Source organism: Pseudomonas sp. NPDC079086 (genome assembly GCF_044542155.1).
Lineage (GTDB): Bacteria > Pseudomonadota > Gammaproteobacteria > Pseudomonadales > Pseudomonadaceae > Aquipseudomonas.
Genome location: NZ_JBITTY010000001.1, coordinates 285,358 through 394,264 on the forward strand (window position 1 = coordinate 285,358; position 108,907 = coordinate 394,264).

Sequence of the window (108,907 nt, forward strand, 5' to 3'; positions counted from 1 at the left end):
CCCCGCAAAACCGCCTTCCGCAGCTAACCGCCCGTATTAATTAAATATTTTTCAAACTCACGCTTGACACCCACCCCTCAAATCCGTCTAATAGCGCCCCGTTAGCCCGGGTAGCTCAGTCGGTAGAGCAGGGGATTGAAAATCCCCGTGTCGGCGGTTCGATTCCGTCCCCGGGCACCAAATACAGAGAAACCCCAAGAGAATTAAACCTCCTTGGGGTTTTTTCTTGCCTGCGATTTACCGCTCAACAACTTAAAAACCCGCTGAAATTGTGCACGCGCGACAGCCAACTGCAGCCAAGCGACAGCGTGACTGGGTGAGCGCCCCCAGGCCGGTAAACGGCTTGGCGGTCAGCGAAACGCTATGCTAGCTTGACGCCTCGCCAGGAAGGCCACGCAACGCCTGAGCGCAACCGAAGAATAAGAGGACACTCCATGGCCGAGGCCACGCCCGCGCTGGAAATACGCGACCTGCATAAACGCTACGGCGACCTTGAGGTGCTCAAGGGCATCTCCCTCACCGCTCGCGACGGCGATGTGATTTCCATCCTCGGCTCTTCCGGCTCCGGCAAGTCGACCTTTCTGCGCTGTATCAATCTGCTGGAAAACCCGCACAAGGGGCAGATCATCCTTGCGGGCGAAGAACTCAAGCTCAAAGCTGCAAAAAATGGCGACCTGGTCGCCGCCGACAGCCGCCAGATTAATCGCCTGCGCAGCGAGATCGGCTTTGTCTTCCAGAATTTCAATCTGTGGCCGCACATGAGCGTGCTCGATAACATTATCGAGGCACCACGCCGCGTATTGGGGCAGAGCAAAGCTGAGGCCACTGAGGTGGCCGAAGCGCTGCTGGCCAAGGTCGGTATCGCCGACAAGCGCCACGTTTACCCGAATCAGCTTTCTGGCGGCCAGCAGCAGCGCGCGGCAATTGCCCGCACCCTGGCCATGCAGCCGAAAGTCATCCTGTTCGATGAGCCCACTTCGGCTCTCGACCCGGAGATGGTACAAGAAGTGCTTAATGTGATCCGCGCACTCGCCGAGGAAGGCCGCACCATGTTGCTGGTTACCCATGAGATGGGTTTTGCCCGTCAGGTGTCCAGCGAGGTGGTGTTTCTGCATCAGGGCCTGGTTGAAGAACAGGGCTCCCCGGAGCAGGTATTCGACAACCCGAACTCGGCGCGCTGCAAACAATTCATGTCCAGTAATCACTGAAAACACGGAGCAACTACGCATGCAGAACTATAAGAAGATCTTGCTGGCCGCGGCCGCCACACTGGCATTCGGCACCAGTGCCGTAGCAGCGGACAAGCTGAAACTGGGTACCGAAGGCGCTTACCCGCCCTTCAACCTGATTGACGCCAGCGGCCAGGTTGGCGGTTTTGACGTGGAAATCGGCCAAGCCCTGTGCGCCAAGATGAAGGCTGAGTGCGAAGTGGTCACCTCCGATTGGGACGGCATCATCCCAGCCCTGAACGCGAAGAAGTTCGACTTCCTGATCGCCTCCATGTCGATCACCGAAGAGCGCAAGGCCGCAGTGGATTTCAGCGAGCCCTACTACACCAACAAGCTGCAGTTCATCGCGCCAAAAAGCGGCGACTTCAAGACTGATAAAGCCAGCCTGAAGGGCAAAGTGATCGGCGCCCAGCGCGCCACCATCGCCGGCACCTGGCTGGAAGACAACCTGGACGGCGTAGTTGATATCAAGCTGTACGACACCCAGGAAAACGCCTACCTCGATCTGTCCTCGGGTCGCCTTGATGGCGTACTGGCTGACACCTTCGTGAACTGGGAATGGCTGAAGAGCGACGCTGGCAAAAGCTTCGAATTCAAAGGCGACCCAGTATTCGACAACGACAAGATCGGCATTGCCGTACGCAAGGGCGACGCTCTGCGCGAGAAGCTGAACGCCGCACTGGCCGAGATCGTGGCTGACGGCACCTACAAGAAGATCAACGACAAGTACTTCCCCTTCAGCATCTACTAAGCTGCCGGCACTGCGTCGCCCGCCTGGGCGGCGCAGGCTTCTGAGCCCCTATGAATTTCGACCTCTACGGATTCGGCCCGGCCCTGGCTGCTGGCACCCTGATGACTATCAAGCTGGCGCTCAGTGCGCTGTGCCTGGGTCTGGTGCTTGGCTTGCTCGGCGCTCTCGCCAAGACTTCCCCGTACAAGCCGCTGCAATGGCTTGGCGGTACGTATTCGACCATCGTGCGCGGCATTCCCGAGCTGCTCTGGGTATTGCTGATCTATTTCGGCACCGTGCAACTGATGCGCAACCTGGCAGACCTGCTCGGCATCGAAAGCCTTGAGCTGAACGCCTTCGCCGCCGGCACCATCGCCCTCGGCATCTGCTTCGGCGCGTACGCCACCGAGGTGTTTCGCGGCGCGATCCTGGCCATCCCCAAGGGTCACCGCGAAGCCGGCCAGGCTTTGGGCATGTCCAAGCCACGGATCTTCTGGCGGCTGATCCTGCCGCAAATGTGGCGCATCGCCCTGCCCGGCCTGGGCAACCTGTTTATGATCCTGATGAAGGACACCGCGCTAGTCTCGGTGATCGGCCTGGAAGAAATCATGCGTCGCTCGCAAATCGCCGTGACCGCCAGCAAAGAGCCCTTTACCTTTTATATGGTGGCGGCCTTTATCTACCTGGGCCTGACCGTCCTGGCGATGATTGGCATGCACTTCCTGGAAAAACGCTCCAGCCGTGGCTTTGTCAGGAGCGCGTCATGAGAAAGACCTCTGAAATAGCCGCCTGGTCGATTGCCCTTGCGCTTATTGCCTACGCTCTCTGGGGAGGCCTAACCGCCCTCAACTGGGACGTGATCATCAAATGGCTGCCGCGCCTGTCTGAAGGCGCCATGCTGACTCTGGAACTGGTGGCCATCGCGGTTCTCGCCGGACTGATTCTCGCCCTGCCCATGGGCATCGCCCGTGCCTCGCGGCATTGGTATGTGCGTGCCCTGCCCTACGGCTACATCTTCTTTTTCCGTGGTACACCGCTGCTGGTGCAGCTGTTCCTGGTCTATTACGGCCTGGCACAGTTCGATGCAGTGCGCGAAGGCCCGCTCTGGCCATACCTGCGCTCCCCGTACTGGTGCGCGGTGCTGACCATGACCATGCACACCGCCGCCTATATCGCCGAGATTTTACGTGGCGCCATTCAAGCCGTGCCACCGGGCGAGATCGAAGCCGCGCGCGCACTGGGCATGTCGCGGGCCAAGACCATGTTCTATATCGTCCTGCCTCGGGCGGCGCGTATCGGTCTACCGGCCTACAGCAACGAAGTGATCCTGATGCTCAAGGCCAGCGCCCTGGCCAGCACTGTGACCTTGCTGGAACTGACGGGTATGGCCCGCACCATCATCGCCCGCACCTACCTGCCAGTGGAGATCTTCTTCGCTGCCGGGATGTTCTACCTGCTAATCGCCTTCCTGCTGGTGCGCGGCTTCAAGCTGCTAGAACGCTGGCTGCGCGTCGACGCCTGCCAGGGCCGCTGATTGCCTGAGGGCTCGCGCCCTCAGGTACAATCCATCATGCCGACCACCACTCCCGCCCCGATTCTGCAAGACGCTGCCCTGTTGCAGCGCTTTCAGGCACTCGACAGTTTTCTCATTGAGCACCAGGCGCTGTGGCGGCCCAGGCCCTTTGTGCATTACCCGGCATTGCCCTGGGAAGCCAACTACCCACAGCTGGCAGCCTGGCTCAGAGCACAAAGTCTGGAGCATGCAGAGGCAGCGCATAACCAGCCACATCTGCTGCAGGCGCCAGCACCCTTCCCGCAACTGGCCGCTCAGGCTCATGACCTAAGCCAGATTGGCGAACTGCCGCAGTCACCCGCGACGGTATTGCCAGCGCGCTTTAGCAGCGATGTGCCGGGGCGCAAGTGGCAGCAGATCGACGCCTTCGCCCGCAGCCTGAGTTTTAGCCGTACACCGCAACACTGGCTGGACTGGTGCGCCGGCAAAGGCCACCTCGGCCGCATGCTCGCGCATGGCGGCGGCAGCCTGACTTGCCTGGAGTACGACCCGCAGCTGGTCAGCAGCGGCCAGCAACTCAGCCATAAACTCGGCATCACCGCACAGCATATCGAGCAGGATGTGCTGGCTGCCGACGCCGCGAAGCAACTGCAGGCGCAGCACACCCCCGTCGCGCTGCATGCCTGCGGCGAGCTGCACACACGCCTGCTACAACTGACCAGCCAGACCGGCTGCCAGCAACTGGCCGTCGCGCCCTGCTGCTACAACCGCATCCGCACAACGCACTATCAGCCACTCTCGGCAAGCGCCAAGGCCTCAACACTGCAGCTCTCCATCGACGATCTTGGTCTACCCCTGAGTGAAACCGTCACCGCTGGCGCACGGGTTCGCCGCCAGCGCGATCAATCCATGGCCAAACGCCTGGCCTTCGACCTGCTGCAACGCCAGTTGCGCGGCATTGATGAGTACCTGCCAACCCCATCCCTACCCGCGACCTGGCTGGACAAGCCCTTTGCCGATTACTGCAAAGACCTCGCCGTACTCAAACAACTGCCCGCGCCAGGCGCAGAGGATTGGCCACAGCTGGAGCAACAGGGCTGGCAGCGCCTGAGCGAGGTGCGCAACCTGGAACTGCTGCGCGGCCTGTTCCGCCGCCCGCTGGAACTTTGGCTGCTACTGGACCGCGGCCTCTACCTGCAAGAGCATGGCTACAACGTGCGCCTGGGCACCTTCTGCAGCCACCAACAAAGCCCGCGAAACCTGCTGCTGCTGGCCGAACGTCAGTGAAAGTTGCCCACAGCATCTGTGGATAACTCTGTTGACAGAATCTGAGCAAACCACGCAAACGCCCGCCGCTGCTATATACCTCTAACCTGTACATTTTTTAATCTTAGAATATATCTCTTAAAAACAGACACTTAGCCAATACCGCGAACCAGCGCACAAAGTCTGCGCACGCTCGTGCCAGGTGCCCTGCATATGTGCATAACGATTTTGCTGCTGATAACAATGCCTGCACAGAACTACGCTCAGACGGCTTTACTCCGTCAAATGAATGGATATAATGGCGACCCTGAAATGCCGGTATAGCTCAGCTGGTAGAGCAACTGACTTGTAATCAGTAGGTCCCGGGTTCGATTCCTGGTGCCGGCACCATATAAAACAAAGGCTTGCAGCAATGCAGGCCTTTTTTTTACCCGCTGCACGTAACAAGCCGCGTAACAAGCAGACTTCACACGCGCCTGCGCACACGCCTAGACGGCCTGGATAAATCTCAGGTACTGGGGGTGGTCTGCAAAAAGAGTAATTTTTGTAATCTGCCTGTGGGTAACGACGCAAACCATTGAGCTTGCTGGCTTTTCCATCGATCAGCAGAGGTAACCTTTAAGTAACATGAAGGTAATCAAATTACTTTTCTGAAAGGTGATATTGGGACTTATAAAAATCCTTATAAATCATGCACTTAAAGAAAAATTACTTTTTTAGTTACCTCAACATTACCCCTCTTTGTAATCTCCAAAGCCCCGAATAACGTGGCCTCCAGCCTTAGTCGCTGGCCAGATTGCGGAAATTACTCTTTCTGAAAATAGGCCCCTATCCCTGAATCGGGAGGGGGGCAGCCGTTGCCGTCGTAAACCGTCCTGCGTGCAGGGTTTCGCAGGCTTTTTCAGGCACTTGATACCTACCCCAGGCATAGCTGCTGCGCTTGCTGGAGAGCCGCGCAGGGGTGAAGAAAAAGCACCACATTTAGCCCGCAGGCGTGGCGGGGGGACGAGTCCGCGCGCCGGGTGCTGAGCGAGCCCAAATAGGTGGCCGTATCAGTGAACTGGAAGGTATCGTTCTGTGACGCGGCATGAGGCCGCCTCAAGGAGATGAGAGATGCGTCGAGACCCTGAGTTGATCCGACAGCTAATGCTTAGGCTGGAGGCGCTGGATAAGCCGGCAACCGCCATAGCTACGGTTGGCTATCGAGAGAACCTTTCCATCGATGGCTACAGTGCCGACCAGGTTTACTACCATGTCGACCAGATACTTATGAGCAGGTGGGTGGATATGGCTGGAGGCCGAGGGATGAACCCTAGTGGGCATTTCTCTTTCCGGGCCTTGACCCCTGCCGGGCATGACTTTGTCGACTCGGTACGAGACGACGCGATTTGGCAGTTGACCAAGCAAGGCGCTAGTGCAGCTGGCGGGTTCACAATGGATATGCTCGCGGCCCTAGGTAAGGGCTTTCTCCGCAAGCAGGTTGAAAAGCTCACCGACATCCAGCTCGGATAAAAAACGCCGCCTCGCGGGCGGCTTCTCGGTCGGGAGGACTATCCGTTGATAGTAGATCAGCTCATTGGCCTACTCACCGCCCTGGCCGCCAACCATTAAAAAGGGACATCAGGCGCGGGCTAGATAGTTAATATCCGCCGATCATAGGAAACAGGAGAGTAGAAATGGGATGGGGTGATGCGGCGGCAATTTATGCGGGGATTGTGGCAACGGCGGCACTGGCTTTAGAAGTGCGGCGCTGGTTTGAATCGGGTCCTAAGCTGCGGTTGAGTGTGATGCAACATGCGCGATTGACGCACGACTCCTCGAATAGTTCGTACATAGCGTTGACAGCAATCAATGTCGGCGAGGTTCCGACCACAATCACTCATCTGACCCTGCAACAGTTCCCTAGCCTATGGTCGTACCTCCGCGCTAAACCGAGCTGGACCGCACTAGTTCCAAAGCCCAACTTGGATGGCATGCCCCCCGTAATTCCAAAACTCATCAATCCGGGCGAGCAATGGACTGGGTTAGCTAACAGGACCGAAGACCTAATAGAAATGAGCAAAAAGGCCAGGCTCTACATAGGCGTAGTCCATAGCTTCTGCTCGAAGCCAGTTCTGATCAAACTTGACTTCAAACCCGATCCGCTCGAGAACGCAGAAGAGCGCACCTGATGCCTCAGGCATAACACCGGGCTATTCAGTGCGCTCGAATGGCAGGGGGTTTCACCCCTGCGCCGGTATCTCATACGGCTTGAAGCGCACCACCTCCTCCCCAAGCCAGTCATTCAGCTGCAGCAGCCGGGCCTGCACTGGCTCCAGCTCGTTCAGCGCCCACACCTGGGCCGCATCGCGCACCGATCCAAAGCCCCCTGAGTTTTGAGGCACCACCCCCATGAGCTGGGGCGGGATGCGCAGCATTGCCAGTTGGTCGTCGCGGCTGATGTTCTTGATCGCACCGAAGTCGTCCTTAGCGGCAATCTCGCTGATAGGGATCAGCTGGATGCCATCCTTCTTGCCGTTGGGCGCATACATGAACAGGTTCCGAAAGTTGCCCGGCCCCTTGCTGTTCTTCATCGCAGTGCGCAGGTCGTTGACGTAGTCCTCGTTAAAGGCCGGGTCGGTCATGTACAGGATGAACCCCGCATGCGAGCCGTTCTGGTAGTACTTCCGCCGGAACAGCGTGGCGCTCTCGTTGAGTAGCGCGCTTTGCAGCGCCGGCAGCCACTCCGGCAGGCCGTAGATCTCCTGGTTGATATCGGCCTCGCGCAGGTGGCAGATGCTGCCGCGTGCGAATTCGTGCTCGTCCTTCCACCCGCGCACCTGGTAGTAGGTGTCCAGGTCGACACCCCGGCGCATGTACTTGGCCAGGCACGGGGTCAGCCCCAGCGCCTGGCGCAGCATGTTGTCCTTCTTCTCCAGGTACAGGTTGCCGCACCACCCCCAGTCCATGACGATCTGCTCGAAGGCCTGACGGCTCAGCAGTCGGTGCGGGATAAAGGTGCGCGCCAGGGCGTTCCGCTTGAAGGTCAGGCCAGAGTCCAAATAGACGCTTGCCTTTGACGCACGCGCCATGCCGTCCATGGATACCGGCGGCTCGTACCAGCGGCCGTTCTGCCAGCACTCCAGGTAGTCGAGGATCTGCCGACCATCGAGCACCGGTGCTGGCTCGCCGAAGGTGAACGCCATCGGCTGGGCGCTGCCCTCCTTGACCAGCACCTCACCCTCAACCACCCGTGCCTGCTCAACATTCGCCACCTGTTGCTGGCGACGACGGCTCCGATTCTTGCTCATGTGGAAATCTCCATGATGCTGGTGTTGGCCGCTGTTTGGCCCTCCAGCGGCTCGTTGTGCAATGCGTGAAAGAGCGCCCACGCCAGGTCAGCGTGGCCGGTGGCCTCGTTGCGGCCGGCTGTGTAGGTAAACTGGCGCCCGCTTGGGGTTATGGTCTTGCGAATGGCCATGAGCGACTGCGCTACATCCGTCCAGCCGGCATCGAACTCAAGACGCCCCTTGCTGATCACGTCATAGGCCTTCATCACCAGGCGGGTCTTTACCTCCGGGCTATAGGAGAAGGCGTACAGCCCCGGGAAGAACGGCTTAACCAACTGCGCCACAGCACCGCCCAAGCCAGTGGTGTCGATGCCCACATAGGTCACCCAGTACCGTTTAGTGATCTGCCGGATCGTCTCGGCTTGGGCCGTGTAGTCCATGCCACGGAACTGGTGTCGCTCCAGGATGCGGAACTTGCCCCCCGGCACCATCGGCGGCGCCACCACAATCAGGCCAGCAGAGTCGCCGGTGTCTGCGGGGTCGTAGCCCACCCACACCTGGCGGTCAGCGAATGGGCGCTGGGCGAATGGCTTGTAGTCCGTCCAAAGCGTCCAACTGTCGACCATGCAAGGCTGCAGCATCGTCAGCGGGAAAATGCTCGCCCCGTCGTCCACAAACTCGCACATCAGCAAATTCTGGAAAGCCGCCGCGTCATACTCCTGCCGCAGCTCGTCGATATTGAACAGATCGCAGCCCCGCGCCTCGGCGTCGAGAATGTTCACGATCTGGCGCCAGATGTTGTCCTCGCAGGGGCGGCCCATCTGCAGCGCCGCATGGCTCACATCCAGCTTGAGGTGCTGCGCGCTCGGCTTGCCCTTGTTAAACCGCTCACCCGTCCAGAATGTGAACGCCTCATGCGCCATCGAGCTGGGTGTCGAGAAGTAGGTCCGGCGGTAGCGCTTCTGCATCGCCATACCGGACGCGACCTTGTTCAACTCGTTGAACTTGTAGGTCCAGAAGAATTCGTCGAAGTAGAAGTTGCCGTGGTAGCCCTGAGCTGTACGCGCGTTGGTACCCAGGAAGTGCAGCTCGGCACCGTTCGGCAGAATGATCGGGTCACCCGTAAGGTCAACGTCGATCACTTCCCGGGCAAAGGCCTGGATATAGGCCTTGAAGATATGCGCCTGCGCCTTGCTGGCAGACAGGAAAATCTGGTTGCGCCCTGTGGTCAGCGCATCAATCAGCGCCTCGCGGGCGAAGTAGTAGGTAGCACCGATCTGCCGGCTTTTGAGGATGGCGCGGGTGCGTTGCTCGCCCGCGCGGTACCAGTCCTTCTGGTAGTCGAAGCATCCATCGAGAAACGCCTCGATCAGCTTCTCGGTGTGCTCCTCTGTGATCTCGTTGCGCTTCGGTTTACGCTTCGGCTCAGCGTTACGGTTTAACAACTCCGGGTTGAGTTCCGCCTCGGTGCCGCCGGCCTGGAACCGCGCAATGCGCGCCTGGCGCTCCAGTTGGCGGCCCAGCAGATCGATCTCTTTGAAGTCCGTGCCCGACTTCGGATCTTTCAGCAGCAACTGCACCAACCGCGCCTCGGTCGCCGCCTGGATACGCTCAAGCGGTGTGGCACGGTCCCAATCGTCGCGCCCTTTCCAGCTGTGCAGGGTCTTTTCCTTCTCCCCCGTCAGCTCGGCGATTTCGCACACGCGAAAGCCCTGCCAGTACAGATGCTTGGCATGACGGCGGGTATCGGTGGGCAGTTCGACGATAGAATTCATGGCGCCGATGCTGCCGCTCGCGCGCGTGTATCCCTACCTCCGCACCCTGTAGCGTCGCCCGCTACCAGTCCAGCGCGTTGCCGCGCCCCTCCCCACTGTCGACCATGCCCTCAACGCAAAGGCACATGCCGCCATAGCATCGAGGACAGCCAGAATGCCCACCCCAGCCACCAAGAAATTCCGTTCCAAGCAGTTCCGTATTGCCCTGGAGGGCGCTACCACTGACGGCCGCACCATCGAGCGCCAGTGGATCGCGGACATGGCCGCCAACTACGACCGGAACCTCTACGGTGCCCGCGTCAACTGCGAGCACATCAAGAGCGTGCTGCCGGATTCCCCGTTTGGCTCCTACGGTGACGTCATCGCCCTCGCTGCCGAGGAAGTAGAGATCGGCGGCAAGAAGAAACTCGCCCTGCTCGCCCAGATCGAGCCGAACGAAGCCGGCATTGCCCTCAACAAGAAGGGCCAAAAAATCTACACCTCCGCCGAGGTATCGCCGAAGTTCGCCGACACCGGCAAGGCCTACCTGGTCGGCCTCGCCCTCACCGACAACCCAGCCAGCCTGGGTACCGAAGCGCTGCAATTCAGCACTCAGCACGGCACCCTGGTCGGCCGCAAGCAAGACAAAGACAACCTCTTCACCGCCGCCGAAGAAATCGCCATTGAATTCGAGGAAGTCGTCGACACCCCCAGCATGTTTGCTGGCCTGCGCGACAAGGTTTCCGCCCTCCTCAAAACGAGCAAGGACAAGGAAGGCACGGACGCCGCTAACTTCGCCGAGCTGGGCACCTTGATTGAGCAGCTCGCCACCCACGGCCAGGAGCAGGCTGACGCCTTCACTGCCGAGAAAACGGCACGCGAGAAGCTCCAGGCCGCCCACGAAAAGCTGTCCGCCGAATTCACCGCCTTGGTTGAAAAGCTGAGCGGCACCCCGGCGCCGATCAAACCCCAACAGCACAGTCAGCGCCCGCCGATCACCGGCAATGACGGCCGCGCCGTTACCGACTGCTGATTACCACGGACCAGCCCCGCCAAGGATTACCGGAGAACACCATGCGCAACGATACTCGCCAGTTTTTTGAAGCCTACGCCACCCAGATCGCCCAGCTCAGTGGCGTGGCCGACGCCACCAAGACTTTCACCGTCGACCCGGCGGTCCAGCAGAAGCTGGAAACCCGCATGCAGGAGTCCAGTGAGTTCCTGGGCAGCATCGGCATGATTCCCGTCGATCAGCTGATCGGCGACAAGGTTGGAGTAGGCGTCAGCAGCACCATTGCCAGCCGCACCGACACCAGCGGCGCCGGTGTTCGTACCCCGCGTGACGTCGCCGCCCTGGACGACAAAGGGTATGCGTGCAAGCAGACCGACTTCGATACCGCCATCCGCTATGCCCTGCTCGACGCCTGGGCGCACATGCCGGACTTCCAGACCCGCCTGCGCGACGCCATCCTCAAGCGCCAGGCACTCGACCGCATCATGATCGGCTTCAACGGTACCAGCGCCGCCGCAACCACCAACCGTGCCACCAACCCACTGCTCCAGGACGTCAACATCGGCTGGCTGCAGCAGTACCGCAACAATGCCCCTCAACGTGTGCTGAAGGACGGCAAAACCGCCGGCAAGATCGTCATCGGCACGGGTGCCAGTGCCGACTACAACAACCTCGACGCCGTAGTGTTCGACGCCGTGGCCAACATGATCGATCCATGGCACCGCAAGGACACCAGCATCGTCGTAATCCTTGGCGGCAACCTGATCCACGACAAGTACTTCCCGCTGGTCAACCGCGAGCAGGCCCCGTCCGAGAAGCTGGCCACCGACATGATCCTGTCGCAGAAGCGCATGGGCGGTAAGCAGCCGATTGAGGTACCACACGTACCGGACGGCGCCATGCTCATCACCAGCCTGGAAAACCTCTCCCTCTACTGGCAGAAGGGCGGCCGCCGCCGCTACCTGCAGGAGAACCCCGGCAAGAACCGCATCGAGAACTTCGAGTCCAGCAACGACGCCTACGTCGTCGAGGACTACGGCTTCGGTTGCCTGGTTGAAAACATCGAGCTGGAGGCCTAACAGCCATGGCCATGAGCCCCGCCAAAGCCCACTTCCAGCGCGCCACCGCCGCGCTGGAAGCGGCAGCCACCGCCCCGGACGCCCTCATGGAGGGCCTTACCGGTTACGAAGTGCAGCTCGCCAAGCTCCAACAGGATGAGCAGCGCCTCAAGCAGGTCCAGTCCACCGAAGGCAAGGCGACGCTCAAGATCGCGCTGCTGCCGGAGTACGTCCCCTATGTCGAGGGCGTGATCGCCTCCGGCCAGGGCGCCCAGGACGACGTTATCGTCACCGTCATGCTCTGGCGTTTCGACGCCGGCGACTACGTGGGTGGCCTGGAGGTCGCGGATTACGTGCTCAAGCATGGCTTGAAGATGACCGACCGCTTCAAGCGCACCGCCGGCTGCGTAGTCGCGGAGGAAGTTGCCGAGGTGGCACTCAACGCTATGAAAGCGGGCACCTCGTTTGACATGGCCATTCTCACCCGCACCAACGAGTTGACCGCCGCCCAGGACATGCCCGACCAAGTCCGCGCCAAGCTGTACCTCGCCATGGGTCGATTGACCGCCGCGCAGGTGAATGAAGAAACACCAGCCGAAGCCGACAAGGCGAATCTCGAAGCGGCAAAGCAGTACTTCAGCCGCGCCATCGAGCTGCACGACAAGTGCGGCGCCAAAAAAGACCAGGAGCGCGTTGATCGCCTCCTCAAGAGACACGCTGGCCTAGCCAGCTAACCGAGCGGTCCCCCGCAACCCCGGCGGCTCGGGGCGGATCAGCAGGGTGACTCCTTCCCATGCTGTGAAGCCCCGACCACCGCCGATCTATTCGAGCGACAGGCATGAGCGCATTTATCGCCGGTGGCGTAACAAACGAAGCCCACCCGATCAGCAACGCCGCCTTCTGGCCAGATATCGACGGCCAGAAGCTGCGCGCCGCCATGCGTATCGACAACAGCGTCACCGACGCCCGGCTAGAAGTGGCCGCCGTCAACGCCATGATCGAGGCCAACCGGGAGCTTGCCGGCTACCGAACAGCCCGCCAGGCCGAAGGCCACGCCACCCTGGCCGACGTACCCGCCGAACAGATCAAGAACGAAAGCCAGCTGCTGCACCTCTACCGCCGCGTCATCTACTGCAACGCCCTGGCCGAACTGGTGGAGCGCTACAGCAGCTTTGACGCCACCAACAGCGGCCAGCAAAAGGTCACCGAAGAAGAAACCAGCGCCGACCAACTGCGCCGCGACGGCCGCAAAGCCCTGCGCACCATCCTCGGCATCAGCCACGCCACTGTGGAGTCGCTCTGATGCCCACCGTGCTTGCCAACCAGGGTGACACCGTCGACGCCATCTGCTGGCGCTACTACGGCCGCACCGCTGGCGTGGTTGAGCAAGTGCTCGACAACAACCCCGGCCTGGCGGACTTCGGCCCAGTCATCCCCCACGGCACCCGCATCACCCTGCCGGATGCCGCCCCCCAAGCCGAACAACGCCAAGTGGTGAACCTATGGGACTGATCTACCTCGCCCTCTACAAAGGCAAAGGCACCCTGTTTAACCGCCTGATTCGCCTGTGGACGCGCTCCAAGTACAGCCATTGCGAGGTTGTCAGCGGCCGCGTCTGGCTGTCGGCATCGGCCATGGACAGTGGCGTGCGCGCCAAGATGATCGAGTTGAAGCCGGAACACTGGGACCTGATCCCAGTGCCTTGGGCTGATCAACGTCGCATCGCCCTGATCTTCCAGCAGCACCGTGGCAAGGGCTACGACTGGGCCGGCATCTTCTTCAGCCAACTGCTCGCCAGCGGCCTGCATAGCCGGCGCCGCATGTTCTGCAGCGAGTTCTGTGCCGCCGCGCTTGGCTTCGACAACCCACAGCGTTACTCCCCGGCCCAGTTGGGCGAAGTGGTGCACCGCATTAACCGCCTCCCATTCGTCCAGCTAGGCCACTCGATTAAAGAGGGCTAAGGAATGCCATACATGCCTGATCGTCCTGAAACCTGGGCTTGGCTGCTCGCCTGGCTGGAACAACACCACCCGCTGCTGTACGCGGCCATGCTTTCGTCCGTGCTCGCGGCTGCCCGCTTTATCTACAGCGGCGGCGGGATCAAGCGCGCCCTGGGTGAAGGCTTTATTTGCGGCCTGATCACCCTGGCAGCCAGCAACGGCCTATCCCTGTTCGGCATCCCCATCGAAGCCGCCCCATTTTTTGGCGGCATGATCGGCCTCATAGGGGCAGATGGTGTCCGCGCAGGCCTCAAACGCTTAGCCAATCGCAAGGTAGATGCCCTATGACCCAGCCACAAAGCCTGCGCCACGGCGCCAAAAGCCAAGGCGTTCTGCAGCTGCAGCGCGCCCTCAATGCCAACGGCGCCAAACTTTTCGCCGATGGCGACTTCGGCGACGAAACCGAGAAAGCCGTGCGCGCTTACCAGCTCAAGGTCGGCCTGGTAGCCGATGGCGTTGCCGGCGAGAAAACCCTCGCCGCCCTGGCCGGTATCGATTGCCGCGAGCTGCTCAGCAACGCCACCCTGGTGGCCGCTGCCAAGCGCCTGGACGTCGACCTGGCTACCGTTTACGCCGTAAACGAGGTGGAAAGCGCCGGCTCAGGCTTCCTGGTCAACGGCAAACCCAAAATTCTGTTTGAACGCCACGTCATGCACGCGCGCCTGTCCCTGGTACGCAACGAGGGCGATGATCCCGCCGCACTCAAGGCCCACGCCGACCAGCTCGCCACCGTGCACCCCAACCTGGTCAACGTGCGGCCCGGTGGCTATGCCGGCGGTACCGCCGAACACCAACGGCTGGCCAATGCCAAGCTGATCGACGGCATCTGCGCGCCCGAGTCCTGCAGCTGGGGCGCGTTCCAGATCATGGGCTACCACTGGGAGCGCCTCGGCTACGCCAGCCTGGATGACTTCACCACCCGCATGGCTGCCAGCGAGGCTGAACAATTCGAGGCCTTCGTGCGCTACATCGAGGCAGAACCCGCCCTGCATAAAGCACTCAAGGCCAAAAAGTGGGCCGAGTTCGCCAAGCGCTACAACGGCCCCGCCTACGCCCGCAACCTGTACGACGTGAAGCTGGAGCGCGCCTACGAGCGCCACGCTGGCTGCTGCTGTGGGCAAAAGGTGGCGGCATGATCCAGCCGGAGCAGATCCGAAAGCTGGAGCTGCGCGACGGTGATGTCATTTGCCTGCCAGCTGATACCGGATACGAATGCACCAAGCAGTTCAGTGATGCACTGCAGGAGCTGCACCCAGGTAAACGGGTGCTGATCGTCCTAGGCAACGTGCACGCCCTGGATGAACCCGCCATGAATGCCGCCGGCTGGTACCGCAAATGACCACCCTGCGCCAGATCGGCTACGGCATCGCCCTACTCGCGGCCCTTGGCCTGCTGTTCTGGGGCCAGTATCAGCAAGGCCAGGCCGTGGACGCCCGCGAAACCCTGGCCGCCGAGCGACAGCAACAGGCCGAGCAGCGCATCCAGCGCCAAGCCGACACCATCACCACCCTCAACGATGCCCTGGAGGCCGAGCGCACCGCGCAAGCCTCCCTGCGCAGCACGCAAACCCTGCTGCGCCAGGGCCTCACCCAACGTGAACAACAGATCAAGGAGCTGCAACGTGAAAACGCCGAACTTCTGCAATGGGCTGACCAGCCTCTGCCTGCTGCTGCTCGCCGGCTGCGTCAGCGCCCCGCCATCACCGGAGCCGCTGGTTATCGAGACTGGTTGTCCGGCAGTGGTGCCGTGCGTGCTGCCGGCGACCAGCCCAGGCAATAATGGCGAGCTGCTCACCGACACCGAACGCGCCGAACTGGCCTGGGCCGAATGCGCCGCCCAGGTCGACATGGTCTACAACCACCAACAGCCGCGAGCAGATCCATGAACAAACCAGACGCTCTGCGTAACCACCTGCTGGCCGCCGTCCCAGACCTGAAAAACAGCCCCGAAAGGCTCCTGGTCTTCATCGATGTCGGCACCGTTCGCAGCACTGCCGCGCCCGGCCTGTCGTTTGAATACGGCTACACCCTCAACATCATCCTCACCGACTTTGCCGGCCACCCTGACGCCGTGGTGATCCCCCTTCTGGCCTGGCTGCTGGTCAACCAACCCGAGCTGATCACCAACCTGGACAAGGGCAAGGACGCCATCAAGTTCGAGGCCGACATCCTCGACAACAGCAAAGTCGACCTCAGCTTCGAGCTACCCCTCACCGAGCGCGTGATCGTCAAGAAGCAACCAGACGGCAGCCTGCAAGTCAGCCACCCCAACGAGCCAGAACTGTTCGAGGAAACCATCACCCTTCAAGGCCTGCGCCTGGAAACCCCCAGCGGTGAACTGATCGCCCAATGGGGCGAGCCAACCCCATGACCGACAACCTGCGCGCCCTGGAGGAATGGGCCGGCGCCCTCCTGGCCAAACTGGAGCCAGGTGAGCGGCGCAGGCTCAATCAGCAAATCGGCCGCAGCCTGCGCCGCAGCCAGCAGCAGCGCATCGCCACCCAGCGCAACCCCGATGGCACACCCTTCGCCAAGCGCAAACCCCGGCAACTGCGCGACAAGGCAGGCCGCATCAAACGGCAAATGTTCGCCAAACTGCGCCAGGCCAAGCACCTCAAACTGCAAAGCACCCCCGACGCCATTGCCATCGGCTTTATGGGCCGCGTGGCCCGCATTGCCCGCGTCCACCAGTACGGCCTGCGTGACCGCCCAGGCAAAGGCACCCCCGACGTGCAATACGACCGCCGTGAGGTGCTCGGCTTCACCGATGCCGACATCGAGCTGATCCGCGACCAACTGCTCGAACACCTCACCCGCTAACCCCGCGCTGTAACGCCCGCCGCTACACCGCCCGCGCCGTGCGCCACTCGCGCGCGCGCGGCAGCATCAGTGGCATGGATATCGCCACCCTCGCCCGCCTGCTCGAAAACCTGATCCGCTTCGGCACCATCGAAGCGGTGCAGATGCAGCCGCCCCGCGTAAAGGTCAAAAGCGGCAACATCATCACCACCTGGCGGCCATGGCTGGCCCTGCGCGCGGGCGACGACCGCGACTGGGACCCGCCCACCCTGGGCGAGCAGTGCGTACTGTTCAGCCCATCCGGCAACCTCGCCCAGGGCATCGTGCTCACCGGCCTGTTTAGCGACTTGATCACCGCCAACGGCGACCGCGAAGGCCTGCACCGCCGCACCTACCGCGACGGCGCGGTGATCGAATACGACAGCATTGCCAAACACCTGCGCGCCACCCTGCCCGGTACCGCCGAACTCACCGCCCAGGGCAACGTCAGCATCACCACCCAGGCCGCGCTCAGTGCCATGGCAAAGGGCGACATCACAATTACCAGCGCCGCGAACATCACCATCGAAGCCGCCGGCAACGTCGCCATCAAGGGCGCCAAAGTGGAGTTGAACTGATGCCTGCCGTCACCCGCCAAGGCGACGCCTGCACCGGCCATGGCGCGTTTCCACCGCGCCCATCCACGGCAGGCAGCCCCAACGTATTCGCCAACGGCATTGCCGTGCACCGCAAGGGGGACGCCTGGGCGGCCCACTGCGACCCGTCGCCGTCCTGCCACGCCAGCCAGCTGGCCGATGGCAGCGCCACCGTGTTTGCCAACGGCATGCCGCTCGGGCGTGTAGGTGACCCCGTCGCCTGCGGCTCCAGCGTGGCCGCTGGCAGCCCCAACGTATTCGCAGGGGGCTGAGCATGCAGGGTATGAACAGCCACACCGGCCGCACCATCACCGACTCGGCCCACCTGGCCCAGTCCGTGGCAGACATCCTCACCACGCCCATCGGCAGCCGCGTTATGCGCCGTGAGTACGGCAGCCAACTGGCTGACCTGATCGACTGGCCGCACAACAGCGCCACCCGCCTGCAGGCATACGCTGCCACCGCCATGGCCCTTATGCGCTGGGAACCGCGTATCCGCCTCAACCGCGTGCAGCTCAGCCTGGGCGACGTCGCCGGCCAGGCCATCCTCGACCTAGAAGGCACCCTTACCGACAGCAACGAGCCGCTCAGCTTGCGCGTGCCGCTCAGCCTGGGAGCCGCAGCATGACCACAACCTTCACGCCAATTGACCTCTCGCGCCTGCCCGCGCCTACCGTGGTTGAGCAGATCGATTACGAGGTGATCCTGAACGAGCGCAAGGCCTACTTCATCAGCCTGCACCCGGCCGAGAAGCAGGCCGAGATCGCCGCCACCCTGGAACTGGAGTCCGAGCCCATCACCAAGCTCCTGCAGGAGAACGCCTATCGCGAGACCCTGTGGCGACAGCGCGTCAACGAGGCCGCCCTTGCCGTACTGCTGCCCTTCGCACAGGGCACAGACCTGGAGCAGATCGGCGCACGCTTCAACGTCGAGCGCCTGGTCATCATCCCGGCCGACCCGGCCGCAGTGCCCCCGGTGGCGGCGGTGATGGAGGACTACGAGAGCATGCGTGAGCGCATCCAAATGGCAATGGAGGGCCTCAGCACCGCCGGCCCACGCAACGCATACATTTTCCACGCCCGCAGCGCGGATGGCCGCGTCGCCGATGCCTCGGCGATCAGCCCGGCCCCGGCCGAGGTCGTCGTCACCGTACAGAGCGCCCTGGGCAACGGCACCGCGGCGGCCGATCTGCTCGCCGTGGTCGCCGTCTACCTCAGCGACGAGGACCGCCGCCCAGTGGCCGACCGTCTCACCGTGCAGAGTGCGCAGGTGCTGCCCTACACCGTGGAGGCCGTGCTTTACCTGAACAGCTCAGGCCCCGAGTCCGAGCCGGTCCGCGCCGCCGCCGAGGCTCGCCTTGCTGCCCTGGTCAATGCTCGCCGCCGCCTTGGCCAGGAGGTCAACCGCTCCGCCTTGGATGCAGCCCTGCACATCGAGGGTGTCAAGCGCGTCGAGCTGTCCGGCTGGTCCGACATCGTCGCCAGCCTCACTCAGGCACCGTACTGCACCGCCTACAGCGTATCGGTGGCCGAGTAATGGTCGCGCGTCTGCTGCCGGGCAACGCCACCGAGCTGGAGCGGCTCGCCGCCCAAGCTCTGGCGCAAATCGAGCGCGTGCCCGTGCCGCTGCGCGACCTGTGGAACCCGGACGCCTGCCCCGTGGCGCTTCTGCCCTACCTAGCCTGGGCCTTCTCGGTCGACCGCTGGGCACAGACCTGGCCCGAGAGCGCGAAGCGCAATGCCATCAAGGCCGCTTACTTCATCCATTCCCGCAAAGGGACCATCGGCGCGCTGCGCCGCGTGGTCGAGCCGATGGGCTACCTGATCGAGGTACGGGAGTGGTGGGAGGAACTCCCCCTGGGTGTGCCCGGCACCTTCCGCCTGCTCATCGGCGTGCTCGACACCGGCATCACCGAGGCCATGTACCAAGAACTTTCCTGGCTGATCGACGACGCCAAGCCGCTTAGCCGGCATCTGGTGGGGCTCGCCATCGGCTTGGAAGTACGCGGCGCTGGCTATGTCGGGGCGTCCGCGTTGAGCGGCGAAACCACCACCGTCTACCCATACGCACCCGGCCCCATCGAGGTCAGCAGTCCGACTGTCCTCCTGGGCGGTGTCGCCCACATCATCGAAACCACGAGCGTCTACCCATGAGCCAGACCTATTTCGCCCTACTCACCGCTGTCGGCGAGGCCAAGCTCGCCAACGCCGCCGCGCTCGGCACCCAACTGCAGATCAGCCGCATGGCAGTCGGCGACGGAAACGGCGTTCTGCCGGTACCGATCCGCACCCAGACCGCCCTGGTGCATGAGACGTACCGGGCCGATCTCAACGAACTAAAGGTCGACCCGCTCAACGCCAGTCAGATCGTGGCAGAGCTGGTCATCCCGGAAACCGAGGGGGGCTACTGGCTGCGCGAAATGGGGCTCTACGACGCCGCCGGCGACCTGATCGCCGTGGCCAACTGCCCGCCCAGCTACAAGCCTCAGCTTGCCGAGGGCAGCGGCCGCACCCAGATCATGCGCATGGTGCTGATCGTCTCTAGCACCACCGCAGTCCAGCTCAAAATTGACCCCAGCATCGTGCTAGCCACCCGCGCCTATGCCGACGCCATCATCGTGGCCCACCTAGCAGCGGCCGATCCTCACCCGCAATACACCACCGAGGCCGAGGTCAACGTCCTGATTGCTGCCAGCATGAACAGCCTGGACAGCAAGCAGAGTGTTCTCTACACCACCACCGGCAACATCAGCCTCAACGGCCTCGCGGTGCAGGCCGGCGGCGACTGGGATGCCGCGCTTCCGGCAGGCGCCCGTGTGCTGGCGAGATTTCAGACTGCAGGGAAGGACAACGGAATCTATACGGCCGTAGCTGGGGCCTGGACTCGCGCCCAAGATGCTGACAGTGACACCGACATCACCTCCGGCATGCTGGTTACGGTCGAGCAGGGAGTGCAGTTCGCCGACACCGTTTGGGAGCTGACCACCAACGGCCCCATCGTCGTCGGTACAAGCGCGCTGCTGTTTGAGCTGACTGCTGCTACGAATGCCACCCAGGCCGACGCCGAGGGTGGCACCAACAACGTCCGCCGCATGACCGCTCTGCGCGTGTTCCAGGCCATTCGCTCTGCGGCTGCCAACGCCACCGAGCTGCTGCGCGGAGTGCTGCGGGTCGGCACTCAGGCAGAGGTAAACGCCGGCGCCCTGGACGACGTCGCCGTCACTCCCAAAAAACTCCGGTGGGGGTTTGCTATCAGCATGACCGCCAACGGTTATGTCGTTTTCCCTACCTGGATGGGTGGCTTGTGCTTTCAATGGGGCCTTTCAGCACAGATCCCGGATGATTCGGAAATCACTGTGCCGTTCACCCTGCAATTTCCTAATGAGGCGTTCGCGGTAATTGTAGGGAACCAGCAGCCGAACGTTGTCAACGGTGCCTGGATCGCCTATGTCGACACGATCTCTCAAACCTCATTCGTGGTCGGAGCTGACGATGTCTCCACTACATCCGGGACTCTGATCAAAGCCTTCTACATCGCCATCGGCCACTAACTTAGGGGGTCCTATGAAACGCTTTTACAGCCAGAACACCGGAAACACCTACCTGCAGGGAATTCACCAAATCCCGGCCGGAGCCATCCCGATCCCCGAAGACCGCTATCTCGCCGTCATCGCCAACCCGCAGCCCGGCATGGTTCGCTCGCATGACACGAACGGCCTGCCTATCCTGGTTCCGCCACCCGCCTATGTGCCCAGCGTCGAAGCCCTGTGCTCCCGCGTGGACGCTGCCGCCGACAAGGCGCGCGCCAAAGTCGCCGGCGATCCGCTGCGCGCAGTGGAGTACGACCGCTCGCGCCTGGAGGCCGAGGCCTACAAAGCCGCCGGCTACCTGGGCGAGGTGCCCCGCATGGTCGCCGCCTGGGCCATCAACGGCCGCACCGCGCGCCAGGCCGCCGACAGCATCCTCGCCGAAGCGGCTGCCTACACCGAGGCGCTGTATCTGATCCGAGAAACGCGCCTACAGGCCAAGGAGCTGATCCGCACCGCCGTTAACGCCGGCAACATTGAGCAAGCCCAGGACATCGCTGCCGAAACCATTGCCTCGATCGAGGCCGCCGTCGCTGGCATCGGCAACAACGCTGGCTGACCGAAACCACCCAACAACAAGCCCCGCTAGCCGGGGCTTTTTTGTGCGCGTGCTGTAACCGCCCTCGCTACACCGCCCGCCGCTCGCGGCTCTTGCGCGCGCGCGTCACCCTCAAGGCTCACTGATCTGGCATCGCCTCCCCAGGAGCCTCCTAATGTCCACTGACTACCATCACGGCGTCCGAGTCCTCGAAATTAACGAGGGCACCCGCCCCATCCGTACTGTCGCCACCGCCGTGGTGGGTTTGGTCTGCACCGCAAGCGATGCCGACGAGGCCACCTTCCCACTCAACAAGCCCGTCCTGCTGACCGACGTGCTCACAGCATCCGGCAAGGCCGGTGAGCTGGGCACCCTGGCCCGAAACCTGGACGCAATCGCCGACCAAGCCAGCCCCGTTACCGTTGTGGTGCGCGTGGCCGATGGCGTGGGCGCAGACGATGCAGCCAAGCAGGCCGACCAAACCACCAAGATCATTGGCGGCGTAACGCCCCAAGGCCAGTACACCGGCCTCAAGGCACTGCTGGCGGCCGAGGCCCAGCTCGGCGTCAAGCCGCGCATCCTCGGCGTGCCGGGCCTGGATAACCTGCCCGTCACCACCGAACTGGTCGCCATCGCTCAGAAGCTGCGCGGCTTCGCCTATGCCAACTGCTGGGAGGCACAAACCGTCTCCGAAGCCCTGTCCTACCGTGAAGGCTTCGGCGCCCGCGAGCTGATGCTGCTGTGGCCCGACTTCGTCAGCTGGGACACCGCCAGCAGCAGCGCCCAGCCGGCCAGCGCCGTTGCGCGTGCCCTGGGCCTGCGCGCCAAGCTCGACGAGCAGATCGGCTGGCACAAAACCCTGTCCAACGTGCCCGTCAACGGCGTGTCAGGCCTGTCCAAGGACGTCTACTTCGACCTGCAAAACCCTGCCACCGACGCCGGCCTGCTCAACGCTGGCGAGGTCACCACCTTGATCCGCCGCGACGGCTTCCGCTTCTGGGGCTCGCGCACTTGCAGCGCCGATCCGCTGTTCGCCTTCGAGAACTATACCCGCTCCGCGCACGTACTGGCCGACACCATGGCCGAGGCGCACTTCTGGGCCGTAGACGTACCGATGCACCCAAGCCTGGTGCGCGACATCGTCGCTGGAATCAACGCCAAAATGCGCGAGCTGGTACGCAACGGCTACCTGCTGGGCGGCGAGTGCTGGTACGACGAGGCCGCCAACGATAAGGAAACCCTCAAGGCCGGCAAGTTGTACCTGGACTACGACTACACCCCCGTGCCGCCGCTGGAAAACCTCCTGCTGCGCCAGCGCATTACCGACCGCCACCTGGTGCAGTTCGCTGCCGCCGTCAACGCCTAACCCATTTGCCTGCGCGGCCTGAACCACCGCGCCCGCACCAAATTGCCAGGAGAGCCCCATCATGGCCCTGCCCAAAAAGCTCAAGCACATGAACCTGTTCAACGACGGCAACAGCTACCTGGGCGTAGCCAAGTCCGCCACCCTGCCAACCCTCGCCCGCAAGATGGAGGCCTATCGCGGGGGCGGCATGGACGGCCCCGTCAAGGTCGACCTCGGCCACAGCGACGACGGCCTGCAGTTCGAGTGGACGCTCGGCGGCTGGGATCTGATCGCCCTGCGCCAGTTCGGCGCAGTCCGGGTTGATGGCGTTGCCCTGCGCTTCGCCGGCTCCGTCCAACGCGACGACACCGGCGAAGTCAGCGCCGTGGAAATCCTCGCGCGCGGCCGGCATGAAGAAATCGACTTCGGTGATGCCGCACCAGGTGAAGACACCGAGCACAAGATCACCACCGCCCTGACCTACTACAAGCTCACCGTCGACGGCGAAGAGATCGTCGAGATCGACCTCCTCAACTTCATCTTCAAGGTCAACGGCAAGGATCTGCTCGAAGAGCACCGCCGCGCCCTCGGCATCTGACGCACTGACCCTCACCACCGCCGCGCATACGTCGCGCGGCACCCCCATCACCAAGGAGAAACCAATGGCAGAGAAATGCGCCGAAGTTAAACGGCTTGAGTACTTCCTGGCCCGTAAGGACGCCCGGATTCGTGAACTTGAGGAACAGTTGGACCATGCGGCCTACTCCATCGCACTGCTGGCTGCTCGCGATGACGAGATGAACCAAGCTGCACGGGCCTCAGGCAAACTCGTTGACCGCCTACATATTGAGCTGGCCATTAGCCGCAACTAAATGGTGCAGTGATATTGCACCGTTGACGCGATAGCGCCACGGCGCTATCGTTCGGTCGTCGCTGCCAATTCAGCGACCGGGGGTGAGAGCCCGAAAAGATGTAGGCGCACGACGCCGAACAGGCGTTTTTTTGTGCCCCCAAGTTTATGGCGGGCCGTGCGAGGGGCACCTTCGGGTGCGCCGGGTTCCTACGTCCCCGGTCTCTCAACCCCCGTACGGTTCGCCACCCATCGTTTGAGAGCGGTAGTGGCGAACTCCAACCAGACTAGGAGTTACGCCATGCCCACTCACACCGCCCGTAGTCCGTTCGCCAGCCTCGCCCCCTTTCGCCTGCTGTCCACCCCAGCCGAACAAGCCCTGTTGCAGAACCTGCGCCGCCTCAGCCAAGCTGACCAGAGCTTTATCCAGCGCGCCGTGGAAGCCCTGGCGCAGTACCCAGCGGCCTGAAAGGAGAGCAGACCATGAGCGCAGCACAACAACTGATCCCAGTTCCGTTCTACGAGGACACCGTTGTTCTGGTCGGCCAGGACAATGAGCCTTATGTGGCCATGCGGGCAATCGTCGAAAATATGGGCCTGAACTGGGCCAGCCAGTACACCAAGTTGAAGTCCAACCCAGAGCGTTGGGGTGTTGTGATCATCGCAACACCTTCATTGGGTGGAATGCAGGAGGCTACATGCCTTCCATTGCGTAAGCTGGCAGCGTGGCTCATGGGCATCACCCCCAGCAGGGTAAGCCCAGAGCTACGCGACAAGATCATTCGTTACCAGAACGAATGCGACGACGCACTGTGGGACTACTGGACCAAGGGCAGCGCCACCCGCCCAGGTGCTCAGCCGGTTAATCAGCGCATCGCCATGTCGCGCCACCGTTTGGCTCTGGGCAAGGAACTGCTGCGCACCCGTGACGCCGGCATGCGACAGATGATCCACCAACAACTGGAAGAAGTGTCCCGCGCTATGGGCCTGCCAACGCCGGCTATCGACAGCCTCGGCTACGCCACGCCCACCGCGCCGGACATCCTCAAGCCATTCTGGACGGCGCTCGCGTACCTCGACGGCAAGGGCGTGGACTATAACCACACCAATACCAACCACTTGCTAGCGGTCAACCTGCGTGGGCTGGCTGATCTGCTGATCGAGCATGGCCAACCATTGCGGTTCGATAACGCGCTAAAACAGGCGCTCTGGCAGAGTCCTTCACCCCGCTGCCTGCGCAAGAACCATCCTGTAACCAGCCGGCTCACAGGGAAAAGCACCCGCTGCTGGGTGTTTGAGCAGCCCGCCACCATGTAACGCCCTACGCTACACCCTCTCCTCCTGGCTCCGCGCGCGCGCGAAAGGCACCTTGGCCACTACAGACAACCAAGGAGCCACCTCATGCCTAAACCTTCCGAGAAAGCCGAACAAACCAGTAACCCCAACGAGGCCGTCATCCAGCTGGACACGCCGCTCAAGCGTGGCGAGCAAAGCGTCGACAGCCTCACCCTGCGTAAACCCATGAGCGGTGAGCTGCGCGGCGTAACCCTGGTCGACCTGGTGCAGATGGACGTGCTCGCACTGCGCAAAATCCTGCCGCGCATCACCACCCCGAGCCTCACCGATCACGAGATCGGCACCATGGACCCGGCCGACCTGATGGCCTGCGGCATGGCGGTGTCCGGTTTTTTGCTGCAGAAATCGGCGAAGGAAGCTGCCCTCGTCGCATAGAGGACGCCATGGCCGACATGGCCATGGTCTTTCACTGGTCGCCGGCGGACATGGACCCGCTGGCCCTTTCTGAATTGATCGAATGGCGGGAGCGGGCCAGAACACGCTGGGAGCAAAGCCATGGCCAATGACTTGAAAATGGAGGTCATCCTCCAGGCCATCGACCGCGCCACCCGCCCCATCCGCGCCATCACCCAAGGGAGCATCGGCCTCGGCCGCGCCCTCAAGGAATCCCGCGACCAGCTCAAAACCCTGCAGGAGCAACAGCGCGACGTCAGCAGCTGGCGCACCATGCGCGCAGCCAGCGAGCAGACCGAGGCCGCACTGCAGGCCGCCCGCGAGCGCGTCAAAGCTCTCGGCAAGGATATGGCCGCCACCGGGGCGCCCACGCGGCAGATGACCCGCGACCTCAAGTCCGCCATCCGCGCCGCCACCGACCTCAAACGTCAGCACCAGGAGCAGCAGATCCAGCTCCAGGGCTTGCGCAGCAAACTCGGTGCCGCCGGCATCAGCACCCGCAACCTCAGCCAGCATGAGCGCGACCTGCGCCAACGCATCGAGCAAACCAACCAGAGCATCACCGAGCAGGGCCGGCGCATGCAGCGCCTTAGCCAGCAGGCTCGGCAGGCAGCGGTAGCCAAGGCGCAGTTCGATAAGGCTCAGCAGGTAGCGGGCGGCATGGCCGCTGGAGGGGCTGCGGGCCTGGCGACTGGCTATGCCATGGCCAAACCCCTGCAGGGCATGGTGGACGCCTTCGCCCCAGCCGAGAACGCCGCCACCCAGCTGCGCGTGGCGATGATGGACAAGAACGGCCAGGTCGCCGGCGACTTCCAGCGCATCACCGACCTGGCCACCGGCCTCGGCGACCGGCTGCCCGGTACCACCGCCGACTTCCAAGAAATGATGACCATGCTGCGCCGCCAAGGCATGAGCAGCCAGGCCATCCTGGGCGGCACCGGTGAGGCTGCCGCCTACCTCGGCGTACAGCTGCAAAAGCCAGTGGCCGAGGCCGCTGAATTTGCCGCCAAGATGCAGGACGCCACCCGCACCACCGAGAAGGACATGATGGGCCTGATGGACACCATCCAACGGGCCTTCTACCTGGGTGTTGACGACAACAACATGCTCCAGGGCTTCACCAAACTCAGCCCGGTAATGGGCATCATCAAGCAGGAAGGCCTGGCTGCAGCCAACACCCTGGCCCCGCTGCTGGTGATGATGGATCAGACCGGTATGGCCGGTGAGTCCGCCGGTAACGCCATCCGCAAGGTGTTCCAATCCGGCGTTAACCCCAAGAAGTTCAACAAGGCTAACGCTGCGCTGGCTGAAATGAAGGCCGGCTTCACCTTCGATTTCACCAACGGCAAGGGCGAGTTCGGCGGGCTAGAAAACCTCTTCGCTCAGCTGGAGAAACTCAAAAAGCTAACCACCACACAACGAACCAGTGTGATGACAGAGCTGTTCGGCGATGACTCTGAAACGCTGCAAGTTGTGAACGTGCTGCTAGACAAAGGACTAGACGGATACGAGCAAGTCGCCGAAAAGATGCGCAACCAGGCCGACCTGCAAACCCGTGTCAAAGAGCAGCTCGGCACCCTGGCCAACACCCTCGAAGCAGCCCAAGGGAGCTGGAGCAACGCCATGGCCGAGATCGGGGCCACGGTAGCGCCCGAACTCAAGGAGCTGATCAACGACCTGGGTAACGTCGCCGTGCGTCTCAAGGAGTGGGTCAAAGAGCACCCGGTGCTCACATCCGTGATCTTCAAGACGGTCGCAGGGCTGGCACTGTTGCTAACCGTTGGCGGCAGCATCGCGGTCATGCTGGCCGGTATGCTTGGTCCTTTCGCAATGGTGCGCTACTCACTCACCTTGCTCGGCATCGCGACGACCGCGACCCTCTGGCCCATCTTGGCTGTTATCGCCGCAGTGACGGCGCTCGGTATCGCCGCGTACCTGATCTACAAGAACTGGGAACCTATCAAAGCCTTCTTCCTCGGCCTCTGGGCGGAAATCAAGGCAGGCTTCAGCGGCGGGCTCACTGGCATCGCGGCGCTGATCCTCAACTTCTCCCCGCTCGGTCTGTTCTATCGCGCCTTCGCCGCGGTGATGAACTACTTCGGCGCGGAAATGCCGGCGCGCTTCACCGACTTCGGCGGCATGCTCCTGGATGGCCTGGTAAACGGCATCCAGAACAAGCTCGGCGCGGTCAAGGAAGCCATCACCGGCGCTGGCGACGCCACCATTGGCTGGTTCAAGGAAAGGCTTGGCATTCACTCACCCTCGCGGGTATTCGCCGAGCTGGGTGGCTTCACCATGGCCGGCCTGGAGCAAGGGCTGCTCGGCAGCCAGGGCGGCCCACTCGGCGCAGTCACCACCCTCGCCAAGCAGCTGACAGCGGTACCAGGTGCCGGCGGCAGCGCTGCAGCAAGCCCCATTGCCATGACCATCCACGTTTACGGCAGCCAGGGCATGGACGAGCAAGCCCTCGCCCGCCTGGTTGGTGCTGAGGTCGACAAGCGCCTGCGCGCCGCCCAGGTCAACAAACGCAGCGCCCTCAACGACCAGGAATAACAACCAGGAGTACCCGCCATGATGATGGCCCTAGGCATGTTCGTATTCAGCCTGGAAACCCTGGCTTATCAGGAGTTCCAACGGCAAACCGCATGGCGTCATGGCAGCACGTCGCGCATCGGTACCAACCCTGCGCGCCAGTACCTGGGGCGCGGTGACGACACCATCACCCTGCCCGGCGTGCTGCTGCCCGCGCTGGCTGGCAGCCCGCTCAGCCTCGACACCCTGCGCATGATGGGTGATACCGGCAAGGCTTGGCCCCTAGTGGAAGGCACCGGCAAGATCTACGGCGTCTGGGCTATCGAGGATCTAAGCGAAACCCGCACCCTGTTTTTCCCGGACGGGGCCGCGCGGCGCATTGAGTTCAACCTCAAGCTGGTGCGCATCGATGACGGGCGCGTTGACCTGCTCGGCAGCCTCACAGGTAGCCTCGGCTCTATCCTTCGGGGTGTCCTGTGAGTGTTGTTGATCAAGCCGGCGCGCTGCTGGGCGAAGCGGCTCGCCGCTACCGCGAGGCCACTGCCTACGCCAAGCCAATCTGCCGCGTGATGGTCAACGGCCGCGACATCACCCTCGACATTGAGCAGCGCCTGGTCGGCATCGAACTCACCGACAACCGAGGCATGGAGGCCGACCAGCTCGACATCACCCTCAGCGACCATGACGGCCTGCTGGCCATCCCGCCCCGGGGCGCTGTCGTGCGCCTGTGGCTGGGTTGGGATGACACCGGCCTGGTAGACAAGGGCAGCTACACCGTCGACGAAACCGAGCACAGTGGCGCCCCGGACACCCTCAGCATCCGCGCCCGCAGCGCGGATCTACGCGGCGGCCTCAAGGTCAAACGGGAGCGCTCCTGGCCTAATACCACCCTCGGTACCATCATCGCCGGCATCGCCGCTGCTCATGGCCTGGCACCGGTAATCAGCCCACTGCTCGCCGCTATCGATCTGCTGCACCTGGACCAAGCCAACGAGAGCGACGCCAACCTGCTCACCCGCCTCGGCCAACAGTACGACGCCATCAGCACAATCAAGGCAGGCCGCCTGCTGTTTATGCCGGCGGGCAACAGCACCACAGCAAGCGGCCTGGCACTGCCCCACGTCACCCTGACCCGACAAGACGGCGACCAACACCGCTTTCTACAGGCCGACCGCGACAGCTACACCGGGGTCAAGGCTTACTACTACGAGATCAACAGCGCCGACAAAAAAGAGGCCATCGCCGGCGGCGGCGAAAACCTCAAGGAGCTGCGCCACAGCTACACCGACCAGGCCAGCGCCCTGCGTGCCGCCCGCGCAGAATGGAAGCGCCTGCAGCGCGGTACCGCCACCCTCAGCTACACACTGGCCAAGGGTCGCCCCGAGCTAACGCCCGACCAGACCTACAGCCTGCACGGCGTAAAGGCCGAGATCAGCGCCATCATCTGGCTCGGCGGCAACCTGCGCCACAGCTTCACCACCGAGAGCTACACCACCAGCCTGGAGCTGGAGTCCAAACTGCCAGACGGCGACGACGTGGAGCAGCTGGCCGAAGCCGACAGCAACTACACCGGCGTGGTGGCCTGGTACCGCGACGAGAAAACTGGCGAGCAGAAGCAACTCACCGCCGGCGACCAGGCTAACCCCAAGCGCCTGACCCACCTCTACGCCAACAAGGCCAACGCCCAGCGCGCAGTGGATCGAGAGTGGAAACGCCTGCAGGCAACCTAGAAACAAGAAGGCCCCGAATCTCGGGGCCTTCTGCGTTATTCAGCTGGCAAGCGCATAACCAACGCCTCCATCATTCTGATCATCATCAACCGATCAGCCCCTTCAAGCTGGCGGTAGAACCTCAGTACAAGCCACTCCTCTGGCGTCATGCTATCCATCAAGGGCCGCGCTACCCGATCCAGTGGTTGGTCGCCTACAGCCTCAAGAACATCGGTACCCATCTGCATACTCCGTTATTGGCAGTGAGTCTCTGACCATACCGCCAACTTCCAGAATGCAACCCCCTCTAGAATGCTACTCGTAGCAGGTTAAAGCCTTTCTTTAGGCAACAAAAAAGGGCACCCAAGGTGCCCTTTTTTATCAACCAGATTACTTGTCAGACTTGGGGCCCAAAGAGCCCAGCTTCTTAGCCAGCTGTTTACTTCTGCTGCTGCGCTCAAACACCGTGCTCTTGAAGTTCGAGATTTCCCGCCACTCATGGAGGATCAGGAAGAAGCTCGAAACGCTAATACCCAAGCTCAGACCCGTGAAAACCGTTACAGCGTGGTAGACGCTCCAGCTAGTCGGCGAAAACCACAGGCCAAAAGCAATGATCATGGCCGACAGCATGTAGAAGATCAGCGCAATCTGAACTTGCCGAACCTTCTCAGAAACGGTGACCCTGATCCGACGGCGCTCACTTCCTGAAAGCCCTTTTGTCTCCCGGATTCCGTTCAGATTCACCCACAGCTGAATAGCGAAACCCATTGGCAACAGAAAAACGGTTAGAAGGCCCCACTGCACAACAGGGGGCGTTGTCTGATCAAACGACGAAACAATGTAGTGAGCAAGCAGTGCGCCCATAGCGGCGGACAACACCACTGCTAGCACTCCTAAACCTGTCCAACCACCTTGATTTTTCATCACTTACTCTTCTGCATTCTGCTCTGGGTCGACATCGCCTTGGCGAAGCTTACTGACCAGCCAACCGTGCATTTTATGGTATAGGACACCCTCATCAAGGAGTCCATTATCCAATTTTGAGACCGATATCGAGCCAGATAGTTTGAGGTCATTGCCCCTGATCTCACCACCGCCATTCAGGGAGATCCTGACGTCGGCCTCGTCGACATGCCGCAACGAGGTCGCGATGTTATCAAGCATCTGCTGGCCCATCTTCGTCGTCTGACGAACGTAGGTAATTTCCAGACTGACCTTGAGGTTGGCTTCATCCAAGTCATCCTCCAGGTCCAGCCTGTTAAACCAGTCAGCACCCAGAGCAGCCTTGATCACATCACCAGCAAAACCGGTAGGGAAGAAGCGAACGCGGCGAGCATCTATGCCTTGTTCTTCCGCAGCGGCTGCAGCGACGGGCTGTGCAACCCTTTCCCCTTCGGGCACAACCTCAGCAGTGGTTACGGGCGAACCGACCTCGATCTTCTTCACCGGTGACCGGGCCACCCGCTCAAATGTTTCTTGAGATGGCTGATCCTGCAGGATGATGGAGGTTCCGACAGCAACCCCGCCGAAGCTACCGATCAGCCACCCCAGATGCGCCTCCAGCTCACGCGAGCGCAATGCACTCGATTGCAGCACCACCAGGTGGTTTTCAAAAACACCGAAGTACAGGAAAGAGTCGACGAACTCTTTACGATGCTGCTCGCGCTCGGCTGGAGCCTCGATATTGTTCAGCGCTTCATTGGTTAGCGCATCGAGGGCATAAGAATCAGCTTCATCATTCAGCGTGATGTACGCCTGGCTACGCCCTGGCTCGAAGTAAATCATCTGGCAAAAAAGCATGCCGTTGTAATCACGCTTATGGTTCACCACCCGGAAGCTATTGGTGTCGGAGCTAACTATTTCTTTGCGATGCCCAACTTTATGTGCCGGACTGCCTTCGGCAAAAACCCGGCCGAGGATCTCTTGCAGATTGCCGCCACCGCTGATTACGGACCGCTTGTAGTGGATTGTTTTAGGTACCGTCTCGGCCATTGTTTTCCCTTCCTATTGTTTTACAGACGGCCAGGACGCGCCCTGACATCAAGAATCTGGTTGTTTGCAGGGTTTAAGTCGCACTCGTAGATATGGCCCTGATAGGCACCAAAGCCGTTCTGGAACTCGATCTTGTCGCCGATGAAGGTGACCGTGCCCTGCTCCTGGTTCAGCCAGCGGAAGTGGCTGAACTTCGGTTCGAGCATGCCGTCGGTCCAACGCACGCTGAACTTCGCCAGGCTCTCAATAGGGTCATCGCAATACACGCCTGCCGAAATGGAGTGCTTATCGCCCCAACACTGCAGATCCTTGCGGCAGGTAGCGTCGTCAACCTTGGGCGCTGCTGCTGTCTCTTCCGTCTCATCACCGCCGGAGCACGCCTTTAAGGCGATGGCAATGATCACCACCAAGCCAACGAGCCCTATGAGCTGCTCCTTGGCTGAGACTCCAGGGTTAGCGACACCGCAGTTCGGGCAGACTTTCGCGCTGGTATCGACTTCATGCTTGCAGGACTTGCAGGGTTTCAGGGCCACTGATCACTCCTTGATTGTGTTGATGGAATCCTTGGGTGCCCTGGGCGGGCTTAGCGTTTGCCGACCTGGTAGTTGCCGGCCATTGCCGACATGGCGGTCACGATTTTGGTAACGCCGACGCGGTCTTCGGTTGGGAGTTGACGGTAGCGGTCAAGTAACTCGGCTTCCTCAGCCGTGATGCTGTCAGCTGCCTTGGGCTTGCGCTCACCGATGACGACGTAGAGCACATCTACGCCTACAGCAGCGACAGCGGCCAAGTAACCAGCGTCGGGAAAACGCTCGCCTCTTTCGTAGTTGCCCTGGGCATTGGCTTTAACACCACCAATCTCACCAAAGGCACCTTGAGAGAGGCCTAGACGGTCCCTTTCTTCGCGCAGCCGATCACCAATTACACTCATTCGGATATAAAACCCCATTGACACCACTCGTTTGAGTGGTAATCTGTGCCCCATTGAACGCTTTTGAATGGATTTGAATGATGCACGCCACCCGCACCCCAGCACAAGCAAAGGCATGGCTCGAATCACTGGGCAAATCCGTAAAGGAATTCGCCGACGAGAACAGCCTCGACGCTGCGACTACCTATCAAGTGCTGGCCGGCACCAAGAAAGGCCGACGAGGCGAAGCGCACCGCGTAGCCGTAGCGCTCGGCATCAAAGAAGGCGTGGTTGCACAGTAGTGCGGCCGGCTCAAGGGGGAAACGAGAACATGAAACGCCCAATCCTCGACAGTCGCCGCAAGGTTGCGATGGCCATCGTCGGTGCCTTCCCGGGTGGCCGCGACTGCGCTGCCACCTTCCTGGGGCTTGACCTCAAGCGCTTCGACAACCAGCTCTACGAAAGCACCGGCCACCGCCCACTCAGTGACGAGCAGCTGCAGCAACTGGAGCAGGTAAGCGGCACCCACTTCCTGCCGGACTATGTGGCCAGCCTCTACAACGGCCTCTTCACTGCCCTGCCTGATGCCACCGCGCTGGACAACGTCGAGCTTTACCACCTGGCCAAGGCCGCCGACGTGAAGGAAGGCCAACTCAACCAAACCATCGCCGAGGCGATTGGCGACGGCATCGACAGCAAAGAGCTGCACCAGATTCTCCATGTACACCGCCAGCACCTGAGCGCCCTGCACACCGAAGTACTCGCGGTGATCGCCCTGCACAGGAAGCCTCAGCCATGACCGCAACCAGCAACGGCGGCTACAAGTGCCTCTGCCCGGCCTGCGGCCACCGCATGCGCATCCGCAACAGCGAAGCGCAGACGCCCACCTTCAAAACCATGTACGGCCAATGCATGAACATCACCTGCGGCGCCACCTACACCGGTTCACTCAGCTGGGACTACGCCCTCAGCCCCTCCGGCCTGGATCGCCCGCGCGTTGAGCTGCCCATTGCACCGTCTGTGCAACGCATGCAGGCCGTGCGCGACAGCCTCCCGAAAACCGACCAGCTCGACATGCTCGACTCCATGGAGGCAACCGCGTGAACACCATCAGCCAGCAGCTCAATGCCCAGGACTACCTCGAAACCATGCAGGCCGTGGCCGATAGCTTCCTGCGCCGCCATTGGGATGAACACCTCGACGACGGCCAGTTGTTCGAGCGCACCTGCCAGTACCTGGTAACAGCCAACGAGGTGCCGGTCTTCATGGCGCAGCGCCTGGTTCACCTGGCCATGAGCAAAATCACCCCGCCGGGCGTCACCTTGGGGGTGGACTGGGGCGACAAACGATTCGGCGACATCACCAGCGTGGTGCTGATCGATTCACGCGACGGCATCCACCACGTAATCAACCGCCGTTTGCTGCCGCATCAGAAGCGGTTTCTAGCCTTTAACACCCCCCACTAACTCACAAGTGCCAGGCCCACCGCCGTGGGTTTGGGCAAGTTGCACCTGTAATTCGAGGTTTTCGCCATGTCAGAAGCCGTCGCCTTTGAGTTGGAAATGCCCAAGCCAGTCGCCGAGGCCTGGCTTGCCACCCTGCGCGCCGAGTTGCGCCAGGGCATGACCGAGCACTGGTACGACGACCGCTACCGCACCGTGCCCGAAGGCTTTCGCAGCAAACGCATTCTCACCGACTACCCGGCCCTTGCCGGGCACAAACGCACCATCGGCGCGCTGCAAGCCGCCCTCAACGCCGCCGAGTAAGGAACGCCCCATGCCAACGCCCAACCACCCCGCCCTGCCCCAGTGCTGCGAATTGGCAGCACTGCGTGAGCGCCACCTGTTCGCGTTCTGGCTCGATGCCCTGCTCACTGATCCGTCGCAGGAAATACGGCAAGCCGACGCCTATCGGCTGATGGGAATGCTCAGCGCGTACCTGGAACAGGACCAGCTCAACACCAGCCAGCTCAACGCCATGGTCGCCGAACTGCGCGCCTTCGCCTTCGGGGCCACCGTATGACCCCGATGAAAGAATCACTGCGCCATGAGGTACTGAGCCGCCTAAAGCGTGACTTCGACTTCCCGCGTACCGATGTTCGCGTGATGCGCAAGGGCAAATGCCCGGCCCCCAAGTGCGGCCAGAAAACCTTTTTCACCTATTCAGATGCACCCTGGATGCTGGTCTGCGGGCGACCAGAAGCGTGTGGCCACCGCGTGCACGTCAAAGACCTGTACGACGACCTGTTTAACGACTGGAGCAAGCAGGCACCCTCAACCCCGGACAACCCCACCGCCACCGCACGCGCCTATCTGGAAATGGCCCGTGGCTTCCGCCTGGAGCTGCTCGATGGCGCATTCAGCCAGGAGAACTACTGGGATCGTGACCTGGGCATCGGCAGCACCACTGTGCGCTTTGCAATGCCTGATGGCGGCTATTGGGAACGCCTGATCGACCGCCCCGAGCGCTTCGGCAAGCAGAAAGCACGCTTCAAACCGGGCTACAGCTACAGGGGCAAGCTGTGGACGCTGCCCGGGCGTGACCTCACCGACGTGACCGAGCTGTGGATCGTCGAGGGCATCTTCGACGCCATTGCCCTGGAACATAACCAGCGCGCGGCCGCATCCATGATGAGCAGCGCGCCCTTCCCCACCGAGGCCCTCAAGGCGCTGAAAAAGGCCTGCCAGGAGGCAGACAAGCCCCTCCCGCATCTGGTCTGGGCGCTGGATAACGAGCCGGTGGCCAAGGCCAACATGCGCCGCTGGGCCAAGGAAGCACGCGAGCTGGGCTTCACCTGCTCGGCCGCCGTCATCCCGCAGCGCGGCGGCAAAAAGGTCGATTGGAATGACCTGCACCAGCGCTGGGCTTTTATCGAGGGCGACGACGAGCGCGCCAAGCGCATCGAGCGCGACCTCGAAGAAGCGCGCCACCAGGGTGCCCTGCTGCTGGCTGAGTCCGCCGAGGCCAAAGGCCTGCTCATGTACGAGTGGGACGAACGCAAGGAATTCCACTTCACTTACCACAAGCGCCTGTACTGGTTCCGCCTGGATATGGAGAAGTACGACCGGGCATGGAAGGAGATGGATAACGACGACAGCGGCGAGGCCTCGCTGCTCAACGACAACCAGCGCCGTGACAAGGCCTTGCGTCAAAGCGCGGCCGTGGTGCGCATCGCCAACTGCACGTTCCAGGCGCTGTACTACATGCGCAACGACGTGACCCAGGAGGCCTGGTACTACTTCCGCGTTGATCGGCCAGAAACCAGCGCCATCAAAACCACCTTCACCGCCCCGCAGATCACTGCGGCCCCGGAATTCAAAAAGCGCCTGCTCAACGAGTGCAACGGCGCTATGTTCACCGGCACACCGCAGCAACTGGAGCGCATGCTTGAAGGCCAGCTCGACAGCCTCAAAACCGTTATCACCATCAACTGGGTCGGCTACAGCCGCGACCACGGCGTCTACGTCTTAAACGACCTGGCTATCTCCGGCGGCAAGGTGCACAAGCTCAACGAAGAAGACTTCTTCGACGTCGGCAAGCTGAGCATCAAGTCGCAGAGCATGTCGCCGGTGCTGCACGTCAACGACAAGCTGGCCGAGTACAACGAAGACTGGTTCGACCTGTTCTGGAAGTGCTTCGGCGTGCGCGGCGTGGTGGTGTTGGTGTGGTGGCTGGGCGCGCTGTACGCCGAGCAGATCCGCCAGTTGCAGAAGTCCTACCTGTTCCTGGAACTGATCGGCGAAGCCGGAGCCGGCAAGACCACCCTGGTCGAGCTGCTCTGGAAGCTCACCGGCCGGATCGAGTACGAGGGCTTCGACCCCTCCAAATCGACCCAGGCCGCCCGCGCCCGTAACTTCTCGCAGGTGGGCAACCTGCCGGTGGTGCTGATCGAGTCCGACCGTGAGCAAGCTGATGGCGGCCCGGTCAAGCACTTCGATTGGGACGAACTCAAGAGCGCCTACAACGGGCGCGGCATCCGCAGCACCGGCGTGAAGAACAACGGCAACGACACCAACGAGCCGCCCTTCCGCTCGGCCTTCCTGATCGCGCAGAACAACGCCATCAACGCCTCCGAAGCAATGCTCCAGCGCCTGGGTCATGTGAACCTGACCCGTGCCCACCACACGCCTGAAACCAAGCAGTACGCCGAACTGCTGGAGCGCATGCCCATGGAAAAAATCAGCGGCTTTCTGATCAAGGCCCTGACGCCCGAGAAGCAAATCCTGGAACTGCTGGAGAAGAACACCTCGGCCTACGAGCAACAGCTCCTGGCCATGCCAGGCATCCGCACCGTGCGGATCGCCAAAAACCACGCGCAGTTGCTTAGCCTCACCGACTGCCTGCAGCTGGTGGTACCGATGAACGATGGCCAGGCCACCCAGGTGCGCACCGAAATTGCGCGCATGGCCCTGGAGCGTCAGGCAGCTATCAACGCCGACCACCCGTTAGTGCGTGAATTCTGGGACCTGGTCGAGTTCCTCAACGGCCCCCTGGGCGAAACCGGCGGCAAGCTCAACCACTCCCGCAAGTCGGCCTTCTTCGCCGTCAACCTCAACGAGTTCGTAGAAATGGCGGCCAACAAACGCCAGCAACTGCCGAACCTCGGCGAGCTAAAGCGCGTGCTCAAAACCAGCAAGTCCCCCAAGTTTCTGGAAACCAACAGACCCATCAACTCGGCCCTTGCCGTTGACGCCCACGGGACGTCACGGACGGTGCGCTGCTGGGTGTTCCAGCTCGTTTAACACAACCCCGGCGCGGCAACGCCGGCAACAACCCCAAGGAGAACCACCATGCACAACGATGACCACGACAACTTCTACCAACCCAACCGCCGCGAGGCCTTCGGCACCTTGGTCGTAAGCGGCCTGACCCTGGCGCTGCTGACCCTGGCTGGCTACTTCACCCCATCCCTGCTGGCTCTCGTCGCCCGCTAACCAAACCGCCCAGGCGCGGCAACGCCTGGGCAACCCAAACCGAAGGAGAACCACCATGCAAACCAACCAAACCCCGAAATGGCTCGACCTGTTCATCACCGCGTTCGGTACCCAAGGCCTGATCGCCCTCGCCTGGTGGGCGGGCGCCTTCCACGCCCAGCGCATCCGCGAGCTGCAGGCCACCTACCCCATCCTGCAGATCACCGGCGGCGCCGGTGTGGGCAAGTCCACCCTGGTGGCCAACCTGTGGTTGCTGTCAGGCTCCTGCGCGCAGGACGAAAACCTGCACGTTGATAGCTGCAGCATGGGTGCCTTGCTCGCCATCCTGGCCCGCGCCGTCAACCGCCCGGTGGTGCTCGAAGAGATCGGCTACGGCGCCGAGCAATTCGACTGGAGCATGCTCCGCGAGTGCTATGACGGTTCCGTCCGCCCCATGCGCGTTAGCCGTACCAACGAAACGGTAAACACCTTCACCTTCCAGGGCGCACTGGCGTTTGTTGGCGGATACGACGAGGTGCTCAACCCGCGCATTGTGAACATCCACCTGCCCTTAAAACGCCGCACGGCCGAAGGCCGCGATGCAATCGAGGCGATGCACGCCCTGCAGATCACCGACTTGGCGCACTTCATCCAGGCTGTGCGCGCCAACCGTGAACAGGTGATTTACCGTCTCGGCCACGTCCCGGCCTACGCCGAAAGCCTGCGCAAAGAGACCGCCCCAGGCCTGAACCACGACAGCGCCCGCAACCACGCCCAGCTGCGCGCCCTGCTCGATCTGCTGGCCGACCTGTTCCCCATCCCCGCCGACGTCATGCACCACGCCCACACCGAGGTATGCGGCATGGCCTGGGTGCATGCGGATAGCAAGGGAGCGCAGGCATGAACGGAATCACCCAAATCAGCCTGGAACTGGACTTCATCGAATGGGCCACCACCAAAGGCTACGACCTGGAGAAGTGCGCCACGTCAGGCCTGTACATCGACCCGCACACCAAAGGCGCCTGGCGCGGCTATGCAGCCCGTGACGAGGAAGTGCGCCCGCTGATCGGTGGCCAGCAGCTGTACGCCGAAATCAAGAAGTCCAGCAAGTACGCCGGCCAGGCCGACCTGTGCCGCAGCAACGGCTACGGCTACCCCTTCAAGGTGCGCATCGTCCACGACGGCGGCGGCGACTACTGCGTCAAGGGCGGCGTGGGCGGCCAGTACCGCCTGGCAGACGTAAACCTGTACGTGATCGAAGACGACAAGAAAGTCCGCGTCCGTTGACACAACTCAGCCCCGCCGAGCGGCAACTCGGCAGGGCTGCCCCAAAGGAGAACCACCATGCACCTACAACCCCACCACCGCTGGCCTCTGCTGGCCATGGTCGCTGCCCTCGCTGGCGTCACAGCCACATCGGTGGCCATGGCCATCGCCGCACTGATCGACAACGCCGTGCTGGCCGTCCTGTTCGCCTCGGCCGCCGTGGTGCTGGATCTGTTCAAGTACGCCGCCTGGCCGCTGGCCCTGATGCTGCTGTCAGCCCGACGAACCTTGGCCGCGCTGCTGATGATGGTCAGCGCCCTCGCCCTGGGTGCCGTTTCCGGCTGGGCCACCTATGACCGGCTCATGACCTCCATCATCACCAGCCAGGCCGAACACCAGGCGCGCTTTGAGCAACGCCAGGCCGACCTGTTGGAGCTGCGCAGCGCCGACGCCGCACGCATCCAGCAGCTCGACGCAGAAGCCGCCGCCGTCCATCACCAAGCCAACGCCCTGCGCGAACGCGGCATGGTCAGCCGCGCCCTGGAGCTGGAAAGCGCCGCCCTTGCCCGCATTGACACCCAGCGCAACGCCGCCCAGGTGCGGCGCGACAACGCATCGCAGGAACTCACCGCGCTATTGAGCCAACCGGCCAAAGCCGCAGGCCTACCCCAGCAACTGGCCACCCTGCTCTGTCTCGGCTTCGCCCTGGCGCTGGAAGTGGTGCCGGCCCTGATCCTCAGCGCATTGCGCCCCGCACCCGTTACCGAAACCGCCCGTGCAACCGCACAGGTACGTCAGAAACGCACCGAGGAACGCCCCCAGGAACATACGGAAACAACGCCGGGAACGGCAGTAGATGACGCATTGCCCATTGACCTGCTGACGCTGATCACCAGCACACCAAGCGGGCAGAAAGTGGCCGTTAGGCAAGTGGCGAAGGCGTTACGGATGGGCAGCGACAAGGCCACCAAGCTGATGCAGCAGGCCACCGAGCGCGGCCTGCTGAGCAAGACAGCCGCCGGTTACGTGGCGGCATAAAAGATGGCCCCGGTGGGCGGCAACCCACCAGGGCCGAACCAACCCCAAAGGAGAACCACCATGCAAGTGAAACCCCAAGAAGTCAGCGCCGATAAGGCTATCACGTCTGACCTTGATTCAATCATCGACAGCATTATTGAGGACAGCGGCTATCCCGATGGCGTTGAGCTCGAACTCTGCTTTGTCTCTTCGCCGCGCGGCATTGAGGCCGGCATCGGCATCTATACCGACGACATGGACTTCCCGCTCACCATCAGCCTAAACCGCCTGAAACAACTCGTAGAGGCTATCGAGGCGGAGGTGATCAATGCGTAACGAGCAGATCACCCTGCAACAGTCCGTCGACCTCATGGCCGACCTGGAGTCGCAGGGCCAGCCGTTCCATGAAATCACCGAGCCAGCGGGTTACACCTGGCTGCTCGACCGCCTGCGCGCAATTGGCAACCCCGACGCCAAGTCGGTGGTTTTCCTCTTCGGTGCGGACGCCACCCACTTCCAGCACCTCAAGCGCATACGCCGCAACAAGGGCGCAAATCTGGGCGACATGACCGTCTACGCGGTGGAGGTGCCTCATGCGTGAGCGCCCATCCCTTAACGGCCACCGCCTGGACCTACCCAGCATCTGCGACATCTGCGGCCATGCACGCTCTACCGGCAAACACGCCAAATGCAGCCGCATTCGCCAGCAAACCAAAAGCACCGAGTGGGCCACCTACATGGCCAACGTGGAAGCCAAAAAAGCCAAGGGAGGTCGTCGCCATGCTCGCTAAATCCGTAGCCATCAACGTCCGCCAGAGCACTGGCACCTATATCGCCAAGGCAAGCGGACATAAGCCCACTGCCAGCTGCACCACCGGGGCTACACAGGCTGCTGAGAACCTGGCCAAGAAACTGGGTCTGGCTCCCGGCTTGCTCCAGGAACAACCCAGCAAGGGGCTGGACTACGGCTGCTCGCGCTTCACCCATACCGGCGAGCTGGCCACCAACACCAGCGACAAGGCGCATTGCCCGAACTGCGGCATCTGCCACACCCGTGAGGAAACCTGCAACGAGGCTAAGACACGTTTCGGAGGTGTGGCATGAAAGCCCTAAGCATTCGCCAGCCCTGGGCCTGGCTGATCGTCAACGGCTACAAGCCACTGGAAAACCGTTCCTGGGCCACCCGCTATCGTGGCCCACTGCTGATCCACGCGGCCAAGGGCATGACCCGCGCCGAATACGAAGACGCCGCCAGCCTTTGCAGCAAGGCGGCAATCACCCTGCCCATCTTCGACGACCTGGAGCGCGGCGGCATTGTCGGCCAGGCCACCGTCACGGGCTGCATCGACGACAGCCCGTCGGTGTGGTTCTTCGGCAAATACGGCTTCGAGCTGGCGAACGCCAAGCCGCTGCCGTTCATGCCTTGCAAGGGGCGGCTGGGTTTGTTCGACGTGGACTACCAGGAGGTGGCCGCATGAGCTCACTACGGCAAGGCGACATATTCGCCGGCGGCGCCCAGCGCCTGCAGATGACCGAAAGCATTGAGCTGACGATTCAATCCCTGCAAGCCTATGGTGCTGACCATGACCACTGGGGCATCGCCTGGTCAGGTGGGAAGGACAGCAGCGCCACGCTGACCCTGATCATCTGGCTGATCGACAGCGGGCGCATCAAGGCGCCCAAAACGCTCACCGTGTTCTACGCAGACACTCGCCAGGAGCTGCTGCCCCTGGCCAACGCTGCCAGCCAGATCATGGACGAGCTGCAAGAGCGCGGTATCCACCTAGAAGTAGTCACGGCGCCGATGGACAAGCGCTTTATGGTCTACATACTTGGGCGTGGCGTACCGCCGCCGAACAACAACACTCTGCGCTGGTGTACCCGGCAGATCAAAATTGACCCGATGGCCCAGGCGCTTGAGCGGCGCCTTGCCGAGCTCGAAGGCAATGTGCTGATGATCACCGGTGTGCGCCAGGGCGAAAGCGCAATCCGCGATAAGCGCATTGAAATGAGCTGCGGCAAGGACGGCGCTGAGTGTGGCCAGGGGTGGTACCAGAAGATGCTGCCCGAAGCCAAAGGCTTGAAAGGGCGCCTTGCTACACTGGCACCGCTGCTGCACTGGCGAGTCTGCCATGTGTGGGAGTGGCTCAAGCACTGGGCGCCACAAGCTGAGTTCGGCGACTGGTCTACGGCCACTATCGCCGATGCCTACGGTGGCGACGAAGCCGAGGAAATCAATGCGCGCACGGGCTGCACAGGCTGCCCGCTGGCAAGCAAGGATGCCGCGCTAGATACCATCCTGCTGAGTCCGCAATGGGCATATCTAGCACCGATGAAGGGTATCAAACCCCTCTGGCGCGAGCTGCGCGAACCACAGCACAGGCTGCGCAAGGTCGGTATCGAGCGACTGAAAGACGGCAGCATCGCCGCCAACCCCCAGCGCATGGGGCCGATTCTGCTGGCGTCTCGGCTTATGGCGTTGGATCGCCTGCTCGGCATCCAGGCAGAAATCAACGAGGCCGCAGAACGCCTCGGCCGCCCCAAGGTGGACATGATTAACGCCCAGGAAGAGGCGCGAATCCGCGAACTGATCGCCGCCGAAACCTGGCCGGACGGCTGGGAAGGCGACGAGCCAGTCGCTACTACCCCGCTCGACAAGGTCTACGCGGACGGCTCCGTGCAGCCCCTTCTTTTCCTGGAGGTGCAATCGTGAGCCGCCTTGTCATCACCGCCGGCCGGCGCTGCGGCAAACGCCTGTGGCCGCTGTTCAATTACGCCAAGGCGCACGGCTGGCAAATCACCAAAACCAACGGTGGCCACCTGCGCCTGGTCAAGCCAGGCCGGCCGATCATCCACACCAGCAGCACGCCGAGCGATTGGCGAGCCGTGCGCAACGCCGTGGCCATGCTCGCCAGAGCAGACGGCTACCGCGTGGTGGAGGTGGCCAATGTCTGAGCCTATGCGAGAAGCGCAGGTGTGTGATTCTCGTCGTTGGCTGTGGGCCTCCAGAGCTAAGCTGGAGGCCCTGCTATGAATGGGAATACCATCGGCGTGCTGACCTTCGAGGATCTTAAGCGCATCACCGGTTACGCACGGCGGGCAGATGTGGAACGGACCCTGAGCGATCAGGGCATCCGCCTATTCAGGGGCCGCACTGGCCCCTGGACTACGGTGGAGCTGGTCAACCAGGCCGGCGGATTGAAGGCAGCACACCAGGAGCAGTACGGCGTCGAGATCCTATGAGGCGAACCAGAAAGCACAACCCGCACATCCCCACACACATCGATCAGGCCGCTATCCCAGCGGCCGTTTTCTTTGATCATCGCGGTAAGGGTGCCTGGTACACCCTGCACCGCGACGAGGCCGGCAAACAGCGTCGGCAGAACATCGCAATCAATACGGCCACCCTGGCCGATCTGCACAAGATTATGGAGCTGCGCAACGGCGTCGACCGCGAGAGCCTCAACTACCTGTGCCAGCAGTACCACGACAGCGCCAGGTTCAAGCGACTCAAGCCGAAAACCCAGGACAGCTACACCTGGGCGCGCGACGTGCTGGTCAACATCCCCACCAAAATCAAAAAGCCCATGGGCGAACTGGGTGTGCGCAAGTTCACCCCGGCACTGATCCAGCGGCTTATCGACCGCATCGCCGACGAGGGTACGCCCTCGAAGGCAGCCCACGTTCTGCGCTACCTGCGCCTGGTGATGCAGTGGGGCCGCAACCGAGGCTACCTGGACAGCAACCCTGCGCTAGGGATTGAAGCCCCGGTGGAGCGCAAGCAACGCCGCCTACCGTCTCAAGCCGTTATGCAGATCCTGATCGACCGCGCACGCGAGCTGGGCCAGTTGAAGCGCGGCCAGCTGGGTGCTGTGCCACCTCACCTCAGCTATGTGATGGAGCTGGCCTACCTTTGCCGCTTGCGCGGGATCGAGGTCGTCACCCTCACCGACGCCAACGAGCTGGCAGATGGAGTGATGACCAACCGGCGCAAGGGCAGCCGCGACAACGTGGTCAGCTGGACACCGCGGCTACGTGCAGCATGGGAAGCCGCCAAGGCCCGCCGCGCGCAGATATGGGCAGCCCGGGGCACTGCGGTACCGACCAACCCCGAGCAGCGCTACATCATCACCGCCGAGCACGGCGGCGCACTGGGCAAGTCAGGGCTGGACACGGCCTGGAACCGCTTTATACGCAACGCCATCGAAGCCGGCGCCATTACCACCGAGCAGCGCTTCGGCCTGCACGACCTCAAGCGACGCGGCATCACCGACACGCCCGGCACCAGGGCAGACAAGCAGCAAGCCAGCGGCCACCGTGACGAATCGATGCTCGACATCTACGACCTAAGCGTGCCGACTGTCGCCCCCTCCGCTCAATAACCCCTCCAAACCTGCGTAACAATAAGGCCGGACTCCGCATGGAATCCGGCCTTTAGCGCACCACTTACGTAACAAGAAACCACCTAAGTGTATGATTCACAGGCAGTAAGGGGTTTTCTTGTAATCAGTAGGTCCCGAGTTCGACTCTTGGTGCCGGCACCATACAAACCAAGCCTTTACGGCAACTCGCAGTTCGCGACCCCGTAATCAGTAGGTCCCGAGGTACAGTTTCGGTACAGTCCCGTACCGAACATACCTCGGAGACTCTATGGCAACCCTCGTCAAAACCCCCTCTGGCACCTGGAAAGCAGTCATCCGTAAAACCGGCTGGCCGACAACTTCCAAGACATTTCGTACCAAACGTAACGCCGAAGACTGGGCACGCCGTACCGAGGACGAAATGGTCAGGGGCGTGTTCATTGAGCGCAGCAGCTCGGAACGTCTAACCTTAGAATCTGCGCTGAAACGCTACCTAGCCGAGGTCAGCCCGACCAAGGCGGCTAAAACAAATCAGAGCGAACACGCCACAGCTAAGCTTCTGATCAGTCGCCTCGGCAAATACTCGCTAGCCGCTCTGAGCGCAGACATCATTGCGGACTATCGCGATGCCCGACTAGCAGAGAAAACCCGTCGAGGAACCCTAACCTCCAACAACTCAGTGCGTCTGGAGCTGGCCCTGCTCAGCCACCTGTTCACCGTGGCGATCCAGGAGTGGCGTATTGGCCTCCCGTTCAACCCCGTAGCCAATATTCGCAAGCCCAGCCCCGGTCAGGGTCGCGACCGCCGCCTGTCTACAGAGGAGGAGCACCGCCTGCTGGCAGCCGTGAATAGCCACAGCAACCCTATGCTTTCTTGGATAGTTCGAATCGCACTAGAGACCAGCATGCGCTCGTCTGAAATTTCAGGCCTACGGCGGCATCAGGTCGATCTGGACCGGCGGGTTGTGCGGCTGTCACACACAAAAAATGGTGACACCCGGACAGTCCCACTGAGCCTGGCAGCGACAGCGCTATTCAGGCAGGCACTCACACATCCTATTCGACCAATCGACTGCGACCTCGTGTTCTTTGGCGAGCCAGGTAGGGACGGTAAACGGCGGGCCTATGCCTTCACTAAAGTCTGGGGCACGCTGAAAAAGAGCTTGGGCTTGGCCGACCTGCACTTTCACGACCTTCGACATGAGGCAGTGAGCCGACTGGTAGAGGGCGGGCTAACGGATCAGGAAGTGTCAGCAATCAGTGGCCACCGGTCGATGCAGATGGTGAAGCGCTACACGCATCTACGCGGCGAGCGCCTGGTGAACCGATTGGACAATATGAAACCCCCTCACTCGTAAAAAGCTCCTTGAATGAGCTTATTTTTGTTCTTTTTCGCTCAGACTCGCTTTTCATACCCGGTTTTGGACACAAAAAACTTGTTGTTGGAGTGTATTCATAAAAAATGAGAACTCTCCATGTCTCCAACAAAACGGCCAACCATAGAAGCCCAGTTGCTCGAACTTTTTGGGCCGCTGCTCACACCAGATAACCTGGCTACCGTACTACATCGTAAACCGGGCGGTATGAAAGCAGCGCTCCACACACCAGGGGCTGTAAAGGATCTATTTGAGCCCGCACGCCTGCCGATTGGCCGTCGAGTCTATTACCGCGCGAGCGATGTTGCTGAAGTGCTCGCGAGGAGCGGTGACTGATGAGTTCTATAAAATCAGCCACACCGAGTTGGTTTCATGTTTTTCAAGAAATGGTTTTCGACGGGACACTAAGCACGCTGGATGGCGGCGCACTGAAAACGTATATCGCGATCAAGGGACACGCTGGCCTTCAGGACGGAATCTGCTGGCCTGGTCTGGATCGGATTGGAAAACTGACCGGCCACAGCCCGCGCCAGGTCCAACGCCATCTCGAGGCACTTGAGCGAGCAGGGTTGCTAAGCCGAGAGCGCCAAGGCAGGAAAAACCGATATCGGATTATTGAAAAATTCTCGGTTAATGGTTCTAACGTCGAGTGGCAATATCGGCCGTTCGGCGTTAGGGGCCTTGGCGACGTTCTTGAACACGCACGCAGTGGTCAGGCTCACCCCGAGCTACACATTCGGCTCGAGACGACGACTACTACAACCACAACGGCCACAGTCGAACTTATCGACCCACGCGCCCCCTCGCGCGACCTTACTTCTGCACAGGGGATCGACGGCAGAATGGGGCGGCTCCTGGAGCAGCACCTAAGACGTATTAAGCCACAGCAGAATGACGACATGGGCGACATATGACGTCCAAGTCATATGTCATCCATGTCGTCATTCATTGTGAACTCAGGACACCGGCGTCCGGCTTCATAGCCTCTCTACGGACGCCCACGTCGTGCTAACAAGAAGAGATTTAAAAACAGACCGTCATTCCATACAGGACATGCTCGTAATATGTGTTCAGGAACATGCCAACGATAAAACTAGGGATGTAAGATTCTGGTCTGAAGGCTGATCGAAGGAACGATGAGATGAGTGGATATGTAGCCAATGACCGGGGCAAGCGTCCCGCGCCGGTGATCGAGCCCTACAACGGTGACTTTGACAAACAACCCCAACGACCGTTGGTTCTGGCAAAACAGCCAGAGCAGGTTGTTGAAAAGGCGCAACCAGTCGGTTGCGTGTTCGCCAAATCGTGCAACCTGCCGGATGGCGAGATCAATCATAACAACCCTGGTAGTTTCGTCCCCCTTGAGCAGTTGAAGAGTTATGGAGACTGGGCTGTCCTGGGTACTGGTACTCCAATCAGTGCGGGCGGCACGCCTCTTCAGTTGATCGGTAGTTCGACTGCAGCAACCACAATAGCCACACGCTTGGGCGGTACGTTATCGCTTGGCCTTCTTGAAGGGGCCGCAGTGATGCCGGCAGGTGCTGTTGTTGGCACCATTGGCATGCTGCTGCCGAACAACAGCATATCGGCGGATAGCGCGTTCTACACCAAAGAGCAGTACCACGGCCTTAACCTGGGGCGCACGCGGGTTCGCGTCCATGTCCAACAGATGTCTGCGGACACAATCGATGTCTACGGCTTTTACACGGGTCGCAACCCGGAGTGGGAAAACGCCCAAGTCATCAAAGCCACCCCGCGTGGCGAGCAATTTGTGGCCGACCTAGGGCAGGGGATAGAGGTAATTTGGACACCGGCCGCTGACCCTAACGAGTTAGGTATTCCCGCGCTTGAGGGTGCACCGAAATTGCCGTCGGTGTGGGTTTATCCGCCCACTGAGCAGTCCAACAAGGCGCTGGTTAACCCGGTACATCCGCCTGACTACCAGGACGCCATAATTTGGTTTCCGGCCACTGATATTCCGCCGATCTATGTGGTGCTCAGTGTTCGCAATCAACCTGGGGTCGTTACTGGCCAAGGCCAGGATGTGACCGGGATATGGTTGGAGGGTGCGGGCAAGGCGCTGGGCTCTCCAATACCGTCCCAGATTGCTGACCAACTCCGAGGACGGGAGTTTTCCAGCTTCGACGATTTCAGAGAGGCATTCTGGGTGGCAGTAAGTGCAGATGCTGCCCTCAGCAGCCAGTTCAACGACAACAACAGGTCACGAATGGCAGAAGGGCTCGCACCGCGTGCAAGGTTCATTGATACCGTAGGAAAACGGCGCTCCTTCGAACTTCATCACGAAACGCCTATTTCCAAAGGTGGTGAGGTTTACAACGTAGATAACATCCGCGCTATGACGCCCAAGCATCACATCGACACGCACAGAGGCCCGCAATGATTACTCTGAAAGACAACATTTCAGACTACACCGAAGCTGAATTTTTACGTTTGGTTGAGGAAATCTGTAGTGCTACGGGAGGGGAGGAATACCAGGACAATTTGCTGGAGAACTTCATTCAGGTTACCGAACACCCCGCCGGTTCTGACCTCATTTTCTACCCAGAAAGCGGAGCGGACGATACTCCCCAAGGGATACTGCAAACGGTCAAAAAATGGCGTCTAGCCAACGGGCTACCCAACTTCAAAGGTGCATAGTCGTTCTAGCATAGGTGCTCAGAATTTCGGCGGGCCGCCACGGTCGCTGCCACCACCCCGCCTAGATTTTGGCTTTGGCGCGGTTTCGCGCAGGCGTTGATCGAGCTGTAACCGTTGTGCATGCAACTCGGCACCGAGCTCGTCGACGCAGGCCGTTTTACGCTGTAGTTCTGCTGCCTGTCGTTGGACCTGATCAATCTTGATATCGCATGCCAAAATTGCTTTTGCTGCCCGTTGCTCAGCAGCCTGCCGGCGCGATTCAGCATCAACTCGCTGCCGAACTTCGGTAGCGAGATCAGTCTGAAGCGGGCAGATTGTGGATGCGTACAACACCAGCAGCGCGCCGAACAACCCGGCTATTAGGAACAACGACGCAATCGTCCAATGCTGCGCAACCTGGTCTGCATCGACCATTCCACTTAGCACAGCGCCGGCGCAGAACAGGACCGACGCTGATAGCGGTATGTGCGCTGGGTTTATGCGAATCACCGCAAGTACACCTCGGTGATTTGCGGTCGGAAGTGACCAAGCTCCTGGCTCACAACTTCGAGCGCCTTTTCCGGGTCCCCGGTAAGCAGCTGCAGCTCGAAGTGTCGTTGTTGCGCATAGGAATGCCGCAGGCCATGTAGACCTGTTGAATACCCGAGTGCGGCTTTGCTGGCATCGGTAAACGACTGACTCAGGGCTCTCCCCCCGCCTACGCCATACCGCTGTTGATACAGAATTTCACGGTCACGCCGGGTGCGTGGTTCGTCGAGACGCAGCGCCTCTAACCGTTCCGCCAGGCGATTTGGGATGGCCACCTCGCGAGTCAGCCCGCCCTTACCGGTGGTCAAATAGCGCGTGAAATTTTCCAGCCCGAGAAATTTCGAAGGGTCGGCTTTACGTTCGTCAGCCGTCGCCTCATCTAGGCGAGCCAGCGTAAATAGCTCGTGAGCGCGCAAGCCTGCAGCGTGCGCGATTTCCATGCCGAGCTGGTTATGTGGAGCCATTCGAGCCTTTATCGCGTGGACCTGATCGGGCGAATACGCGCGTGGTTTCAGAACCTGTTGTTTTTCGGATCTGACCATTGGCAATCGGCATTTTTCGTCAAGTTTTCCGTTGTGCCTGAGAAGCGCTTCCAAGGCCTGCCGGTCGCGATCCAATGTTTTTTGGCCGACTGCCTTCGCACGTTCAGCTAGAAATCGCTCGGCCCGTGAAATTGATGCGGCCTGATCCAGCGGGCCGCACCGGTTATCACGCAGCCATTCTCCGAACCTAGCCAAGCCATCTGCATAATTTCGAGAGGTTCCGATGGACGCTATCGCGCGGCTTTTAAACATGTCGACGCAGATTCGTTTGGCTTGGGTCGACGGCTTCGCGAATGTATGTTTTTTGATGCTGCGCGTTTTTTTGCTCATCGGTTTATCTCTCGTCGAATGCTACGGATGGATGTGTTTACGCCGCGTGCCTTTAGCTCTTCAAGAATGAGATAGAGCGAACTCTGCTGTTTACGCAGCTTGATGATGAGCCCCCGCCAGCGGGACAGCGTACGTTGGAAGGTTTGGGGTGGTTTACCCATGCTGCAGAGGGCTCTCCAGTGCGCGAACTCATCATCTGGAACGATGCGTGGAAGTCGGCTGGCACTCTGCCTAGATAACCAGCGGGAGAGGTTGGCCTGATCGATTTGAATCGCTTTCTCATGGTGGAGGTAAAGCAGCAGCATGCGCTGCGTGTACCCCTGTCGTAGGCGATGCAGCAGGTCCGCTTTATGCGGATCGAGTACGGAGGGCATAGTCGTGCCATTTGTAAGATTGAACACGACTGAACCAGATATCACCGATTTGATGAGCTGCAAAACCAAAACCTGCGCTCGAATCAATAGCGACATTCAGTCGGTCGATCACGTAACGACGTGACCTTGCCTCATTCGTCCTAGGACCAGTTGAGACTCTCTGCCGGTGGGCAGCGTGCTAGGCACCTTTTTACTGTTTTGCTCGTGAGCTATTCGCGTCGCTTTTGTGTCAGGGCTTTGGGCCCAGCATCTGCTTTCGCTGATGGACACCCGGCGGGCGCTTTTGCTCTGTTGCACCTTTTGGATAGCTGAGCAGGCATCCACAGGTCCGGAGATTAACGATCTGCCGGCGGTGTCGGGCGGTACTGCTGCCGATCCAGTTGCCAAGCTGGATGGGGTTTTGCCGTCATTCAGTTCCGATATTCGGAGCTGAATTTAGGCTAGGTGATAGCCGTGAGAGCACATGCCATCACCTATCCACCGCCACCCGAACGAGAGAGCTCGGCGAGGTGGCGGGTGAGCGCTCAATTAGATGAGACGCTCGGTTGGATGACTCAATCCTACCCATCAAAAATGGCTGGTCAATGTGGCATGTTAAATATGCGCAGATGTCTGAGTGCTGCCGCTATGTAGGGGGTCTAGCGAAGCGCAGACGCCGTACATAGCGGCAGCATGCTGCCGCTATGTAGGGGGTCTAGCGAAGCGCAGACGCCGTACATAGCGGCAGCATGCTGCCGGAAAAAAAGCGGCGCTCCGCGCCAAGTCATTGAAGGAGGGGCGCCGCACAGCGGGGAACCGGCGGCGGACGTATGTCCGGTGGCGAGGTTCATTGCGCAGCAACAGCAGTGCGCAGCGCTGCCGTTTTGCTATCGGTTGGCGAGGGTGTTTTGGCTGGCGGCACGCAGATTGGCGGGGGACGATAGCCGCATAAACCACATGCCCTGGAGTGAAAAATGCGCCGACTGATTGCCCTCAAATATGCCCTTGGATGCATTGCAACGGCAGGGTTGCCGCTGTCGCTGTTGACCATGACGCCAGCGATTCATCTGCAGATGTCGCTTCCCGCTTTAACCGTCAGATGGGTGGCGTTCTCCAGGATCATATTGGCCGCGCTGATCCTCTGGGTTGTGTGTACTGCCGCTGTTTTTGTCGCGCAGGTGCTGATCCGTAAAGGTGCAGTGGCTGGGTGGCAGTCATGATCTGGGCTGTTCGATTTCGCCGTGTCCTGGGGTTTGGGTCTCTTCTCCTGCTGCTGATTCTTTTGATCATTCCCGCGATTGGACCGTTTTTTCCCTCCCTGCTGTTATCGATTCGCGATGACCAGGGAATGGGTTGGTTGATCAATCGCCTCGCGAGTGTCGGTAGAGCCGTGCTTTATGCCTGGCTAGTGTCCTGGGTAGTCACAATTAGTTGGCGCTTAAAAAATCGGCGGCGTCGCAATGAACGCTGAAAACCTGGCGGGATTCCATTGGCTGTTTGTTGAATGGAACGAGATTGTCACGAGCATGATCGTTCTGACCCAGCCAGTTTTTGCAGCGATGGCCGAAGCCTCCCGCCGGCAAGTCACACCCGTGCTTTACGGATGTGCGGTCCTCCTTCTCCTGAATCTTTCCAAAGGGAATCTGCTGAATGCCCTGTTTACCAGTGCGGCCGTTTGGTTAGCCCTCAGCTGGGGGCTGAAGCCTGCCGATATCAAAATCTCTGAGTCCGGCACCGTTCCGGTCACTAATATTTCCGCGCTGGGTTACAACGCATCTCTGTCAGTCCAGGGCATTTTTGCTGAAACGATGGGGGTCCTTCTTAAGCATGTGAAGGTTGATGGTGGAGTACTGCCGGCGCAGGCCGCAACGCAGGCCGCAGTTGATCGAACTGCAGACCAATTTGCAGGCACTGACCTAGCTAGATTGATCCGCGACTACAACCAACAGTGTGGGCCAGAGGGCGGCGTAATACGAACACGAGAACAGGCTGGAAATCTGAGCGCGTACCACGCAATTGGCCTGGCTGGTGGTGCCGGCCTGGGTATGCCAGACGACGAGATAACGCACGTTGCACAGATGATGAAGCTGTACGACGGGGCGGTAGATTTTGTGAGCGGCAAGACAAATAGCGCGACTGGGGATGCATTGGAGCGTGTATTTGACGCCGAAGCCATCCGTGAACGTAGGGCAGCTGGTATTGCAATTCTTGAGGCCGAGAATAGGGGGTTCATCTCGAGTACCCCCTATTTGCTTCCCAAAGATGGGTATTGGACGTCGGTTTATAGAGCTGATGAGGTAAAGGATGAACCAGCACGAAGAAACGAATATTTGAGTCACGCGGACGCGCGGTTTGAGATTCGTCCTGATGCCTGGTCAGAGGAGGATGGGCAGCAAGCCGCGCAGGGATTCTCGCCAGGGAGTTGTGTGGATGCCTACCGCCTCGCACAGTTTGGCGCGGAACAGGCGTACCGCGCTCTGATTGCAACAGGCGGCACAGTGAGCAGCGGGCAGAGAGCAAATGTTGATGCTAGCCGGCTTGGAGCTGCCCAGGCACTACAACGTGTTATTAACCGCTCTATGAGCGGTGGTGTGCTTGATAGCGGATCGCTTGGGCATGCGGTTGGCGGCGTTGTTGCCGTGACTCAGGCCGTTAAAAATGAAATCGCGTGGTATGAAATGTACACGTTGATTCCCAGTTTTATCGGCGGTATTGGGGCTCTACTGTGGTTCCTACTGATGGCCGCTCCAGTGTTCCTGCTGATTGCACCAGTGGTAGGCGTCGAGTCAATCACAGGATGGGCATCCGGAGTGCTCTTTTCCGCATTCGCAATTGTGTTTGCTCAAGCCCTGACTGTAGGGCTATCGATTGCACTGACCGGAGCCGCCGTATACCAGGCTGGCATGGCGGCAGGCTGGAACGGCGGCGGCGGTGCCTCAGATCTGATACTCGGCATGTTGCCGCTAGGAGGGCCATTCATCGTGGTCGCCAGCACTTTTTTTGCCGGTCTACTGACCAAGTTTTCAATCACCCAATTGTCGGGGGCTGCTCGTAGTGCTGTTGCTACTACAACTGATTTCGCCAAAGGGGCCGCTTCGATTGCTCAAATGGGATTCGCATTAGGGCGCGGAATCGAGCGTATCCGAGGGCAGGCCGCCAGTACCGCTGAGCGAGCTGCGAAATTAGCACAGCAGAATGGTGGCGGTGGCTCGCGAGGTGCAGCTGGAGTTATTGAGAGACATAGCAGCGGTGGTGGATCGGGTGGCGGCGGCGGTTCTGCCGCAGGTGCAAAAAGTGGTTCTAAACAATCTGCTGCCGAAAATTTTAACGGGATGCGCCAACGTCTGAATCGGCTGGCCGCCGAGGAGGCAAAACAAAGGTATGAACCAAACCTAAATCCACCACCGGAAGCCTAGGAGTAACGTGATGCCTGATGAAACCGAAAATGTCGCTGTCAGTGATTTGCCAGTAGATGCTCGCCAGAGTTTCGGCGCTCATGATTACGTCATTCGCGCAGCCGCACTATCGTCAGATGATGAGCTGATGCGTGACGTGTTGTTGAGCTTGCTCAATGAGTCTAAAGAGCAGGCGCTGGCTGCTCTGAAGCTCAGTTGTTGGGAGGAGGATTTGTCCGCAGACCCCGCCGAGCAGCGTGAGTTGCTGCGCAGCTCAATCGCGTTTGCAATTGCCCCGCATCCCTCTGCTGGCACGCTGTAACCGCTCCTAACCTTGGGCCTCACCACAATAGTGAGGCCCAACCATGCATCCCTTCTCCGCTCCCCATATATCCGCCGAACTTGTATTCGACCTCGACGCGCAGCTGCAGCAGGCGAGCTGCTGTGCTGTCCATGTCGTTGCGGGGCCGGATGGGCCTGTACTGGCCGGTATTGACTGGCCACCCCCCAATCACACCCTCAAATACCGCCAACTACCCCTGGTAACCGTCGATTACCGCTCCGTGGGGTGGATGACAACAACTCACAAATACCGCCAGTCACCCTCGTTCACCCCAAATTAGAGTCGTTTTTGCATGCTGAGCAGCTTGCTGCGCGGGTCAATGCGCTCGCCGGCACCGGCGATTCTGAACGAGCGGCAATCGCGTTTGCGCTGTTCGAGTCAGCATGCTGAGCCTACGGTGCTGGCTGGCTCAGGGCATAGAGAGCCGTCTGCTATCTGCTGAGCAAAATCTGCACCTGGTTGCCGGCCTCGATCAGTTGCACGCGAGAGCGAGCAACGACCTGTCCGGCAGTGGCGCTGCGTTATTAGGCCTGGTGCGGATCTGGTGGCGGGCGTTCTGCACCGAGCGCTGTGCGCAGCACGCCGCGCGAGCCGAGGAGAGGAGAGGAGAGGAGAGGAGAGGCGCCGATGATCGATGACGATAATGTCGATCTGCAGTACCTGCAGTGTGGGGATTTCGAGCCCGGAAATCGCTCGCCCTATCTAAGGCCGCGTAATCCATTCGAGCAACGCTTGGCTGCAAACCTTAGGCCTGGTCTCGCCCTGGTGCTCGATCTTGAAACAGCAACGCGCGTGATGGCCGGAGCAGCGCTGTCAGCAGGTTTTGGTCAGGCCGTGGCGTTCGATCTTGATCTGCAGTCTGGGCGGTTTGAGGTCATCGCTGTAGGCAGCTCAATGCCCCCGATATGCGCCGACGTCGCGGGCAACCTGGTACCAGCGCTGTGTTGGTACCAGCGAAATGGATTTCAGTCGATTTACGTCGCAGTGCAGTCCCCAGATTTATTTTGGCTCCCGGTGTTTTCAGCATCTGCTGGCACGCTCAAGCGAGTGTGACCCTAGAGCCTCTCAAATCAACTGCTGGAGGTGTGTTATGTCGAAAGTCGAGGCCGAGATTCGGTCCCCAATTGCGCTAGCGTTCGTGGCATTTATCGCAGGTCATGCCGCCCTGTTTGCGTTAATCGGTCTGCTGAGTCCAACAATGCCTGGGCTATGGTGGGCCCTGTCGTCGATCCCGCTTGCAATGCTTATGTGCAACCACCTGCGACGCCTCGGCCATCATGAGTTGTCGGGGTACGTCGGCATGTACGCAACCGGCTTTGCAGGCGGTGCGATTGGCGCGCACGGCCATGATCTGTTCTGCCTAGTTGTCGGGCTGATATAACTCTAACCAGCATCAATAAAAGGAAATTGTGATGAGACATAAAGCAGTGCTTTTTCTGTTTGCGGGCCTGATCCTGCAGGGCTGTTCCGACGACGAAAAGGTGGCAGATCGAATGAATCCAACCGCGGACGGTAGCTATCTGCTTATTTTGCAATCGGGAGAGGTCACCTTCCGCTCAATTGTTGGCGGCCAGGTCGCAATAAATCTGGAAGCAGATTGGCGCGGCAAGGTTGAGTCGGGCATGCGCGGACGACAAGATTTCCTGCTAGCGGCACAGTGCGGCGATCTGATTCTGAGCGAAATGGATAACCGGTTTTTCATTGACGCTCTGCCCAATAGTCCCGGCAGGAAAACGTATGACGGTTGTGGCCTAGGTGAAATTTCGCCATTCAGCTGGGAGGTAATCGCTGAACCTGCAACCTAAGCTGGTGTGCTCCAACCAATCAAAACTCTGTTATGATTATCAAACAGCGTTAATGACGATCCACGGAGGGGCGGCTTAGGCCGGTGAGGTGGCTCGTTGCTGGTGATTGAGGGGCGGCATGATCTGTGGCTAATACCCACGGACTTCCGCCCCCTTTTATTTGGGAGGTTTTTTGTGTCCGTCATAATCCAAGAGCAGACCCTTCGCGCCTTGATCGCTGCTGGTTCGGTCAGTGATTTAACCGCTCGCCGGAGTCAGACAGGCTGGGTGCTGATGGTGCGTGTCGGCTCAGCTGAGGCACCGCTCCAGCTGCAACGTGGCGGCGCTCGTGAATTCAAGTCGTTGGATGCAGTGGCCAACGTGGTTGAGTCACTAGGATTGGAGCAGTTGTCGGTGCGACTGATCCAAGGCTAATACCCATGGACTTCCGCCCTCTTTTATTTCGGGAGAGTTCCGTGACTCTCCAGAAGCAGATCCTGTGCGATGGCTGCTATTGGCTCCATCAAGGCGTTGGTGCTGATGGAAAGTTGACCCACCCGGCCGATTGAAGTCTGAGCCAGAGCGGATTGTGACTATTTGCGAACGCGTTGCCGAGGCTTACCGACTGGGCACTATTTCCTTACCGTCCACTAGAGTCTAGACGTCATACAGCGCATTGAAGTCGGTAAATCCGAGCTTCTTTAGTTCGACATAAGCATTTCCGAACCATACATTTAAGCGTTCGTTTTGCTTGTCCAGCACAATGATCTGGCCCTTCTGAAAGTTGAGCTCTGCGGTCAACCGAACGCGCTCTTCCTCGCTTTCAGACAACAACCTCTGCAGCAGCTCAACTTGGACACTCAGGCCATTCTCTGATTTATCGTTACATAACTGTTTTTGCCGCAGACGATAGGCTTTCTGCCGCTCTGCATTGCTGAGTGCTTGGCCGGTGGATGGACGCCCGCGACCCCGACTTACGGGCTCTGACGGCAGTTGCTGGGTGGCGTTGTTGGTAGGGTCGATCATGGCGGCAGCTCCTGTGCGTTGCTTCTGAAACATATTATAGTTACGTAACGATAAATAATATATCGTAACGTAACTATAAATCGACCGTCTGTCGGGATATTCGCTACCACTTCCCGCAACGGAATGTCCGCACCGAATCTGGCCCAGGCCAAGGCACCCAGACCGCCCCCTTCACTGTCCAATCAACATTCGCTCTTCCTCGCTTTCAGACAACAACCTCTGCAGCAGCTCAATTTTGGCACTCTGGCCATTCCCTGATTTATCGTTACATAACTCTTTTTGCCGCTTACGATAGGCTTTCTACCTGTCTGCATTACTCTTTGCCTGCCCAGAGTTTGGGCGGCCACGGCCTCGTTTGGCGTCCTTCTTAGGGAGCTGACCATCATTATCGACTTGATCGGTCACGGTATTTTTTCTATGCCTTACACCATAGTTAATTTATAGCAACGTAACGATAAATTATTATTTCGTTACGTTGCTATAAATCGAACACTAGTCCAAATGACAGTGTCAAAACTTCGGCTTAGACGCGCGATGGGCAGTTGCAGGCATTAAGGGGCGGAAGGCCTTTGGCAAAGCACTAACTATCCAAGACTAAATTGGTTAGTGCATCAAAGATCCAGCTCTACACCGCGCACTCGCAACCACTCCTTCCGATCACGATAATCCGGCAGCACCTTGTCGACCTCGTTCCAAAAGGCATCCGAATGATCGCGATGATGCAGGTGGCATAACTCGTGGACAACGATGTAGTCGATGATGGTCAGCGGGGCCATCAGGCACTTCCAGTGAAAATGCAGATCGCCACTCTTTAGACATGACGCCCAACGATAGCCAATGTCCTTGATCTGAATACGACCCGCTTTCACGCCCACCTTGCCAGCAAAGAAATCCACTCGCTTGTTGAGCCGAGGAAGTCCTTTGTCTTTGTAGAAGGATTCAAACGCTTTTCGGGCAGACTCCTCGCCGCCTGCATCCACGACTGACCGTAACAAGCAGAATCGGCCATCTTTGAGCTTCAGTGGCTCGTCCTGCTCTGGGACCAACTGAAGACGGTAGCTACTACCCAAGTAGAGGAAGGACTCGCCGCTAACCCATTCACGCGTTACACGTGTGGCGTTGAGATCACGCCAGTCGGCCTGGTTACGGTAAATCCACATCCGCTTGCTGAAAACAGTCGCATCTACCTGGTCCGGGGTCATATGTACGGGTGGGCGAACCGTGACCAAGCCGTTTCGCTCAATCACGATATCCGTTGTCTGACGCTCAGCACCTGGCAACAGCTGATATTCAATGTCTCGTACTTTGCGCAGCTGCATTCATACAATTCCCGCCCGCACGATACGGGTCAACTCATCATGTCGGTTCTTGGCCAGCTTCATAATTTCAATAGCAACACGCTCACGGTTTTGTTTGAGCTCATCAATGCCAGTTTTGCTTATCTCCGTCTTGAGCAGACCGCGAATGCGCTTCTGCTTGTCAGGGTTCTGCCAGAAGTCGATGCTGCCTATGGTCTCCTGAAGCAAATCCACCGTCGTTTCCATCAAGGCCTTGAACTTGACCTTATCGCCCCCGGCGACAACGCCATCAGCAAATCCAACCTGGATGATATGCGCATAAAACGTGGTGGCCTCCTTACTCATACCCTCCTCGCCTTTCTGGCGACCTGCAACGGCCTCGCTGCGAAGCTCCGCTAGCTTCTCAACCAGCAAGTCCCACTCATCCTGATGCTTCTCGATCAGCGCATCGACTTTCTCGGAAAGACTTTTGAAGAAAGCCGGGTCCTCATCGTGGTGAACCGTGCAGTGCTTGCGAATGGCATGCTCCATTTCGCTGGCTTTGGCCTCAACGTTCTTGCCGGAATGTGCCGCCAACTTCTCAAGAAAGTCCTCAGCCAAAAGCTCCACAGGCTCGACCCTAGGGTTGATACCCAGGCTGATCAGATGCTCATTGATAAGCGCCTTCACTTTTTCACCGGCACTACCCAAATCGAGGCTGGCGTCTTTGTAACGCTCTTTGGTGACCTGCAGGATGTAACCGAAGCGCTTGGCAGGCACACGATAAGGCTGGGCCGAAGGATGCGGCAGGATGATGTCCATGCTCATCAGGAACTTCTTCAGATACACCTCGAAGTCGGCCCGCAGCTTTTCATCCTTCAAGGCTTTCACCGCTTCATGCACCACAGCAGCATCAGCTTCAAGGTCAGACAAAGTGCCCGTAACAAAAGCAGCGATGCTCCTTACCCCCAGCGCAGTGAAGTGCTGCAGCAATCGCTGATAACGCTCCTCCAGCACAGGCAGCTCAGACGTAATGTTCTGCATCCCGTCGTGCAGCTCCTGTAACTCATCACTAGCTGCATACAGCGTAAGCGCATCGGTCAGGTGGTTGGCCAAGCCGATGTAATCCACCACATAGCCACGCTGCTTGCCCTTCTTCACCCGATTGGTACGAGCAATCGCCTGGAGCAAGGTGTGCTCGCGCAGTTTCTTATCGATGTACATCACCTGCTCAATCGGCGCATCAAAACCGGTCAAGAGCATGTCACAGACGATCAAAAAGGCGATGCCGGTGTACTCCTTGTCTGGGTCATCCAGATCAAAGCCACGGCAGAAGTTCTCAACGGCTCCCATTCGCGCAGCCTGCTTACGCGCCTGGGTGATAAAAGCCGCCTCATTGGTGCCGTCCGAAGACACCACCACAGCTGTTTTCAGGAAGCGCAGACGCCGCAGCAAGTCAGCATCCGGCGCAGTCTTGACCTGCTCCTGCTCAATGCGCTCAGCAATTGCAGCTTCAATGCCTGCTTGGTAACGAATACACGCCAGCTTGGAATGGCAGACCACCTGAGCCTTGAAACCGTTAGGCAAGATGTTGTCGATGTAGTGGCCGACTAGATCACGCGCAATCGCGTTGATACGGTTCTCAGCCTCAAGGATGTCGCCCGTTGCGCCATATTTCTTCTTGATCGCCAGCAGCTCTTCTTCACTACGATCACGAAAGAGATCTTCGAAGGCTTGATCAAATGCGTGCTTTTCCGTCAGCGCACTGTCGGCGGTTTTGCCTTCATACAGAATTTGCAGCGTGGCACCGTCGTTTACCGCGTCCAGCAACCGGTAAGTGTCGATGTACTCACCAAAACGCTTGTGGGTTTTCCTCTCCCCATGACGCTCAGTCAGCAGCGGAGTGCCGGTAAAGGCGATACGCGTCGCATTGGGGAACGCCTCGAACAGGTTCTCGCCCAGGTCCGAACTTTGGGTTCGATGCGCCTCATCAATCATCAAAATGATTCGATCAGAGGTGTTCACCACGCCAAAGGTCTTACCGGAGGGCATCGCCAGGTAAGTACCCAATGCCTCAGCCACCGTATTGGTGAGCGCCTGCTTGTGCTCCTGAAACTTGTGCACCATCACCATGTTGATGTCGGAGCTTTCTGTGGCTAGGTGCTTACGCAGATCCTGACGAGTCTCGATCACATTGACTCGCCCACCAATCAAAGTGGCGGTCTCCCCTAGCTGCTCCTCCAGATCCTGGCGGTCGTTAACTAGAATCACCTTGTAGTCATTGAGATCGCGGCTGGCGCGCAGCATGCGCGCCAGGAACACCATGGTCAGGGACTTACCCGAGCCTTGGGTGTGCCAAACAACGCCACTGCGCTCCATAGCGGTTTTACCGCTGCGTAGACGCTCAATGATCTTGTTAGCGGCACGAAACTGCTGATAGCGGCACACAACCTTAATCCGCGGCCCACCATCGGTGTCCATAAATACCGAACTGGTGCGCAGAATCTGCAGCAGATTCTGCCGGCTCAACATGCCAGCAATCAGTCGCTGCTGCGCATTAATACCCTCGCTAGCAGCATCATTAGCCGGGTAGAGCGTCTTCCAGCCGTAGAAGTGCTCTTCACCCGAGGTGATCGTGCCGTAATCCGCCTCAAGGCCGCAGCTACGGATCAACAATAGACTGCTGTGAAACAGACGCGGTTCGCCTTCCGTCAAACCTGCCGCTGCAGTTTCCTTGCGCTTGCGCATATAGCGCTGCAACTGCACAAAGGCTTCTTGCATGGGGTTGGCGCAGGTTGCAGAGCCCTTCTTGCACTCCACCACAGCCAGCGGGATGCCATTCACGAACAACACAATGTCCGGAATGATAAAGGCCCTCACGCAGCCCGGCGTATCGATACGGAATTGGTTGATCGCGTGAAACTGGTTGTTCTCAGGCGTATGGAAGTCGATCAAACGAACGATTGGGTCAGCTTCGCCCGTCAGTTCGTTGCTATCCACTTGCGCCTTAAACAACAACGCCTGCACGGCTTCGTTGGCTTCCAACAGCGTGCGGTTGGGTTGACGTAACAACTGGCCACGCAGGTCATCCAGCTGCTTCTCAGTTAGCCAGTGCCGACCATCATCGGTTCGATTGATGGTACGTACGGCTGCATCGAAAACCTCAGGTAGAAGCCACTGGCGAAAATTAGCGCGCAGGCTTGGCACGGGGTCCTGAGGAATGACGGTACCTTGGTCGATGACGGTCCAGCCCTGCGCTTGCAGCTGCTGCAGAAATGGCTGCTCAACCTCCGTGTATTCCGACATGACCTACCTCAAGCCGCTACAGCACTAAAACCCGACTGCGTTAGGCGCTCCAGGGCAATGGCCAAAGCACGATCATCAAACAAGCGATCCTTGCGTGCAGCAGCACCTGGCCCACCGCGCCACGTCCGTAGCGCTTGTCGTACAGCTGGCACCGTAGCCTCAACATGCTCCTTGGCCAACAGCCAATCTACGGTTGCCAACAGCTCCATGCCAAAGGGCGACTCAAAGCCATCAATAAGCTCAGCGGTACGCTCCAAAGCCTCAAGATAGGGCTTTGATTCGGTATTCAGGTAAGTCTGCAAATAGGTCTTACGCTCGTCATCAAACCAGATGACATCAAGCGGGTCCGAATCGCTGATACGTTTTTCGGCGTGCAGGTAGCTGCCATCCAGATTGTTCAGCAAATGCTCCAGACGGTTGGCATAGGGCCCGTATTTATGGGCGACGAACTGAAGGTTCAGCGGGTTGTCTGCGGGCGAAAATCGCTCGATACCGCGCTCCAGAAACCAGGCCAACTTCTGCACTTCCAGAAAGCTGCATTCCATACCCAGTACCCAATAGCGCCGTACCAACTCAGCGATCAAGGCACGGGCCGGCGTCAACTTCTCCACCCCTGAGCGCTTGGCCACGTTCTGATACTGCGAAGTGGGTTCAAACACCAAAATCTCAGCATCCAGATCGCCCAAAACGGCCTCAATCTGCTCGCGCACAGCCATCCACTCCAGCCCGCCATTACCGGCTCCCAGCGGAGGTACGGCAATAGACTCGATATGATTATCGAGGATAAAGGTACGCAGATCAGTCAACCCCTCAACGACCCACTCCATCTTGGAAGGAGCCTTCCAATGCCGCTTGGTAGGGAAGTTGACGATCCAGCGCGGACCATCCAGCTCCTGTACCGGGGTGACAAACATCTTGCCAGTTTCAACCTGTTTGGCTTTGCAGGCAGCAGCGTATAGCCGGTAATTCTCGGCAAAGCGCTCCTTGAACATCAGGGCAATGCCTTTGCCCATCACGCCGACAGTATTGACGGTATTGACCAAGGCATCGACCTTGGCCTCTAGCAAATTGCCTTGTGTAAATCTAATCATCGGAAGTACCACTGAGGCATAACACGTATATCCAGTTTCAAGCCTTTAGCCTGGGCCTGTGCATCCAGTCGATCTTTTACGACTTGGGTAAAACACACTACGCCGAGCAGTCCCTCTATGGGCAAATAGCGGTGGACCAGGGCTTCAGCCTGGTATCGCTCGATCTGCACCGGATCATCCGGATTGCGCGCGAAATTGCGCGCTTGCAGCAACGGCCAATCCACCTGTTCAAGTAAATTCAGCTCATTGAAATACCTGGCCAGCGGGGTGTAGGCATGCCGATCAGTAAAGGCAAAACCCAACCCTAACTCATGCACCAGGCGCAGGCTCGACACCAGGATGCAGATTTCCTCATTGTGCCGCTGCTGCACCTCACCACGCCCAGTGTGGATGTTGTACATCATGGGCGAGAACGGCGTGAAATAGAACGGCACGTAGTCAGACAAGGTGCCGCCCGGCGCAACCGGCACCGCGCGCTCACTCCGACGGCTGATCAGATCGACGTTGCCAATCACCACATAGTTCGGTGCCTGCACATTCGCTGAGGCGCAGTGCAGTCCGTTATCCAGAATCCACGCCAGATTATCGCGGTGGACGATGCGCCAGATCAGCGCCTTCTCCGGATTCAGGTTGGGGTAGTAGTTAGCCATTGGCCATCTCCGGAGCGGGTTCCTCGACCTGAACAGGCACTCTGCCGGTAAGCATGTCTTGCATAAGGCCGAGCTTCTGTTTGCGTAGCTTTCCTAACTGCTCCAACTCACGGTCAAGCTTCACTGTTATTCCATCAAGAGCATCTGCAATCTGTATTTGCTCCACTGAATCTGTCGGCATAAACATCCACAAATTCCTGATATCTCCAACCCGAACATGTCCGACGGTAGAGCCACCAGAAATCAAGTCGAGACGATTTTTAATCTGACGTGATTGCAGCGCATACAAGAAATATCTGGGGGAAATCAGTTCTGCATCTGGTCGGTATAGCATCATCCTTTGCCCTAAGCATGCGCTGGGATGACGATCCGGAATCATGCAAACCTCTCCAACTGGGGCCTCGCGCGTAATCACGATATCACCCACCTGTGGTTTGCCGCGTAATGTCCAAGTCAAGTAGGAGCGCTTATCGGTGTAAAGAAGTTCTGCATCAACAAACTTGCCATTACGGACATTGGGTGTACGAATGACCGGAAACCCATCTGGAGTTTCCGGTGGTGTTCGGTTCTTACAGTCGATGATTTTTTCACAAACCTTGGCACAGGTCGTAAAGCACCACGCCGTAGGAATCCATCCAACCGGCGTTTCCTGATACAGCTCCGGGGCTTCGCTGCGCGGCGGGCGCAGTTGGCCGTTGGGCAGCACTCCACGGGTAAACAGATCGTGCATCATGCCGGCCTTCATCTGCTGGTACTTGGCGATCAGGGCTTCGGCTTTCTCAATAGCGGTATCAATAGAATCCAGAATGTTCGCGATCTTTGACTGCAGCCGCATATCTACCGGAATTCGGACGACAATGCTCGGTACCTTCTTGGTATCCAGGTGCAAGACTGTCGAGCCGGCGGCATAAGCAACCATCTGCCGACGCACATCAGATAGCATCAGGCGATGATAAAGAAAGCTCTTGGCGCACCGACCCGCAATCGGCTCAATGCGCATGCAATCCATCGACGCCAGTGTCGGCTTGCTAGCCCCAAAGTCAGGAACCTTCAATGGGCTCCCAACGATGTCACCAGCCCGAGTCAGATCCGTAACGGAAAACAACAAATCGCCAGCTGACAGGTGATCAATCTTGGTCGAAAAACCGTCGTAGAACTTGATCCCCGTAGACTCGTAACCACCACCTTTCACGAAGCATTTAATCGTAATGAATGGGTGACCAGAGTGCTCGTCACCGTAGTCTTCAGATTTGTAATTGATCCCCTTCCGCTGAGTCGCGAGATGGGCCAACGTAACGTTCGCCCACTCACTCATACCCCAACTCCACCAAAAACGCCTGCAGTACCTGTGCAGCCTGATCGCACTCAGACTCAATCTGTTTGGCGGTAATTGCGTACTTGCCCCAAAGGTTCTCGACGGCAGCGATGCAAGCCCGCTGGTCGGCGCGTAGGTACTGGCGATAGCTGTCGAACAGTACCTTACCCAGGCGTTCGACAATGACTACGCGGGCTTCGTCGTCGCTGATCTTTAGGCGAGCCTTGGCCACCAGCTCATCCTTCATCGCCTCCGTCGATTTGATCGCAGCCTTGACTGCTTTGGCCTCAGCCTCCAGCGCTTTGTGGGCGGCCAGTCTGGCTTCAGCGCGCTCGGCGGTAGTTTTGGCCTGTTGCCCCTGAGCCATAGACTGTTCGACCACGCTGGCAATCTGGGAGGCATGGCCAACAGTCGTCGCCAGATCCAGCGCGCGCTGACCATTGCCGAATTGCGCTTCTTTGGCGGTAAAGCCCTGCGTGTAAAGGCCCTTATCCGCGCCCTTGGGCAGCTTGTCGGCCACCTTGATCTCAACGAACAAATCCGCCACCGCACCTTTCAGCGTTTTGAGCTGCGCCTTCCACTCGGCAGTGCTTTCCTTGAGTTCATCCTTAAGCGCCTTGACCTCATCAGCCGGCAGCACGCCAGTGTGCTCGCTGTCTTCGAAGTCTTCCTCGCTGGCAGCGGCAAACAGCCCTTGCAGCTCCGCTAGGCGCGCATGCTGCTGCTCTAGCTCCGCCAGCACCTGGGGGAACTGGCTTTGCAGGATGTCTTCGTCCGGAATTAGCTCCGGACCCCAACCACTGGCGGCGATGGATTTAAAGTCAGCAGCGAGCAGCTTGTAGTAATTGGCAAAAGCGCCACGCACCTGGTAACGGTTGAGCAGGTGCTGGCCGGCGAAGATGCGCTCGATGCTATCGAGCAAGGTGGCACGCATGGCGTAAACGTTATTCGCGCGCGCCTGTTGGTTTTCCGCATCCGGGGCTAGGGCTTCAATGAAGGGCAGATGCTGCGCCCACCAGACCTTCAACTCAGCCATAAACTGCGCCTGCCGCTGGGTAACGCCAGGGTGAGCATTGATATGTGCAGGGATTTCGCGCTTGTCAGTCAGGACTGGAGCAAAGTCCGCATAGGCCACGCCTGCGGCAGGCACCTCGCGTGACACAAAGCAGCTTTCGCGCAGGCCGGCGTAGTTGTGCCAAAAGTGCTCCAGCGCATCGATTTCCGTGACCGGCACACCGCCGTGCAGATGGGCGCGAACGTCATGCGGCTCTGCAGGTGGGGCGTTGTCCACATAGCGGCGGATGTTGCAGTTGTAATCCTCGGCGTAAATCGCCTCGACCGACACGGGCTGCGCATAGCCAGGAATCTCCAGCCCCGCACGGTAGGCGTGGACGATTTTGTCGATGTCCTCCGGTCGCAGGTAGTTCTGCGCCTTGCCTTCGCCATACTCGCGGTCGGCGTTAATAAAAAGTACGTGTTTGCGCTCGGCGGCACCGGCCTTGTTGAGCACTAAAATGCACGCCGGAATACCGGTGCCGTAGAACAGATTGCTGGGCAGCCCAATCACCGCCTCAAGGTAGCCTCTGTCGATAAAGTACTTGCGAGCCTCACGCTCCTCACCGCCACGGAACAAAACACCATGCGGCATCACACAGGCCATGCGGCCATCGTGCTTGAGTACGGCGAGCATGTGCTGCACGAACATCAGGTCGGCTTTCTTGCCCTTTTCGGGCATCCAAACCGGGAATCGACCAGGGTGTTTGATGTCCTTCTTGATGTAGTTTTGACTAAAGGGAGGGTTGGCCAATACACGGTCAAAGCGCATCAGGTTGCCGTCTTCGGCTTGGTGCTGCGGCTCGCGCAGGGTGTCCTGCTGACGAATCACTGCGTGAGAGATTCCGTGTAGCAGCATGTTCATCTTGCAGATGGACCAAGTGGTACCCATTTTTTCCTGGCCATAGAGCGCTAGCTCGGCGGCATCAGCGCCGCACTCACGCAAGTAGTCGCGCGCTTGAATCAGCATACCGCCAGAGCCAACCGTCGGGTCGTAGACGCTCATGTCCTCTTCCGGATCGCAGATCTCAACACAGATACGCACCACCTCGGCCGGGGTGTAGAACTCACCAGCCTTCTTGCCCGCCGAGTCGGCAAAGTGTTTGATCAGCCACTCATAGGCCGTGCCGAGAAGGTCCGGAAACTCGAAATCCTCATCGCGCAGCGGAATCTTTTCAAAGTTCTGGATGAAGTTCACGAGCGTGTCGTCATCCAGGGTGTTCTGGCCGATTTTCTTGTTGAAGTTGATGTGCTTCAGCACATCTTGCAGCGCCTCGGGGTTGGCCTCTTCCAAAGCTTCCAGGGCCTTATTGAGAGCCGTACCGACGTTCTCTTTAACGTGCTTGAGGGCAGGATGAACGTTCCACTTATCGTCAACCCAGCCATCATTCCAGCGGGCGCGCTCCGGCACAAAGAAGTACTTGCCTGAATACTGATCGGGGTCCTCAAGGTTGGCCTTGATGTCGTCCTCACTCAAACCATCAGTTGCACCTTCTGTCCTAATCTCCTCCCTGCGCTGATCGAACAGATCACTCGCACGCTTCAGGAAAAGCATACCGAAGATGTATTCCTTGTACTCACTGGCGTCCATATTGCCGCGCAGGTCATCACAGGCTGTCAGAAGCAGGTTTTCCAGCCGTGCGAGGGTCAGTTTGGCGCTTGCCATAAAAAATCAGGTCCTTGTTACTGCAAAGGGGCTGCAGGGTATCGATCAATGGTGCCGGAGCAGCATCATGAAACGATCCCGCGAAGGTTCGCCGAGCCGTTATTGATAAAGAATCGGATCATGCCCTTTCGAGGGCGTGGCTGTCTTGGGAAAGGTACAGTACAGGTACAGTGCCCAGCTTTGCCAACCTAGCCAAAACTAGATCAAACTCAATATTATCAACTAGTTAATACTGTTGTACCTTGCACTGAACTAGCCTAGACTTTACTGGCCTCGGTGCGTCAGGCTACGACTTGTAATCAGTAGGTCCCGAGTTCGATTCTTGGTGCCGGCACCATATAAAAAAAGCCCCGCAGCGATGCGGGGTTTTTTTATGCATGTTGAAAGTGCAATGACTTGCCCGTCTAGACTCAGCTTGCAACACTGCCAGGCACAACACTTACCGACCGCCTCTTTAAAAAAAGGTATAGGCCGTGCACATCCTTATTACCGGCGGCGCCGGCTTTATTGGTTCGGCGCTGATTCGCCATCTGCTAAATCACACCGAACACCAAGTACTCAACCTCGACAAGCTGACCTATGCCGGCAACCTCGAGTCGTTGGCCACTGTGGCGGACCATCCGAGCTATCGCTTCGTGCAGGCAGATATTGCCGACAGCGTAGCCGTCAGCCAGGTCCTGGCCGAGTTTCAGCCGGACGCAATCATGCACTTGGCGGCTGAGTCGCACGTCGACCGCTCCATCGATGGCCCCGCTGAGTTTATTCAGACCAATATTGTCGGCACCTATGCGCTGCTTGAGGCCACTCGCAGCTACTGGTCGCAGCTGGACCCTGCGCGCAAAGCAGCGTTTCGCTTCCACCATATTTCCACTGATGAGGTCTATGGCGATCTGCATGGCGTGGACGACCTGTTCACCGAGACCACACCCTACGCCCCCAGCTCGCCCTACTCGGCGAGCAAGGCCGCCTCAGATCATCTGGTACGCGCCTGGCAGCGCACCTATGGCCTGCCGGTGCTAATCACCAACTGCTCGAACAATTACGGCCCCTACCACTTCCCAGAAAAACTCATCCCGCTGGTGATCCTCAATGCCCTGGATGGAAAGCCGCTGCCGGTATATGGCAATGGCCAGCAGGTTCGCGACTGGTTGTACGTGGAAGACCATGCCCGCGCACTTTTAAAGGTGGTGAGCGAAGGCAAAATCGGCGAAACCTACAATATCGGCGGGCACAACGAGCAGAAGAACCTGCACGTGGTGGAGAGTATCTGCGCGCTATTGGACGAGCTGGCACCACGCCAAAGCGGCTCGTATAAAGAGCAGATCAGCTTCGTTAGCGACCGCCCAGGCCATGACCTGCGCTATGCCATCGATGCCAGCAAGATCGAACGCGAACTAGGCTGGAAACCCACCGAGACCTTCGCCAGCGGTCTGCGCAAAACCGTGCTCTGGTACATGGATAACCTCGACTGGTGCCGCCGCGTGCAGGATGGTAGCTACCAACGCGAACGCCTCGGCGCACTTTAAGGAGCAGCACGATGAAAGGCATCATTCTCGCAGGCGGTTCTGGCAGCCGCCTGCACCCCATCACTCTGGGCGTATCCAAACAGCTGCTGCCGATCTATGACAAGCCGATGATCTACTACCCGATCTCGGTGCTGATGCTCGCCGGCGTGCGCGAGATTCTGATCATATCCACCCCGCAGGACCTGCCCAACTTTCAGAAGATGCTCGGTGACGGCAGGCAATTTGGCGTGCACTTCGAATACATCGAGCAGCCCTCACCTGACGGCCTGGCGCAGGCCTTTATTTTGGGCGAAGGTTTTATCGGTAAGGACTCTGTGTGCCTGATCCTTGGCGACAATATCTTCCATGGCCAGCACTTCACCGAGAAACTCCTGCGCGCCGCCGCCGAACCTTCGGGCGCTACGGTCTTCGGCTATTGGGTCAATGATCCACAGCGCTTTGGCGTGGTCGAGTTCGACGCCCAAGGCAAGGCCATCTCCATCGAGGAGAAACCCGCCGAACCGAAGTCTAGCTACGCGGTGACCGGCCTGTACTTCTACGACAACGACGTGGTCGAAATCGCCAAGGCAGTCAAACCCTCGCCGCGCGGCGAGCTGGAAATCACCGACGTCAACAATGCTTACCTGCAACGCGGCGACCTACGTGTAGAGCGCTTCGGCCGTGGTTTTGCCTGGCTCGACACCGGCACCCACGACAGCCTGCTGGAAGCATCGCAATACGTGCAAACCATCGAGCACCGCCAGGGCCTGAAAGTTGCCTGCCTGGAAGAAATCGCCTATCAGCAAGGTTGGATTGATCGCCAGCAACTATTAGTTCAGGCCAAAGCCTTCGGCAAAACCGGCTACGGCCAATACCTGTTCAAGCTAGCCGAGGAGTGAGCATGCAGGCTGTTAGTACCGACCTACCCGGTGTGATCATCCTCGAACCAAAAGTGTTCGGCGATCAGCGCGGCTTTTTCTTCGAAAGCTTCAACGCCCGCAGCTTCGCTGAAGCCACAGGCCTGCAACGCGAGTTTGTCCAGGACAACCATTCGCGCTCGCAACGCGGCGTATTGCGTGGCCTGCATTACCAAGTGCAGCAGGCGCAGGGCAAACTGGTGCGGGTCACCGCCGGCGAAGTTTATGACGTAGCCGTGGATCTACGCCGCAGCTCGCCGACCTTTGGCCGCTGGGTCGGCGTGCACCTGTCCGCCGAAAACAAGCGACAAATGTGGGTGCCGGAAGGCTTTGCCCATGGCTTTGTCGTACTCAGCGAATTCGCCGAGTTTCTCTACAAAACCACCGACTACTACGCCCCCGAACATGAGCGCTGTATCCGCTGGGATGATCCGACTCTAGCTATCGACTGGCCGCTGGATGGCGCGCCGCAGCTCTCGACAAAGGATCAGTCCGGGCTCAGCTTCGCTGATGCGCAGGTTTTCCCATGAAGATTCTCCTGCTCGGGCAGTACGGCCAGGTCAGCCAGGAACTGCAGCGCGCCCTGCAAGGCACAGACGAACTGACAGTACTGGGCCGCGAACAGTTGGATCTGGCCAAGCCCGAGCTTATTCGCCAGCAGCTGCAGCGCCTGCGTCCCGAGCTGATCATCAATGCCGCCGCGCACACCGCAGTGGATCAGGCCGAGAGCGAATCGCAGCTGGCCTTCGCGATCAACGCGATGGCGCCCGGCATCCTCGCCGAAGCAGCCGCTGAACTGAGTGTTCCGCTGATCCATTACTCCACCGACTATGTATTCGATGGCAACCACGCCGAGCCTTACCGAGAAAGCGACGCCACCAATCCGCTGAGCGTATACGGGCGCAGCAAACTGGCGGGCGAGCAGGCGATTCAGGCCGTCGGTGGTATGCACCTGATTCTGCGCACCAGCTGGGTCTACTCACAGCATGGCAAAAACTTTCTGCTGACCATGCAACGCCTGCTGCAGGAGCGCGAAAGCCTATCGGTAGTGGACGACCAGATCGGCGCACCGAGCTGGGCCGGCACTATTGCGCAGACCACGGCGCAGCTGATCACGCAATGGCGTACCGGCCATGCCGGCCCGTGGGGCGTGTATCACCTGACCGCGCAAGGTGAAACCAGCTGGTTCGGTTTTGCTAGCGCGATTGCCGCACATCTGCACAGCCAGGGCAAACGCGTAGCGACGCTGCAACCCATCCCCAGCAGCGCTTACCCAACCCCGGCGCAGCGCCCGCTCAATTCACGCTTGGACTGCAGCCGTCTGCAGCAGGACTGGCACGTCCAGCTGCCGGATTGGCAAACCGCGCTGGAGCAGTGCCTGCGCAGCTAAGCCCTGAAGCGCTGAATCTGCTGCTGCAAACCGGTGGCCAGTTGCGCCAAGTCACGACTGGCAATCGAGCTCTGCTCAGCGCCGTTGACCACCTCGCCGATGCTGTCATTGAGGCTGCTAATGTTCTCGCTGATCTCATTGGCCACCGCAGTCTGCTCCTCGGTGGCGGCGGAAATCTGCACATTGCCATCGGCAATACCCTCGATGGCAAGGGCAATATGATTGAGCACCTCTCCCGCCTCACGGGCATGACTAACGCTGTTTTGCGCCTGCTCGCGCGATAGCTGCATGGCGCTTACCGCACTGCGCGCACCGCCTTGCAGGGCATCGATCATGCTGCGAATCGACTCGGTGGCTTTCTGCGTATTGCTGGCCAGGCTGCGCACCTCATCGGCCACCACGGCAAAGCCGCGCCCCGCCTCGCCGGCCCGCGCCGCCTCGATTGCGGCGTTGAGCGCCAGCAGGTTGGTTTGCTCGGCAATGCTCTGGATCACCCCGAGCACCTTGCTGATTTCATCGCTTTGACTATGCAGGGTGTCGATCACCTCGCCGGCTTTTTCCACCGACGCCGACAGCCCCTGAATCGACGTGAGATTGGACTGCACCAGCTCGCTGCCCTGGCGCGCTTCCTTGTTCGCGTCCGCCGCATTGCTCGCGGTGGACTGCGCATTGCGCGCCACTTCCTGCACCGCCACGCTCATCTGGTGCACCGCGGTTGCAACCATACTGGTTTGGTCACCCTGGGCCGTAGCGGCCTGACTGACTTGGGCACTGATCGCGCTCATTTCCTCGGACGCCGCGGCCAGCTGAGTAGCGGTATCGGTCAGATGACGAATCAATGCCTGCTGGTGCTCAAGCATGGTATTGAAGGCGCGGGCGGTGTCAGACACTTCATCACGACCACTGACATCGGCACGCAAGGTCAGGTTAGAGGACTGCTGCACCTCGCTGATCAGGCTGCGCAGCCCAGCCAGCGGACGAATGATCGACAGGCTGATCAGCAAGGCGGCCACCAGCACCAGCACCAGCGCTACTGCACCGATCAGCACAAAGGTGTTACGAATTGATTGGTACTGCGCAGTGGTCTCAACGTTAAGCTGCTCACCCTCGCTCAGTTGCAGACTGATCAAGCCGTCCAGCTCGCCACCCAACGGGTCGAAGGTGTCATATAGGGTGCGGTTGAACGGACCAGCCTCGGCTGCCAATAACTGGCCATTGCCGACCTGCCCCAGGTACTGATCGGCCAGTTGCTGCACCCTTAGTAAATACGGTTTGGTGCGCTCGACCCGACTGCTTTCATCGGCGGTCAGGCGAGTGGCGGTGTACTCGGCCCAGGCCTTGTCACCACGGCTGCGCGCATCGCTGAATGCCTTGCGCAGCGTGGACTCATCAAACACTCCGGCACGGTATTTATGCAGTGCATCAACCATCGCCACCGCGTAGGCATCGGAGACCACCTTGAGCTGACTGATCGGCCGCATGCGGTCGGTAAACAGCTCGTCAAAACTGTCGTTAAGCTTGCTGGCATTGGACAACGCCATGCCGATAACCACAATCAGCACCAGCAGCGGCACCACCGCCAACAGTAACAACCTCGCCCTTACCGTCAATTGAGCCAGCATCAGGATATCTCCAGGGACTAAAGCGCAGCCGTCCATGCAGGGCGCAAGCGGGCGGCACCATTACTCCAGGGCGATGCCGAACATTTTGAGTATTGACCCATATCGACGAGCTTGCCCACTTATTGCATAACCGCCACTCTGAACTGATCACCCTGCCCGAGTAAGTGCATGCCCACCGCCCATCCTCATCCGCATCGTCCGCGCTGGCGTAGCCTGGCCGTCCTCGCCCTGCTGCTGACGCCTCTGCTTTGGCCACTGCAGCAGCTGGCCGAGCGTTACTACAGCGGTGTACTAGTCGAACAGAACCGTCAGACCCTCGACCTCTACGTGGCCAACCTACTTGGCACCCTGCGCCGTTATGAAGTGCTGCCGCCCATTCTTGGCGACCTGCCAGCCTTGCGCCTGGCTCTGCAGCAGCCAACCGAGCGCGCCCTGCTGGAGAACGCCAACCGCCTGCTGGATCAGGTGCGCGGGCAGACCGGGGCCGACGTGATCTACCTGATGGACCCCAACGGCAAGACCCTGGCCGCCTCCAACTGGGAGCAGGCCGACTCCTTCGTCGACCGCAATTTCGCCTTCCGTCCGTATTTCCGTGAGGCCATCGCCGGCCGCCCAGGGCGCTTCTTCGGCCTCGGCACTACTTCCGGCAAGCGCGGTTACTACTTTGCTGCTGCCGTGCGTGATGGCGAGCGCAACCTCGGCGCGCTGGTGGTCAAGGTCGATCTCGATCACACCGAGACCCTCTGGGGCAACACCCCGGAACAGCTGCTAGTGACCGATGCCAATGGCGTGGTGATCCTTACCTCCAACAGCCAGTGGCGCTTTACCGCCAGCCGTCCGCTGGACGCCGCCGAGCGCGCCGCAATTGCCGCCAACCTGCCCTATCCGACCCAGGCACCGCCACCAATCAAACTGGATGCGCCGAACTGGATTCGCCAGGACCGCGAACTCAAGGAAACCGGCTGGACCGTCAGCATCCTCGCACCACGCAGCCTGCTTGACCGTCCGGTGCGCACCGCCCTGGTGGCCGGCGGCGGTTTGTTGCTGCTGCTAATGCTGCTGCTCGGGCTGCTTATGCAGCGCCGTCGCCACTACCTGGAACGCATCGCCCTCGACAGCCAGGCCCGTCAGCAGCTGGAACAACGCGTACTGGAGCGCACCCTCGATCTGGAGCGCCTCAATAGCCGGCTGAAAGAGGAAGTGCTGGAACGCGAGCAGGCGCAACAGGAGCTGGTGCAAGCTCAGGATGAACTGGTGCAGGCCAGCAAACTTTCGGCCCTGGGCACCATGAGTGCGAGCATCAGCCATGAGCTCAACCAACCACTGGCGGCCATCCGCAGCTACGCCGACAACGCCTGCGTGCTGCTCGACCACCAGCGCGGCGACGATGCCCGCGCCAACCTCAAGCTGATCAGCCAGCTCACCGAACGCATGGCCTCGATCATCGCCCACCTGCGCGCCTTCGCTCGCCGTGATCGCCACGCCCCGGAAAGTGTGGCCCTGCAGCCAGCCATTGACGACGCCCTGGCCCTGCTGGCCAAACGACGCCAGGCCATGCAAGTCGAATTGATTCGCGACCTGCCAAACGCCACCCTGTGGGTGCAGGCCGGGGAAACCCGCCTGCGGCAGGTGCTCGGCAACCTGCTGGCCAACGCCCTCGATGCCTTGAGCGAAGTGCCGCAGCCACGCCGTCTTTGGTTAAGTGCCGAACTCACCACCGAGGGCGTCGATCTACACCTGCGTGATAACGGCCCCGGCTTTAGCCAGGAGGCTCTGCAGCGCGCCCGCGAGCCGTTCTTCACCACCAAGACCAGTGCCCAGGGCCTCGGCCTCGGCCTAGCCATTTGCGATACCCTGATGCGCGCATTGGGCGGCGAACTGCTGTTCGCCAACCACCCAAACGGCGGGGCTCAGCTGACCCTGCGCCTGCACGCTGCAGACCAAGGCATCAAAACCCAGTCGCCAGAGGATTTTGTTGTATGAGCATGATCGACTCCCGCACCCAGGTGCTGCTGATCGACGACGATCCCCACCTGCGTCAGGCTCTGAGCCAGACCCTCGACCTGGCTGGACTCAAGGTCAGCAGCCTGGCAGACGCCCATGGCGTGGCCGCACGCATTGAGCGCGACTGGCCGGGCGTGGTGGTCAGCGATATCCGCATGCCCGGCATCGACGGCCTGCAACTGCTGCAACAGCTGCGCGAGCAGGACCCGGAACTGCCGGTGCTGCTGATCACCGGCCACGGCGATGTGCCGCTGGCCGTGCAGGCGATGCGCGCTGGCGCCTATGACTTTCTCGAGAAACCCTTCGCCAGCGACGACCTGCTCGACAGCGTGCGCCGCGCTCTGGCCCTGCGCCGCCTGGTGCTGGATAACCGCAGCTTGCGCATGGCCCTGGCTGATCGCCATACCCTGTCCGCACGCTTGGTCGGCCAGTCGCCGGCGATGCTGCGCTTGCGCGAGCAGATCGGCGCACTGGCCGGGATCAACAGCGACGTGCTAATCCTCGGTGAGACTGGCGCCGGTAAGGAAGTGGTAGCGCGCGCGCTGCACGACTTGTCGAGCCGTCGGGCCGGGCCGTTTGTGGCGATCAACGCCGGCGCCCTGGCCGAATCGGTGGTGGAAAGCGAGCTGTTCGGCCATGAGCAAGGCGCCTTTACCGGCGCGCAGAAGCGTCGTATCGGCAAGTTCGAATTCGCCAATGGCGGCACCCTGTTTCTCGATGAGATCGAAAGCATGAGCCTGGAAGTCCAGGTCAAACTGTTACGCCTGCTGCAAGAGCGGGTAGTCGAACGTCTCGGCGGCAATCAGCTGATCCCCCTGGACATTCGGGTGATCGCCGCGACCAAGGAAGACCTGCGCCAGGCCGCCGATCAGGGGCGTTTCCGCGCTGACCTGTATTACCGCCTTAACGTCGCACCGCTGCGCATCCCGGCCCTGCGCGAGCGCGGTGAAGATGCCCTGCTGCTGTTCCAGCACTTTGCCGAAGCCGCCAGCAGCCGTCATGGCCTGGCCGAGCGCAGCCTGCAACCGGGCCAGCGCGCAGCGCTATTGCGCCATCCCTGGCCGGGTAACGTGCGTGAATTACAAAATGCCGCCGAACGCTTCGCCCTGGGGCTGGAACTAGACCTCGACCTGCAAACCCAGGCTGCTGCAGCGCCCCCTGATGAAGACGGTAGCAGTGGCGGCCTGAACGCCCAGGTGGAAGCCTTCGAGCGCAGCCTGATCAGCGCCGAGCTGAGCCGTTCGCACAGCTCACTGCGCAGCCTGGCCGAAGCCCTCGGCGTGCCGCGCAAAACCCTGCACGACAAGCTACGTAAACACGGTCTGAGCTTCGCCGATGCTGGCGGAAGCTCGCCAGACAGCCTCGACTAGCCGGCGGATTTCCGCCAAAAGCTGCACAGCCGGCCTGTGCAGCAGCCCGTGAAATCTTCTGCAACAACCCGCCAGGCCTTGTCGCTGCTGCGTTTCACAATGCTCGCAGCGGCCATCTCAGCGCCTGGCATGGCGGTTGCTCTAACCTCTTGCAGGCGACTCAACAACGCAAAGCGCTAGGCAATCTGCCCGACGCCCGTCATTTTCTGACAGGCCGCCTAGACTTGAGCCTGTTCGCCCGACTTGTAGCGCTGCGGCGCATCACGCTATACAAAAACAAGAGGAAAGACTCCATGTTCAAACTGACTGCCAAGGCGCTCGCGTGCGCCCTGTCGCTGAGCATCGCCGGCATGGCCCAAGCGGCCGACCCGATCGTGATCAAGTTCTCCCACGTGGTCGCCGACCACACCCCTAAAGGCCAAGGTGCCGCGTTGTTCAAGAAGCTCGCTGAAGAGCGTCTGGGCGACAAGGTCAAGGTCGAGGTTTACCCGAACTCTTCACTGTTCGGCGACGGCAAGGAAATGGAAGCGCTGTTGCTCGGTGACGTGCAGCTGATCGCCCCATCGCTGGCCAAGTTCGAGCAGTACACCAAGCAAATCCAGGTATTCGACCTGCCATTCCTGTTCAAGGACATGGCCGCCGTCGACCGCTTCCAGCTGAGCCCGGAAGGTCAGGCGCTGCTGAAATCCATGGAAGATAAAAACATCACCGGCCTGGCCTACTGGCACAACGGCCTCAAGCAGCTGTCCGCCAACAAGGCGCTGCGTGAGCCGAAAGATGCCCGCGGCCTGAAATTCCGCGTACAGGCCTCTGCCGTACTGGAAGAGCAGTTCAAGGCTGTTAAGGCCAACCCGCGCAAAATGAGCTTCGCCGAGGTTTACCAAGGCCTGCAGACTGGCGTGGTTAACGGTGCCGAGAACCCTTACTCGAACATCTACAGCCAGAAGATGCATGAAGTGCAGAAGTTCATCACCGAATCCAACCACGGTGTTCTGGACTACATGCTGATCACCAACACCAAGTTCTGGAACAGCCTGCCTGCCGATGTACGCAGCGAGCTGGACAAGATCATCGTGGAGGTGACCGCCGAAGTGAACAAGCAAGCAGGCGCCCTCAACGATGGCGACAAGCAACGCATCCTCGACGCGAAAACCACCGAAATCATTACCCTGACGCCTGAGCAGCGTGCTGAGTGGCGCGATGCCATGAAGCCGGTTTGGGGCAAGTTCGAAGCCGAAATCGGTGCTGATCTGATCAAGGCTGCAGACGCAGCCAACCAGTAAGGCGGAGCAGGCTGCGGCCTGAACCCAACCACAGCGCAGCCTGTCGGCTGCGCCACTGGCTGAATGCCCGGGCAGGCTTTATGGCGGCCTGGGTATACCGCCCCACAACACTGGAGACTCTATCGATGAACGCCTTGCGGCGCGTCTGGGACCACTTCGAGGAAGGTTTTATTGCCTTTCTGCTGGCCGCCATGACGCTGGTGACCTTCGTCTACGTGATCCTCAATAACCTTTACACACTGTTCTACAGCCTGGCGGATCGCTGGGAAGGCAGCAGTGAGTTGTTCTTCGCCATTGGCGACAGCATTCTCGGCTTGGCCCAGTCAATGACCTGGAGCATTGCCCTGACCAAGGCGTTATTCGCCTGGTTGATTTTCTTCGGCCTGGCCTACGGTGTGCGCACCGCCGGCCATATCGGTGTTGATGCGCTGGTAAAACTGGCGAGCAAGCCGGTGCAGCGGGTCATCGGCCTTATCGCCTGCCTGGCCTGCCTGGGCTATGCCGGGCTGATTACCGTGGCCAGCTTCGACTGGGTGAAAACCCTGTTCACCGCCGGCATCGGTGCTGAAGACCTCGGTCACTACGGCATCATGCAATGGCATATCACGGCGATCGTACCGTTCGGCTACGCCATGGTTTTTATCCGTTTCTTTGAAATCTTCGTGCGCATCCTGCGCAATCAGCAGACCGGCCTGGGCCTGGCTGATGAAGCCGCCGAGGCGCTGAAGATCAATGAGCACGGGGAGCACAAACAATGACCATCCTGTTCCTCTTCCTCCTGCTGTTTTTGCTGATGTTTATCGGCGTGCCGATTGCCGCCTCCCTGGGCCTGGCCGGCTCGATCACCATCATGCTGTTCAGCCCGGACTCGGTGCGCTCACTGGCGATCAAACTGTTTGAAACGTCTGAGCACTACACCCTGCTGGCGATTCCGTTCTTCCTGCTATCCGGTGCCTTTATGACCACCGGCGGCGTGGCCCAGCGCCTGATCGATTTCGCCAACGCCTGCGTCGGCCATATCCGTGGCGGCCTGGCAATCTCGGCGGTGATGGCCTGCATGCTGTTCGCCGCACTGTCCGGCTCCTCGCCAGCCACCGTAGCTGCAGTGGGCTCGATTGCCATCGCCGGCATGGTGCGCTCGGGTTACCCGCAGGCGTTCGGCGCCGGTATCGTCTGTAACGCCGGCACCCTGGGCATCCTGATTCCACCGTCGATCGTCATGGTGGTGTATGCCGCTGCGACCGAGCAGTCGGTAGGCAAGTTGTTTATGGCCGGCGTAGTGCCGGGCCTGCTGCTGGGCGTGGCGCTGATGGTGGCGATCTATATCGTCGCGCGGAAGATGAACCTGCCGGCCATGCCACGTGCCAGCCTGCGGCAACTGCTGACCACTGCACGCAAGGCGATCTGGGGCCTGCTGCTGATGGTGATCATCCTCGGTGGCATCTACTCCGGCATGTTCACCCCTACTGAAGCAGCTGCCGTAGCCGCGGTCTATGCCGGCTTCGTGGCGTTGTTCGTGTACAAGGACATGACCATCCGCGAGTGCCCCAAGGTGCTACTGGACTCCGGCAAGCTGACCATCATGCTGATGTTCATCATCGCCAACGCCATGCTCTTCGCCCACGTGCTGACCACCGAGCAAATCCCCCAGACCATCACCGCGTGGGTGATCGAGATGGGCCTGCAGCCATGGCAGTTCCTGCTGGTGGTGAACATCGTGCTGCTGGTGGCGGGGGCCTTTATGGAGCCGTCAGCGATCATCCTGATCCTGGCGCCGATCCTGTTCCCGATTGCCGTACAACTGGGCATCGACCCGATCCACTTGGGCATCATCATGGTGGTGAACATGGAAATCGGACTGATCACACCACCAGTGGGGCTCAACCTTTTCGTCACCTCAGCGGTGACTGGCATGCCACTGACTGCCGTGATCAAGGCCGCCTGGCCGTGGCTGATGCTGCTGCTCAGCTTCCTGATGATCATCACGTACGTGCCTGCCGTATCCATGGCGCTACCCACTTGGCTGGGCATGACCTGACAGCAACTCCGTGTGTACTTCCCTACACACTTTTAGCCCGGCCTTAGTGCCGGGCTTTTTTTGCATTAAATAAATGAGCGTTGAAACTAGACCCGCGCCAGATCGGGCAAGTCACCCGACAAGCCCAGCGCCTGACGCACGAACAGCGCCTTGGCTTCCGGCAGCTCATCGACCCAGTTAAGGCCAGAATTACGTAACCAGCGCACCGGCAGCGGATCGGCCTGAAACAGCCGCTCGAAACCTTCCATCGCGGCCATCATCGCCAGGTTATGCGGCATACGGCGACGCTCGTAACGACTGAGTACCTTCACATCACCCAGGCGCTCGCCACGCTGCGCGGCATGCAACAGCACCTCGGCCAGCACCGCGACATCGAGAAAGCCCAGGTTGACGCCCTGCCCGGCCAGCGGGTGGATGCTGTGGGCGGCATCGCCAATCAGCGCCAGGCCGTCTTCGACATAACGCTTGGCGTGACGTTGGCGCAGCGGAATGCACAGGCGCGGATCGGCCTGGAGGATGTCGCCCAGGCGATGCTCGAAGGCAAAGCCCAGCGCCCTCCGGAAACCCGCATCATCCAACGCCATCAATCGCTCGGCTTCAGTTGGGGTAACCGACCAGACAATCGAGCACCAATGCTCACCTTCGGGACCGGCCAGCGGCAGAAAGGCCAACGGGCCGTCATCGGTAAAGCGCTGCCAGGCGGTGGCCTGGTGTGGCTTGGCGCAACGCACACTGGTGACGATGGCGTGGTGCAGATAATCCCACTCACGGGTGGCGCAACCGGCCAGGCGCCGCACCGACGAGTTGGCGCCGTCGGCGGCAATCAGCAGCGGCGCACGCAACTCGCGGCCATCGTTCAGACTGAGCAACCAGCCATCACCGGAGCGGCGTAGCTGCTCCAAGCGCGCACCCGGCAGCAAACCAATCGAACTGTCGTGCAAGCGTTCAAGCAGAGCATCCTGCATCACGCGGTTCTCGACGATATGGCCGAGCGATTCGGCATGCACGCTGGCCGCGCTGAAATGAATCTGCCCGGTACCGGAACCGTCCCACACCTGCATCTCGCCATACGGGCAGGCGCGCCGTGCGGCGATGCCGTCCCACACACCGAGGCGCTCGAGAATACGCTGGCTGGCCGCCGACAGCGCGCTAACCCGTGGTTCGAAGGCAGCCTGCGGATCAAAGGGTTTGACGCTCAGCGGGCCGCCATCGACCAGCAAAATCTCCAACCCCTGATCCTGCAGGGCAAGTGCCAGGGCACTACCCACCATGCCTGCGCCAACGATGATCAGATCCGCTTGCATCACATATTCCTTGTTCAGGCTGCCTGCCGAGCGCGCGGCTTAAGCCGCACGTAGAGGGTTTTATGCACCCGCGCTACCAAGGTGCCGCTGCCATCGCGCACTTCTACATGCAGCTCGGGCAGGTATTTATCACCATCTGCGGTGTGTTGGCGGATGTCGTTGAGCAACTGCTCATCGATGCTGAAGTCTGCGTACACCGGGCCTTTGCCAGGCGCGATAAAGTCGATGCGCGCGGCCTTGTCCCAGACAATGAAATCACGCCCGAGGTTTTCCATGATCATCAGCATGAAGAACGGGTCGGTCATCGAGTACAGACTGCCGCCGAACTGGGTACCGACATAGTTGCGGTTATACCAGCCGAGGCCCATCTTGACCTGCACCTGGCGGAAGTCCGCGCTGATCTGCCGCACCCGCACGCCGGCGCCCAAATACGGCGGATACAGGTTCATCGCCCAGCGCAGCAGCCGCGCCTTGCGCGCCAGTTTGTTTGCCGGCATGGCTCAAGGCTCCGAACGAGTGCCTAGGCCCATGGCCTGGCGGGCAAACCAGCGTTTCGCCGGCGGTAGCAGATCAAGGCCCAAGAGACCGAGATTGCGCCCGGCCGCCAGCAACGGCTGGCCGGTGCTGAACAGGCGGGTGACCTGATCAGAGAAACCGACTGTCAGTTGCTGATCTGCCTGCTGGCTGCTCAAGTAACGCTGCAGGGTGGCCAGATCGCCCAAGGGCGCGTTGCTCGCCAGCAGGGTTTCAGCCAGCACCAGGGTGTCGCGCAGTGACAGGTTGTAGCCCTGCCCTGCAATCGGGTGCAGGCTGTGTGCAGCGTTGCCGAGCACCACCAGATGCTGGCGCACCTGCTCCTTGGCAGCGGTCAGGGCTAACGGGTAGAGGTGCCGCGTACCAACCTGATGCAAGCTACCCAGGCGATAGCCGAAGGCCTGCTGCAACTCGGCGAGAAACGCCGCATCGCTCAGCGCAAACAGGCGTTCAGCTTCTAGCGTGGCACGGGTCCAGACCAGTGCGCAGCGGTTATCCGCCAGCGGCAGCATGGCCATCGGCCCTTCTTCGGTAAAGCGCTCAAAGGCCAGACCGTTGTGCGCATCCGTAGAGCTGACGTTGGCGATCAGTGCGCTCTGCCCGTATGGCGTAGTGCTAACGGCAATGCCCAGCTGCTCACGCAAACCGGAGCGACCGCCCTCGGCGAGAATCGCCAGGCTGCACTCAAGCTCGCAGCCATCGTCCAGGGTCAGACGGTAGCCATCGGCCAAGGCCTGCATGCGGGTAACCTGCGCCGGGCTGCGCCAGCTCACCACCTGCTGATCCAGCGCCCGCCACAGGCATTCGCCAAGCCAAGCGTTTTCCACCACATAGCCCAGTGCTGGAACGCCTTCTTCCTCTGCGCTCAAGCGCGCGGCGGCGAAGCGGCCACGGTCGGAGACATGGATCTGCTTGATCGGTTCGGCACGCTGACTGATGTGCTGCCACAGGCCGAGGCGCTGATAGATCTGCTGCGAGCCGAATGACAGCGCAGTGGAACGTGCGTCATAGCTGGGCTGATAACCGTTGCCAGGGGTGAACGGCTCGATCAGACAAATACTCCAGCCACGCAGCTTGGCTTCGGCTTGTAGGGCAACAGCCAGGCTGGCGCCAACCAGACCACCGCCGATAATCGCGATATCCACCCGCGGCATGCTCTAGGCCGCCACGCTGCGTGCGGCGGCCATCAGCGCTTCGATCTCGGCAACGGTTTTTGGTACACCGTTGGTAAGAATCTCGCAGCCAGTCTTGGTCACCACCACGTCGTCCTCGATGCGCACGCCGATGCCGCGCCACTTCTTCGCCACGTCCTGATTGTCCACGGCGATATAGATGCCCGGTTCCACGGTCATGGCCATGCCGACTTCCAGCTCGCGCCATTCACCGCCGACCTTGTACTCACCGACGTCGTGCACATCCATGCCCAGCCAGTGGCCAGCGCGGTGCATATAGAAAGGTTTGTAAGCCTCAGTGGCGATCAGCTCGGCAACCTCGCCCTGCAGCAGACCGAGGTCCACCAGCCCGGCGGTGATCACCTGCACCGTGGCTTCATGGGCCTGATTCCAATGCTTACCGGGGCCGATTTCCTTGAACGCCGCTTCCTGGGAAGCCAGCACCAGCTCGTAGATGGCTTTCTGCTCAGGCGAGAACGTGCCGCTGACCGGGAAGGTACGGGTGATATCACTGGCATAGCAGTCGATCTCGCAACCGGCATCAATCAGTACCAGGTCACCGTCTTTCAGCACCGCGTCGTTCTCGCGGTAATGCAGGATGCAGGCGTTCTTGCCGGCTGCGACGATGGAGCCATAGGCCGGCATCTTCGCTCCGCCTTTGCGGAACTCGTAATCCAGTTCGGCTTCCAGGTGGTACTCGAACAGCCCGGCGCGGCTGGCCTGCATGGCACGTACATGGGCGCGGCAGGAGATGTCTGCGGCCTCCTTCATGACTTTGACTTCAGCCGCTGACTTGTACAAACGCAGGTCATGCAGCAGGTGTTCGAGGGTGATGAATTCGTTGGGCGGCGTAGCACCCTGGCGCGCCTTGGAACGGATCACATTGATCCACTCCATCAGCTGACGGTCGAACTCATGATTGGTGCCCATGGATGAGTAGACCCGATCACGGCCCTCGATCAGCCCCGGCAGGATGTCGTCGATATCACCAATCGGGAACGCGTCATCCGCGCCGTACTGGCTGATCGCGCCATCCTGGCCTGCACGCAGGCCGTCCCACAGTTCGCGCAACGGATCGCGCTCGCGGCAGAACAATACGTACTCGCCATGCTCACGCCCTGGAATCAACGCAATCACCGCCTCCGGCTCGGGAAAGCCGGAGAGGTACTGGAAGTCGCTGTCCTGACGGTAGATATGTTCAACATCGCGGTTGCGGATATACACCGGCGCAGCCGGCAGAATCGCGATGCTGTTGGGTTCCATCTGCGCCATCAGCGCCTTGCGCCGACGGGCGTATTCCGACTTGGGGATGCTGATCATGGGCAGATTGAGTCCACTTCTATTGCATGAAAATCAATGCAGCGACGGCTTCGCCGCGGCAACCACAGGCTTGGCGCACTCGCTGAACAGCAGCAGCGGCGCAACGCGCAGATACTCCATCACTTCCATGTAATCGTTTTCGCCATCATCGGATTCGTCCAGGGCGTTCTGCACCTGGGCAATCGCCGAGAGGTCTTGCAGCACCTCCATGGCTTCCGCGCTCAGGGCGCTGTCACGGGCAGTCAGACCGAAGCCGCCGAGGAAGCCCTGGCACCATTGTCCCAGAGCCACCGCACGCTCGCTAAGCGGCGCATCGTCGCTGGGTAACAGCAGCACCACGGTGACGTCGTTGCTGGTCAGTTCACCCTTGACCATTTCCTGCAGGCCGATCAGCGCTTGGCGCACGGTGTCTTCCGGCGCAGCACCGAGCAGCTCGGCGGCATCCACCAGCCAGGCGTCGATTTCAAAGCCCGCACCAGCACAGCTGCGACCGAGCAGCAGGCCATGCAATTCGGCAGGGGAAATGGTGTGGCCGCTGCTGGCAAGCAGAGCGGCAAACGCGGAGTACGGAGAATTTGAAGTTGGCATAGATAACTAGGCGCAAAGCTGCGCGATCACTAGAATGGAGGCCTTGTATCCTAGCACCGGCAGGCGTGCCAAGACTATGCAGGCGGCGCGCCGGTCAGCGCCAAGCCACCGGGAAAATTGCCGCGCCGTGACCCACGGGTGAAATACATCAACCTCTGGCGTGCCGATCTGTCCCACACTACCAACACGCCAAACAACAGCGCCGCGCACCGCCCGGCACTGTCGAAGACGCCGCAAAGACGCTATTTTTCACCTGCCAGCCCACTCACCTAGCCACGAGTAGAGAACCATGGAAGACGTCGACCTGCAGGCTCTTACGACCAAGCTGGACTTGCTGATCCAGCGTGTCGAACAGCTCAAGGCGCAAAACCGACAGCTTCTGACGAGCGAAAAGGCCTGGCGCGAAGAACGTGCCCATCTAATTGAAAAGAACGAAATGGCCCGGCATAAGGTCGAATCCATGATTTCGCGCCTCAAAGCCCTGGAGCAGGATTAATGACCCAGTCGAATACCTTGACCGTCCAGATTCTGGACAAAGAATATTGCATCGCCTGCCCGAGCGATGAACGCAGCAATCTGGAAAGCGCCGCGCGCTACCTGGATGGCAAGATGCGGGAGATCCGTTCAAGCGGCAAAGTGATCGGTGCCGACCGCGTTGCGGTTATGGCGGCCCTGAACATCACCCATGACCTACTACACAAACAGCAACACCTTGATCAACAGGCCGGCGCCAACCGCGATCAGGTGCGTAGCCTGCTCAATCGGGTCGACAGCGCTCTGGCTCGCGATGCCGATGAGCAAGGCAGCTGATTGCGTGCCGACGCTTTCGGGTATACTGGCCACCGCTCCCTGGAGTGTGCGCCAGTTGGTGATGTCCCTGAGCCGATTCGCACAACCCCGGAGGTTGCACGTTGAAGCCGGTGTGCATGTCCGCTTGACGGAAAGCCTTAACGCCTCCTGCAACCTCCACCTTGAACTTTCGGGTTCAAGGGCTAAGCCGACAGCGGCACGTCGGGGAGTCACTTTTTCCAGCCGATTGCCCATCCGTGGTAATCGCTTTCGCAACAGCCCATGCTCGATACCTCAGTACTAAGCCGCGCGCAATTGCGTCGCCATCTACGCGTACAGCGCCGCGCACTCAGCCGCCACGCCCAACGCCAAGCCGCCCAGGGTCTGTATAAACAGCTAGCGCAGCACCCGCTGTTTCGCCGTGCGCGGCACATTGCCCTGTACCTGCCCAATGACGGCGAGATTGACCCAAGACCTTTACTGCGCGCGGCACAGATGCGAGGCAAAGCGACCTATTTGCCGGTGCTCAGCCCCTGGCCGCGCACCAAAATGGTGTTTCAACGCATTCGCGCTGGCGAGCCTTTGCTGAAAAATCGCTTCGGTATTTATGAGCCACGGCGCAATTGCAAACAGCAGCGGAAGATCTGGGCACTGGACCTGGTGCTGCTACCACTGGTCGGTTTTGACCGCCACGGGGCGCGCCTAGGCATGGGCGGTGGATTCTATGATCGCAGCCTGGCGTATCGCGCATTGCGCAAAAATTGGCACAAACCGACGTTACTGGGCTTGGCGCATGAGTGTCAGCAGGTCGATCGGCTGACCATGGCCAGCTGGGATGTGCCACTGCAAGGCACAGTGACGGATAAGGCGTGGTATTGAATCAAGCGTTTTACAGGCTGTACCGCACTCCCTGCGGTACGTCGTACCAAGTTCAACCCGCCGCTTGCGACTGGGTGACCGGTGTATCAGCCTGGCGATCCCACAAACTCTGGGTATAACCGGTAGTAACTACACCCAGGCTGAACAGTATTACCAAAATCAACAACACATCAGGTTTCCGTTTCATCGAATGCCTCCCCCTTAAAGGCATAGCGCACGCTGTATTCGCGGCGATTATTTTTATAGGTCCAACAGCGGCTGCCATCCACACGCGCCGGGTGCAAAACTGCAACACGACCGGCACCACCAGGCAAACAGCACCTGCCCGCTAACGGACTGAATCACAGGAGCAAAGTTCATGCCTTATTGGCTAATGAAGTCAGAACCCGACGAACTCTCGATCCACGACCTGCAAAGGCTGGAGCAGGCGCGCTGGGATGGCGTGCGTAATTACCAGGCGCGCAACTTCCTGCGCAGCATGCAGCCAGACGATCTGTTCTTCTTCTATCACTCCAGCTGCCCGGAGCCGGGCATTGCCGGAATCGCCCGTATCGCCTCGGCGCACTACCCCGACCCGACGGCGTTAGAGCCCGATAGCCATTACTTCGATGCCAAGGCCAGTACGGCCAAGAACCCTTGGAGCGCGGTTGATGTGGCTTTTGTCGAGGCCTTCAAGCGGGTTATCCCGCTGGCACAGCTGAAAGCGCAGAGTGCGCTGCTGGAATTGCCGTTGGTGCAGAAGGGCAGCCGCCTCTCGGTGATGCCGGTTAGCGCCGAGGAATGGGCAGCCGTACTGGCGCTGCGCTGAAATGGCGCAGTGCCTGCACCATGCCGGCTTATTGAATAATCAGGTTATTGAATAGCAGGTCTTCCACCAGCGGCTTGCCTTCTTCCTGGGTGAGCACTTCCTGCACCTGCTTGAGCGCCTCGGCCCGCAAGGTTTCGCGAGCGCCTGGGGCCGACATGGCCTCGTCAGTCTGCTGGGAGAACAGCATGACCAGCTGATTACGGATCAGCGGATCATGGTGTTTGACCTTGGCCTCGACATCCGCGCCGGTTACCCGTAGGGAAATATCGGCCTTGAAGAACTTGAGCTTCGGGCCCTCACCAAAATTCCCCACCAGCGCAGGAAACAGAGAGACATAAGCCACCACCGGAGCGGCCCCCTCCCCCTCCTTAGCCTCTTTATCTTCCGAGGCGTGCGCCGCCAAGGGCAGGGACAGAGCCAACAACAATGCGATCCAGGCTTTCACAGGCGGTATTCCTCAAGAGTTCAGCCCCTAGCATAGCCACAGTCAGGCGGCGGCCCAAGCCCCAAGCTTATGCATAGCTATCAGGCACAGGCATGCTCGTTGACCGGGCACCTGCCGCACCTACACTGCATGGCCATAAACCGCAGAGGAAAAGCCCGATGAAAGCCGTGCTGTGCAAAGCCTTCGGCCCCGCCGAAACCCTGGTACTGGAAGAAATCGCCAGCCCCGAAGCGAAGAAGAACGAAGTACTGCTCCAAGTTCATGCGGCCGGGGTCAACTTCCCCGATACGCTGATCATCGAAGGCAAATACCAGTTCAAACCACCCTTCCCTTTCTCTCCGGGTGGCGAAGCGTCCGGCGTAGTTACCGCTGTCGGTGAGAAAGTCAGCCACCTGAAGGTCGGCGACAGGGTCATGGCCCTGACCGGCTGGGGCAGCTTTGCCGAAGAAGTGGCGGTACCCGGCTACAACGTTATGCCGATCCCAGCGAGCATGGACTTTGCCAGCGCAGCTGCCTTCGGCATGACCTACGGCACCTCAATGCATGCCCTCAAACAGCGCGGCAACCTGCAACCGGGGGAAACCCTGCTGGTGCTCGGCGCATCCGGCGGCGTCGGCCTGGCGGCAGTGGAAATCGGCAAGGCCATGGGCGCCAAGGTAATCGCCGCAGCGAGCAGCGCGGAAAAACTCGAAGTGGCCAAGGCTGCGGGCGCCGATGAGCTGATCAACTACAGCGAAAGCAACCTCAAGGATGAAGTCAAACGCCTGACCGGTGGCCAGGGCGCAGACGTGATTTATGACCCGGTGGGTGGTGACCTGTTCGATGCCGCCATCCGCAGCATCGCCTGGAACGGCCGCCTGCTGGTGGTGGGCTTCGCCAGCGGGCGCATCCCCGAACTGCCGGTAAACCTGCCCCTGCTCAAGGGCGCAGCCGTAGTCGGGGTATTCTGGGGCTCGTTTGCCCAGCGCCAGCCGCAGGACAACGCGGCCAACTTCCAACAGCTGTTCGCCTGGCACGCCGAAGGCAAGCTCAAGCCACTGGTGTCGCAGACCTTCCCACTGGCACAGGCTGCAGAGGCTATCAACACCCTCGGCCAGCGCAAGGCGGTGGGCAAGGTGGTAGTGCAAGTACGTTAAGCGCCTGAATCGTTAGAACTAAAGGCTGCGCTCTGGTTACTGATAAACGTGCTTTGGCTATCGCAAAGCACGTTTATCACGGGCGCACCCCATCAACCGTGTAACGGTTAACCAAGTTTTCTCTAAGACTTTGCTGCTCCCGTTGCTGACTGAAGCCGCCAGGCAACTCCCCCTCTCCTGCCTCCCCCACATACGCATACATATCCCTACTGAGGCAGGCTCGCCGGCAGGTGACGGCCTGCGCCTGACTGCCTAGCGCGATAGATATTTTGGGCTGACAGAGCACCAATCTCAGCTCACTTGGGTGAGTGGTTCAGCACATTCACATTTTTTTGACGTCTCACCGCCTAGCATTGCTCGCCATCTCAATCGACAGATTATCCAGTGACACTCCACGGGGCGAAGTTACATGGCAGTAGGCAAGTGGCAGTTGGTTTCAGCGTTAACAGCCAAGGCAATCAGCCCAACGCGTTTAGTGGTGTATGTCGCGCTGGCATTGGTGGCGCTTTATAACGCCACCACCTGGCAGGCGCTGCAGCAGCTCGTGCCGCTCACCAGCTTAAAAACAGCGGCGTTTTATGGGTCTTTTGCGCTGTTTTTGCTGGCGTTTATCAGCTTGCTGCTGACCCTGGTGTCGTTCAAATACCTGCTCAAGCCGCTACTAGCCCTGTTATTGCTGTGCTCAGCCAGTGCTACCTATTTTATGGGCAGCTACGGTGTTTCGATTGATACCGTGATGGTGCAGAACATCTTCGAAACCAACCCTGACGAGGCCGGCGCGCTACTGAGTGTGCGGATGCTTGGTTACTTGCTAGTGCTCGGGGTGTTACCAGCAATCCTGATCTGGTGCATGCCGGTTCGCTATCCGCCGTTTTTCCGCGGGCTGCTGAATAAGCTGCTGATGATCACCGCCTGCCTGGTCACCGTCGCGGTAATGGTCGGCAGCTTCTATTCCACCTATGCGCCGATTTTCCGCGATGAAGACAAGCTGACCCACTACATCAACCCCACCAACTACATCTACGCCGTCAGTAAGTACGCCAAGCAGCGCTTTGGCAGCAAAGAAAGTCTGGTGGTGCAGCAAATAGGTCTCGACAGCAAAGCCGGCGCACAGCTATCAACACGGCCGAAGAAATCACTGGTGATTTTTGTCGTCGGCGAAACCGCCCGCGCCGATCACTTTGCGCTCAATGGCTATAGTCGCGAGACCAATCCAGAGCTCAAAAAACAGGACATCCTCAACTTTACCGCCGTGCATTCGTGCGGCACCTCTACCGCGGTCTCGGTGCCGTGCATGTTCTCGGTGTTCCCGCGCAAAGATTTCAGCGACAGAAAAGGCAAGACCAACGAAGGCGTTTTGGATGTGCTGCAACGCGCCGGCGTTAAAGTGTTTTGGCGTGATAATAACAGCGACTGCAAAGGCACGTGCTTGCGCATCCCCAATGACGACGTGGCCAAACGTAAAAACAGCCCGTTCTGTAATGATCGACGCTGCCTTGATGAGGTGATGCTGGAAGACTTGCAGAGCTATATTGATTCGCTGGACGGCAACGCGATGATCGTTTTGCATGCCGACGGCAGCCATGGGCCGGAGTATTTTGACCGCTACCCGAATTCGTTCGAGCGCTTCAAGCCGGTGTGCCATACCAACCAACTAAGCAGCTGTACGACCGAGGAGCTGGTGAACGTCTACGACAACACCATCCTCTATACCGACCATTTTTTAAGCCAGGTGATTGAGTTGCTCAAACGCAATACCGAGCAACGCGACACGGCGATGATCTATGTCTCAGACCATGGTGAGTCCTTGGGGGAAAGCGGCCTGTACCTGCATGCAGCGCCTTATTCAATCGCCCCGGAAGCGCAGACCCATGTGCCGATGGTTATGTGGTTCTCACCGGCCGCTTATAGCCACTGGGGCATCGACAAAGGTTGCATGCTGGGCAAGCAGAATGACCCGGAACTCAGCCACGACAATATCTTCCATTCATTGCTTGGCTTGTTTGCGGTGCAAAGTAGCGTTTATCAGCCAGGCTTGGATATGTTCAGCAGTTGTCGGCAACCTAGCGTAGCCGCTAGGCAATAACAGGCTTATCTGCACCGCTAGCGCCCTTGGTTGTTACCTGCAGGCCTGCAGCAACAACCAAGGCTTGCTACACCACGATTAGGCCGCAGCCGCTTTTGTGGGCTTCAGCCGCGCGGTGCGTAGGCGAATACGTCAGCGCGCATCTGATGCGCATCCATCCCTGCCTCAACCAACGCATCCAGTGTGGCGTAGACCATGGCCGGGGAGCCGCTGGCGTATACATGCAGCGCGTTCAGGTCAGCAAAGTCTTCTCGCACGGCCTCATGCAGCAGGCCACACCGACCCCGCCAGCCACATTGATCACTGACCACTTGATGCAGGAACAGATTGGGCACCTGCTGCCACTGCGCCCAATGCTCCAGCGCGTAGAAGTCTTCCGGACGGCGTGCGCCCCAGTACAGGTGCACCGGGCGGGCGAAGCCGCTAGCGCGGCAGTGTTCGATCAGGCTATGCATCTGCGCCATACCTGTACCAGCAGCGATCAGCACCAGTGGCCCATTCGGCAAATCGGCCAGATGTGTATCACCGAACGGCATCTTCACCCGCGCCAGACCGCTACGGCGCAGCTGAGCGATCAGGGCAACTGTGGCCTCATCGCGAGCCAGTACATGCAGCTCCAGTTCACGGCCATTATGTGGAGCAGACGCCAGGGAAAAGGCCGCGTAATCATCACCGTCGCGCTGCAACAACAGGTATTGCCCAGCGTGGTAACGCGGCGCCTTGCCAGCCGGCGCCTGCAGACGCAGACGGAATACATCGCCGCCCTGCTCGTCGCAGCTGACAACCTGACACGCCAGTTCGCGCATCGGCAGCTCGCCCGGGGCGAGCACGCCATCCCAGTGCAGCACACAATCTTGCAGCGGTTCGGCCAGGCAGGTGAATAACTCACCTTGGGTCAACTCTACCCCGCCCTGCTGCACAAGGCCTTCAACCAGCAGCGCCGCGCAGATATGGCAATTGCCATTGCGGCAGCTCTGCGGGCAGTCGTAACCCAGACGCCGCGCGGCATCGAGGATGCGCTCGCGGGGCTGCACTTCAAGTACTGCACCTGAAGGATTCAGGGTGACTTTCATCAATCAATTCCCAGCTCAGACCACAGCGCATCGACGCGCTGCTTGACCGCATCATCCTGAACGATAGCTCGGCCCCACTCGCGAGTCGTCTCGCCTGGCCACTTGTGGGTGGCGTCCAGGCCCATCTTCGAGCCCAGGCCGGAGATCGGCGAGGCAAAATCCAGGTAGTCGATTGGCGTGTTATCGATCATCACCGTGTCGCGCTTGGGGTCCATGCGCGTGGTAATTGCCCAGATCACGTCGTTCCAGTCCCGTGCATTGATATCATCGTCGGTGACGATAACGAACTTGGTGTACATGAACTGTCGCAAAAACGACCACACGCCGAGCATCACGCGCTTGGCATGGCCGGGGTACTGCTTCTTCATGGTCACCACCGCCATGCGGTAGGAGCAGCCTTCCGGTGGCAGATAGAAGTCGGTGATTTCCGGAAATTGCTTCTGCAGGAGCGGCACGAACACTTCATTCAGCGCCAAGCCGAGAATCGCCGGTTCATCCGGTGGGCGGCCGGTGTAGGTGCTGTGATAGATCGGCTTCTGCCGGCGGGTAATGCGCTCAACGGTAAACACCGGGAAGCTATCGACTTCGTTGTAATAGCCGGTGTGATCGCCGTAAGGGCCTTCCGGAGCCATCTCGCCGGGGTGAATCACCCCTTCGAGGACGATTTCGGCGCTGGCAGGCACCTGCAAGTCACTGCCACGCGCCTTGATTAGCTCGGTACGGTGGCCGCGCAGCAGACCGGCAAAGGCGTATTCAGAAAGGCTATCCGGTACCGGCGTTACCGCACCCAGAATGGTCGCTGGATCGGCGCCCAGAGCCACTGCAACAGGGTATGGACGGCCGGGGTATTTTTCGCACCAATCGCGGAAGTCCAAAGCGCCGCCACGGTGGCTGAGCCAGCGCATGATCACCTTGTTACGACCAATCACCTGCTGACGATAAATACCGAGGTTCTGTCGTTCCTTGTTCGGCCCTTTGGTGATGGTCAGACCCCAAGTGATCAGCGGGCCGACATCGCCCGGCCAGCAGGTCTGCACGGGCAGCTTGCCGAGGTCGACATCGTCGCCCTCCTCAATCACTTCCTGACACGGAGCGTCTTTCAGCACCTTGGGCGCCATGGACAGCACTTTTTTGTAGATCGGCAGCTTGCTCCAGGCATCCTTCAGGCCTTTCGGCGGCTCGGGTTCTTTCAGGAACGCCAGCAGCTTGCCGATTTCGCGCAACTCGCTGACCTCTTCTGCACCCATGCCCAAGGCTACGCGCTTGGGCGTGCCGAACAAGTTGCCGAGCACCGGTATATCGAAACCCGCGGGGTTTTCGAACAACAGCGCCGGCCCGCCCTTGCGCAGGGTGCGGTCGCAGATTTCAGTCATCTCCAGCACTGGAGAAACTGGCGTCTGGATGCGCTTGAGTTCACCGCGCTCTTCCAGACCGCGGATAAAGTCGCGCAGGTCACGATATTGCATGCAGATGCCTCGTTTCGAGCCGGACAATAAGGGCGCAAAGTTTAGCGCCGAACTGGGTCTTTCAGAAGGGACAGCCAGTACCCAGACACACAAAAGCCGGGCTGACCCGGCTTTTGTTGTAAGGCTAGGGAGCGCCTTACTTGCGTTTCATCGACTGGAAGAACTCTTCGTTCGTCTTGGTCGCTTTCAGCTTGTCGGTGAGGAACTCGATGGCGGCAATTTCATCCATCGGATGCAGCAGCTTGCGCAGAATCCACATGCGCTGCAGTTCGTCATCGGCGGTCAACAGCTCTTCGCGACGGGTGCCGGCACGGTTGATGTTGATGGCTGGGAACACACGCTTCTCGGCGATACGACGGTCCAGCGGCAGCTCCATGTTGCCGGTGCCTTTGAACTCTTCGTAGATCACTTCATCCATCTTCGAGCCGGTTTCCACCAGCGCGGTAGCGATGATGGTCAGCGAACCGCCTTCTTCGATGTTCCGCGCGGCGCCGAAGAAGCGTTTCGGCTTCTCCAAAGCGTGGGCGTCGACACCACCGGTGAGCACCTTGCCGGAGCTTGGGATCACGGTGTTGTAGGCACGCGCCAGTCGAGTGATAGAGTCGAGCAGGATGACCACATCCTTCTTGTGCTCGACCAGGCGCTTGGCCTTCTCGATGACCATTTCGGCAACCTGCACGTGGCGGGTTGGCGGCTCATCGAACGTCGAGGCAACCACTTCGCCGCGCACGGTGCGCTGCATCTCGGTTACTTCTTCCGGGCGCTCGTCGATCAGCAGAACGATCAGGTGGCACTCGGGGTTGTTACGCGCGATGTTGGCGGCGATGTTCTGCAGCATGATGGTCTTACCGGCTTTCGGCGGTGCGACGATCAGGCCGCGCTGGCCTTTGCCAATCGGGGCACAGAGGTCGATCACCCGGCCGGTGATGTCCTCGGTGGAGCCGTTACCGGCTTCCATGACCAGACGCTTGGTGGGGAACAGCGGCGTCAGGTTTTCGAACAGAATCTTGTTCTTAGCATTTTCCGGGCGGTCGTAGTTGATCGTGTCAACCTTGAGCAGCGCGAAGTAACGCTCGCCTTCTTTCGGCGGGCGGATCTTGCCGACGATGGTATCGCCTGTACGCAAGTTGAAGCGGCGGATCTGGCTCGGCGAGACGTAGATGTCATCGGGGCCAGCGAGGTACGAGGCATCCGCAGAGCGGAGAAAGCCGAAACCGTCCTGGAGAATCTCCAGCACGCCATCACCGGAGATTTCCTCACCGCTTTTAGCGTGTTTTTTCAACAGGGAGAAAATCACGTCCTGCTTGCGCGAACGGGCCATGTTTTCCAGGCCTTGTTGTTCAGCGAGTTCCAGCAGTTCGGTAATCGGCTTTTGCTTGAGTTCGGTCAGATTCATAGGAATGACGTAATTCATGAAGGAGGGGAAATAAGCTATTTAGCTTGGGAGGCCGCGCCGTGAGAAGACGATTTGATCGCCTGCTTGTATATCGAAAGATTCGAAAGGAATGCGTCGGCGACGGCTTGCAGGGGGCTGCATAGGAAATGCAGCGAGGCCGAATGTAACACCGGCTTTATTCATCGTCCAGCGTCCAGACAGAAAAAAGCCCCGCAATGTGCAGGGCTTTCAGGGCTTGTTACCGTCTCAGCGCAACTTAGATGTTGCTGTCGAGGAAGGCTGCCAGCTGCGACTTGGACAATGCGCCAACTTTGGTGGCCTCAACATTGCCGTTTTTGAACAGCATCAGCGTCGGGATACCACGTACGCCGAACTTTGGCGGGGTGTCCTGGTTTTCATCGATGTTCAGCTTGCAGACTTTCAGTTTGCCCTGATAGGTCTGGGCGATCTCATCGAGCACCGGCGCGATCATCTTGCACGGGCCGCACCACTCAGCCCAGTAGTCGACCAGCACCGGCCCTTCGGCTTGCAGGACGTCTTGGTCGAAGCTGGCATCGCTGACATTGGTGATGAATTCGCTCATGGAAAGTCTCCGTGTTCGGAAGCAAAAGATGGGCGACATCATAGCCCGGCTTTCCCCACACAGGAAGGCGGCGGCAATTGAGCTTCTCTATGGCTTGACCACAAGCCAGCCGCACGGCCGCCTGCGTCATAATTTATTCAGACAGCCGGCAAGCCCTGGCCAGCCGCCGCGCGAGCCATGGCGCAACGGGTTTGGCCCGTACCTGCGACATCAGTATGCGTTGGCGGGACCAGGCTATCGTGGCACGATGACGCGGTTCCGCATTGAGATGGTTCCACCATGCCGCATACCCCTGCCGAGTCTTTTCCTTTGATTGCAGCTATCGACCTGGGCTCCAACAGCTTCCATATGGTGCTGGCCAAAGCCGATCACGGCGAGATCCGCATCCTCGAACGCCTCGGCGACAAGGTGCAACTGGCCGCCGGCATCGACGAGCAGCGCCTGCTCAGCGAAGAAGCCATGCAGCGCGGACTCGACTGCCTGCGGCGTTTCGCCCAACTGACCGCCAGCCTGCCAGAAGGCGCGGTGCGCGTGGTGGGCACCAATGCCCTGCGTGAGGCGCGCAACCGTGGCGAATTTATCCGCCGCGCCGAAGAAATCCTCGGCCATCCGGTTGAAGTCATCTCCGGGCGTGAAGAAGCCCGACTGATCTACCTCGGCGTGTCGCACAGCATTGCCGACACTCCAGGCAAGCGCCTGGTTGCCGATATTGGCGGCGGCAGTACCGAATTCATCATCGGCCAGCGCTTCGAGCCGCTGCTGCGTGAAAGCCTACAGATGGGCTGCGTCAGCTTCACCCAGCGCTTCTTCAAGGACGGCAAGATCACCCCGGCGCGTTACGCCCAGGCCTACACCGCCGCGCGCCTGGAGATCATGGGCATCGAGCACGCCCTGCGTCGCCTGGGCTGGGAAGATGCAGTCGGCGCATCCGGCACCATCAAGGCCATCGGCCTGACCATTCAGGCGGCCGGGCTCGGCTCAGGCGAAGTCAACGCCGAAGGACTGGCCTGGTTGAAACGCAAGGTGTTCAAGATTGGCGAAGCGGAAAAACTCGACCTCGACGGCATAAAAGTCGATCGCCGGGGCATTTTCCCGGCAGGCCTGGCGATTCTCGAAGCGATCTTCGACGCCTGCGATATCCAGCGCATGAGCCATTCCGAAGGCGCGCTGCGCGAAGGCGTGCTGTATGACCTGCTCGGACGCCATCAGCATGAAGATGTACGTGAGCGCACCCTGAGCTCGCTGATGGAGCGCTATCACGTCGATCTGGAGCAGGCTGCGCGGGTCGAAAGCAAAGCGCTCTCGGCGCTGGAGAAGGTCGCCCAAGACTGGCAACTCGAAGACGACTGGCACCGCGAACTGCTCAGCTGGGCTGCCAAGGTGCATGAAGTCGGCCTGGACATCGCCCATTACCAGTACCACAAGCACGGCGCCTACCTGGTCGAGCATTCGGACCTGTCAGGTTTCTCGCGCCAGGATCAGCAGATGCTCGCGCTCTTGGTGCGCGGCCATCGGCGCAATATCCCCAAGGACAAATTTGCCGACTTCGGCGCCGAAGGCGTCAAGTTGATCCGCCTGTGCGTGCTGCTGCGCTTTGCCATCCTGTTCCACCACATTCGCGGCACTCAGGAAATGCCCAATGTGCAGCTCAAGGCCGCCGGGCAGCGCCTGGAGATTCAGTTCCCGGAAGACTGGCTGGAGAACAACCCGCTAACCCAGGCAGATTTCACCCAGGAAGCGGAGTGGCTCAAACGTATCGGTATCGAACTGAGCGTGAGCTGACACTCACGCCCTCTCCTGCTCTGTTTATCGTGCGCTGATCAGCGGTGCGGTGAGCTTATCCAGCAAACCGGCCTGCGCGCTGCGCGGGTTCTGGTTGCCGCTTGGGCTGGTACGCAGGTAGCGCCCATCTGACTGCAGCACCCAGGCCTGGGTATTGTCGGTCAGGTAGCTTTCCAGCTCCTTCTTGACCCGCAAAATCAGCTTCTTGCCTTCCACCGGGAAGCAGGTCTCGACGCGCTTGTCGAGGTTGCGCTCCATCCAGTCAGCGCTCGACAGGTAGATCTTCTCCTCGCCGCCATTGGAGAAATAGAACACCCGCGTATGCTCCAGGAAGCGGCCGATGATCGAGCGCACCTGGATATTGTGCGACACCCCGGCAATACCCGGACGCAGGCAGCACATACCGCGCACCACCAGATCGATTTTCACCCCGGTCTGACTGGCCTTGTACAGCGCACGAATGATCTTCGGATCGGTCAGCGAGTTGAACTTGGCGATGATATGCGCCGACTTGCCCTCGGCCGCCAGGGCGGTTTCGCGGGCGATCATGTCAAGCAGGGTCTTTTTCAGGGTAAACGGCGCGTGCAACAGCTTCTTCATGCGCAGGGTCTTACCCATGCCGATCAGCTGGCTGAACAGTTTGGATACGTCCTCGCACAGCGCCACATCGGCGGTAAGCAGGCTGTAGTCGGTGTACAGCTTGGCGTTGCCGGCGTGGTAGTTGCCGGTGCCCAGGTGCGCATAGCGGACGATATCGCCACTCTCACGACGCAGAATCAGCATCATCTTGGCGTGAGTCTTGAAACCCACCACGCCGTAGATCACCACCGCACCGGCAGCCTGCAGGCGGCTGGCCAGTTGCAAGTTGGACTCCTCATCGAAGCGCGCGCGCAGCTCGATCACCGCCGTGACTTCCTTGCCGTTACGCGCCGCTTCTACCAGCGCATCGACGATTTCCGAGTTGGCCCCGGAGCGGTAAAGGGTCTGCTTGATGGCCAGCACGTGCGGGTCTTTTGCCGCCTGACGCAGCAGGTCGACCACCGGGGTAAACGACTCGAAGGGGTGCAGCAGGAGGATGTCCTGCTTGCTGACCACGTTAAAAATGTTCTCGGCGTTCTGCAACAGCTTGGGGATCACCGGAGTGAACGGCGTGTATTGCAGTTCCGGGTGGCTTTCCAGCCCCGTTATGCTGAACAGCCGGGTCAGGTTGACCGGACCGTTGACCCGGTACAGCTCGGCCTCGGTCAGGCTGAACTGCTTGAGCAGGTAATCCAACAGCGGCCGCGGGCAGGTGTCGACCACTTCCAGGCGTACCGCATCGCCGTAACGACGGCTGAACAGCTCGCCACGCAGGGCACGGGCCAGGTCTTCGACATCCTCGGTATCCACCGACAGATCGGCGTTACGGGTCAGGCGGAACTGGTAGCAACCCTTGACCTTCATGCCCTGGAACAGGTCATCGGCGTGGGCGTGGATCATCGAGGAGAGAAACACGAAGTTATCACCCGGACCGCCAACATCCTCCGGCACCTTGATGATGCGCGGCAGCAGACGCGGCGCTGGAATGATCGCCAGACCGGAGTCGCGCCCGAAGGCGTCGATGCCTTCCAGCTCGACGATAAAGTTCAGGCTCTTGTTTACCAGCAGCGGAAACGGGTGCGTCGGGTCGAGGCCGATCGGAGTGATGATCGGCGCGATCTCGTCGCGGAAATAGCGGCGCACCCAGGCCTTGTGCTTAGCCGTCCAGAAGCGCCGACGGATAAAGTTGACGTTGTGCTTGGCCAGCGCCGGGAACAGGTTGTCATTGAGGATGGCGTACTGGCGATCCACCTGCTCGTGCACCAGCTCGGCAATCCGCGCCAGCGCCTGATGCGGTTGCAGGCCATCGGCCCCAGCCTGTTCGCGGGCGAAGTTGATCTGCTTCTTCAGGCCGGCAACACGAATCTCGAAGAACTCATCCAGGTTGCTGGAGAAAATCAGCAGGAACTTCAGCCGCTCCAACAACGGATAGGACTCATCCAGCGCCTGCTCCAGCACGCGGATATTGAACTGCAGCTGCGACAGCTCGCGGTGGATATACAGGCTGCTGTCATCCAGGTTATGGATCACCACAGGCGCAGGTACAACCGGCGCTGGGGCCTCGATGACAGGGGTTTCCACGGCTACAACCTCATCGACGACCGGCTGGGCGTCTTGCAATTCAGGGGTACTGAGTCCTTCGGTGTTCATTACAAAGTCCTGGCGGGGCTATTGCCCCTGCTTCAGCAGTTCTGCCGCGCGCACGGCGAAATAAGTCAGGATGCCATCGGCACCCGCACGTTTGAAGGCAGTCAGTGATTCGAGAATCACCGCCTCGCCCAACCAACCATTCTGAATAGCCGCCATATGCATGGCGTACTCACCGCTGACCTGATAGACAAAGGTCGGCACCTTGAATTCCGCTTTGACCCGCCAGAGGATGTCCAGATAGGGCATGCCCGGCTTAACCATGACCATATCTGCGCCCTCGGCCAGATCCGCCGCCACTTCATGCAGCGCTTCGTCGCCATTGGCCGGGTCCATCTGGTAGCTGGCCTTGTTCGCCTTGCCCAGATTGGCCGCGGAGCCCACCGCATCGCGGAACGGACCGTAGTAGGCGCTGGCGTACTTGGCCGAGTAGGCCATGATCCGCACATTAGTATGGTCGGCCAGCTCCAACGCCTCGCGAATCGCCTGCACACGACCGTCCATCATGTCCGAGGGCGCCACTACCTGGGCACCGGCGTCGGCATGCGACAGCGCCTGCTTGACCAGCGCATCAACAGTCACGTCGTTCTGCACATAGCCGGATTCATCGAGGATGCCGTCCTGACCGTGGGTGGTGAACGGGTCCAGCGCCACGTCGCTGATCACGCCCAGCTCGGGAAACTTGGCGCGCAGGGCGCGGATGGCGCGCTGGGCGATGCCATCTGGGTTCCAGGCTTCTTCGGCGAGCAGGGATTTCTTCTCCAGTGGCGTCACCGGGAACAGCGCCAGAGCCGGAATGCCCAGTGCCACCCAGTGCTCGGCTTCCTTGAGCAACAGGTCGATCGACAGACGCTCGACGCCGGGCATTGAGGCAATCGCTTCGCGGCGGTTTTCGCCGTCGAGGACGAACACCGGCAGAATCAGGTCATCGACACTCAGGCGGTTTTCACGCACCAGACGCCGGGAAAAATCATCACGGCGGTTGCGACGCAGGCGAGTAGCGGGAAACAGGCGATTGGCGGGGGTAAAGCTCACGGCAGGCTCCGAAGCCCGTAGCAACGGGCAAGTGTGACAGTTATAAGCGGCCATTATGACCAAAGTATGACAACGCACGACAGCGCTGCGACCGCTTGCCGCAAGCCCAACCAGCATAGCGCCGCAACTATTGCGAAGATATGTTGCACGCGAATGGGCTCATGCGCGTTTTCTCGAGCCTGAAAAGCATAACGGTGGAGCAGGCCTGCACCTGTCCACCGTTGTTAGGTCCGTCTTGAATAGCTTTTAGGCGGGAATGGCATCCTGCCCACGCGGGGTCCAGAACAGCGCCCCAAGGCTCAGCAGGCTATAACCCAGCAGCAGCGCCCAGAGCATTGGCTGGGCCGGTAGCAGGTCCAACTGCAGCGCCGACCAGGCCAGCGGCAGGTTGAGCAGCAGGCGCAGGATTTCCAGGCGTTTGGCATTGGCTCGGTTTTCCAGCCAGATGCCAATGATGTACAGGCCTACCGCCATCCAGAGCACGCCCAGCAGCGTTTGCGCCAGGCTCAGTTCGCCGCCCATACCCAGCAGCAACGTACCGCCTGCCACATAGAGGCTGAACTGCACACCGGCATAGAGCTTTTGCGCCAGGCTCAGCGGCACATCAAATTTGACGAACTGGCTGAGGTCCGGCTTGCTCTGCGGGTACTTCGCTGCGACATCGGCCGGGCGCCAGCCGGTGCGCATAAACCAGATGCGCAACTTGTCCCACCAGGATTCGGCACGCACCGCATCACGCCACAGCGCGACATAGAACTGCGCATTGGCCCACAGCGGATTCCAGCTAGCCAACGGCGTGGTTACGCCGAACACCACCGGCTCTTCATCCAGTTCTTCCTGAAAGGTGCCGAACAGGCGATCCCAGAGAATGAACACTCCGCCGTAATTGCGATCCATATACACAGCATTCTGCGCATGGTGCACACGGTGGTTGGACGGCGTGATAAACGCCCACTCAAACCAGCCCAGTTTGGGGATATGCCGGGTGTGCACCCAGAACTGATAAAGCAGGTTCAGCGCCGCCACAGTGAGAAACACCAGCGGCGGCACACCGGCCACAGCCATCGGCAGGTAGAAGATCCAGCCGAAGACAAACCCGGTGCTGGTCTGTCGCAGCGCGGTAGAGAGGTTGTAGTCCTCGCTTTGGTGATGCACCGAATGCGCGGCCCATAGCACATTGCGCTCATGGCCCAGACGGTGGTTCCAGTAGTAGCAGAAGTCATAGAAGACAAAGGCGAACAGCCAGACCCACAGGCTGCTGGCCGACAGTTCAAACAGCGCCAGCTGCTGCCAGGCCAGGGTGTAAGTGAGCAGGCCCACGGCCTTGGTCAGCAGGCCCACGGTGGTCGACAGTACCCCGGCACTGAGGCTGTTGACGGCATCGGAGAAGCGATAGGTACTGACCCCGCGCCAACGGTCGATCAATAGCTCCAAGGCGATCAGCGCAAAGAAGAACGGTACGGCGTAAAGGATGTAATTCATGGTTTCACCCGTTGCATGGAACCGCCATATCGCTGCATGCAGCTAACGGCTAGGATTGCTGAATAAATCCTAGCCCAGCGCCGCACCACTCTCGCGGCGCACCATGCCAACCTGGGTGGCATATGGCGACAGCTAGACCCGTTACGACCTGCTGCGCGTCGGCCCTGCCGCGTTAAAAACAGGCTCGGAATGCTCATGTACAAAAGTACACTCCGCTTCCTCGCCTATTTTTGCCTTGCAGTGCTCTAGCTCGCGAGATCGTGAATCAAAGCTCAGAGAACATGACTCAATCCGGTACGGCTCGGTAATTCAGGAGAACTTGATGAACAAGAAAGTCGCGGTGATTCTTTCCGGCTGTGGCGTCTATGACGGCGCGGAAATCCATGAAAGCGTGATCACTCTGCTGCGCCTCGATCAGCGTGGCGCACAGGTACAGTGTTTTGCCCCCAACGTGCCGCAGCTGCATGTGGTCGATCATTACAGTGGCGACGAGATGGACGACACGCGCAACGTATTGGTGGAGTCGGCGCGCATTGCTCGCGTCAAGATCAAGGACGTCAAGGAGCTGCATGTCGGCGACTTCGATGCGCTGATCATGCCCGGCGGTTTCGGCGTAGCGAAAAACCTCTCCGACTTCGCCATCAGCGGTGCCAACTGCACGGTGCAGCCGGACGTCCTGAGTGCCACCAAGGCCTTCGTCGCAGCCGGCAAGCCGGTCGGGCTGATGTGCATTGCTCCAGCGCTGGCGGCAAAAATCTTCGGTAGCGGCGTGATCTGCACCATCGGCAAGGACCATGACACCGCCGCCACCCTGGTGCAGATGGGCGCAGAGCACCATGAGTGCGAGGTCAGCGAAATTGTCGAAGATGCCGAGCGTAAGCTGGTGACCACCCCAGCTTATATGCTCGCCGAGTCGATCAGTGAAGCCGCGTCAGGGATCAACAAGCTGGTGGATCGGGTACTGGAGCTCAGCCACCCGGCCTGAGTCTGTGTCCTGATCAGCCGCAGATCAGCCGCAGATCAGGCAGATAGCAAGCCGATCACGCCAATGCGCGCGGTACTCCGGCCGCGCCACTGGTCAGATCGCACCCAGTGCGGCAGGTTGAGCATCCCTTCGCCCAGGCACGCCCCCATGAGCAACCCACCTTTCGAGCTGACCGCCGAGCTGCAACAAGCGGTCAGCAGCTTTTTCGAGCGCATCCCCTTCAACAAAGTGCTCGGCATCGAGCTGGATGAATTAAGCGCTCAACGCGTGACCATGCACCTGCCGATGAAACCCGAGCTGATCGGCAATTTCGTCCATGGCATCCTGCATGGCGGAGTGATTTCATCGCTGCTGGATGTGGCTGGCGGCGCCATGGCGCTGATCGGTGCCTTCGACAAACACCAGCACCTGTCCAGCGCCGAACGCATGACGCGACTGTCCAAGCTCGGCACCATCGACCTGCGCATCGACTACCTGCGCCCCGGTCGTGGCCAGCGCTTTACCGCCAGCGCTGTGCTACTGCGTACCGGCAACAAGGTGGCAGTGGTGCGCAGCGAACTGCACAGTGATGACGGCACCCTGGTGGCCGTGGGCACCGGCACGTATCTGTGTGGCTAAAGGCTAACCGCGCTGCAAGCGTGTGAGGATACGATCCAGTGAATTGGCGAAGGACTGCTTGTCGCGCTCACCATACGGCGGTTGGCCGCCGCCGACTTGGCCCAGCTCACGCAGCTCGGTAAACAGGTTACGTACCGCCAGTTTGTCGCCCATATTGCGTTCATCAAACTCGCGACCGCGCGGATCAAGGGCGGCGACACCCTTCTTTACCAGACGATCGGCCAGCGGCACGTCGCTGCAAATCACCAACTCACCCGGCAGGGCGTGTTCCACCAGGTAATCATCGGCGGCATCCGGCCCGCTTGGCACCACGATCAGGCGCACACAACTGTAGGCCGGTTTGATTTGCGCCTGACCGGCCACCAGCAGCACCTCGAAGCGCCTCTTCAAGGCGAACTTCACCACCTGATCCTTGGCTGCCTTGGGGCAGGCATCGGCATCAATCCACACGCGCATGACTCATTACTCTTTGCAGGCAAGCCGACATGGTAAGCCATGTCGGCAGCAGCTGCGCTTCAGGCCTGAGACAGACGGCGCTGCTCGCCCAACCAGCTACGCCCATAAAACAGCGCAATGGCCGCCAGCGCGACGGCCTGGGCGGCAAGCCCATAGGCATCTGCGTGAATACCCAGCCAGTCGAACTCAAAGAATGCCACGGGGTGCGTATTAAGCACGCCGGCTTCTTGCAAGGCCGCCACACCATGGCCGGCAAACACCACCGAGAGTACGCAGAGCAGCACCGCGTTAGCACCGAAGAAGGTTGCCAGCGGCAACTTGCGTGAACCGCGCAGAATCACCCAGGCCAAGCCAAGCAGCAACGCCAAAGCGGCAGCGGCACCCGCCAGGACCATGCCATGGCCTTGTGGGCCGGCCTGCAGCCAGAGCGTTTCATAGAACAGGATGACTTCAAACAGCTCGCGGTAAACCGAGAAGAACGCCAGCACGGCAAAGCCGAAACGGCCACCGCCGCCGACCAGGCTGCTCTTGATGTAATCCTGCCAAGCCGCGGCATGCCGGCGATCATGCATCCACACGCCAAGCCAGAGCACCATCACACTGGCAAACAGCGCGGTAACGCCCTCAAGCACCTCGCGCTGAGCGCCACTGACATCAATCAGGTACGCCGCCAGCGCCCAGGTGGCCACCCCGGCCAGCAGGGCCAAGCCCCAGCCGACGTGCACACTGCGCACCGCCTGCTGCTGCCCGGTGTTACGCAGGAAGGCGAGAATTGCCGCCAGCACCAGAATCGCTTCCAACCCTTCACGCAGCAGGATCAGCAGGCTGGAAAAGAAACTCAGCGAACTCGACAATCCATCGCTATTGAGCAACTCAGCAGAAGTCGCCAGCTCGGCCTTGGCCTGTTCCAGGCGCTGCGCCGCCTGAGGTATCGACAGACCGTCCTGCAGAGCCTGACGGTAATCCATCAGCGCACGCTCAGTAGTCTTGCGCTGCACCGAATCAAGGTTGTCCAGAGCGCCTTCGACCAGTTCGAAGCCCTCCAGGTAGGCCGCCACCGAAAGGTCATAAGCCTGCTCATGATCGCCAGCGCGGTAGGCGCCCAGGCTGCGCTCCAGCATCGACTGCGTATGCTCAATCAACTGCTGCGGCCCACGCTGCTGCGCCGGCGGCTGCGCACGCTGGGCGCGGAACCGTGCAGCCGCCGCATCACCTTGCGCGGCTGCTACCTCGTCAGGGGTCATACCAGCCAGCGCAGCCAGGCTGAACGCCTCGCCCTGAGCCGCCGGCTCGGCGCTGAACCCGGCGATATAGCTGGCCAGATCCCAGCGCTGACGCTCATCCAGCTGATCAGCAAAAGCTGCCATGTCAGTGCCATCGATACCTAGGCCGACGGTGTTGAACAGGTCATACAGGCTCAACCGGTTGAGCCGCGTCAGATCGCGCAAGTTGGCCGGCGGCGGCTCCAGGCCAATCCCGGCGGGCCCATCGCCCGCACCGCTATCGCCATGGCACACGCTGCAGTGCTGGGCGAACAACGGCGCGCCACGACTGGGGTCGGGCGTGATGGCCGGGGCCTGGCTGACGCCATAAGCAGTAGCCAACGTCGCGGCTAGCTCACGGGCTTGCTGGGCGACCTGATTACCATCGGCACGCTGCTCAATGCCCGTGCGCAAACTGGCCACGTCCTGCTGCAACTCGGCTTGCTCACCACGCGCAGGCAGCGCAACGATCAAGCCTTGCAGTACAGTAAGAAACTCAAGCTGCTCACGGTACTCGCCGGAGTCGATCACTTGCCCATTGGCCACGGTGGCCGGGTAGTCCGCGCCCAGGTAACCCAGCAGATGCAGAGCTTGCGCCGCGCCCTCGATGGGCTCGGCCATAACAGTCAGGCTGCAGAGTGCAAAAACCGGCACCAGCAACCAACTGCAGAAACGCAATACGGAAGTCATATAGGAGAAAACCCAAATACGAATGAATGACGATTCCATTGTCATCCTCCTACTGACTTTCCTCAACCACTGATCGACCATGGGCCGCGACGGATCGTCGCAACGCCGCAGGAGTAGTGCGATGAATTTTTGGCAACGCCTGGAAGAACCAGCGCATGTCGTGGTCTGTGGCGCCAGCCGAGGGATTGGTCTGGCGCTGACCCAACAGTTGCTGGCCCGCGCCGATGTCGCTGGGGTCTGGGCCATTGCCCGCCAAGCCACTCAGGCAACTGGCCTTGGCGAACTGCGAGAGCAGTACGGCCAGCGCCTGCAGTGCCTGGATGTAGATGTATGCGATGAACGGGCACTGAGTGAGCTGGCCACGCATTTGCGCGCGGCCATCCCGCGCCTGCATCTACTGCTATGCACCGTTGGCGTGCTGCAGGACGGCGCGGCAAAGGCCGAAAAGGGCTTGGCTCAGATCAATCTTGAGGGGTTGCTGGCGACCTTTCAGCGCAACAGCTTTGCGCCGATTCTGTTGCTCAAGCACCTGCTGCCGCTGCTACGCGGTCAGCATGCCTGCACGGTGGCGGCGCTGTCGGCGCGGGTCGGTTCGATTGGCGACAACCGTCTCGGCGGCTGGTACAGCTACCGCGCCAGCAAGGCAGCACTGAACCAGCTACTTCACACGGCGAGCATCGAGCTCAGCCGGCTCAACCCCAACAGCTGCGTGCTCAGCCTGCACCCCGGCACCACCGACACCGAGCTGTCGAAACCCTTTCAGGCCAATGTGCCGGCAGACAAGCTGTTTACCCCAAACTATGCCGCCGAATGCCTGCTGGCGCAGATCGAGCAGCATGGTCCGGCGCAGACTGGCACGTTCTGGGGCTGGGACGGCCAGCCGATTCCCTGGTAGCGATACCGGCGAAGATCAGACCGGCGCGCGCCGCACGCTGGCCAGCAACGCCGCCGCACCAACAAACAGCGCGCCGAAGGTGCGGTTCATCAGCTTCTGCTGACGTGGCGAACGCAGCGCGCCCAGCACCCGTGAGGCCAGGCCGGTATAACCGGCCATAACGATCAGATCGACGCAGATCATGGTCACCCCCATCACCAGATACTGGCTCAGCAGCGGCGCCTGCGGGTTAAGGAACTGCGGCAGCACCGCGAGCATAAAGACAATCGCCTTGGGGTTGCTGAAGTTGACCAGAAAGCCACGCAGCACAAGGGTCAGCGGCCGGCCGATGGGCCGCTCGGTCTGCGCCGTCATATCACTGGGCAGGGCCCGCCACTGGCGATAGCCGAGGTACACCAGGTAGACCACGCCAAACCACTTGATCAAGCTGAAGGCCAGCTCCGAAGCAGCCAGAATCGCCCCGACACCGGCGGCCACGATGGCAATCTGCAAGGCCAGGCCCAGTTGCAGGCCCAGGGCATTCCAGTAGCCGCGTAAAAAGCCGTATTGCAGCCCTGCCGACATCGAGGCAATCGCCCCGGCGCCCGGAGACAGGCTGATCACCCAACAGGCCACAAAGAACGCAAGCCAAGTTTCCAGAGCCATGACACTTCTCCATTAAACGAACAGCGAAATAAAAAAGGGCAGGCCTTAGCCTACCCCTTGTGGTGTTGCTCGCCCAGCCAGCTAATCAGTCCGGCGAACCCTTACGCAGCTGCACCGCGTCCAGCTCTTCTTCCTTGCGCGCGCGGGCACGCGCCGTACGCATGCGGATGTTGACGGCTTCCACCGCCAGCGAGAAAGCCATGGCGAAGTACACATAACCCTTCGGCACATGCACGCCGAAGGCTTCGGCGACCAATACGGTGCCGACCACGATGAGGAACGACAGGGCGAGTATTTTCAGACTCGGGTGCTTGTCGATAAAGTCGCTGATGGTGCCTGCCGAGAGCATCATCACAATCACCGAAATCACAATGGCCGCGACCATCACCGGCACATTGTCGACCAGGCCGACTGCAGTGATGACCGAATCGAGAGAGAAGACGATATCGATAATGGCGATCTGCACGATGATCCCCATAAAGCCGTAAGTCTTGCCACCGGCGGACTGGACTTCTTCTTCGCCTTCCAGGCTGTGGAAGATCTCCGCAGTGCTCTTCCACAACAGAAACAGGCCACCGAAGAACAGGATCAGATCACGACCAGAGAAGCCCTGGTCGAACACATAGAACAGGTCGGCCGTCAGGCGCATCACCCAGCTGATCGACAGCAGCAGCAGAATCCGCGTGCCCATGGCCAGGGCCAGGCCGAAGAAGCGCGCCTTGGGTTGCTGATGCTTGGGCAGACGGCTGACCAGGATCGAGATAAAGATGATGTTGTCAATGCCCAGGACAATTTCCAGGGCGGTCAGGGTCAGAAAAGCGACCCAGAGTTCAGGGCTGGCCAGCCATTCCATAATTGCTTAAACCTCGGTATTACGCGGCGTAGGGAGTTCGCCATTACGCCAGCGGCGCACGGCTTTTTGGAAAAACAGGCTATTGGGAATCTGCACCCAGGCACCGGGCGCATCGCCACTGAGATCTTCCAGGGTGGTGTAAAACAGGTTGATCGCCACCACTCGCCCACGCACACCAGGCTTGTCGGCACTTTCCAACACCTCGACACAATCGCCCAGGCGAAACGGCCCCATGGCAAAAATCAGCAGCGCACAGAACATGTTGGACAACACGCTCCAGATGGCGAAAAAGGCAATCGCCGCCACCGCTGCAAAACCCGTGAGTGCCGTCCACAGCACCTGGGCGGAAACACCCAAACGCTCCAATACCAACATAAAAGCGCTGCCGAGAACCAACCAACGCAGCAAACCGCGCAACGGCATCAGCAACTCGGCCGGCAACTGCGGATAGCGGTTGCCGAGGCGGGTGATACCACGCGTCAGAATGCGCTGGAACAGCCAGGCCAGCAGCACAATCAGAATCACCTGACCGGCCCTGAGCAGCGGCTCTTGCCAGGTCATCAACCATTCCAGGGGCGGCAGAGTGATGTTCAACTGGCGGCTTCCAGCTCGGCTTGCAGGGCTTCGAGGGTTTCCAGCGCGAGCATCCAGCGCTCTTCCAGATCGGCTTCACGGCTTTTCAGCTTGGCCTGTTCGGCCAGAGCGTCACGCAGTGCGTCTTTCTGCGCGGCTTCGTAGATGTCGCTTTGACCCAGACGGGCTTCTACAGCCGCAAGTTTCTCGTGCAACTGGCCGAGCTCTTTCTCCAGCTTGTCGGCTTCGCGCTTGTGCGGCGCCAGTTGCTGACGCAATGCTGCCGCAGCCTGACGCTGCACGCGCTTGTCGGCTTTATCCGGACTGCTTTCGCCGCCACTGGTCGGCGCTTGCCGCGAACGGTAATCCACCAGCCAGCGGGCGTAGTCTTCCAGATCACCATCGAACGGCTGCACCTGACCATCGGCAACCAACAAGAACTCATCGGTGGTGCTTTTCAGCAAATGACGATCGTGGGAAACCACCACCACTGCGCCGCTGAATTCCTGCAGCGCCATGGTCAGCGCCAGACGCATTTCCAAGTCGAGGTGGTTGGTTGGCTCATCCAGCAGCAGCAGATTCGGCTTGCCCCAAGCGATCAACGCCAAGGCCAGACGGGCTTTCTCGCCACCAGAGAAATTCAGCACTGGCTCGTCACAGCGCGGGCCACGGAAGTCGAAACCACCGAGAAAATCACGCAAGGTCTGCTCACGCTCAGTCGGCGCCAGGCGCTGGAAATGCAGCAGCGGGCTGGCCTTGTCATCCAGCGCATCGAGTTGATGCTGGGCAAAGTAGCCAACCACCAGGTTCTCGCCACGCTGCAAGCGACCACTGATCGGTTGCAGTTCATTCGACAGGTTCTTGATCAGGGTCGATTTACCCGCGCCGTTCGGCCCAAGCAAGCCAATCCGCGCGCCCGGAGCCAGGTTCAGTTTGACCTTCTCCAGCACCACTTTGTCGCCATAACCAAGGC

Annotated in this window: 124 protein-coding genes, 2 tRNA genes, 1 other RNA gene and 1 pseudogene (1 of these 128 cut by a window edge); 90 read left to right on the top strand and 38 right to left on the bottom strand. The window is 60.1% G+C overall.

What is annotated here, in order from left to right; genetic code table 11:
* Positions 1-104: 104 nt before the first annotated feature.
* The 9 genes from ACIGEK_RS01300 (at position 105) to ACIGEK_RS01340 (ending at position 6,909) form a co-directional block, all read left to right on the top strand.
* Positions 105-180 (top strand) — tRNA-Phe (locus tag ACIGEK_RS01300).
* Positions 181-434: 254 nt separating this feature from the next.
* The gene (locus tag ACIGEK_RS01305) at positions 435-1,208 is read left to right on the top strand and encodes an ABC transporter ATP-binding protein (RefSeq protein ID WP_397491590.1); all 774 of its coding nucleotides are present in this window, start codon (positions 435-437) and stop codon (positions 1,206-1,208) included.
* Between the two features lie 19 nt (positions 1,209-1,227).
* Positions 1,228-1,980, top strand: coding sequence for an ABC transporter substrate-binding protein (locus ACIGEK_RS01310; protein ID WP_397491591.1), 753 nt, complete (start codon positions 1,228-1,230; stop codon positions 1,978-1,980).
* Between the two features lie 50 nt (positions 1,981-2,030).
* Positions 2,031-2,726 carry an ABC transporter permease gene (locus ACIGEK_RS01315; protein WP_090254729.1) on the top strand — a complete coding sequence of 232 codons (696 nt, stop codon included), beginning with the start codon at positions 2,031-2,033 and terminating at the stop codon, positions 2,724-2,726.
* Positions 2,723-3,493, top strand: coding sequence for an ABC transporter permease (locus tag ACIGEK_RS01320; protein ID WP_397491592.1), 771 nt, complete (start codon positions 2,723-2,725; stop codon positions 3,491-3,493). The genes ACIGEK_RS01315 and ACIGEK_RS01320 overlap by 4 nt, the downstream gene beginning before the upstream one ends.
* A 36-nt stretch (positions 3,494-3,529) precedes the next feature.
* Entirely contained in the window at positions 3,530-4,759 is a 1,230-nt protein-coding gene (locus ACIGEK_RS01325) for a methyltransferase (RefSeq protein WP_397491593.1), read from the top strand.
* A 293-nt stretch (positions 4,760-5,052) separates the two neighbouring features.
* A tRNA-Thr gene (locus tag ACIGEK_RS01330) sits at positions 5,053-5,128 on the top strand.
* A 723-nt stretch (positions 5,129-5,851) separates the two neighbouring features.
* Positions 5,852-6,250, top strand: a complete 399-nt coding sequence (locus ACIGEK_RS01335) for a DUF2513 domain-containing protein (protein ID WP_397491594.1) — start codon at positions 5,852-5,854, stop codon at positions 6,248-6,250.
* Positions 6,251-6,414: 164 nt separating this feature from the next.
* Positions 6,415-6,909, top strand: a complete 495-nt coding sequence (locus ACIGEK_RS01340; RefSeq protein ID WP_397491595.1) for a hypothetical protein — start codon at positions 6,415-6,417, stop codon at positions 6,907-6,909.
* A 51-nt stretch (positions 6,910-6,960) separates the two neighbouring features.
* Here ACIGEK_RS01340 and ACIGEK_RS01345 read toward each other — a convergent pair whose 3' ends face one another.
* Both ACIGEK_RS01345 and ACIGEK_RS01350 read right to left on the bottom strand, forming a co-directional pair.
* Positions 6,961-8,028 carry a phage portal protein gene (locus tag ACIGEK_RS01345; protein WP_397491596.1) on the bottom strand — a complete coding sequence of 356 codons (1,068 nt, stop codon included), beginning with the start codon at positions 8,026-8,028 and terminating at the stop codon, positions 6,961-6,963.
* Positions 8,025-9,782, bottom strand: coding sequence for a terminase ATPase subunit family protein (locus tag ACIGEK_RS01350; protein WP_397491597.1), 1,758 nt, complete (start codon positions 9,780-9,782; stop codon positions 8,025-8,027). The genes ACIGEK_RS01345 and ACIGEK_RS01350 overlap by 4 nt, the downstream gene beginning before the upstream one ends.
* 154 nt (positions 9,783-9,936) lie before the next feature.
* Here ACIGEK_RS01350 and ACIGEK_RS01355 point away from each other — a divergent pair, with 154 nt between their 5' ends.
* The 30 genes and pseudogenes from ACIGEK_RS01355 to ACIGEK_RS01500 all read left to right on the top strand — a co-directional run bounded on the left by ACIGEK_RS01355 (position 9,937) and on the right by ACIGEK_RS01500 (position 29,594).
* Entirely contained in the window at positions 9,937-10,794 is an 858-nt protein-coding gene (locus ACIGEK_RS01355) for a GPO family capsid scaffolding protein (protein ID WP_397491598.1), read from the top strand.
* A 41-nt stretch (positions 10,795-10,835) separates the two neighbouring features.
* The gene (locus tag ACIGEK_RS01360) at positions 10,836-11,852 is read left to right on the top strand and encodes a phage major capsid protein, P2 family (protein ID WP_397491599.1); all 1,017 of its coding nucleotides are present in this window, start codon (positions 10,836-10,838) and stop codon (positions 11,850-11,852) included.
* Between the two features lie 5 nt (positions 11,853-11,857).
* Positions 11,858-12,565, top strand: coding sequence for a phage terminase small subunit (gene gpM, locus ACIGEK_RS01365; protein ID WP_397491600.1), 708 nt, complete (start codon positions 11,858-11,860; stop codon positions 12,563-12,565).
* A 104-nt stretch (positions 12,566-12,669) separates the two neighbouring features.
* Positions 12,670-13,134 (top strand): head completion/stabilization protein, encoded by a 465-nt coding sequence (locus tag ACIGEK_RS01370; protein WP_397491601.1) that lies wholly within the window; start codon positions 12,670-12,672, stop codon positions 13,132-13,134.
* A complete protein-coding gene (locus ACIGEK_RS01375; RefSeq protein WP_397491602.1) occupies positions 13,134-13,343 on the top strand; it encodes a tail protein X in 210 nt (69 codons plus the stop codon). The genes ACIGEK_RS01370 and ACIGEK_RS01375 overlap by 1 nt, the downstream gene beginning before the upstream one ends.
* Complete coding sequence (locus tag ACIGEK_RS01380; protein ID WP_397491603.1) at positions 13,334-13,792, top strand: hypothetical protein; 459 nt, start codon at positions 13,334-13,336, stop codon at positions 13,790-13,792. Before ACIGEK_RS01375 ends, ACIGEK_RS01380 begins: the two co-directional genes overlap by 10 nt.
* A 12-nt stretch (positions 13,793-13,804) precedes the next feature.
* Positions 13,805-14,119 (top strand): phage holin, lambda family, encoded by a 315-nt coding sequence (locus tag ACIGEK_RS01385; RefSeq protein WP_397491604.1) that lies wholly within the window; start codon positions 13,805-13,807, stop codon positions 14,117-14,119.
* Complete coding sequence (locus ACIGEK_RS01390; RefSeq protein WP_397491605.1) at positions 14,116-14,967, top strand: N-acetylmuramidase domain-containing protein; 852 nt, start codon at positions 14,116-14,118, stop codon at positions 14,965-14,967. Before ACIGEK_RS01385 ends, ACIGEK_RS01390 begins: the two co-directional genes overlap by 4 nt.
* Complete coding sequence (locus ACIGEK_RS01395; protein WP_397491606.1) at positions 14,964-15,170, top strand: hypothetical protein; 207 nt, start codon at positions 14,964-14,966, stop codon at positions 15,168-15,170. Before ACIGEK_RS01390 ends, ACIGEK_RS01395 begins: the two co-directional genes overlap by 4 nt.
* A pseudogene (locus tag ACIGEK_RS01400) lies at positions 15,167-15,532 on the top strand (LysB family phage lysis regulatory protein); the annotation flags it as partial. The gene ACIGEK_RS01395 and the pseudogene ACIGEK_RS01400, both read left to right, overlap by 4 nt.
* Positions 15,453-15,716 carry an Rz1-like lysis system protein LysC gene (lysC, locus tag ACIGEK_RS01405; RefSeq protein WP_397491607.1) on the top strand — a complete coding sequence of 88 codons (264 nt, stop codon included), beginning with the start codon at positions 15,453-15,455 and terminating at the stop codon, positions 15,714-15,716. The pseudogene ACIGEK_RS01400 and the gene lysC, both read left to right, overlap by 80 nt.
* Positions 15,713-16,201, top strand: coding sequence for a phage tail protein (locus tag ACIGEK_RS01410; RefSeq protein WP_397491608.1), 489 nt, complete (start codon positions 15,713-15,715; stop codon positions 16,199-16,201). The genes lysC and ACIGEK_RS01410 overlap by 4 nt, the downstream gene beginning before the upstream one ends.
* Positions 16,198-16,650 carry a phage virion morphogenesis protein gene (locus tag ACIGEK_RS01415; protein WP_397491609.1) on the top strand — a complete coding sequence of 151 codons (453 nt, stop codon included), beginning with the start codon at positions 16,198-16,200 and terminating at the stop codon, positions 16,648-16,650. Before ACIGEK_RS01410 ends, ACIGEK_RS01415 begins: the two co-directional genes overlap by 4 nt.
* Before the next feature lie 74 nt (positions 16,651-16,724).
* Positions 16,725-17,246 carry a phage baseplate assembly protein V gene (locus tag ACIGEK_RS01420; RefSeq protein WP_397491610.1) on the top strand — a complete coding sequence of 174 codons (522 nt, stop codon included), beginning with the start codon at positions 16,725-16,727 and terminating at the stop codon, positions 17,244-17,246.
* Positions 17,246-17,536, top strand: a complete 291-nt coding sequence (locus ACIGEK_RS01425) for a PAAR domain-containing protein (RefSeq protein WP_397491611.1) — start codon at positions 17,246-17,248, stop codon at positions 17,534-17,536. Before ACIGEK_RS01420 ends, ACIGEK_RS01425 begins: the two co-directional genes overlap by 1 nt.
* Before the next feature lie 2 nt (positions 17,537-17,538).
* Entirely contained in the window at positions 17,539-17,892 is a 354-nt protein-coding gene (locus ACIGEK_RS01430; RefSeq protein WP_397491612.1) for a GPW/gp25 family protein, read from the top strand.
* On the top strand, positions 17,889-18,800 hold the full coding sequence (locus tag ACIGEK_RS01435) for a baseplate J/gp47 family protein (protein ID WP_397491613.1): 912 nt from the start codon (positions 17,889-17,891) through the stop codon (positions 18,798-18,800). Before ACIGEK_RS01430 ends, ACIGEK_RS01435 begins: the two co-directional genes overlap by 4 nt.
* A complete protein-coding gene (locus tag ACIGEK_RS01440) occupies positions 18,800-19,417 on the top strand; it encodes a phage tail protein I (protein WP_397491614.1) in 618 nt (205 codons plus the stop codon). The genes ACIGEK_RS01435 and ACIGEK_RS01440 overlap by 1 nt, the downstream gene beginning before the upstream one ends.
* Entirely contained in the window at positions 19,414-20,814 is a 1,401-nt protein-coding gene (locus ACIGEK_RS01445) for a phage tail protein (protein ID WP_397491615.1), read from the top strand. The genes ACIGEK_RS01440 and ACIGEK_RS01445 overlap by 4 nt, the downstream gene beginning before the upstream one ends.
* Positions 20,815-20,827: 13 nt before the next feature.
* A complete protein-coding gene (locus ACIGEK_RS01450) occupies positions 20,828-21,409 on the top strand; it encodes a phage tail protein (protein ID WP_397491616.1) in 582 nt (193 codons plus the stop codon).
* A gap of 154 nt (positions 21,410-21,563) precedes the next feature.
* On the top strand, positions 21,564-22,754 hold the full coding sequence (locus ACIGEK_RS01455; protein WP_397491617.1) for a phage tail sheath protein: 1,191 nt from the start codon (positions 21,564-21,566) through the stop codon (positions 22,752-22,754).
* A gap of 61 nt (positions 22,755-22,815) precedes the next feature.
* Complete coding sequence (locus ACIGEK_RS01460; protein WP_397491618.1) at positions 22,816-23,331, top strand: phage major tail tube protein; 516 nt, start codon at positions 22,816-22,818, stop codon at positions 23,329-23,331.
* Positions 23,332-23,395: 64 nt separating this feature from the next.
* Positions 23,396-23,605, top strand: coding sequence for a hypothetical protein (locus tag ACIGEK_RS01465; protein WP_397491619.1), 210 nt, complete (start codon positions 23,396-23,398; stop codon positions 23,603-23,605).
* Positions 23,606-23,884: 279 nt separating this feature from the next.
* Positions 23,885-24,052 (top strand): hypothetical protein, encoded by a 168-nt coding sequence (locus ACIGEK_RS01470; protein ID WP_397491620.1) that lies wholly within the window; start codon positions 23,885-23,887, stop codon positions 24,050-24,052.
* 14 nt (positions 24,053-24,066) lie between these two features.
* A complete protein-coding gene (locus ACIGEK_RS01475; RefSeq protein WP_397491621.1) occupies positions 24,067-24,900 on the top strand; it encodes a phage antirepressor N-terminal domain-containing protein in 834 nt (277 codons plus the stop codon).
* Positions 24,901-24,984: 84 nt separating this feature from the next.
* Positions 24,985-25,314 carry a phage tail assembly protein gene (locus ACIGEK_RS01480; protein WP_397491622.1) on the top strand — a complete coding sequence of 110 codons (330 nt, stop codon included), beginning with the start codon at positions 24,985-24,987 and terminating at the stop codon, positions 25,312-25,314.
* A gap of 8 nt (positions 25,315-25,322) precedes the next feature.
* The gene (locus tag ACIGEK_RS01485; RefSeq protein ID WP_397491623.1) at positions 25,323-25,445 is read left to right on the top strand and encodes a GpE family phage tail protein; all 123 of its coding nucleotides are present in this window, start codon (positions 25,323-25,325) and stop codon (positions 25,443-25,445) included.
* The gene (locus ACIGEK_RS01490; RefSeq protein WP_397491624.1) at positions 25,435-27,885 is read left to right on the top strand and encodes a phage tail tape measure protein; all 2,451 of its coding nucleotides are present in this window, start codon (positions 25,435-25,437) and stop codon (positions 27,883-27,885) included. Before ACIGEK_RS01485 ends, ACIGEK_RS01490 begins: the two co-directional genes overlap by 11 nt.
* Positions 27,886-27,903: 18 nt before the next feature.
* Positions 27,904-28,344, top strand: a complete 441-nt coding sequence (locus tag ACIGEK_RS01495; protein WP_397491625.1) for a phage tail protein — start codon at positions 27,904-27,906, stop codon at positions 28,342-28,344.
* Positions 28,341-29,594, top strand: a complete 1,254-nt coding sequence (locus ACIGEK_RS01500; protein ID WP_397491626.1) for a phage late control D family protein — start codon at positions 28,341-28,343, stop codon at positions 29,592-29,594. Before ACIGEK_RS01495 ends, ACIGEK_RS01500 begins: the two co-directional genes overlap by 4 nt.
* Positions 29,595-29,629: 35 nt before the next feature.
* On the opposite strand, the gene ACIGEK_RS01505 is transcribed toward ACIGEK_RS01500, so the two are convergent.
* The 5 genes from ACIGEK_RS01505 to ACIGEK_RS01525 all read right to left on the bottom strand — a co-directional run bounded on the left by ACIGEK_RS01505 (position 29,630) and on the right by ACIGEK_RS01525 (position 32,496).
* A complete protein-coding gene (locus ACIGEK_RS01505) occupies positions 29,630-29,815 on the bottom strand; it encodes a hypothetical protein (protein ID WP_397491627.1) in 186 nt (61 codons plus the stop codon).
* A gap of 148 nt (positions 29,816-29,963) precedes the next feature.
* Positions 29,964-30,497: a hypothetical protein gene (locus ACIGEK_RS01510; RefSeq protein ID WP_397491628.1), complete on the bottom strand. Its 534-nt coding sequence runs from the start codon at positions 30,495-30,497 to the stop codon at positions 29,964-29,966.
* Positions 30,498-30,500: 3 nt separating this feature from the next.
* Positions 30,501-31,565: a hypothetical protein gene (locus ACIGEK_RS01515; RefSeq protein ID WP_397491629.1), complete on the bottom strand. Its 1,065-nt coding sequence runs from the start codon at positions 31,563-31,565 to the stop codon at positions 30,501-30,503.
* A gap of 20 nt (positions 31,566-31,585) precedes the next feature.
* A complete protein-coding gene (locus tag ACIGEK_RS01520) occupies positions 31,586-32,098 on the bottom strand; it encodes a hypothetical protein (RefSeq protein WP_397491630.1) in 513 nt (170 codons plus the stop codon).
* Between the two features lie 50 nt (positions 32,099-32,148).
* Positions 32,149-32,496 (bottom strand): helix-turn-helix domain-containing protein, encoded by a 348-nt coding sequence (locus ACIGEK_RS01525; protein WP_397493060.1) that lies wholly within the window; start codon positions 32,494-32,496, stop codon positions 32,149-32,151.
* Between the two features lie 80 nt (positions 32,497-32,576).
* Here ACIGEK_RS01525 and ACIGEK_RS01530 point away from each other — a divergent pair, with 80 nt between their 5' ends.
* From ACIGEK_RS01530 to ACIGEK_RS01645, 24 genes are all read left to right on the top strand, one after another.
* Positions 32,577-32,777, top strand: coding sequence for a DNA-binding protein (locus ACIGEK_RS01530; protein WP_397493061.1), 201 nt, complete (start codon positions 32,577-32,579; stop codon positions 32,775-32,777).
* A gap of 29 nt (positions 32,778-32,806) precedes the next feature.
* Positions 32,807-33,274, top strand: coding sequence for a YmfL family putative regulatory protein (locus ACIGEK_RS01535; protein WP_397491631.1), 468 nt, complete (start codon positions 32,807-32,809; stop codon positions 33,272-33,274).
* Positions 33,271-33,579, top strand: coding sequence for an ogr/Delta-like zinc finger family protein (locus tag ACIGEK_RS01540; protein ID WP_397491632.1), 309 nt, complete (start codon positions 33,271-33,273; stop codon positions 33,577-33,579). The genes ACIGEK_RS01535 and ACIGEK_RS01540 overlap by 4 nt, the downstream gene beginning before the upstream one ends.
* Positions 33,576-33,941, top strand: a complete 366-nt coding sequence (locus ACIGEK_RS01545; protein WP_397491633.1) for a hypothetical protein — start codon at positions 33,576-33,578, stop codon at positions 33,939-33,941. Before ACIGEK_RS01540 ends, ACIGEK_RS01545 begins: the two co-directional genes overlap by 4 nt.
* Positions 33,942-34,007: 66 nt before the next feature.
* Entirely contained in the window at positions 34,008-34,241 is a 234-nt protein-coding gene (locus ACIGEK_RS01550) for a hypothetical protein (protein WP_397491634.1), read from the top strand.
* Between the two features lie 10 nt (positions 34,242-34,251).
* Positions 34,252-34,497: a hypothetical protein gene (locus tag ACIGEK_RS01555; protein WP_397491635.1), complete on the top strand. Its 246-nt coding sequence runs from the start codon at positions 34,252-34,254 to the stop codon at positions 34,495-34,497.
* Between the two features lie 5 nt (positions 34,498-34,502).
* Positions 34,503-37,217, top strand: a complete 2,715-nt coding sequence (locus ACIGEK_RS01560; protein ID WP_397493062.1) for a toprim domain-containing protein — start codon at positions 34,503-34,505, stop codon at positions 37,215-37,217.
* Between the two features lie 48 nt (positions 37,218-37,265).
* Entirely contained in the window at positions 37,266-37,409 is a 144-nt protein-coding gene (locus ACIGEK_RS01565) for a hypothetical protein (protein ID WP_397491636.1), read from the top strand.
* A 55-nt stretch (positions 37,410-37,464) separates the two neighbouring features.
* Positions 37,465-38,292, top strand: a complete 828-nt coding sequence (locus ACIGEK_RS01570; RefSeq protein WP_397491637.1) for a hypothetical protein — start codon at positions 37,465-37,467, stop codon at positions 38,290-38,292.
* Entirely contained in the window at positions 38,289-38,675 is a 387-nt protein-coding gene (locus ACIGEK_RS01575) for a hypothetical protein (protein WP_397491638.1), read from the top strand. The genes ACIGEK_RS01570 and ACIGEK_RS01575 overlap by 4 nt, the downstream gene beginning before the upstream one ends.
* A gap of 57 nt (positions 38,676-38,732) precedes the next feature.
* Positions 38,733-39,692, top strand: a complete 960-nt coding sequence (locus ACIGEK_RS01580; RefSeq protein ID WP_397491639.1) for a hypothetical protein — start codon at positions 38,733-38,735, stop codon at positions 39,690-39,692.
* 60 nt (positions 39,693-39,752) lie between these two features.
* Complete coding sequence (locus ACIGEK_RS01585) at positions 39,753-40,007, top strand: hypothetical protein (RefSeq protein ID WP_397491640.1); 255 nt, start codon at positions 39,753-39,755, stop codon at positions 40,005-40,007.
* Positions 40,000-40,272: a hypothetical protein gene (locus ACIGEK_RS01590; RefSeq protein ID WP_397491641.1), complete on the top strand. Its 273-nt coding sequence runs from the start codon at positions 40,000-40,002 to the stop codon at positions 40,270-40,272. The genes ACIGEK_RS01585 and ACIGEK_RS01590 overlap by 8 nt, the downstream gene beginning before the upstream one ends.
* Positions 40,265-40,462 (top strand): hypothetical protein, encoded by a 198-nt coding sequence (locus ACIGEK_RS01595; protein WP_397491642.1) that lies wholly within the window; start codon positions 40,265-40,267, stop codon positions 40,460-40,462. The genes ACIGEK_RS01590 and ACIGEK_RS01595 overlap by 8 nt, the downstream gene beginning before the upstream one ends.
* The gene (locus ACIGEK_RS01600) at positions 40,452-40,775 is read left to right on the top strand and encodes a hypothetical protein (RefSeq protein ID WP_397491643.1); all 324 of its coding nucleotides are present in this window, start codon (positions 40,452-40,454) and stop codon (positions 40,773-40,775) included. Before ACIGEK_RS01595 ends, ACIGEK_RS01600 begins: the two co-directional genes overlap by 11 nt.
* Positions 40,772-41,149 carry an ASCH domain-containing protein gene (locus ACIGEK_RS01605; RefSeq protein ID WP_397491644.1) on the top strand — a complete coding sequence of 126 codons (378 nt, stop codon included), beginning with the start codon at positions 40,772-40,774 and terminating at the stop codon, positions 41,147-41,149. Before ACIGEK_RS01600 ends, ACIGEK_RS01605 begins: the two co-directional genes overlap by 4 nt.
* A complete protein-coding gene (locus tag ACIGEK_RS01610; protein ID WP_397491645.1) occupies positions 41,146-42,384 on the top strand; it encodes a phosphoadenosine phosphosulfate reductase family protein in 1,239 nt (412 codons plus the stop codon). Before ACIGEK_RS01605 ends, ACIGEK_RS01610 begins: the two co-directional genes overlap by 4 nt.
* Positions 42,381-42,626, top strand: coding sequence for a type II toxin-antitoxin system HicA family toxin (locus ACIGEK_RS01615; RefSeq protein WP_397491646.1), 246 nt, complete (start codon positions 42,381-42,383; stop codon positions 42,624-42,626). The genes ACIGEK_RS01610 and ACIGEK_RS01615 overlap by 4 nt, the downstream gene beginning before the upstream one ends.
* Positions 42,627-42,701: 75 nt before the next feature.
* Positions 42,702-42,914, top strand: coding sequence for a DUF4224 domain-containing protein (locus ACIGEK_RS01620; protein WP_305593207.1), 213 nt, complete (start codon positions 42,702-42,704; stop codon positions 42,912-42,914).
* Positions 42,911-44,053, top strand: a complete 1,143-nt coding sequence (gene xerC / locus ACIGEK_RS01625) for a tyrosine recombinase XerC (RefSeq protein WP_397491647.1) — start codon at positions 42,911-42,913, stop codon at positions 44,051-44,053. Before ACIGEK_RS01620 ends, xerC begins: the two co-directional genes overlap by 4 nt.
* A 268-nt stretch (positions 44,054-44,321) precedes the next feature.
* Positions 44,322-45,389, top strand: a complete 1,068-nt coding sequence (locus ACIGEK_RS01630) for a site-specific integrase (RefSeq protein ID WP_397491648.1) — start codon at positions 44,322-44,324, stop codon at positions 45,387-45,389.
* A gap of 353 nt (positions 45,390-45,742) precedes the next feature.
* Positions 45,743-46,321, top strand: a complete 579-nt coding sequence (locus tag ACIGEK_RS01635) for a helix-turn-helix domain-containing protein (RefSeq protein WP_397491649.1) — start codon at positions 45,743-45,745, stop codon at positions 46,319-46,321.
* A 227-nt stretch (positions 46,322-46,548) separates the two neighbouring features.
* Positions 46,549-47,808: an S-type pyocin domain-containing protein gene (locus tag ACIGEK_RS01640; RefSeq protein ID WP_397491650.1), complete on the top strand. Its 1,260-nt coding sequence runs from the start codon at positions 46,549-46,551 to the stop codon at positions 47,806-47,808.
* On the top strand, positions 47,805-48,065 hold the full coding sequence (locus tag ACIGEK_RS01645; RefSeq protein ID WP_397491651.1) for a bacteriocin immunity protein: 261 nt from the start codon (positions 47,805-47,807) through the stop codon (positions 48,063-48,065). The genes ACIGEK_RS01640 and ACIGEK_RS01645 overlap by 4 nt, the downstream gene beginning before the upstream one ends.
* A gap of 18 nt (positions 48,066-48,083) precedes the next feature.
* Here ACIGEK_RS01645 and ACIGEK_RS01650 read toward each other — a convergent pair whose 3' ends face one another.
* From ACIGEK_RS01650 to ACIGEK_RS01660, 3 genes are all read right to left on the bottom strand, one after another.
* Entirely contained in the window at positions 48,084-48,479 is a 396-nt protein-coding gene (locus tag ACIGEK_RS01650) for a hypothetical protein (RefSeq protein ID WP_397491652.1), read from the bottom strand.
* A 71-nt stretch (positions 48,480-48,550) separates the two neighbouring features.
* Complete coding sequence (locus tag ACIGEK_RS01655; protein ID WP_397491653.1) at positions 48,551-49,465, bottom strand: site-specific integrase; 915 nt, start codon at positions 49,463-49,465, stop codon at positions 48,551-48,553.
* Positions 49,462-49,935 carry a hypothetical protein gene (locus ACIGEK_RS01660; RefSeq protein WP_397491654.1) on the bottom strand — a complete coding sequence of 158 codons (474 nt, stop codon included), beginning with the start codon at positions 49,933-49,935 and terminating at the stop codon, positions 49,462-49,464. The genes ACIGEK_RS01655 and ACIGEK_RS01660 overlap by 4 nt, the downstream gene beginning before the upstream one ends.
* An 857-nt stretch (positions 49,936-50,792) precedes the next feature.
* On the opposite strand from ACIGEK_RS01660, the gene ACIGEK_RS01665 reads away from it, so the two are divergent.
* From ACIGEK_RS01665 to ACIGEK_RS01695, 7 genes are all read left to right on the top strand, one after another.
* Positions 50,793-51,038: a hypothetical protein gene (locus tag ACIGEK_RS01665; protein WP_397491655.1), complete on the top strand. Its 246-nt coding sequence runs from the start codon at positions 50,793-50,795 to the stop codon at positions 51,036-51,038.
* Positions 51,039-51,278: 240 nt separating this feature from the next.
* The gene (locus tag ACIGEK_RS01670; protein ID WP_397491656.1) at positions 51,279-53,234 is read left to right on the top strand and encodes a hypothetical protein; all 1,956 of its coding nucleotides are present in this window, start codon (positions 51,279-51,281) and stop codon (positions 53,232-53,234) included.
* 10 nt (positions 53,235-53,244) lie between these two features.
* On the top strand, positions 53,245-53,535 hold the full coding sequence (locus ACIGEK_RS01675; protein WP_397491657.1) for a hypothetical protein: 291 nt from the start codon (positions 53,245-53,247) through the stop codon (positions 53,533-53,535).
* Between the two features lie 648 nt (positions 53,536-54,183).
* Positions 54,184-54,609, top strand: a complete 426-nt coding sequence (locus ACIGEK_RS01680; protein ID WP_397491658.1) for a hypothetical protein — start codon at positions 54,184-54,186, stop codon at positions 54,607-54,609.
* A gap of 37 nt (positions 54,610-54,646) precedes the next feature.
* Positions 54,647-54,937, top strand: a complete 291-nt coding sequence (locus tag ACIGEK_RS01685; protein ID WP_397491659.1) for a hypothetical protein — start codon at positions 54,647-54,649, stop codon at positions 54,935-54,937.
* 31 nt (positions 54,938-54,968) lie between these two features.
* On the top strand, positions 54,969-55,361 hold the full coding sequence (locus tag ACIGEK_RS01690; RefSeq protein ID WP_397491660.1) for a hypothetical protein: 393 nt from the start codon (positions 54,969-54,971) through the stop codon (positions 55,359-55,361).
* Positions 55,362-55,535: 174 nt separating this feature from the next.
* Positions 55,536-55,775, top strand: coding sequence for a hypothetical protein (locus ACIGEK_RS01695; RefSeq protein ID WP_397491661.1), 240 nt, complete (start codon positions 55,536-55,538; stop codon positions 55,773-55,775).
* A gap of 222 nt (positions 55,776-55,997) precedes the next feature.
* Here the strand turns inward: ACIGEK_RS01695 and ACIGEK_RS01700 are convergent, their stop codons facing one another.
* From ACIGEK_RS01700 to ACIGEK_RS01730, 7 genes are all read right to left on the bottom strand, one after another.
* Complete coding sequence (locus ACIGEK_RS01700; protein ID WP_397491662.1) at positions 55,998-56,366, bottom strand: hypothetical protein; 369 nt, start codon at positions 56,364-56,366, stop codon at positions 55,998-56,000.
* Positions 56,367-56,977: 611 nt separating this feature from the next.
* Positions 56,978-57,685 carry a M48 family metallopeptidase gene (locus ACIGEK_RS01705; protein WP_397491663.1) on the bottom strand — a complete coding sequence of 236 codons (708 nt, stop codon included), beginning with the start codon at positions 57,683-57,685 and terminating at the stop codon, positions 56,978-56,980.
* Complete coding sequence (locus ACIGEK_RS01710; protein WP_397491664.1) at positions 57,686-60,949, bottom strand: type I restriction endonuclease subunit R; 3,264 nt, start codon at positions 60,947-60,949, stop codon at positions 57,686-57,688.
* A gap of 8 nt (positions 60,950-60,957) precedes the next feature.
* Positions 60,958-62,040, bottom strand: coding sequence for a macro domain-containing protein (locus tag ACIGEK_RS01715; protein ID WP_397491665.1), 1,083 nt, complete (start codon positions 62,038-62,040; stop codon positions 60,958-60,960).
* Positions 62,037-62,690: a DUF4433 domain-containing protein gene (locus ACIGEK_RS01720; RefSeq protein ID WP_397491666.1), complete on the bottom strand. Its 654-nt coding sequence runs from the start codon at positions 62,688-62,690 to the stop codon at positions 62,037-62,039. The genes ACIGEK_RS01715 and ACIGEK_RS01720 overlap by 4 nt, the downstream gene beginning before the upstream one ends.
* Complete coding sequence (locus tag ACIGEK_RS01725; RefSeq protein WP_397491667.1) at positions 62,683-64,005, bottom strand: restriction endonuclease subunit S; 1,323 nt, start codon at positions 64,003-64,005, stop codon at positions 62,683-62,685. The genes ACIGEK_RS01720 and ACIGEK_RS01725 overlap by 8 nt, the downstream gene beginning before the upstream one ends.
* Positions 63,998-66,724 carry an N-6 DNA methylase gene (locus ACIGEK_RS01730; protein ID WP_397491668.1) on the bottom strand — a complete coding sequence of 909 codons (2,727 nt, stop codon included), beginning with the start codon at positions 66,722-66,724 and terminating at the stop codon, positions 63,998-64,000. The genes ACIGEK_RS01725 and ACIGEK_RS01730 overlap by 8 nt, the downstream gene beginning before the upstream one ends.
* Positions 66,725-67,197: 473 nt before the next feature.
* Between ACIGEK_RS01730 and rfbB the strand changes: the two genes are divergently transcribed.
* The 4 genes from rfbB to rfbD are packed head-to-tail and all read left to right on the top strand — an operon-like array spanning position 67,198 to position 70,536.
* Positions 67,198-68,250: a dTDP-glucose 4,6-dehydratase gene (gene rfbB / locus ACIGEK_RS01735; protein WP_397491669.1), complete on the top strand. Its 1,053-nt coding sequence runs from the start codon at positions 67,198-67,200 to the stop codon at positions 68,248-68,250.
* An 11-nt stretch (positions 68,251-68,261) separates the two neighbouring features.
* The gene (gene rfbA, locus ACIGEK_RS01740; RefSeq protein ID WP_397491670.1) at positions 68,262-69,128 is read left to right on the top strand and encodes a glucose-1-phosphate thymidylyltransferase RfbA; all 867 of its coding nucleotides are present in this window, start codon (positions 68,262-68,264) and stop codon (positions 69,126-69,128) included.
* 2 nt (positions 69,129-69,130) lie between these two features.
* Positions 69,131-69,676, top strand: a complete 546-nt coding sequence (gene rfbC, locus ACIGEK_RS01745) for a dTDP-4-dehydrorhamnose 3,5-epimerase (RefSeq protein WP_397491671.1) — start codon at positions 69,131-69,133, stop codon at positions 69,674-69,676.
* Positions 69,673-70,536 carry a dTDP-4-dehydrorhamnose reductase gene (rfbD, locus tag ACIGEK_RS01750; protein ID WP_397491672.1) on the top strand — a complete coding sequence of 288 codons (864 nt, stop codon included), beginning with the start codon at positions 69,673-69,675 and terminating at the stop codon, positions 70,534-70,536. Before rfbC ends, rfbD begins: the two co-directional genes overlap by 4 nt.
* Here rfbD and ACIGEK_RS01755 read toward each other — a convergent pair.
* Entirely contained in the window at positions 70,533-72,158 is a 1,626-nt protein-coding gene (locus ACIGEK_RS01755) for a methyl-accepting chemotaxis protein (RefSeq protein ID WP_397491673.1), read from the bottom strand. The two genes, rfbD and ACIGEK_RS01755, sit on opposite strands and share 4 nt — an antisense overlap.
* A gap of 168 nt (positions 72,159-72,326) precedes the next feature.
* Between ACIGEK_RS01755 and ACIGEK_RS01760 the strand changes: the two genes are divergently transcribed.
* From ACIGEK_RS01760 to dctM, 5 genes are all read left to right on the top strand, one after another.
* Positions 72,327-74,141 (top strand): ATP-binding protein, encoded by a 1,815-nt coding sequence (locus tag ACIGEK_RS01760; protein ID WP_397491674.1) that lies wholly within the window; start codon positions 72,327-72,329, stop codon positions 74,139-74,141.
* Positions 74,138-75,532: a sigma-54-dependent transcriptional regulator gene (locus ACIGEK_RS01765; protein WP_397491675.1), complete on the top strand. Its 1,395-nt coding sequence runs from the start codon at positions 74,138-74,140 to the stop codon at positions 75,530-75,532. The genes ACIGEK_RS01760 and ACIGEK_RS01765 overlap by 4 nt, the downstream gene beginning before the upstream one ends.
* A 293-nt stretch (positions 75,533-75,825) precedes the next feature.
* A complete protein-coding gene (gene dctP / locus ACIGEK_RS01770; RefSeq protein WP_397491676.1) occupies positions 75,826-76,815 on the top strand; it encodes a C4-dicarboxylate TRAP substrate-binding protein DctP in 990 nt (329 codons plus the stop codon).
* 125 nt (positions 76,816-76,940) lie between these two features.
* On the top strand, positions 76,941-77,573 hold the full coding sequence (locus tag ACIGEK_RS01775) for a TRAP transporter small permease (protein ID WP_397491677.1): 633 nt from the start codon (positions 76,941-76,943) through the stop codon (positions 77,571-77,573).
* Entirely contained in the window at positions 77,570-78,853 is a 1,284-nt protein-coding gene (gene dctM, locus ACIGEK_RS01780; protein WP_397491678.1) for a C4-dicarboxylate TRAP transporter large permease protein DctM, read from the top strand. The genes ACIGEK_RS01775 and dctM overlap by 4 nt, the downstream gene beginning before the upstream one ends.
* Before the next feature lie 86 nt (positions 78,854-78,939).
* Here dctM and ACIGEK_RS01785 read toward each other — a convergent pair whose 3' ends face one another.
* The 5 genes from ACIGEK_RS01785 to ACIGEK_RS01805 are packed head-to-tail and all read right to left on the bottom strand — an operon-like array spanning position 78,940 to position 83,771.
* Positions 78,940-80,157, bottom strand: a complete 1,218-nt coding sequence (locus tag ACIGEK_RS01785; protein WP_397491679.1) for a 2-octaprenyl-3-methyl-6-methoxy-1,4-benzoquinol hydroxylase — start codon at positions 80,155-80,157, stop codon at positions 78,940-78,942.
* 14 nt (positions 80,158-80,171) lie between these two features.
* Complete coding sequence (locus tag ACIGEK_RS01790; RefSeq protein WP_397491680.1) at positions 80,172-80,654, bottom strand: DUF4442 domain-containing protein; 483 nt, start codon at positions 80,652-80,654, stop codon at positions 80,172-80,174.
* A 3-nt stretch (positions 80,655-80,657) separates the two neighbouring features.
* Complete coding sequence (ubiH, locus tag ACIGEK_RS01795; RefSeq protein ID WP_397491681.1) at positions 80,658-81,845, bottom strand: 2-octaprenyl-6-methoxyphenyl hydroxylase; 1,188 nt, start codon at positions 81,843-81,845, stop codon at positions 80,658-80,660.
* A gap of 3 nt (positions 81,846-81,848) precedes the next feature.
* On the bottom strand, positions 81,849-83,183 hold the full coding sequence (gene pepP, locus ACIGEK_RS01800) for a Xaa-Pro aminopeptidase (RefSeq protein ID WP_397491682.1): 1,335 nt from the start codon (positions 83,181-83,183) through the stop codon (positions 81,849-81,851).
* 33 nt (positions 83,184-83,216) lie between these two features.
* Positions 83,217-83,771 (bottom strand): YecA family protein, encoded by a 555-nt coding sequence (locus ACIGEK_RS01805; RefSeq protein ID WP_397491683.1) that lies wholly within the window; start codon positions 83,769-83,771, stop codon positions 83,217-83,219.
* Between the two features lie 289 nt (positions 83,772-84,060).
* Between ACIGEK_RS01805 and ACIGEK_RS01810 the strand changes: the two genes are divergently transcribed.
* The 4 genes from ACIGEK_RS01810 (at position 84,061) to ACIGEK_RS01825 (ending at position 85,439) form a co-directional block, all read left to right on the top strand.
* Positions 84,061-84,267 carry a TIGR02449 family protein gene (locus tag ACIGEK_RS01810; RefSeq protein WP_090254694.1) on the top strand — a complete coding sequence of 69 codons (207 nt, stop codon included), beginning with the start codon at positions 84,061-84,063 and terminating at the stop codon, positions 84,265-84,267.
* Positions 84,267-84,581 (top strand): cell division protein ZapA, encoded by a 315-nt coding sequence (locus tag ACIGEK_RS01815; protein ID WP_090254691.1) that lies wholly within the window; start codon positions 84,267-84,269, stop codon positions 84,579-84,581. The genes ACIGEK_RS01810 and ACIGEK_RS01815 overlap by 1 nt, the downstream gene beginning before the upstream one ends.
* A 33-nt stretch (positions 84,582-84,614) precedes the next feature.
* A non-coding RNA gene (gene ssrS, locus ACIGEK_RS01820) (6S RNA) lies at positions 84,615-84,793 on the top strand.
* Between the two features lie 49 nt (positions 84,794-84,842).
* On the top strand, positions 84,843-85,439 hold the full coding sequence (locus ACIGEK_RS01825) for a 5-formyltetrahydrofolate cyclo-ligase (RefSeq protein ID WP_397491684.1): 597 nt from the start codon (positions 84,843-84,845) through the stop codon (positions 85,437-85,439).
* Positions 85,440-85,491: 52 nt separating this feature from the next.
* On the opposite strand, the gene ACIGEK_RS01830 is transcribed toward ACIGEK_RS01825, so the two are convergent.
* Positions 85,492-85,626, bottom strand: coding sequence for a hypothetical protein (locus ACIGEK_RS01830; RefSeq protein ID WP_256665141.1), 135 nt, complete (start codon positions 85,624-85,626; stop codon positions 85,492-85,494).
* 171 nt (positions 85,627-85,797) lie between these two features.
* On the opposite strand from ACIGEK_RS01830, the gene ACIGEK_RS01835 reads away from it, so the two are divergent.
* A complete protein-coding gene (locus ACIGEK_RS01835; RefSeq protein WP_397491685.1) occupies positions 85,798-86,247 on the top strand; it encodes an EVE domain-containing protein in 450 nt (149 codons plus the stop codon).
* Positions 86,248-86,275: 28 nt separating this feature from the next.
* On the opposite strand, the gene ACIGEK_RS01840 is transcribed toward ACIGEK_RS01835, so the two are convergent.
* Positions 86,276-86,692, bottom strand: coding sequence for a flagellar basal body-associated protein FliL (locus ACIGEK_RS01840; protein WP_394237231.1), 417 nt, complete (start codon positions 86,690-86,692; stop codon positions 86,276-86,278).
* 158 nt (positions 86,693-86,850) lie between these two features.
* Here ACIGEK_RS01840 and ACIGEK_RS01845 point away from each other — a divergent pair, with 158 nt between their 5' ends.
* Both ACIGEK_RS01845 and ACIGEK_RS01850 read left to right on the top strand, forming a co-directional pair.
* On the top strand, positions 86,851-87,828 hold the full coding sequence (locus ACIGEK_RS01845) for an NADPH:quinone oxidoreductase family protein (RefSeq protein ID WP_397491686.1): 978 nt from the start codon (positions 86,851-86,853) through the stop codon (positions 87,826-87,828).
* Positions 87,829-88,237: 409 nt separating this feature from the next.
* Complete coding sequence (locus ACIGEK_RS01850; RefSeq protein WP_397491687.1) at positions 88,238-89,914, top strand: phosphoethanolamine transferase; 1,677 nt, start codon at positions 88,238-88,240, stop codon at positions 89,912-89,914.
* Between the two features lie 104 nt (positions 89,915-90,018).
* On the opposite strand, the gene ACIGEK_RS01855 is transcribed toward ACIGEK_RS01850, so the two are convergent.
* The 4 genes from ACIGEK_RS01855 to trxA all read right to left on the bottom strand — a co-directional run bounded on the left by ACIGEK_RS01855 (position 90,019) and on the right by trxA (position 94,432).
* Positions 90,019-90,987 carry a CDP-6-deoxy-delta-3,4-glucoseen reductase gene (locus ACIGEK_RS01855; RefSeq protein ID WP_397491688.1) on the bottom strand — a complete coding sequence of 323 codons (969 nt, stop codon included), beginning with the start codon at positions 90,985-90,987 and terminating at the stop codon, positions 90,019-90,021.
* Complete coding sequence (gene ubiD / locus ACIGEK_RS01860) at positions 90,987-92,453, bottom strand: 4-hydroxy-3-polyprenylbenzoate decarboxylase (RefSeq protein ID WP_397491689.1); 1,467 nt, start codon at positions 92,451-92,453, stop codon at positions 90,987-90,989. Before ubiD ends, ACIGEK_RS01855 begins: the two co-directional genes overlap by 1 nt.
* A gap of 136 nt (positions 92,454-92,589) precedes the next feature.
* Positions 92,590-93,849, bottom strand: coding sequence for a transcription termination factor Rho (gene rho, locus ACIGEK_RS01865; protein WP_090254678.1), 1,260 nt, complete (start codon positions 93,847-93,849; stop codon positions 92,590-92,592).
* Positions 93,850-94,105: 256 nt separating this feature from the next.
* Positions 94,106-94,432: a thioredoxin TrxA gene (gene trxA / locus ACIGEK_RS01870; RefSeq protein ID WP_090241426.1), complete on the bottom strand. Its 327-nt coding sequence runs from the start codon at positions 94,430-94,432 to the stop codon at positions 94,106-94,108.
* A gap of 279 nt (positions 94,433-94,711) precedes the next feature.
* Here trxA and ppx point away from each other — a divergent pair, with 279 nt between their 5' ends.
* Complete coding sequence (gene ppx, locus ACIGEK_RS01875) at positions 94,712-96,214, top strand: exopolyphosphatase (protein WP_397491690.1); 1,503 nt, start codon at positions 94,712-94,714, stop codon at positions 96,212-96,214.
* Positions 96,215-96,238: 24 nt separating this feature from the next.
* Here ppx and ppk1 read toward each other — a convergent pair whose 3' ends face one another.
* The 3 genes from ppk1 to ACIGEK_RS01890 all read right to left on the bottom strand — a co-directional run bounded on the left by ppk1 (position 96,239) and on the right by ACIGEK_RS01890 (position 100,957).
* Complete coding sequence (gene ppk1, locus ACIGEK_RS01880; RefSeq protein ID WP_397491691.1) at positions 96,239-98,443, bottom strand: polyphosphate kinase 1; 2,205 nt, start codon at positions 98,441-98,443, stop codon at positions 96,239-96,241.
* Positions 98,444-98,461: 18 nt separating this feature from the next.
* Positions 98,462-99,475, bottom strand: a complete 1,014-nt coding sequence (gene hemB / locus ACIGEK_RS01885; RefSeq protein WP_397491692.1) for a porphobilinogen synthase — start codon at positions 99,473-99,475, stop codon at positions 98,462-98,464.
* A 246-nt stretch (positions 99,476-99,721) separates the two neighbouring features.
* Positions 99,722-100,957, bottom strand: coding sequence for a sterol desaturase family protein (locus ACIGEK_RS01890; protein WP_397491693.1), 1,236 nt, complete (start codon positions 100,955-100,957; stop codon positions 99,722-99,724).
* A 322-nt stretch (positions 100,958-101,279) separates the two neighbouring features.
* On the opposite strand from ACIGEK_RS01890, the gene elbB reads away from it, so the two are divergent.
* The gene (elbB, locus tag ACIGEK_RS01895; protein ID WP_397491694.1) at positions 101,280-101,942 is read left to right on the top strand and encodes an isoprenoid biosynthesis glyoxalase ElbB; all 663 of its coding nucleotides are present in this window, start codon (positions 101,280-101,282) and stop codon (positions 101,940-101,942) included.
* A 147-nt stretch (positions 101,943-102,089) separates the two neighbouring features.
* Complete coding sequence (locus ACIGEK_RS01900) at positions 102,090-102,560, top strand: thioesterase family protein (protein ID WP_397491695.1); 471 nt, start codon at positions 102,090-102,092, stop codon at positions 102,558-102,560.
* Positions 102,561-102,563: 3 nt separating this feature from the next.
* Here the strand turns inward: ACIGEK_RS01900 and ACIGEK_RS01905 are convergent, their stop codons facing one another.
* Positions 102,564-103,016, bottom strand: coding sequence for a YaiI/YqxD family protein (locus tag ACIGEK_RS01905; protein ID WP_397491696.1), 453 nt, complete (start codon positions 103,014-103,016; stop codon positions 102,564-102,566).
* A 59-nt stretch (positions 103,017-103,075) separates the two neighbouring features.
* The gene (locus ACIGEK_RS01910; protein ID WP_397493063.1) at positions 103,076-104,968 is read right to left on the bottom strand and encodes an FTR1 family protein; all 1,893 of its coding nucleotides are present in this window, start codon (positions 104,966-104,968) and stop codon (positions 103,076-103,078) included.
* Positions 104,969-105,089: 121 nt separating this feature from the next.
* Here ACIGEK_RS01910 and ACIGEK_RS01915 point away from each other — a divergent pair, with 121 nt between their 5' ends.
* Positions 105,090-105,863, top strand: a complete 774-nt coding sequence (locus ACIGEK_RS01915) for an SDR family NAD(P)-dependent oxidoreductase (protein ID WP_397491697.1) — start codon at positions 105,090-105,092, stop codon at positions 105,861-105,863.
* Positions 105,864-105,878: 15 nt separating this feature from the next.
* On the opposite strand, the gene rhtB is transcribed toward ACIGEK_RS01915, so the two are convergent.
* From rhtB to ACIGEK_RS01935, 4 genes are all read right to left on the bottom strand, one after another.
* A complete protein-coding gene (gene rhtB / locus ACIGEK_RS01920; RefSeq protein WP_397491698.1) occupies positions 105,879-106,508 on the bottom strand; it encodes a homoserine/homoserine lactone efflux protein in 630 nt (209 codons plus the stop codon).
* Between the two features lie 85 nt (positions 106,509-106,593).
* Positions 106,594-107,361 (bottom strand): TerC family protein, encoded by a 768-nt coding sequence (locus ACIGEK_RS01925; RefSeq protein ID WP_397491699.1) that lies wholly within the window; start codon positions 107,359-107,361, stop codon positions 106,594-106,596.
* 6 nt (positions 107,362-107,367) lie between these two features.
* Positions 107,368-107,922, bottom strand: coding sequence for a mechanosensitive ion channel domain-containing protein (locus ACIGEK_RS01930; RefSeq protein WP_372240014.1), 555 nt, complete (start codon positions 107,920-107,922; stop codon positions 107,368-107,370).
* Between the two features lie 29 nt (positions 107,923-107,951).
* Positions 107,952-108,907, bottom strand: partial view of an ATP-binding cassette domain-containing protein gene (locus ACIGEK_RS01935; RefSeq protein WP_397491700.1) — the 3' portion only. The gene runs 955 nt beyond the window's last position; only the last 956 of its 1,911 coding nucleotides appear in the window; its start codon lies off the right edge, out of view; its stop codon occupies positions 107,952-107,954.

Coding starts and splice junctions, on each gene's coding strand:
- ACIGEK_RS01835 (WP_397491685.1), top strand. CDS start 85,798: ATGCCTTATTGGCTAATGAAGTCAGAACCCGACGAACTCTCGATCCAC.
- ACIGEK_RS01390 (WP_397491605.1), top strand. CDS start 14,116: ATGACCCAGCCACAAAGCCTGCGCCACGGCGCCAAAAGCCAAGGCGTT.
- ACIGEK_RS01705 (WP_397491663.1), bottom strand. CDS start 57,685: ATGCAGCTGCGCAAAGTACGAGACATTGAATATCAGCTGTTGCCAGGT.
- ppk1 (WP_397491691.1), bottom strand. CDS start 98,443: ATGAACACCGAAGGACTCAGTACCCCTGAATTGCAAGACGCCCAGCCG.
- ACIGEK_RS01685 (WP_397491659.1), top strand. CDS start 54,647: ATGTCGAAAGTCGAGGCCGAGATTCGGTCCCCAATTGCGCTAGCGTTC.
- ACIGEK_RS01320 (WP_397491592.1), top strand. CDS start 2,723: ATGAGAAAGACCTCTGAAATAGCCGCCTGGTCGATTGCCCTTGCGCTT.
- ACIGEK_RS01910 (WP_397493063.1), bottom strand. CDS start 104,968: ATGACTTCCGTATTGCGTTTCTGCAGTTGGTTGCTGGTGCCGGTTTTT.
- ACIGEK_RS01440 (WP_397491614.1), top strand. CDS start 18,800: ATGGTCGCGCGTCTGCTGCCGGGCAACGCCACCGAGCTGGAGCGGCTC.
- ACIGEK_RS01665 (WP_397491655.1), top strand. CDS start 50,793: ATGCGCCGACTGATTGCCCTCAAATATGCCCTTGGATGCATTGCAACG.
- ACIGEK_RS01600 (WP_397491643.1), top strand. CDS start 40,452: ATGCTCGCTAAATCCGTAGCCATCAACGTCCGCCAGAGCACTGGCACC.
- trxA (WP_090241426.1), bottom strand. CDS start 94,432: ATGAGCGAATTCATCACCAATGTCAGCGATGCCAGCTTCGACCAAGAC.
- ACIGEK_RS01565 (WP_397491636.1), top strand. CDS start 37,266: ATGCACAACGATGACCACGACAACTTCTACCAACCCAACCGCCGCGAG.
- ACIGEK_RS01415 (WP_397491609.1), top strand. CDS start 16,198: ATGACCGACAACCTGCGCGCCCTGGAGGAATGGGCCGGCGCCCTCCTG.
- ACIGEK_RS01435 (WP_397491613.1), top strand. CDS start 17,889: ATGACCACAACCTTCACGCCAATTGACCTCTCGCGCCTGCCCGCGCCT.
- ACIGEK_RS01580 (WP_397491639.1), top strand. CDS start 38,733: ATGCACCTACAACCCCACCACCGCTGGCCTCTGCTGGCCATGGTCGCT.
- elbB (WP_397491694.1), top strand. CDS start 101,280: ATGAACAAGAAAGTCGCGGTGATTCTTTCCGGCTGTGGCGTCTATGAC.
- ACIGEK_RS01900 (WP_397491695.1), top strand. CDS start 102,090: ATGAGCAACCCACCTTTCGAGCTGACCGCCGAGCTGCAACAAGCGGTC.
- ACIGEK_RS01555 (WP_397491635.1), top strand. CDS start 34,252: ATGCCAACGCCCAACCACCCCGCCCTGCCCCAGTGCTGCGAATTGGCA.
- ACIGEK_RS01620 (WP_305593207.1), top strand. CDS start 42,702: ATGAATGGGAATACCATCGGCGTGCTGACCTTCGAGGATCTTAAGCGC.
- ACIGEK_RS01530 (WP_397493061.1), top strand. CDS start 32,577: ATGCACGCCACCCGCACCCCAGCACAAGCAAAGGCATGGCTCGAATCA.
- ACIGEK_RS01610 (WP_397491645.1), top strand. CDS start 41,146: ATGAGCTCACTACGGCAAGGCGACATATTCGCCGGCGGCGCCCAGCGC.
- ACIGEK_RS01720 (WP_397491666.1), bottom strand. CDS start 62,690: ATGGCTAACTACTACCCCAACCTGAATCCGGAGAAGGCGCTGATCTGG.
- ACIGEK_RS01560 (WP_397493062.1), top strand. CDS start 34,503: ATGAAAGAATCACTGCGCCATGAGGTACTGAGCCGCCTAAAGCGTGAC.
- ACIGEK_RS01905 (WP_397491696.1), bottom strand. CDS start 103,016: ATGCGCGTGTGGATTGATGCCGATGCCTGCCCCAAGGCAGCCAAGGAT.
- ACIGEK_RS01430 (WP_397491612.1), top strand. CDS start 17,539: ATGCAGGGTATGAACAGCCACACCGGCCGCACCATCACCGACTCGGCC.
- rhtB (WP_397491698.1), bottom strand. CDS start 106,508: ATGGCTCTGGAAACTTGGCTTGCGTTCTTTGTGGCCTGTTGGGTGATC.
- ACIGEK_RS01785 (WP_397491679.1), bottom strand. CDS start 80,157: ATGCAAGCGGATCTGATCATCGTTGGCGCAGGCATGGTGGGTAGTGCC.
- ACIGEK_RS01310 (WP_397491591.1), top strand. CDS start 1,228: ATGCAGAACTATAAGAAGATCTTGCTGGCCGCGGCCGCCACACTGGCA.
- ACIGEK_RS01585 (WP_397491640.1), top strand. CDS start 39,753: ATGCAAGTGAAACCCCAAGAAGTCAGCGCCGATAAGGCTATCACGTCT.
- ACIGEK_RS01925 (WP_397491699.1), bottom strand. CDS start 107,361: ATGGAATGGCTGGCCAGCCCTGAACTCTGGGTCGCTTTTCTGACCCTG.
- ACIGEK_RS01525 (WP_397493060.1), bottom strand. CDS start 32,496: ATGAGTGTAATTGGTGATCGGCTGCGCGAAGAAAGGGACCGTCTAGGC.
- ACIGEK_RS01850 (WP_397491687.1), top strand. CDS start 88,238: ATGGCAGTAGGCAAGTGGCAGTTGGTTTCAGCGTTAACAGCCAAGGCA.
- ACIGEK_RS01605 (WP_397491644.1), top strand. CDS start 40,772: ATGAAAGCCCTAAGCATTCGCCAGCCCTGGGCCTGGCTGATCGTCAAC.
- ACIGEK_RS01465 (WP_397491619.1), top strand. CDS start 23,396: ATGGCAGAGAAATGCGCCGAAGTTAAACGGCTTGAGTACTTCCTGGCC.
- ACIGEK_RS01825 (WP_397491684.1), top strand. CDS start 84,843: ATGCTCGATACCTCAGTACTAAGCCGCGCGCAATTGCGTCGCCATCTA.
- ACIGEK_RS01670 (WP_397491656.1), top strand. CDS start 51,279: ATGAACGCTGAAAACCTGGCGGGATTCCATTGGCTGTTTGTTGAATGG.
- ACIGEK_RS01590 (WP_397491641.1), top strand. CDS start 40,000: ATGCGTAACGAGCAGATCACCCTGCAACAGTCCGTCGACCTCATGGCC.
- ACIGEK_RS01325 (WP_397491593.1), top strand. CDS start 3,530: ATGCCGACCACCACTCCCGCCCCGATTCTGCAAGACGCTGCCCTGTTG.
- ACIGEK_RS01490 (WP_397491624.1), top strand. CDS start 25,435: ATGGCCAATGACTTGAAAATGGAGGTCATCCTCCAGGCCATCGACCGC.
- ACIGEK_RS01710 (WP_397491664.1), bottom strand. CDS start 60,949: ATGTCGGAATACACGGAGGTTGAGCAGCCATTTCTGCAGCAGCTGCAA.
- pepP (WP_397491682.1), bottom strand. CDS start 83,183: ATGATCAGCATCCCCAAGTCGGAATACGCCCGTCGGCGCAAGGCGCTG.
- ACIGEK_RS01805 (WP_397491683.1), bottom strand. CDS start 83,771: ATGCCAACTTCAAATTCTCCGTACTCCGCGTTTGCCGCTCTGCTTGCC.
- ACIGEK_RS01425 (WP_397491611.1), top strand. CDS start 17,246: ATGCCTGCCGTCACCCGCCAAGGCGACGCCTGCACCGGCCATGGCGCG.
- ACIGEK_RS01635 (WP_397491649.1), top strand. CDS start 45,743: ATGAGTTCTATAAAATCAGCCACACCGAGTTGGTTTCATGTTTTTCAA.
- ACIGEK_RS01715 (WP_397491665.1), bottom strand. CDS start 62,040: ATGATTAGATTTACACAAGGCAATTTGCTAGAGGCCAAGGTCGATGCC.
- ACIGEK_RS01515 (WP_397491629.1), bottom strand. CDS start 31,565: ATGGCCGAGACGGTACCTAAAACAATCCACTACAAGCGGTCCGTAATC.
- ACIGEK_RS01690 (WP_397491660.1), top strand. CDS start 54,969: ATGAGACATAAAGCAGTGCTTTTTCTGTTTGCGGGCCTGATCCTGCAG.
- ACIGEK_RS01395 (WP_397491606.1), top strand. CDS start 14,964: ATGATCCAGCCGGAGCAGATCCGAAAGCTGGAGCTGCGCGACGGTGAT.
- ACIGEK_RS01930 (WP_372240014.1), bottom strand. CDS start 107,922: ATGACCTGGCAAGAGCCGCTGCTCAGGGCCGGTCAGGTGATTCTGATT.
- ACIGEK_RS01370 (WP_397491601.1), top strand. CDS start 12,670: ATGAGCGCATTTATCGCCGGTGGCGTAACAAACGAAGCCCACCCGATC.
- ACIGEK_RS01640 (WP_397491650.1), top strand. CDS start 46,549: ATGAGTGGATATGTAGCCAATGACCGGGGCAAGCGTCCCGCGCCGGTG.
- ACIGEK_RS01645 (WP_397491651.1), top strand. CDS start 47,805: ATGATTACTCTGAAAGACAACATTTCAGACTACACCGAAGCTGAATTT.
- ACIGEK_RS01890 (WP_397491693.1), bottom strand. CDS start 100,957: ATGAATTACATCCTTTACGCCGTACCGTTCTTCTTTGCGCTGATCGCC.
- dctM (WP_397491678.1), top strand. CDS start 77,570: ATGACCATCCTGTTCCTCTTCCTCCTGCTGTTTTTGCTGATGTTTATC.
- ubiD (WP_397491689.1), bottom strand. CDS start 92,453: ATGCAATATCGTGACCTGCGCGACTTTATCCGCGGTCTGGAAGAGCGC.
- ACIGEK_RS01360 (WP_397491599.1), top strand. CDS start 10,836: ATGCGCAACGATACTCGCCAGTTTTTTGAAGCCTACGCCACCCAGATC.
- ACIGEK_RS01410 (WP_397491608.1), top strand. CDS start 15,713: ATGAACAAACCAGACGCTCTGCGTAACCACCTGCTGGCCGCCGTCCCA.
- ACIGEK_RS01660 (WP_397491654.1), bottom strand. CDS start 49,935: ATGTCGCTATTGATTCGAGCGCAGGTTTTGGTTTTGCAGCTCATCAAA.
- ACIGEK_RS01375 (WP_397491602.1), top strand. CDS start 13,134: ATGCCCACCGTGCTTGCCAACCAGGGTGACACCGTCGACGCCATCTGC.
- ACIGEK_RS01810 (WP_090254694.1), top strand. CDS start 84,061: ATGGAAGACGTCGACCTGCAGGCTCTTACGACCAAGCTGGACTTGCTG.
- ACIGEK_RS01570 (WP_397491637.1), top strand. CDS start 37,465: ATGCAAACCAACCAAACCCCGAAATGGCTCGACCTGTTCATCACCGCG.
- ACIGEK_RS01475 (WP_397491621.1), top strand. CDS start 24,067: ATGAGCGCAGCACAACAACTGATCCCAGTTCCGTTCTACGAGGACACC.
- ACIGEK_RS01305 (WP_397491590.1), top strand. CDS start 435: ATGGCCGAGGCCACGCCCGCGCTGGAAATACGCGACCTGCATAAACGC.
- ACIGEK_RS01815 (WP_090254691.1), top strand. CDS start 84,267: ATGACCCAGTCGAATACCTTGACCGTCCAGATTCTGGACAAAGAATAT.
- ACIGEK_RS01680 (WP_397491658.1), top strand. CDS start 54,184: ATGATCGATGACGATAATGTCGATCTGCAGTACCTGCAGTGTGGGGAT.
- ACIGEK_RS01505 (WP_397491627.1), bottom strand. CDS start 29,815: ATGGGTACCGATGTTCTTGAGGCTGTAGGCGACCAACCACTGGATCGG.
- gpM (WP_397491600.1), top strand. CDS start 11,858: ATGGCCATGAGCCCCGCCAAAGCCCACTTCCAGCGCGCCACCGCCGCG.
- ACIGEK_RS01495 (WP_397491625.1), top strand. CDS start 27,904: ATGATGATGGCCCTAGGCATGTTCGTATTCAGCCTGGAAACCCTGGCT.
- ACIGEK_RS01730 (WP_397491668.1), bottom strand. CDS start 66,724: ATGGCAAGCGCCAAACTGACCCTCGCACGGCTGGAAAACCTGCTTCTG.
- ACIGEK_RS01535 (WP_397491631.1), top strand. CDS start 32,807: ATGAAACGCCCAATCCTCGACAGTCGCCGCAAGGTTGCGATGGCCATC.
- ACIGEK_RS01455 (WP_397491617.1), top strand. CDS start 21,564: ATGTCCACTGACTACCATCACGGCGTCCGAGTCCTCGAAATTAACGAG.
- ACIGEK_RS01485 (WP_397491623.1), top strand. CDS start 25,323: ATGGCCGACATGGCCATGGTCTTTCACTGGTCGCCGGCGGACATGGAC.
- ACIGEK_RS01765 (WP_397491675.1), top strand. CDS start 74,138: ATGAGCATGATCGACTCCCGCACCCAGGTGCTGCTGATCGACGACGAT.
- ACIGEK_RS01725 (WP_397491667.1), bottom strand. CDS start 64,005: ATGAGTGAGTGGGCGAACGTTACGTTGGCCCATCTCGCGACTCAGCGG.
- ACIGEK_RS01350 (WP_397491597.1), bottom strand. CDS start 9,782: ATGAATTCTATCGTCGAACTGCCCACCGATACCCGCCGTCATGCCAAG.
- ACIGEK_RS01830 (WP_256665141.1), bottom strand. CDS start 85,626: ATGAAACGGAAACCTGATGTGTTGTTGATTTTGGTAATACTGTTCAGC.
- ACIGEK_RS01855 (WP_397491688.1), bottom strand. CDS start 90,987: ATGAAAGTCACCCTGAATCCTTCAGGTGCAGTACTTGAAGTGCAGCCC.
- ACIGEK_RS01790 (WP_397491680.1), bottom strand. CDS start 80,654: ATGCCGGCAAACAAACTGGCGCGCAAGGCGCGGCTGCTGCGCTGGGCG.
- ppx (WP_397491690.1), top strand. CDS start 94,712: ATGCCGCATACCCCTGCCGAGTCTTTTCCTTTGATTGCAGCTATCGAC.
- ACIGEK_RS01630 (WP_397491648.1), top strand. CDS start 44,322: ATGGCAACCCTCGTCAAAACCCCCTCTGGCACCTGGAAAGCAGTCATC.
- ACIGEK_RS01420 (WP_397491610.1), top strand. CDS start 16,725: ATGGATATCGCCACCCTCGCCCGCCTGCTCGAAAACCTGATCCGCTTC.
- ACIGEK_RS01480 (WP_397491622.1), top strand. CDS start 24,985: ATGCCTAAACCTTCCGAGAAAGCCGAACAAACCAGTAACCCCAACGAG.
- ACIGEK_RS01385 (WP_397491604.1), top strand. CDS start 13,805: ATGCCTGATCGTCCTGAAACCTGGGCTTGGCTGCTCGCCTGGCTGGAA.
- ACIGEK_RS01650 (WP_397491652.1), bottom strand. CDS start 48,479: ATGGTCGATGCAGACCAGGTTGCGCAGCATTGGACGATTGCGTCGTTG.
- ACIGEK_RS01575 (WP_397491638.1), top strand. CDS start 38,289: ATGAACGGAATCACCCAAATCAGCCTGGAACTGGACTTCATCGAATGG.
- ACIGEK_RS01775 (WP_397491677.1), top strand. CDS start 76,941: ATGAACGCCTTGCGGCGCGTCTGGGACCACTTCGAGGAAGGTTTTATT.
- ACIGEK_RS01595 (WP_397491642.1), top strand. CDS start 40,265: ATGCGTGAGCGCCCATCCCTTAACGGCCACCGCCTGGACCTACCCAGC.
- xerC (WP_397491647.1), top strand. CDS start 42,911: ATGAGGCGAACCAGAAAGCACAACCCGCACATCCCCACACACATCGAT.
- ACIGEK_RS01460 (WP_397491618.1), top strand. CDS start 22,816: ATGGCCCTGCCCAAAAAGCTCAAGCACATGAACCTGTTCAACGACGGC.
- ACIGEK_RS01450 (WP_397491616.1), top strand. CDS start 20,828: ATGAAACGCTTTTACAGCCAGAACACCGGAAACACCTACCTGCAGGGA.
- ACIGEK_RS01335 (WP_397491594.1), top strand. CDS start 5,852: ATGCGTCGAGACCCTGAGTTGATCCGACAGCTAATGCTTAGGCTGGAG.
- ACIGEK_RS01315 (WP_090254729.1), top strand. CDS start 2,031: ATGAATTTCGACCTCTACGGATTCGGCCCGGCCCTGGCTGCTGGCACC.
- ACIGEK_RS01470 (WP_397491620.1), top strand. CDS start 23,885: ATGCCCACTCACACCGCCCGTAGTCCGTTCGCCAGCCTCGCCCCCTTT.
- ACIGEK_RS01345 (WP_397491596.1), bottom strand. CDS start 8,028: ATGAGCAAGAATCGGAGCCGTCGTCGCCAGCAACAGGTGGCGAATGTT.
- rfbD (WP_397491672.1), top strand. CDS start 69,673: ATGAAGATTCTCCTGCTCGGGCAGTACGGCCAGGTCAGCCAGGAACTG.
- dctP (WP_397491676.1), top strand. CDS start 75,826: ATGTTCAAACTGACTGCCAAGGCGCTCGCGTGCGCCCTGTCGCTGAGC.
- ubiH (WP_397491681.1), bottom strand. CDS start 81,845: ATGCCGCGGGTGGATATCGCGATTATCGGCGGTGGTCTGGTTGGCGCC.
- rfbA (WP_397491670.1), top strand. CDS start 68,262: ATGAAAGGCATCATTCTCGCAGGCGGTTCTGGCAGCCGCCTGCACCCC.
- ACIGEK_RS01915 (WP_397491697.1), top strand. CDS start 105,090: ATGAATTTTTGGCAACGCCTGGAAGAACCAGCGCATGTCGTGGTCTGT.
- ACIGEK_RS01655 (WP_397491653.1), bottom strand. CDS start 49,465: ATGAGCAAAAAAACGCGCAGCATCAAAAAACATACATTCGCGAAGCCG.
- ACIGEK_RS01445 (WP_397491615.1), top strand. CDS start 19,414: ATGAGCCAGACCTATTTCGCCCTACTCACCGCTGTCGGCGAGGCCAAG.
- rho (WP_090254678.1), bottom strand. CDS start 93,849: ATGAATCTGACCGAACTCAAGCAAAAGCCGATTACCGAACTGCTGGAA.
- ACIGEK_RS01845 (WP_397491686.1), top strand. CDS start 86,851: ATGAAAGCCGTGCTGTGCAAAGCCTTCGGCCCCGCCGAAACCCTGGTA.
- ACIGEK_RS01700 (WP_397491662.1), bottom strand. CDS start 56,366: ATGATCGACCCTACCAACAACGCCACCCAGCAACTGCCGTCAGAGCCC.
- ACIGEK_RS01550 (WP_397491634.1), top strand. CDS start 34,008: ATGTCAGAAGCCGTCGCCTTTGAGTTGGAAATGCCCAAGCCAGTCGCC.
- ACIGEK_RS01380 (WP_397491603.1), top strand. CDS start 13,334: ATGGGACTGATCTACCTCGCCCTCTACAAAGGCAAAGGCACCCTGTTT.
- ACIGEK_RS01760 (WP_397491674.1), top strand. CDS start 72,327: ATGCCCACCGCCCATCCTCATCCGCATCGTCCGCGCTGGCGTAGCCTG.
- ACIGEK_RS01755 (WP_397491673.1), bottom strand. CDS start 72,158: ATGCTGGCTCAATTGACGGTAAGGGCGAGGTTGTTACTGTTGGCGGTG.
- ACIGEK_RS01355 (WP_397491598.1), top strand. CDS start 9,937: ATGCCCACCCCAGCCACCAAGAAATTCCGTTCCAAGCAGTTCCGTATT.
- rfbC (WP_397491671.1), top strand. CDS start 69,131: ATGCAGGCTGTTAGTACCGACCTACCCGGTGTGATCATCCTCGAACCA.
- ACIGEK_RS01675 (WP_397491657.1), top strand. CDS start 53,245: ATGCCTGATGAAACCGAAAATGTCGCTGTCAGTGATTTGCCAGTAGAT.
- ACIGEK_RS01510 (WP_397491628.1), bottom strand. CDS start 30,497: ATGAAAAATCAAGGTGGTTGGACAGGTTTAGGAGTGCTAGCAGTGGTG.
- ACIGEK_RS01540 (WP_397491632.1), top strand. CDS start 33,271: ATGACCGCAACCAGCAACGGCGGCTACAAGTGCCTCTGCCCGGCCTGC.
- ACIGEK_RS01340 (WP_397491595.1), top strand. CDS start 6,415: ATGGGATGGGGTGATGCGGCGGCAATTTATGCGGGGATTGTGGCAACG.